Origin of the sequence: Streptomyces tropicalis, assembly GCF_029269835.1 — a bacterium.
GTDB lineage: Bacteria > Actinomycetota > Actinomycetes > Streptomycetales > Streptomycetaceae > Streptomyces > Streptomyces tropicalis.
Genome location: NZ_JARJBB010000006.1, coordinates 171,191 through 286,267, shown reverse-complemented (window position 1 = coordinate 286,267; position 115,077 = coordinate 171,191). Strand labels below are relative to the sequence as shown.

The 115,077-nt window shown below is 73.3% G+C and carries 105 protein-coding genes, 1 tRNA gene and 2 pseudogenes (2 of these 108 only partly in view); 80 read left to right on the top strand and 28 right to left on the bottom strand.

What is annotated here, in order from left to right; genetic code table 11:
- Together P3H78_RS15140 and P3H78_RS15135 are read left to right on the top strand one after the other, a co-directional pair.
- Positions 1–26: the end of a YiaA/YiaB family inner membrane protein gene (locus tag P3H78_RS15140; RefSeq protein ID WP_276109488.1), read on the top strand. The gene continues 262 nt to the left of window position 1, outside the view; the window shows 26 of its 288 coding nt (coding positions 263–288); its start codon lies beyond the left edge, outside the window; it ends in the stop codon at positions 24–26.
- Between the two features lie 89 nt (positions 27–115).
- Positions 116–739 (top strand): TetR/AcrR family transcriptional regulator, encoded by a 624-nt coding sequence (locus tag P3H78_RS15135; RefSeq protein WP_276109487.1) that lies wholly within the window; start codon positions 116–118, stop codon positions 737–739.
- 61 nt (positions 740–800) lie between these two features.
- On the opposite strand, the gene P3H78_RS15130 is transcribed toward P3H78_RS15135, so the two are convergent.
- Positions 801–1,262, bottom strand: coding sequence for a MaoC family dehydratase (locus P3H78_RS15130; protein ID WP_276109486.1), 462 nt, complete (start codon positions 1,260–1,262; stop codon positions 801–803).
- 305 nt (positions 1,263–1,567) lie between these two features.
- Between P3H78_RS15130 and soxR the strand changes: the two genes are divergently transcribed.
- Complete coding sequence (soxR, locus tag P3H78_RS15125) at positions 1,568–2,089, top strand: redox-sensitive transcriptional activator SoxR (RefSeq protein ID WP_276109485.1); 522 nt, start codon at positions 1,568–1,570, stop codon at positions 2,087–2,089.
- 230 nt (positions 2,090–2,319) lie between these two features.
- On the opposite strand, the gene P3H78_RS15120 is transcribed toward soxR, so the two are convergent.
- Positions 2,320–2,922 carry a hypothetical protein gene (locus tag P3H78_RS15120; RefSeq protein WP_276109484.1) on the bottom strand — a complete coding sequence of 201 codons (603 nt, stop codon included), beginning with the start codon at positions 2,920–2,922 and terminating at the stop codon, positions 2,320–2,322.
- 242 nt (positions 2,923–3,164) lie between these two features.
- Here P3H78_RS15120 and P3H78_RS15115 point away from each other — a divergent pair, with 242 nt between their 5' ends.
- Positions 3,165–5,957 (top strand): penicillin acylase family protein, encoded by a 2,793-nt coding sequence (locus P3H78_RS15115; protein ID WP_276109483.1) that lies wholly within the window; start codon positions 3,165–3,167, stop codon positions 5,955–5,957.
- A 58-nt stretch (positions 5,958–6,015) separates the two neighbouring features.
- Here P3H78_RS15115 and P3H78_RS15110 read toward each other — a convergent pair whose 3' ends face one another.
- Positions 6,016–7,320, bottom strand: coding sequence for a serine-threonine protein kinase (locus P3H78_RS15110; protein ID WP_276109482.1), 1,305 nt, complete (start codon positions 7,318–7,320; stop codon positions 6,016–6,018).
- Between the two features lie 80 nt (positions 7,321–7,400).
- Positions 7,401–8,645 (bottom strand): exo-beta-N-acetylmuramidase NamZ family protein, encoded by a 1,245-nt coding sequence (locus P3H78_RS15105; protein WP_276109481.1) that lies wholly within the window; start codon positions 8,643–8,645, stop codon positions 7,401–7,403.
- Positions 8,646–8,838: 193 nt separating this feature from the next.
- Here P3H78_RS15105 and P3H78_RS15100 point away from each other — a divergent pair, with 193 nt between their 5' ends.
- Genes P3H78_RS15100 through P3H78_RS15090 form a run of 3 tightly spaced genes read left to right on the top strand, consistent with a single transcriptional unit; the run spans position 8,839 to position 11,887 of the window.
- Entirely contained in the window at positions 8,839–9,603 is a 765-nt protein-coding gene (locus tag P3H78_RS15100; RefSeq protein ID WP_276109480.1) for an SDR family oxidoreductase, read from the top strand.
- A complete protein-coding gene (locus tag P3H78_RS15095) occupies positions 9,600–11,264 on the top strand; it encodes a class I adenylate-forming enzyme family protein (RefSeq protein WP_276109479.1) in 1,665 nt (554 codons plus the stop codon). Before P3H78_RS15100 ends, P3H78_RS15095 begins: the two co-directional genes overlap by 4 nt.
- Before the next feature lie 29 nt (positions 11,265–11,293).
- Entirely contained in the window at positions 11,294–11,887 is a 594-nt protein-coding gene (locus P3H78_RS15090) for a TetR/AcrR family transcriptional regulator (RefSeq protein ID WP_276109478.1), read from the top strand.
- 103 nt (positions 11,888–11,990) lie between these two features.
- On the opposite strand, the gene P3H78_RS15085 is transcribed toward P3H78_RS15090, so the two are convergent.
- The 4 genes from P3H78_RS15085 to P3H78_RS15070 form a co-directional block, all read right to left on the bottom strand.
- Entirely contained in the window at positions 11,991–13,205 is a 1,215-nt protein-coding gene (locus tag P3H78_RS15085) for an acyl-CoA dehydrogenase family protein (protein WP_276109477.1), read from the bottom strand.
- Positions 13,206–13,211: 6 nt separating this feature from the next.
- Positions 13,212–14,246, bottom strand: a complete 1,035-nt coding sequence (locus tag P3H78_RS15080; RefSeq protein WP_276109476.1) for a phosphotransferase family protein — start codon at positions 14,244–14,246, stop codon at positions 13,212–13,214.
- A 435-nt stretch (positions 14,247–14,681) separates the two neighbouring features.
- On the bottom strand, positions 14,682–15,197 hold the full coding sequence (locus P3H78_RS15075; protein WP_276109475.1) for an NUDIX hydrolase: 516 nt from the start codon (positions 15,195–15,197) through the stop codon (positions 14,682–14,684).
- A 92-nt stretch (positions 15,198–15,289) separates the two neighbouring features.
- Positions 15,290–16,183, bottom strand: coding sequence for a DMT family transporter (locus tag P3H78_RS15070; protein WP_276109474.1), 894 nt, complete (start codon positions 16,181–16,183; stop codon positions 15,290–15,292).
- Positions 16,184–16,630: 447 nt separating this feature from the next.
- Between P3H78_RS15070 and P3H78_RS15065 the strand changes: the two genes are divergently transcribed.
- From P3H78_RS15065 to P3H78_RS15050, 4 genes are all read left to right on the top strand, one after another.
- A complete protein-coding gene (locus P3H78_RS15065) occupies positions 16,631–17,617 on the top strand; it encodes a hypothetical protein (protein WP_276109473.1) in 987 nt (328 codons plus the stop codon).
- A 67-nt stretch (positions 17,618–17,684) separates the two neighbouring features.
- On the top strand, positions 17,685–19,256 hold the full coding sequence (locus P3H78_RS15060) for an APC family permease (RefSeq protein WP_276109472.1): 1,572 nt from the start codon (positions 17,685–17,687) through the stop codon (positions 19,254–19,256).
- Between the two features lie 114 nt (positions 19,257–19,370).
- Positions 19,371–20,096, top strand: a complete 726-nt coding sequence (locus P3H78_RS15055; RefSeq protein WP_276109471.1) for a molybdopterin-dependent oxidoreductase — start codon at positions 19,371–19,373, stop codon at positions 20,094–20,096.
- Positions 20,080–20,706 carry a cytochrome b/b6 domain-containing protein gene (locus P3H78_RS15050; RefSeq protein WP_276109470.1) on the top strand — a complete coding sequence of 209 codons (627 nt, stop codon included), beginning with the start codon at positions 20,080–20,082 and terminating at the stop codon, positions 20,704–20,706. The genes P3H78_RS15055 and P3H78_RS15050 overlap by 17 nt, the downstream gene beginning before the upstream one ends.
- 136 nt (positions 20,707–20,842) lie before the next feature.
- Here the strand turns inward: P3H78_RS15050 and P3H78_RS15045 are convergent, their stop codons facing one another.
- Complete coding sequence (locus P3H78_RS15045; RefSeq protein WP_276109469.1) at positions 20,843–22,240, bottom strand: GntP family permease; 1,398 nt, start codon at positions 22,238–22,240, stop codon at positions 20,843–20,845.
- 144 nt (positions 22,241–22,384) lie between these two features.
- Entirely contained in the window at positions 22,385–22,915 is a 531-nt protein-coding gene (locus P3H78_RS15040) for a gluconokinase (RefSeq protein ID WP_276109468.1), read from the bottom strand.
- Positions 22,916–23,045: 130 nt separating this feature from the next.
- On the opposite strand from P3H78_RS15040, the gene P3H78_RS15035 reads away from it, so the two are divergent.
- Positions 23,046–23,747 carry a FadR/GntR family transcriptional regulator gene (locus P3H78_RS15035; protein WP_276109467.1) on the top strand — a complete coding sequence of 234 codons (702 nt, stop codon included), beginning with the start codon at positions 23,046–23,048 and terminating at the stop codon, positions 23,745–23,747.
- A 286-nt stretch (positions 23,748–24,033) separates the two neighbouring features.
- A complete protein-coding gene (locus tag P3H78_RS15030) occupies positions 24,034–24,192 on the top strand; it encodes a hypothetical protein (protein WP_276109466.1) in 159 nt (52 codons plus the stop codon).
- 248 nt (positions 24,193–24,440) lie between these two features.
- Here the strand turns inward: P3H78_RS15030 and P3H78_RS15025 are convergent, their stop codons facing one another.
- The gene (locus tag P3H78_RS15025; protein WP_438827968.1) at positions 24,441–24,827 is read right to left on the bottom strand and encodes a YchJ family protein; all 387 of its coding nucleotides are present in this window, start codon (positions 24,825–24,827) and stop codon (positions 24,441–24,443) included.
- A 200-nt stretch (positions 24,828–25,027) separates the two neighbouring features.
- Between P3H78_RS15025 and P3H78_RS15020 the strand changes: the two genes are divergently transcribed.
- Both P3H78_RS15020 and P3H78_RS15015 read left to right on the top strand, forming a co-directional pair.
- Positions 25,028–25,342 (top strand): dsRBD fold-containing protein, encoded by a 315-nt coding sequence (locus tag P3H78_RS15020; RefSeq protein WP_276109464.1) that lies wholly within the window; start codon positions 25,028–25,030, stop codon positions 25,340–25,342.
- A gap of 12 nt (positions 25,343–25,354) precedes the next feature.
- Positions 25,355–26,692, top strand: a complete 1,338-nt coding sequence (locus tag P3H78_RS15015; RefSeq protein ID WP_276109463.1) for a phosphoribosyltransferase family protein — start codon at positions 25,355–25,357, stop codon at positions 26,690–26,692.
- 261 nt (positions 26,693–26,953) lie between these two features.
- Here the strand turns inward: P3H78_RS15015 and P3H78_RS15010 are convergent, their stop codons facing one another.
- Positions 26,954–27,634 (bottom strand): hypothetical protein, encoded by a 681-nt coding sequence (locus P3H78_RS15010; RefSeq protein ID WP_276109462.1) that lies wholly within the window; start codon positions 27,632–27,634, stop codon positions 26,954–26,956.
- A 403-nt stretch (positions 27,635–28,037) separates the two neighbouring features.
- Here P3H78_RS15010 and P3H78_RS15005 point away from each other — a divergent pair, with 403 nt between their 5' ends.
- From P3H78_RS15005 to P3H78_RS14960, 10 genes are all read left to right on the top strand, one after another.
- On the top strand, positions 28,038–28,589 hold the full coding sequence (locus P3H78_RS15005) for a class I SAM-dependent methyltransferase (RefSeq protein WP_276109461.1): 552 nt from the start codon (positions 28,038–28,040) through the stop codon (positions 28,587–28,589).
- 47 nt (positions 28,590–28,636) lie between these two features.
- Entirely contained in the window at positions 28,637–28,885 is a 249-nt protein-coding gene (locus P3H78_RS15000; protein ID WP_276109460.1) for a hypothetical protein, read from the top strand.
- Between the two features lie 39 nt (positions 28,886–28,924).
- A complete protein-coding gene (locus P3H78_RS14995; RefSeq protein WP_276109459.1) occupies positions 28,925–29,293 on the top strand; it encodes a hypothetical protein in 369 nt (122 codons plus the stop codon).
- Positions 29,293–30,732, top strand: coding sequence for an FAD-binding oxidoreductase (locus P3H78_RS14990; RefSeq protein ID WP_276109458.1), 1,440 nt, complete (start codon positions 29,293–29,295; stop codon positions 30,730–30,732). Before P3H78_RS14995 ends, P3H78_RS14990 begins: the two co-directional genes overlap by 1 nt.
- Positions 30,729–31,502, top strand: coding sequence for an SDR family NAD(P)-dependent oxidoreductase (locus P3H78_RS14985; protein ID WP_276109457.1), 774 nt, complete (start codon positions 30,729–30,731; stop codon positions 31,500–31,502). Before P3H78_RS14990 ends, P3H78_RS14985 begins: the two co-directional genes overlap by 4 nt.
- 134 nt (positions 31,503–31,636) lie before the next feature.
- Positions 31,637–32,866, top strand: a complete 1,230-nt coding sequence (locus P3H78_RS14980) for a cytochrome P450 (protein WP_276109456.1) — start codon at positions 31,637–31,639, stop codon at positions 32,864–32,866.
- 11 nt (positions 32,867–32,877) lie between these two features.
- A complete protein-coding gene (locus tag P3H78_RS14975) occupies positions 32,878–33,072 on the top strand; it encodes a ferredoxin (RefSeq protein ID WP_276109455.1) in 195 nt (64 codons plus the stop codon).
- 101 nt (positions 33,073–33,173) lie between these two features.
- Positions 33,174–34,136 carry a GNAT family N-acetyltransferase gene (locus tag P3H78_RS14970; protein ID WP_276109454.1) on the top strand — a complete coding sequence of 321 codons (963 nt, stop codon included), beginning with the start codon at positions 33,174–33,176 and terminating at the stop codon, positions 34,134–34,136.
- 48 nt (positions 34,137–34,184) lie between these two features.
- Positions 34,185–35,054 (top strand): ester cyclase family protein, encoded by an 870-nt coding sequence (locus P3H78_RS14965; protein WP_276109453.1) that lies wholly within the window; start codon positions 34,185–34,187, stop codon positions 35,052–35,054.
- A gap of 132 nt (positions 35,055–35,186) precedes the next feature.
- Complete coding sequence (locus P3H78_RS14960) at positions 35,187–36,812, top strand: FAD-dependent oxidoreductase (protein ID WP_276109452.1); 1,626 nt, start codon at positions 35,187–35,189, stop codon at positions 36,810–36,812.
- Positions 36,813–36,869: 57 nt separating this feature from the next.
- Here the strand turns inward: P3H78_RS14960 and P3H78_RS14955 are convergent, their stop codons facing one another.
- Positions 36,870–37,358 (bottom strand): MarR family winged helix-turn-helix transcriptional regulator, encoded by a 489-nt coding sequence (locus P3H78_RS14955; RefSeq protein ID WP_276109451.1) that lies wholly within the window; start codon positions 37,356–37,358, stop codon positions 36,870–36,872.
- A gap of 123 nt (positions 37,359–37,481) precedes the next feature.
- Here P3H78_RS14955 and P3H78_RS14950 point away from each other — a divergent pair, with 123 nt between their 5' ends.
- The 7 genes from P3H78_RS14950 (at position 37,482) to P3H78_RS14920 (ending at position 47,106) form a co-directional block, all read left to right on the top strand.
- Entirely contained in the window at positions 37,482–39,002 is a 1,521-nt protein-coding gene (locus tag P3H78_RS14950) for an FAD-dependent monooxygenase (protein ID WP_276109450.1), read from the top strand.
- A gap of 73 nt (positions 39,003–39,075) precedes the next feature.
- A complete protein-coding gene (locus P3H78_RS14945) occupies positions 39,076–40,086 on the top strand; it encodes a methyltransferase (RefSeq protein ID WP_276109449.1) in 1,011 nt (336 codons plus the stop codon).
- Positions 40,087–40,278: 192 nt separating this feature from the next.
- Entirely contained in the window at positions 40,279–41,256 is a 978-nt protein-coding gene (locus tag P3H78_RS14940) for a quinone oxidoreductase family protein (protein WP_276109448.1), read from the top strand.
- A 161-nt stretch (positions 41,257–41,417) separates the two neighbouring features.
- Positions 41,418–42,395 (top strand): quinone oxidoreductase family protein, encoded by a 978-nt coding sequence (locus P3H78_RS14935; RefSeq protein ID WP_276109447.1) that lies wholly within the window; start codon positions 41,418–41,420, stop codon positions 42,393–42,395.
- Between the two features lie 225 nt (positions 42,396–42,620).
- Positions 42,621–44,204 (top strand): MDR family MFS transporter, encoded by a 1,584-nt coding sequence (locus tag P3H78_RS14930; RefSeq protein WP_276109446.1) that lies wholly within the window; start codon positions 42,621–42,623, stop codon positions 44,202–44,204.
- A gap of 251 nt (positions 44,205–44,455) precedes the next feature.
- Complete coding sequence (locus P3H78_RS14925; RefSeq protein ID WP_276109445.1) at positions 44,456–45,502, top strand: methyltransferase; 1,047 nt, start codon at positions 44,456–44,458, stop codon at positions 45,500–45,502.
- On the top strand, positions 45,499–47,106 hold the full coding sequence (locus tag P3H78_RS14920) for an FAD-dependent oxidoreductase (protein WP_276109444.1): 1,608 nt from the start codon (positions 45,499–45,501) through the stop codon (positions 47,104–47,106). Before P3H78_RS14925 ends, P3H78_RS14920 begins: the two co-directional genes overlap by 4 nt.
- 430 nt (positions 47,107–47,536) lie before the next feature.
- Here P3H78_RS14920 and P3H78_RS14915 read toward each other — a convergent pair whose 3' ends face one another.
- Positions 47,537–49,129, bottom strand: a complete 1,593-nt coding sequence (locus P3H78_RS14915; protein ID WP_276109443.1) for an FAD-dependent monooxygenase — start codon at positions 49,127–49,129, stop codon at positions 47,537–47,539.
- Positions 49,130–49,344: 215 nt separating this feature from the next.
- On the opposite strand from P3H78_RS14915, the gene P3H78_RS14910 reads away from it, so the two are divergent.
- From P3H78_RS14910 to P3H78_RS33385, 17 genes and pseudogenes are all read left to right on the top strand, one after another.
- Positions 49,345–49,794 (top strand): anthrone oxygenase family protein, encoded by a 450-nt coding sequence (locus tag P3H78_RS14910; RefSeq protein WP_276109442.1) that lies wholly within the window; start codon positions 49,345–49,347, stop codon positions 49,792–49,794.
- Entirely contained in the window at positions 49,791–50,378 is a 588-nt protein-coding gene (locus P3H78_RS14905) for a PNPOx family protein (RefSeq protein WP_276109441.1), read from the top strand. Before P3H78_RS14910 ends, P3H78_RS14905 begins: the two co-directional genes overlap by 4 nt.
- Positions 50,375–52,249 (top strand): asparagine synthase (glutamine-hydrolyzing), encoded by a 1,875-nt coding sequence (asnB, locus tag P3H78_RS14900; protein WP_276109440.1) that lies wholly within the window; start codon positions 50,375–50,377, stop codon positions 52,247–52,249. The genes P3H78_RS14905 and asnB overlap by 4 nt, the downstream gene beginning before the upstream one ends.
- A 419-nt stretch (positions 52,250–52,668) precedes the next feature.
- Positions 52,669–54,639: an AfsR/SARP family transcriptional regulator gene (locus P3H78_RS14895; protein ID WP_276109439.1), complete on the top strand. Its 1,971-nt coding sequence runs from the start codon at positions 52,669–52,671 to the stop codon at positions 54,637–54,639.
- 203 nt (positions 54,640–54,842) lie between these two features.
- Positions 54,843–55,214 (top strand): TcmI family type II polyketide cyclase, encoded by a 372-nt coding sequence (locus P3H78_RS14890; RefSeq protein ID WP_276109438.1) that lies wholly within the window; start codon positions 54,843–54,845, stop codon positions 55,212–55,214.
- Positions 55,211–55,639 carry a cupin domain-containing protein gene (locus tag P3H78_RS14885; protein WP_276109437.1) on the top strand — a complete coding sequence of 143 codons (429 nt, stop codon included), beginning with the start codon at positions 55,211–55,213 and terminating at the stop codon, positions 55,637–55,639. The genes P3H78_RS14890 and P3H78_RS14885 overlap by 4 nt, the downstream gene beginning before the upstream one ends.
- A complete protein-coding gene (locus P3H78_RS14880) occupies positions 55,636–56,967 on the top strand; it encodes a beta-ketoacyl-[acyl-carrier-protein] synthase family protein (RefSeq protein ID WP_276109436.1) in 1,332 nt (443 codons plus the stop codon). Before P3H78_RS14885 ends, P3H78_RS14880 begins: the two co-directional genes overlap by 4 nt.
- Positions 56,964–58,238 (top strand): ketosynthase chain-length factor, encoded by a 1,275-nt coding sequence (locus P3H78_RS14875; RefSeq protein WP_276109435.1) that lies wholly within the window; start codon positions 56,964–56,966, stop codon positions 58,236–58,238. The genes P3H78_RS14880 and P3H78_RS14875 overlap by 4 nt, the downstream gene beginning before the upstream one ends.
- Before the next feature lie 38 nt (positions 58,239–58,276).
- A complete protein-coding gene (locus tag P3H78_RS14870) occupies positions 58,277–58,540 on the top strand; it encodes an acyl carrier protein (protein ID WP_276109434.1) in 264 nt (87 codons plus the stop codon).
- Positions 58,540–58,986 (top strand): annotated as a pseudogene (locus tag P3H78_RS14865) (SRPBCC family protein); the annotation flags it as partial. The gene P3H78_RS14870 and the pseudogene P3H78_RS14865, both read left to right, overlap by 1 nt.
- Positions 58,969–59,736, top strand: a complete 768-nt coding sequence (locus P3H78_RS14860; RefSeq protein ID WP_276109584.1) for an SDR family NAD(P)-dependent oxidoreductase — start codon at positions 58,969–58,971, stop codon at positions 59,734–59,736. The pseudogene P3H78_RS14865 and the gene P3H78_RS14860, both read left to right, overlap by 18 nt.
- Positions 59,737–59,781: 45 nt before the next feature.
- Complete coding sequence (locus tag P3H78_RS14855; RefSeq protein WP_276109433.1) at positions 59,782–60,531, top strand: SDR family NAD(P)-dependent oxidoreductase; 750 nt, start codon at positions 59,782–59,784, stop codon at positions 60,529–60,531.
- A gap of 1 nt (position 60,532) precedes the next feature.
- Complete coding sequence (locus P3H78_RS14850; protein ID WP_276109432.1) at positions 60,533–60,859, top strand: antibiotic biosynthesis monooxygenase family protein; 327 nt, start codon at positions 60,533–60,535, stop codon at positions 60,857–60,859.
- Complete coding sequence (locus P3H78_RS14845; RefSeq protein WP_276109431.1) at positions 60,856–61,197, top strand: antibiotic biosynthesis monooxygenase family protein; 342 nt, start codon at positions 60,856–60,858, stop codon at positions 61,195–61,197. Before P3H78_RS14850 ends, P3H78_RS14845 begins: the two co-directional genes overlap by 4 nt.
- A gap of 2 nt (positions 61,198–61,199) precedes the next feature.
- Positions 61,200–62,480 carry a cytochrome P450 family protein gene (locus tag P3H78_RS14840; RefSeq protein WP_276109430.1) on the top strand — a complete coding sequence of 427 codons (1,281 nt, stop codon included), beginning with the start codon at positions 61,200–61,202 and terminating at the stop codon, positions 62,478–62,480.
- Between the two features lie 66 nt (positions 62,481–62,546).
- A complete protein-coding gene (locus tag P3H78_RS14835) occupies positions 62,547–63,365 on the top strand; it encodes an SAM-dependent methyltransferase (protein ID WP_276109429.1) in 819 nt (272 codons plus the stop codon).
- Positions 63,287–64,765: pseudogene (locus P3H78_RS33385) on the top strand (peptide MFS transporter); the annotation flags it as partial. The gene P3H78_RS14835 and the pseudogene P3H78_RS33385, both read left to right, overlap by 79 nt.
- Positions 64,766–64,910: 145 nt before the next feature.
- Here P3H78_RS33385 and P3H78_RS14825 read toward each other — a convergent pair.
- Positions 64,911–64,998: transfer RNA gene (locus P3H78_RS14825), tRNA-Leu, on the bottom strand.
- A gap of 203 nt (positions 64,999–65,201) precedes the next feature.
- On the opposite strand from P3H78_RS14825, the gene P3H78_RS14820 reads away from it, so the two are divergent.
- From P3H78_RS14820 to P3H78_RS14810, 3 genes are all read left to right on the top strand, one after another.
- Positions 65,202–66,527 carry a M20/M25/M40 family metallo-hydrolase gene (locus P3H78_RS14820; protein ID WP_276109427.1) on the top strand — a complete coding sequence of 442 codons (1,326 nt, stop codon included), beginning with the start codon at positions 65,202–65,204 and terminating at the stop codon, positions 66,525–66,527.
- A 159-nt stretch (positions 66,528–66,686) separates the two neighbouring features.
- Complete coding sequence (gene chpH / locus P3H78_RS14815; protein ID WP_276109425.1) at positions 66,687–66,920, top strand: chaplin ChpH; 234 nt, start codon at positions 66,687–66,689, stop codon at positions 66,918–66,920.
- 185 nt (positions 66,921–67,105) lie between these two features.
- Positions 67,106–67,912: a chaplin gene (locus P3H78_RS14810; protein WP_276109424.1), complete on the top strand. Its 807-nt coding sequence runs from the start codon at positions 67,106–67,108 to the stop codon at positions 67,910–67,912.
- Between the two features lie 76 nt (positions 67,913–67,988).
- On the opposite strand, the gene P3H78_RS14805 is transcribed toward P3H78_RS14810, so the two are convergent.
- The gene (locus P3H78_RS14805) at positions 67,989–68,177 is read right to left on the bottom strand and encodes a DUF5703 family protein (RefSeq protein WP_276109423.1); all 189 of its coding nucleotides are present in this window, start codon (positions 68,175–68,177) and stop codon (positions 67,989–67,991) included.
- A gap of 47 nt (positions 68,178–68,224) precedes the next feature.
- On the opposite strand from P3H78_RS14805, the gene P3H78_RS14800 reads away from it, so the two are divergent.
- Positions 68,225–68,935, top strand: coding sequence for a hypothetical protein (locus P3H78_RS14800; protein WP_276109422.1), 711 nt, complete (start codon positions 68,225–68,227; stop codon positions 68,933–68,935).
- Positions 68,936–69,068: 133 nt separating this feature from the next.
- Here the strand turns inward: P3H78_RS14800 and P3H78_RS14795 are convergent, their stop codons facing one another.
- Positions 69,069–71,546, bottom strand: coding sequence for a helix-hairpin-helix domain-containing protein (locus P3H78_RS14795; protein ID WP_276109421.1), 2,478 nt, complete (start codon positions 71,544–71,546; stop codon positions 69,069–69,071).
- Entirely contained in the window at positions 71,543–72,526 is a 984-nt protein-coding gene (locus tag P3H78_RS14790) for an aldo/keto reductase (protein ID WP_276109420.1), read from the bottom strand. The genes P3H78_RS14795 and P3H78_RS14790 overlap by 4 nt, the downstream gene beginning before the upstream one ends.
- Before the next feature lie 175 nt (positions 72,527–72,701).
- Here P3H78_RS14790 and P3H78_RS14785 point away from each other — a divergent pair, with 175 nt between their 5' ends.
- The gene (locus P3H78_RS14785; RefSeq protein WP_276109419.1) at positions 72,702–73,757 is read left to right on the top strand and encodes an LLM class F420-dependent oxidoreductase; all 1,056 of its coding nucleotides are present in this window, start codon (positions 72,702–72,704) and stop codon (positions 73,755–73,757) included.
- Positions 73,758–74,010: 253 nt separating this feature from the next.
- The gene (locus tag P3H78_RS14780; protein WP_276109418.1) at positions 74,011–74,799 is read left to right on the top strand and encodes a ferritin-like domain-containing protein; all 789 of its coding nucleotides are present in this window, start codon (positions 74,011–74,013) and stop codon (positions 74,797–74,799) included.
- Between the two features lie 66 nt (positions 74,800–74,865).
- On the opposite strand, the gene corA is transcribed toward P3H78_RS14780, so the two are convergent.
- The gene (gene corA, locus P3H78_RS14775; RefSeq protein ID WP_276109417.1) at positions 74,866–75,867 is read right to left on the bottom strand and encodes a magnesium/cobalt transporter CorA; all 1,002 of its coding nucleotides are present in this window, start codon (positions 75,865–75,867) and stop codon (positions 74,866–74,868) included.
- Positions 75,868–75,929: 62 nt separating this feature from the next.
- On the opposite strand from corA, the gene P3H78_RS14770 reads away from it, so the two are divergent.
- The 4 genes from P3H78_RS14770 (at position 75,930) to mshC (ending at position 79,498) form a co-directional block, all read left to right on the top strand.
- Positions 75,930–76,616: a histidine phosphatase family protein gene (locus P3H78_RS14770; RefSeq protein WP_276109416.1), complete on the top strand. Its 687-nt coding sequence runs from the start codon at positions 75,930–75,932 to the stop codon at positions 76,614–76,616.
- A gap of 124 nt (positions 76,617–76,740) precedes the next feature.
- Entirely contained in the window at positions 76,741–77,331 is a 591-nt protein-coding gene (locus P3H78_RS14765) for a DUF3090 domain-containing protein (protein WP_276109415.1), read from the top strand.
- Positions 77,295–78,125: an SCO1664 family protein gene (locus P3H78_RS14760; protein ID WP_276109414.1), complete on the top strand. Its 831-nt coding sequence runs from the start codon at positions 77,295–77,297 to the stop codon at positions 78,123–78,125. The genes P3H78_RS14765 and P3H78_RS14760 overlap by 37 nt, the downstream gene beginning before the upstream one ends.
- Positions 78,126–78,268: 143 nt before the next feature.
- Positions 78,269–79,498: a cysteine--1-D-myo-inosityl 2-amino-2-deoxy-alpha-D-glucopyranoside ligase gene (gene mshC, locus P3H78_RS14755; protein WP_276109413.1), complete on the top strand. Its 1,230-nt coding sequence runs from the start codon at positions 78,269–78,271 to the stop codon at positions 79,496–79,498.
- 88 nt (positions 79,499–79,586) lie between these two features.
- On the opposite strand, the gene P3H78_RS14750 is transcribed toward mshC, so the two are convergent.
- The 5 genes from P3H78_RS14750 to P3H78_RS14730 form a co-directional block, all read right to left on the bottom strand.
- Positions 79,587–80,558 carry a PAC2 family protein gene (locus tag P3H78_RS14750; protein ID WP_276109412.1) on the bottom strand — a complete coding sequence of 324 codons (972 nt, stop codon included), beginning with the start codon at positions 80,556–80,558 and terminating at the stop codon, positions 79,587–79,589.
- Positions 80,559–80,927: 369 nt separating this feature from the next.
- Entirely contained in the window at positions 80,928–82,544 is a 1,617-nt protein-coding gene (locus P3H78_RS14745) for a glycerol-3-phosphate dehydrogenase/oxidase (RefSeq protein WP_276109411.1), read from the bottom strand.
- A gap of 8 nt (positions 82,545–82,552) precedes the next feature.
- A complete protein-coding gene (gene glpK, locus P3H78_RS14740) occupies positions 82,553–84,091 on the bottom strand; it encodes a glycerol kinase GlpK (protein WP_276109410.1) in 1,539 nt (512 codons plus the stop codon).
- Positions 84,092–84,187: 96 nt separating this feature from the next.
- Positions 84,188–84,982 carry an MIP/aquaporin family protein gene (locus tag P3H78_RS14735; RefSeq protein ID WP_276109409.1) on the bottom strand — a complete coding sequence of 265 codons (795 nt, stop codon included), beginning with the start codon at positions 84,980–84,982 and terminating at the stop codon, positions 84,188–84,190.
- Between the two features lie 790 nt (positions 84,983–85,772).
- Positions 85,773–86,537 carry an IclR family transcriptional regulator gene (locus P3H78_RS14730; RefSeq protein ID WP_276109408.1) on the bottom strand — a complete coding sequence of 255 codons (765 nt, stop codon included), beginning with the start codon at positions 86,535–86,537 and terminating at the stop codon, positions 85,773–85,775.
- 297 nt (positions 86,538–86,834) lie between these two features.
- Here P3H78_RS14730 and metH point away from each other — a divergent pair, with 297 nt between their 5' ends.
- The 4 genes from metH to P3H78_RS14710 all read left to right on the top strand — a co-directional run bounded on the left by metH (position 86,835) and on the right by P3H78_RS14710 (position 94,886).
- Positions 86,835–90,347: a methionine synthase gene (gene metH, locus P3H78_RS14725; RefSeq protein ID WP_276109407.1), complete on the top strand. Its 3,513-nt coding sequence runs from the start codon at positions 86,835–86,837 to the stop codon at positions 90,345–90,347.
- Positions 90,348–90,489: 142 nt separating this feature from the next.
- Positions 90,490–91,191: an HAD family hydrolase gene (locus P3H78_RS14720; RefSeq protein WP_276109406.1), complete on the top strand. Its 702-nt coding sequence runs from the start codon at positions 90,490–90,492 to the stop codon at positions 91,189–91,191.
- A gap of 419 nt (positions 91,192–91,610) precedes the next feature.
- On the top strand, positions 91,611–93,215 hold the full coding sequence (locus P3H78_RS14715; RefSeq protein WP_276109405.1) for an ABC transporter substrate-binding protein: 1,605 nt from the start codon (positions 91,611–91,613) through the stop codon (positions 93,213–93,215).
- Between the two features lie 90 nt (positions 93,216–93,305).
- Complete coding sequence (locus P3H78_RS14710) at positions 93,306–94,886, top strand: ABC transporter substrate-binding protein (RefSeq protein ID WP_276109404.1); 1,581 nt, start codon at positions 93,306–93,308, stop codon at positions 94,884–94,886.
- 74 nt (positions 94,887–94,960) lie between these two features.
- On the opposite strand, the gene P3H78_RS14705 is transcribed toward P3H78_RS14710, so the two are convergent.
- Together P3H78_RS14705 and P3H78_RS14700 are read right to left on the bottom strand one after the other, a co-directional pair.
- Positions 94,961–95,632, bottom strand: coding sequence for a response regulator (locus P3H78_RS14705; RefSeq protein ID WP_276109403.1), 672 nt, complete (start codon positions 95,630–95,632; stop codon positions 94,961–94,963).
- A gap of 14 nt (positions 95,633–95,646) precedes the next feature.
- The gene (locus P3H78_RS14700; protein WP_276109583.1) at positions 95,647–96,519 is read right to left on the bottom strand and encodes a RecB family exonuclease; all 873 of its coding nucleotides are present in this window, start codon (positions 96,517–96,519) and stop codon (positions 95,647–95,649) included.
- Between P3H78_RS14700 and P3H78_RS14695 the strand changes: the two genes are divergently transcribed.
- From P3H78_RS14695 to P3H78_RS14680, 4 genes are all read left to right on the top strand, one after another.
- Complete coding sequence (locus P3H78_RS14695) at positions 96,455–96,604, top strand: hypothetical protein (RefSeq protein WP_276109588.1); 150 nt, start codon at positions 96,455–96,457, stop codon at positions 96,602–96,604. The genes P3H78_RS14700 and P3H78_RS14695 overlap by 65 nt on opposite strands.
- A 275-nt stretch (positions 96,605–96,879) precedes the next feature.
- Positions 96,880–98,343, top strand: coding sequence for a site-2 protease family protein (locus P3H78_RS14690; protein ID WP_276109402.1), 1,464 nt, complete (start codon positions 96,880–96,882; stop codon positions 98,341–98,343).
- A 99-nt stretch (positions 98,344–98,442) separates the two neighbouring features.
- Positions 98,443–99,345, top strand: coding sequence for a tRNA (adenine-N1)-methyltransferase (locus P3H78_RS14685; protein ID WP_276109401.1), 903 nt, complete (start codon positions 98,443–98,445; stop codon positions 99,343–99,345).
- A gap of 326 nt (positions 99,346–99,671) precedes the next feature.
- Positions 99,672–100,238 (top strand): hypothetical protein, encoded by a 567-nt coding sequence (locus P3H78_RS14680; protein ID WP_276109400.1) that lies wholly within the window; start codon positions 99,672–99,674, stop codon positions 100,236–100,238.
- Between the two features lie 54 nt (positions 100,239–100,292).
- Here the strand turns inward: P3H78_RS14680 and P3H78_RS14675 are convergent, their stop codons facing one another.
- Positions 100,293–100,592: a ferredoxin gene (locus P3H78_RS14675; protein ID WP_276109399.1), complete on the bottom strand. Its 300-nt coding sequence runs from the start codon at positions 100,590–100,592 to the stop codon at positions 100,293–100,295.
- Between the two features lie 249 nt (positions 100,593–100,841).
- Here P3H78_RS14675 and arc point away from each other — a divergent pair, with 249 nt between their 5' ends.
- The 6 genes from arc to prcA all read left to right on the top strand — a co-directional run bounded on the left by arc (position 100,842) and on the right by prcA (position 107,006).
- Entirely contained in the window at positions 100,842–102,608 is a 1,767-nt protein-coding gene (gene arc / locus P3H78_RS14670; protein WP_276109398.1) for a proteasome ATPase, read from the top strand.
- A gap of 235 nt (positions 102,609–102,843) precedes the next feature.
- Positions 102,844–104,355 carry a depupylase/deamidase Dop gene (gene dop / locus P3H78_RS14665; protein WP_369015719.1) on the top strand — a complete coding sequence of 504 codons (1,512 nt, stop codon included), beginning with the start codon at positions 102,844–102,846 and terminating at the stop codon, positions 104,353–104,355.
- A 182-nt stretch (positions 104,356–104,537) separates the two neighbouring features.
- Entirely contained in the window at positions 104,538–104,756 is a 219-nt protein-coding gene (locus P3H78_RS14660) for a ubiquitin-like protein Pup (protein ID WP_014671690.1), read from the top strand.
- A 323-nt stretch (positions 104,757–105,079) separates the two neighbouring features.
- Positions 105,080–105,388: an endonuclease VII domain-containing protein gene (locus P3H78_RS33310; RefSeq protein ID WP_313884406.1), complete on the top strand. Its 309-nt coding sequence runs from the start codon at positions 105,080–105,082 to the stop codon at positions 105,386–105,388.
- Complete coding sequence (prcB, locus tag P3H78_RS14650) at positions 105,340–106,185, top strand: proteasome subunit beta (protein ID WP_276109396.1); 846 nt, start codon at positions 105,340–105,342, stop codon at positions 106,183–106,185. The genes P3H78_RS33310 and prcB overlap by 49 nt, the downstream gene beginning before the upstream one ends.
- Positions 106,186–106,244: 59 nt before the next feature.
- Entirely contained in the window at positions 106,245–107,006 is a 762-nt protein-coding gene (gene prcA, locus P3H78_RS14645; RefSeq protein ID WP_276109395.1) for a proteasome subunit alpha, read from the top strand.
- A gap of 101 nt (positions 107,007–107,107) precedes the next feature.
- On the opposite strand, the gene P3H78_RS14640 is transcribed toward prcA, so the two are convergent.
- The gene (locus tag P3H78_RS14640) at positions 107,108–108,127 is read right to left on the bottom strand and encodes a LacI family DNA-binding transcriptional regulator (protein ID WP_276109394.1); all 1,020 of its coding nucleotides are present in this window, start codon (positions 108,125–108,127) and stop codon (positions 107,108–107,110) included.
- 121 nt (positions 108,128–108,248) lie between these two features.
- On the opposite strand from P3H78_RS14640, the gene P3H78_RS14635 reads away from it, so the two are divergent.
- From P3H78_RS14635 to P3H78_RS14605, 7 genes are all read left to right on the top strand, one after another.
- Complete coding sequence (locus P3H78_RS14635; RefSeq protein WP_276109393.1) at positions 108,249–109,508, top strand: MFS transporter; 1,260 nt, start codon at positions 108,249–108,251, stop codon at positions 109,506–109,508.
- A 9-nt stretch (positions 109,509–109,517) separates the two neighbouring features.
- Positions 109,518–110,879, top strand: coding sequence for a Pup--protein ligase (gene pafA, locus P3H78_RS14630; protein WP_276109392.1), 1,362 nt, complete (start codon positions 109,518–109,520; stop codon positions 110,877–110,879).
- Between the two features lie 185 nt (positions 110,880–111,064).
- Positions 111,065–112,066, top strand: coding sequence for an FKBP-type peptidyl-prolyl cis-trans isomerase (locus tag P3H78_RS14625; protein ID WP_276109391.1), 1,002 nt, complete (start codon positions 111,065–111,067; stop codon positions 112,064–112,066).
- A gap of 95 nt (positions 112,067–112,161) precedes the next feature.
- A complete protein-coding gene (locus P3H78_RS14620; protein WP_276109390.1) occupies positions 112,162–112,536 on the top strand; it encodes an FKBP-type peptidyl-prolyl cis-trans isomerase in 375 nt (124 codons plus the stop codon).
- A 204-nt stretch (positions 112,537–112,740) separates the two neighbouring features.
- Positions 112,741–113,715, top strand: coding sequence for a helix-turn-helix transcriptional regulator (locus P3H78_RS14615; protein ID WP_276109389.1), 975 nt, complete (start codon positions 112,741–112,743; stop codon positions 113,713–113,715).
- Between the two features lie 18 nt (positions 113,716–113,733).
- The gene (locus tag P3H78_RS14610; RefSeq protein ID WP_276109388.1) at positions 113,734–114,807 is read left to right on the top strand and encodes a helix-turn-helix transcriptional regulator; all 1,074 of its coding nucleotides are present in this window, start codon (positions 113,734–113,736) and stop codon (positions 114,805–114,807) included.
- Positions 114,804–115,077: the 5' portion of a hypothetical protein gene (locus P3H78_RS14605; RefSeq protein ID WP_276109387.1), read on the top strand. Its footprint extends 35 nt past the window's final position; only the first 274 of its 309 coding nucleotides appear in the window; its start codon is at positions 114,804–114,806; the stop codon falls past the right edge of the window. Before P3H78_RS14610 ends, P3H78_RS14605 begins: the two co-directional genes overlap by 4 nt.

The window sequence follows — 115,077 nt, the reverse complement described above, 5'->3', positions numbered from 1 at the left end:
AGCACGACCCCTTCGAGAAGCTCTGACGTTGCCGTCCCCCGTCCGGCGGTCCGCGCTAAGCGAGCGCTCACCTTCGGCGGTATGGTGGTGCCCCTGACGGAGAGAGGGGCGAGTGATGACGACGGCGGAGGAGACGGCCGGCGAGGCGCAGCCATGGGGCGAGGTCACGCCCGACGCGGCCCGGCGACTGCTCGTGGCCGCCGTGGAGGCATTCGCCGAGCGGGGCTACCACGCGACCACGACCCGCGACATCGCGGGCCGCGCCGGCATGAGCCCGGCCGCGCTCTACATCCACTACAAGACCAAGGAGGAACTCCTCCACCGGATCAGCCGGATCGGTCACGAGAAGGCGCTGGAGATCCTGCGCGTGGCGGCCCGGCGCGAGGGCAGCGCGACCGAGCGGCTCGCCGACGCCGTCAGCTCCTTCGTCCGCTGGCACGCCGGCGGGCGCACCACCGCGCGCGTCGTGCAGTACGAGCTGGACTCGCTGGGCCCGGACGCCCGCGCCGAGATCCTCGCGCTGCGCCGCCGGGTGGACGCGGAGGTCCGCGGGATCGTCGAGGACGGCGTGGCGTCCGGCGAGTTCGACGTGGCCGACGTGCAGGGGACCACGCTCGCCGTGCTCTCGCTGTGCATCGACGTCGCCCGCTGGTTCAACGTCGACGGCCCCCGCACCCCGGAGGAGGTCGGCGAACTCTACGCCGGCCTCGTCCTGCGGATGGTGGGCGCGGGGCGCTGATTCCGCCGAGCCCCGCCGTCCGCCCGCACCCCGGGCGGACGGCGGGGCACCGGCGCCGCGCCTACACGTAGTACCGCGCCACCGACTCCGCGACGCAGACCGGCTTGTCGCCGCCCTCGCGCTCCACGGTGAAGGCCACGCTCACCTGGAGGCCGCCCTTCACGTCCTCGACGCCCGTGATCACCGCGGTCGCCCGCAGCCGGGAGCCGACCGGGACGGGGGCGGGGAAGCGGACCTTGTTGGTGCCGTAGTTGACGCCCATCCGCACGCCCTCGACCGCCATCAGCTGCGGACCGAAGAGCGGGAGCAGCGACAGGGTCAGGTAGCCGTGCGCGATCGTCGTGCCGAACGGGCCCTGCGCGGCCTTCTCCGGGTCGACGTGGATCCACTGGTGGTCGCCGGTCGCCTCCGCGAACAGGTCGATCCGCTTCTGGTCGACCTCGAGCCAGTCGGTGTGCCCCAGCTGCTCGCCCACCGCCGCCTTCAGCTCGTCGGCGGACGTGAAGATCCTCGGCTCTGCCATGTGCCCGGCCTCTCGCGTTGCTCGGTCGTGTGCGGTGTCTGAGTCGCCCGCACGCCCTAGTCTAAGCAACTGCTTAGCATGGTCGGGCGGGCGGGCCCTGTCAACGGACCCGGCCGGACCTCGGCCGCCAAGGGCTGTCCCGCAATCCCCGGCGGGCGCACGACGGCGGCCACGGCACCTCGCCGCGTTGTCGGATCGCCCGAATGCGCCCAGTACGGGGACGACCCTCCGCCTTGCGACGCACCGCATCTGACGCCGTGCGCTGATCCACCGGGGATCGCGGGACAGCCCTTAGGCTCGGCACGGTGCCCCAGATTCCGGAGAAGGTCCACGAACTGACGGTCGGCCAGCTGTCCGCGCGCAGCGGCGCCGCCGTGTCCGCCCTGCACTTCTACGAGGCCAAGGGGCTGATCAGGAGCAGCCGCACGGCGGGCAACCAGCGCCGCTACACCCGCGACACCCTGCGCCGGGTCGCCTTCGTCCGGGCCGCGCAGCGCGTCGGGATCCCGCTGGCCACGATCCGGGAGGCACTCGCCCGGCTGCCCGAGGAGCGGACGCCCACCCGCGAGGACTGGGCGCGCCTGTCCGAGGCCTGGCGTGCGGAACTGGACGAGCGCATCCGGCAGCTCAACCGGCTGCGGGACCACCTCACCGACTGCATCGGCTGCGGATGCCTGTCCCTGGAGGGCTGCGTGCTCTCCAACCCCGACGACGTCTTCGGTGAACGGCAGGCGGGCTCCCGCCTGATGGCCGAGCACCCGCCCGCCGCGCACCAGGGACGCGGCGGCACCCCCGGCGCCGGTCCGGAGGCCCCGGCCGCCGACTGACCCGCCCGTCGACACGATGCGCCTCCGTGTCGGGGAAGGCCCGTCCTGATGCGGAGGGCGGGCCCCTCGCCCCGCCCCGGGTGGCTCGGCCGGCCTCCGGGCGCGGGCGGCCGCGCTCCGGCCGCCGTTCGGGCGGACCTGCAGCACCGGCATGTCTCCATGGTCCCCGCCGCCCGGCCGGGACCGGGAGGACGGGGGTGCGGCCTGCGGCGCACCCCCACCCCGTGTGCTCAGGCCGAGATCAGCAGGGGGCCGCGCCGGGACCCCGCCAGTGCCTCGGCGGTCAGGACGGGCCGCGGCACCAGGATGCCGCAGTCCGTGCAGACCGGCCCGGACGACGGCTCGTGGTCCAGGCCGTACCGCCACACCAGGCGCTCGCCGCCGCACGCCGGGCAGGTCGAGCCCGGCGCCCGCTCCAGTGCGCTGATCAGCCGGCGCAGCACCTCGGCGAGCGGTCCGCCCGGGTGGACCCGGGGTTCGTCGCACCAGGCGACCCCGAAACCGCCCCAGGTGAGCCGGTGCCAGTCGTCGACGCTGCCCGGCCTGCGCAGCCCGTCGTGCTTCTCCTTCCGCCGCCGCTCGGCGAACTCGACCTCGTAGCCCAGCCAGACCGTGCGTGCCTGCTCCAGCTCGTCCAGTGCGGCCACGAGCCGCGCCGGGTCGGGGGAGCGGTCCTCGGGGCCGAAGCCCCATCGGGAGCACAGATGGTCCCAGGTCGCCCTGTGCCCGTAAGGGGCGAACCTCTCAAGGCACTTGCGCAACGAGTAGCGCCGCAGCGCCAGATCGCACCGCGGGTCCCTCACCTGTCTCGCCAGACTCCGGAAACCTGCCATCGTCCTGCACCTCCGTCACACCTGCACCTGTACTGCGGTCACTTCGGCGTCGTCGTAAGGACGTCGCCGAATAGACGTGTCGACACCCGATTCGGCTCCCTCCGTATTCCGATGCCCGCCATGACCCCGCCTTCTGCCCGACCTCCTCGCAGCGACTCCAAAAAGTGACGCATGTTCATCTTCCAACTCGGCCATACCGGCGGTAACGTCCCGCCACCCCACCCCCGTCGGGAGGAGCCGCCATGCCACCGTGCACCCCACCCCGCGTGCTCGACAGAGAGAGAACTCCCCGCAGATACATCGGGTTCCTGAAGTCCGCTTCCGTATGCGTCCTCATTGCCGGTCTTTTGTCGCCCTTTTCCCCGGCTGTTGCCGCCGGGGGCCGCACGGCCGCGGCGAGCGCCGACCTCTGCGGCGGCCAGTGCTCCGACATCCTGCCGCCCGGCGAGAACGGCAACGCCACCCTCGCGCAGATCCTCCTCAACCAGGCCTTCGGCACCCAGCCCGGCCATGCGGAGGACCAGCTCGGACCCTATGCCGGCCTGGCCAAGGGCTACCCGGCACTCACCGACGCCAAGATCAACGACTTCTTCAACGACGCCTCCTTCGGAGTGCCTTCGGGCCAGGCCGCCTCCACGGAGCGGCCCGCCGGGCGCAGCGACGTGACGATCGTCCGCGACCGGAAGGCCGGTGTGCCGCACATCACGGGGACGACCCGCTACGGCACCGAGTTCGGCGCCGGGTACGCCGCCGCCGAGGACCGGCTGTGGCTGATGGACGTCTTCCGGCACGTCGGGCGCGGCCAGTTGACCTCCTTCGCCGGCGGCGCGACAGCCAACCAGGGCCTGGAGCAGCAGTTCTACCGCAGCGCCCCGTACACCGAGGCCGACCTCCAGGCGCAGATCGACAACGCCGTGGCGAAGAACGGCGCCCGCGGCCGGCAGTCCCTCGACGACGCCAACGCCTACCTCGCCGGCGTCAACGCCTACATCGACGCCTCCGACGCGGGCCGCTACTTCCCCGGCGAGTACGTGCTCACCGGCCACAAGAACGCGATCACCAACGCCGGCACCATCGACCACTTCAAGATCACCGACCTGGTGGCACTGGCCTCCGTGATCGGCTCGCTCTTCGGCTCCGGCGGCGGCGGCGAGGTCGACAACGCGCTCTCCCTGCTGGCCGCCCAGTCCAAGTACGGCGTGGCGGAGGGCACCAAGGTCTGGGAGTCCTTCCGCGAGCGCAACGACCCCGAGGCGGTCCTCACCGTCCACGACGGCCGGAGCTTCCCGTACGCCACCAGGCCCGACGACCCGCAGGGCGAGGCACTGCCCGACCCGGGCTCGGTGGTCCAGGAGCCGCTCGTCTACGACCGCAGCGGCACCGGGGCGGGCGCGGCCGCGACCCGCGTCTCCTCCGGCGCGGCCCGCGCCACCCTCGGCTCGGCCCGGCGCGGCATGTCCAACGCCCTGGTGGTCGGTGGCAGGAGCACCGCGTCCGGCCACCCGGTCGCCGTCTTCGGCCCGCAGACCGGCTACTTCGCGCCGCAGCTGCTGATGCTCCAGGAGATCCAGGGGCCGGGGATCAGCGCCCGCGGCGCGTCCTTCGCCGGCCTCAGCATGTACGTCGAGCTGGGCCGCGGCCAGGACTACGCCTGGAGTGCGACGACCTCCGGCCAGGACATCATCGACTCCTACGCCGTCGAGCTCTGCCAGGACGACCACCACTACCTGTACCACGGCACCTGCACGGCCATGGACGAGGTGGAGCAGCGGAACTCCTGGTCGCCGACCGTGGCCGACGGCACCGCCGCCGGCGCCTACACCATGCGCGTGTGGCGCACCAAGTACGGTCCCGTGCAGTACCGGGCGACCGTCGGCGGCAAGAAGGTCGCCTACACCACCCTGCGCTCCTCCTACCTCCACGAGGTCGACTCCATCGTCGGCTTCCAGATGCTGAACGACCCGGACTACGTCAAGGGCCCGCAGGACTTCCAGAGCGCGGCGCAGCACATCAACTTCACCTTCAACTGGCTGTACGCCGACTCCCGGCACACCGCGTACTACAACAGCGGCGACAACCCGGTGCGCGCGTCCGGCGTGGACGCCGACCTCCCGGTGTGGGCCCGGCCGGCCTACGAGTGGCGGGGCTGGGACCCGGCGACGAACACGGCCGAGTACACCCCGCCCGCCCAGCACCCCAACTCCGTCGACCAGGACTACTACGTCTCCTGGAACAACAAGCAGGCCGCCGACTACGCCTCCGCGCCCTGGGGCGAGGGCTCGGTGCACCGCGGCGACCTCCTGGAGGACCGCGTGAAGCGGCTGGTGGCGGCGGGCGGGGTGACCCGGGCGTCGCTGACCGCGGCGATGGCGGACGCGGCACTGGCCGACCTGCGGGCCGAGGACGTGCTGCCGAAGCTGCTGAAGGTCGTCACCAGTTCCCCGGTGAGCGACCCCACCGCCGCGGCCGCCGTGGACAAGCTCCAGGCCTGGGTCGCCGCGGGCGCCCGGCGCACGGAGACCTCGGCCGGCTCCCACGCCTACGCCGACGCCGACGCCATCCGGATCCTGGACGCCTGGTGGCCGCTGCTGGTGAAGGCCGAGTTCGAGCCGGGCCTCGGCAGCGACCTCTACACCGCGATCACGAACAACCTGCCCGTCGACGAGGCCCCGTCGGCCGGGCACGGCCCGACCGGGTCGCACGCCGGAAGCTCCTTCCAGTACGGCTGGTGGAGCTATGTCGACAAGGACATCCGGTCCGTGCTCGGTGAGACCGTGCGGGGCCCGCTGGCGCAGAAGTACTGCGGCGGCGGCAGCCTCACCTCCTGCCGCGACCTCCTGATCAGCACGCTGAAGGACGCGGCCGGCCGGACCGCGGCCCAGGTCTACCCCGGCGACGACCAGTGCGCGGCGGGCGACCAGTGGTGTGCGGACTCGATCGTCCAGCGCCCCCTGGGCGGCATCAAGCACGGCCGGATCAGCTGGCAGAACCGGCCCACCTACCAGCAGGTGGTGGAGTTCACCTCGCACCGGTGACGCCCGTCCGGCGGCGGGCCGTGCGCCCGCCGCCGGTCCCGGCGGCCCGCAGGGACGGTCAGCGGATGCGGCCCGCCGCCAGCACCAGGCGCGCCAGTTCGGGGTGCACGATGTCGCTGTGCGCCCCGGACGGCGGGCCGCCCCGCCGGACGACGGCCGCCGCGTCCACGTTCACCCAGCCCGACTCCGGCAGCGGCGCCGCCAGCGCCCCGGCCAGCGTGCACGCGTGCACGCCCGGCACCCCCTGCACACCGTCGTGCCCCATCGCGCCCCACCGCGGGCCGAGCAGCCGCCCCACGTCCACACCCGCCAGCGACCGGTCGTCGTCCGCCGCCCGCGAGGCCAGCGGGTAGAACGTGCCGAGCGCCGCGTCGTAGCGGGAGAAGCAGCACACCAGGGGGCCGCCGACCCGCTGCTCCCGCCCCCGCAGCACCCCGCCCGCCCCCGCGTCCCCGGGCAGCCCGGATGCGAACGCGTAGTGGGAGAAGGCCCCTTGGAGCAGCGTCACGGACCGCACCGCGCGCACCCCGGCGGGCAGGCCGCGCAGCGCGAACGACACCAGGCGCCCGCCGAAGCTGTGCCCCACCAGATGCACCCGGACGTCCGGCGCCGCCGAGGCCAGCCGGCCCACCAGGGGACCCAGCCCGCGTTCGCCGACCGTGCCCGCGCGCCGCTTCATCTCCCAGTACGTCGCCTGCCGCAGCAGTTCCAGCGCCCCGGCCCGCAGGTCCGGGAGGGCGAAGCCCTCCGCGCCGTCCGTGCTGCCGAGCCCGGCCAGCGCCTCGGCGAACTCCCCGCAGACCTCCGCCGCCGGGCGGGAGAACATCCCGGGCACGCCGTCGTCAGCGGTGTCCGCGGCGGACTCCTCCGGCGCGGCCGCGCCGGCCGGTGCGACCAACTGCCGCACCAGCGTGCCGAACCCCTCCAGCTCCCGTGCCGTGCGGGGGCCCGACTCCAGCAGGCCCGCGATGTCGTCGAGCACCGTCGCCCGGCCCGGGAAGGCGGCGGCCAGCGCGGCCCGGGTGCCCGGGTCCAGGGTGCCCGGCGCGGCGGGCCCGGCCGCCGGGGAGTGCGGGAAGTCGGGGACGGGCTCGTCGCAGAAGCGCATCGACGGCCACACCACGCCCACGTACCCGATCCGGGCCGCCGGGGCGAGCGCCGGGAAGGGCGTGAAGAAACGCCGGTAGAGCGCCGTCGCGGTGCTGCGGTCGTTGTTCCAGCCGTGCGCGAAGACGACCAGGTCACGGACCGTGCGGCCGGCGGTCAGGCCGAGCAGCCGGTCCCGTTCCCCGCCGTCCACGTCGCCGTCGGCGTCGAAGGTCAGCTCCGCGTACGGAGCCACGCTCATTCCCGGATCCGTCATGACCGACTCCCTCGTCCCCCGTGGCGGCACGATGCGGGCGCATCGTCCTGCGAACGAGGGGAGTTGGCCAGACAGCACGCTCATCCGTGGACGAGATACCTCCGGCGCACCGCCCGGAACGCGGCCAGTTCCTCCTGCCACCCCGCCACCACGGCACCGGTGTCCGCGCCGGAGTCGATCATGGTGCGCACCCGGGTGGAGCCGGTGAGCTTGTCGATCCAGTCGTCGGAGCGCCAGGCGAAGCCGCTCCACACCTTCCGCGCCGTCACCAGCAGCCCGATCCCGGTGCGCACCGGGTCGAAGGCGGCCCGGTCCGTCACGTGCACCTGGACCCCGCCGACCGTGGTGCCCTGGAACTTGGAGAAGGTCGGCGCGAAATAGGCCTCCCGGAAGCGCACGCCCGGCAGGCCCAGCGCGTCGGCCTCGGCCGCCCAGCGTCCGTCGACGCCCTCGGCGCCGAGCAGTTCGAAGGGGCGGGTGGTGCCACGGCCCTCGGAGAGGTTCGTCCCCTCGAACATGCACGTCCCCGAGTACACCAGCGCGGTGTCCGGGGTGGGCATGTTCGGGCTCGGCGGCACCCACGGCAGCTCCGAGGCGTCGTAGAAGTCCGACCGCTTCCAGCCGGTCATGGCCACCGTCTCCAGCGCCACCGGCGAGGCCAGGAACTCCCCGTTGAAGAGCCGGGCCAGTTCCACGACCGTCATCCCGTGCGCCTGGGAGATGGGCTGCCGCCCCACGAAGGTGGCGAACTCCCGGTGCAGGACCGGCCCGAGGGCCTCGCGCCCGGACACCGGGTTCGGCCGGTCGAGCACGACGAACCGCTTCCCGGCCAGCGCGGCCGCCTCCATGCAGTCGTACAGCGTCCAGATGTACGTGTAGAAGCGGGCGCCCACGTCCTGGATGTCGAAGACGACGGTGTCGACGCCGGAGGCCGTGAAGACGTCGGCGAGCGGACGGCCGCTCTTGAGGTAGGTGTCGTAGACCGGCAGGCCGGTCGCCGGGTCGTCGTAGCGGCCCTCGGACCCGCCCGCCTGGGCGGTGCCGCGGAAGCCGTGCTCGGGGCCGAAGACGGCGACCAGCTCGACCCGGCGGTCGGCGTGCATGACGTCCACGATGTGCCGCACGTCGCGGGTGACCCCGGTCGGGTTGGTGACGACGCCGACCCTTTGACCGGCGAGCAGCGCGTAGCCGTCCGCCGCCAGGCGCTCGAAGCCCGTGCGCAGCCCGCCGCCGCGCCGGGGTGCCGCCTGCGCCGCGGGGGCGGCCGCTCCGGCGGCACAGGCCGCCGCCGTCCCGGCGAGCAGGCTCCGTCTGGTCAGCTTCATGCGGGGACCTCCGTGATCGCAGCGGGTGTCATGGTCACGCACGCTAGCGCCCGTCCCGGCGCAGGGGAACGAAGGGGAACGGCCGCGTCTGCCCTGCTCTTCCACCGTTACATACCGACCGGTTAGTCTGGCTGTCGAGCAGAGCCGGTGCGCGGCGCGGCAGGCGCCCGCAACGTCGTGTCGAAGGAGACCGATGGTGAAAGCCGTTCAAGGTGCTGGAGTGGTCGTGACCGGGGCCGGAGGCGGCATCGGCGCCGCGCTGGCCCGCCGGTTCGCCGCCGCGGGGGCCCGCGTCGTCGTCAACGACCTCGACGCCGAGCGGGCCGAGGCGGTCGCCGGGGAGACCGGGGGCATCGCGGTCCCCGGTGACGCCTCCGCGGTCGTCGCCGCGGCCCTCGACGCGCTGGACGGCACCGTCGACGTCTACTGCGCCAACGCCGGGGTCGGCTCGGGCGGGTCGGAGGCCGCCGGCGAGGACGTCTGGGCGCAGGCCTGGGACGTCAACGTCATGGCCCACGTCCGCGCCGCCCACGCCCTCCTGCCCGGCTGGCTGGAGCGCGGCGCGGGCCGCTTCGTCTCCACCGTCTCCGCCGCCGGACTGCTGACCATGATCGGCGCCGCGCCCTACAGCGTCACCAAGCACGGCGCGTACGCCTTCGCCGAGTGGCTGTCGCTGACCTACCGCCACCGCGGCGTCAAGGTGCACGCGATCTGCCCGCAGGGCGTGCGCACCGACATGCTGGCCGCCACCGGCAGCGCGGGCGACCTCGTGCTCAGGCCCACCGCCATCGAACCGGAGGACGTCGCGGACGCCCTCTTCCGGGGCATCGAGGAGGACCGCTTCCTGATCCTCCCGCACCCCGAGGTCGCCGGGTACTACCAGGCCCGGGCCGGTGAGCCCGACCGCTGGCTGAACGGCATGAACCACCTCCAGCGCCAGTGGGAGGAGACCCGGTGACCGCCTCCCGCTACGCGTCCCGCCCCTGGCTGGACCTCCTCGACGACGCCCAGCGCGCCCCCGTCGACCCCGCCGGCTCCCTCGTGCACGCCCTGCGCCGCGCCGTCGCCGAGGCCCCGGACCGCGTCTGCCTCGCCTACTTCGACGCCCGCCTCACCCACCGCGAGGTCGACGCGCTGTCCGACTCCGTCGCCGGCCACCTCGCCGCGCGCGGCCTGCGGCCCGGCGACCGGGTGGCCGTCCTGCTGCAGAACTCCCCGCACTTCGTGCTCGCCGTGCTGGGTGCCTGGAAGGCAGGCGCCACCGTCGTCCCCGTCAACCCCATGTACAAGTCGGCGGAGGTCGGCCACGTCCTGCGGGACGGCGAGGTGGCCGCGCTCGTCTGCACGGACCGGGCCTGGGAGGCGTATCTCCGCGGGACGGCCGCGCAGTCCCCGGTGCGGATCGTGCTCACCGCGTGCGAGCGGGACTTCCAGACCCGCGACGACGCGCGCGTGCTGGCCTTCGAGCGGCTCCCCCAGGCCCCCGACGCCGACGACCTGGTGGCCGTCGCCCGGCAGGGCCACCCGGCGCCCCGGGGCACCGACCCCGCCCCGGACGGCATCGCCCTGATCAGCTACACCTCGGGCACCAGCGGCACCCCGAAGGGCGCCACCAACACGCACGCCAACATCATGCACAACGCCGAGCGCCAGCGGACCACCCTGGACCTGCCCGAGGGGCCGGTCTACTTCGCCATGGCGCCGCTGTTCCACATCACCGGCATGGTCTGCCAGTTCGGCGCCTGCCTGAACAGCGCGGGCACGCTGGTGCTGGCCCACCGCTTCGAGCCCGGGGTCGTCCTCGACGCCTTCGCCGAGCACCGCCCGCACTACACCGTCGGACCGGCCACCGCCTTCATGGCCCTGGCCGCCCGTCCCGACGCCACCCCGGACCACTTCTCCTCCTTCCGCGTCATCTCCTCCGGCGGCGCCCCGCTGCCGCCCGCGCTGGTGGAGAAGTTCCGGGCCGGCTTCGGGCCGTACCTCCGCAACGGCTACGGCCTCACCGAGTGCACCGCCCCCTGCGCCTCCGTGCCTCCCGGCCGGGAGGCGCCCGTCGACCCGGTCTCCGGCACGCTCGCGGTCGGTGTGCCGGGCGCCGACACCGTCGTCCGGATCGTCGACGACGAGGGCCGCGAGGTGCCGTTCGGCGAGCAGGGCGAGATCGTCGTCCGCGGACCCCAGGTGGTGCCCGGCTACTGGCGGCGCCCGGACGCCACCGCCGAGACCTTCCCCGACGGCGAACTGCGCACCGGCGACATCGGGTTCATGGACGAGCAGGGCTGGCTGTACGTCGTCGACCGCAAGAAGGACATGATCAACGCGTCCGGCTTCAAGGTGTGGCCGCGCGAGGTCGAGGACGTGCTCTACACGCACCCGGCGGTGCGCGAGGCGGCTGTCGTCGGGGTGCCCGACGGCTACCGCGGGGAGACCGTCAAGGCGTACATCAGCCTGCGCCCCGGGGCCGCGGCCGACCCCGGTGACCTCGCCGCCTTCTGCAAGGAGAGACTGGCCGCCTACAAATACCCGCGGCAGGTGGAGATCCTGCCGGACTTGCCCAAGACGGCGAGTGGGAAGATCCTCCGTCGGGAACTGCGTTCCCGAGCGGACGACAACTGAGCACAACGACGGAAAGGCAGGTGGCGGCAGTGCCCAGGACGACGGACACGGACGGCACCCCCGTGCCTCAGCGGCTCCTGGCCGCCGCCACCCGGCTCTTCGCCGAGCAGGGGTACGACCGCACCTCGGTGCAGGAGATCGTCGAGGCGGCCGGCGTCACCAAGGGGGCCCTCTACCACTACTTCGGATCGAAGGACGACCTGCTGCACGAGGTGTACGCGCGCGTCCTGCGGGTGCAGCAGGAGCGCCTGGACGCCTTCGCGGACGCCGACGAGCCGGTCGAGCAGCGGCTGCGGGCCGCGGCCGCGGACGTCGTGGTCACCACCATCGAGAACCTCGACGACGCGATGATCTTCTTCCGCTCCATGCACCACCTGAGCCCGGAGAAGAACAAGCAGGTGCGCGCCGAGCGCCGGCGCTACCACGAACGCTTCCGTGCGCTCGTCGAGGAGGGCCAGGAGGCGGGCGTCTTCTCCCGCGCCACCCCGGCGGACCTGGTGGTCGACTACCACTTCGGATCCGTCCACCACCTCTCCACCTGGTACCGCCCCGACGGCCCCCTGGACGCCCAGGAGGTCGCCGGCCACCTGGCGGACCTGCTGCTGCGGGCCCTGCGCCCCTGACGCCGGACGGCCGCGGCCCGGGCCCCCACGCTGTGCGCGTGGGGGCCCGGGCCGCGCCCGCCGGTGCCGCGGGGCGGCCGCGAGGCGCGGCCGCCCCGCACCGTCACAGGTACGTCTTCAGCTCCCGCCGCGCCAGCGACCGCTGGTGCACCTCGTCCGGCCCGTCGGCGATCATCAGGGTCCGGGCCCCGGCGTACAGCTCGGCCAGCGGGAAGTCCTGGCTGACACCGCCCGCCCCGTACAGCTGGATCGCCCGGTCGATGATGTCGACCACCGCCCGCGGTGTGGCGATCTTGATGGCCTGGATCTCCGTGTGGGCGCCCCGGTTGCCGACCGTGTCCATCAGCCAGGCCGTCTTCAGCACCAGCAGCCGCAGCTGCTCGACGGTGACCCGGGCGTCGGCGATCCAGTTGTGCACCACGCCCTGCTGGGCCAGCGGCTTGCCGAAGGCGGTCCGGGAGACCGCCCGCCGGCACATCAGCTCGATCGCCCGCTCCGCCATGCCGATCAGCCGCATGCAGTGGTGGATGCGGCCGGGGCCGAGGCGGGCCTGCGCGATGGCGAAGCCGCCGCCCTCCTCGCCGATCAGGTTCGACACCGGCACGCGAACCCGGTCGAAGACCACCTCGGCGTGGCCGCCGTGGTAGTGGTCCTCGTACCCGAAGACCTGCATGGCGCGCCGCACGGTCACCCCGGGCGTGTCGCGGGGCACCAGGACCATCGACTGCTGGCGGCGGATGTCCGGGCCGTCCGGGTCGGTCTTGCCCATCACGATGAGGATCCGGCAGTCCGGGTTCATCGCCCCGGAGATGTACCACTTGCGGCCGGTGACGACGTATTCGTCGCCGTCCCGCTCGATCAGCGTGGTGATGTTCGTGGCGTCCGACGAGGCCACCTCGGGCTCGGTCATCGCGAACGCCGAGCGGATCTCGCCCGCCAGCAGCGGCTCCAGCCACTGCTTCCGCTGCCGCTCGTCGCCGAACTGCGCCAGCACCTCCATGTTGCCGGTGTCCGGGGCCGCGCAGTTCGTCGCGGTCGGCGCCAGCTGCGGGGAGCGGCCGGTGATCTCGGCGAGCGGGGCGTACTGGAGGTTCGTCAGCCCGGCGCCGTAGGCGGAGTCGGGCAGGAAGAGGTTCCACAGGCCCTGCCGGCGGGCCTCGGCCTTCAGCTCCTCGACGACCGCGGGCGTGTCCCACGGCGACGCCAGCCGGGCGCGCTGCTCGTGCGCGACCTGCTCGGCCGGGAGGACGTGCTCGTCCATGAAGGCGGTGAGCCTGGCGCGCAGTTCCTCGGTGCGCGCGTCGAATGCGAAGTCCATGGCGGATCAGCCCTCCTGAAGGCCGTCGTGCAGCGTGGTGAGGCCGTGCTCGATGAAGACCGGCACCAGGTCGCCGATGCGGTCGAAGCCGCGGCCGACCGTCTGGCCGAGCGTGTACCGGTAGTGGATGCCCTCGAGGATCACCGCGAGCTTGAACCAGGCGAACGCCGTGTACCACGACACCGCGGAGACGTCCCGGCCCGAGCGCTGCGCGTACCGCTCGACCAGCTCGGCGGGCGCCGGATGGCCGGCGGCCTCGGCGGTGGTGGAGACGGGGGAGCCGGCCATGCCCAGCGGCGTGCTGTACATCACCAGCAGGCCGAGGTCGGTGAGCGGGTCGCCGAGGGTGGACATCTCCCAGTCGAGGATCGCCCGGATCCCGTCGTCGTCCCCGATCAGGACGTTGTCCAGGCGGTAGTCGCCGTGCACGACGGCGGGTGCGGGGGAGGAGGGCAGCGCGCGGCCGAGCGCCGCGTGCAGCTCGTCGACGCCGGCCAGCTCGCGGTTGCGGGAGGCGTCCAGCTGCTTGCCCCAGCGCCGCAGCTGCCGGTCCAGGAAGCCCTCCGGCCGCCCGAAATCCTCCAGTCCCACCGCGGCGGGGTCCACCGCGTGCAGCTCGACCAGGGTGTCCACCAGCGACAGCACCGCCTTCCGGGTGCGCTCCGCGCCCAGCGGGGCTAGCTGGCCGGCGGTCCGGTACGGCGTGCCCTCCACGAACTCCATGACGTAGAAGGGGGCCCCGAGGACCTCCTCGTCCTCGCACAGCAGGACCGGGCGGGGCACCGGCACCCGGGTCGGGTGCAGCGCGCCGATCACCCGGTGCTCGCGCCGCATGTCGTGCGCGGTGGCCAGGACGTGCCCCAGCGGAGGGCGCCGGACCACCCAGCGGGAGGCGCCGTCGGAGACCTCGTAGGTCAGGTTCGACCGCCCGCCCTCGATCAGCCGGCCGGTCAGGGCCCCCTGCGCCAGGCCGGGCCGCTCGCGGTCGAGCAGGCCGCGCAGACGGTCGAGGTCGAGTCCGGGCGGGTGGTCGGGGCTCATCGTGGCTCCTGGGGACGATCGGGTGGGACCCGACCATGATGCCGACCGGTCGGTATGTCGTCCAGTGGGCGGGCCGAACGTGATCGGCTGCACGGTGTCCCGGCCGGCCACCGCCGCCGTGCACGCCGCCGGGGCCGCCGTGCACGGGGCCGCCGCGGCGGCAAGCCGCCGGGTCGTCGCGGGCGGGGTGCGGCTGCGGGCCGGGGTGTGTCCCCGGTGCCGTGCCGGCAGGAACCACCGCGAAGCCGCCGCCGATCAGCGCCGGCCCGGTGCGCGGCCGGGCCGGGAAGGTGCGCTCGTTCGCCGGGGAGAAGCGGTGGTCGGGCGTGCGTCCCTCCGTCCCTGACCTCCTCGGGGGAGAACCGCAGGCGGACGTTCCGGGCGAAGTCGGTCACGGGGCCGGCCCTGCCGACCGGCACCGCGCCCCGGCGCACGTCACCGGGGGGAGCGGTGCGCCTTCAGCCGCTCGTACGCGGCCCGCCCGTCGGGCACCCACTCCCACTCCGTGAGGCGCCGCTCCACCTCCTCGGGGGGCAGGAAGGCGTGCCAGGCGACCTCCTCGGCCTGCGGCCGCACCGGCAGCGCGCAGACCACCTGGTACACCGCCGACCACCAGGTGCGGCCGGCGCCGTCGTCGTAGAGGAACTTGAAGAGGAACTCCGGGCGGGGCAGGCCGCTCACGCCGAGCTCCTCCTCGGCCTCGCGCAGGGCCGCGTCGTCGTAGGACTCGCCCGCGCCGACGACCCCGCCGACGAACATGTCGTGGAGCGAGGGGAAGACCAGCTTCGTCGCGGTGCGGCGGTGGACGAACACGCGGCCCTCGGCGTCCCGGGCCTCGACGAAGACGCAGCGGTGCCGCAGGCCCTCCGCGTACGCCTCGCCGCGCGGCCGCCGCGCGACGACCCGGTCGTTCTCGTCCACGATGTCGAGGATCTCCTCCGCAGCGCTCATGCCGCCCATCCAAGCAGGCGGGCCGGGTGCCGCGGGCCGCCGTGCGCGGCCGGACCGTCCGCGGGCGGTGGCGGGGCGCGCCGGAGCCGGGCTCAGCGCCGCTGCAGGTCGTGGCTCGGCTCGGTGACCGCCGGGCCGCACGGCATCGCCGGATGCAGCCCGAGGAGCACGATGCCCGTCACGATCGCCGCCAGCCCGGCCGCCTCCCAGGCGAGCGCCCCGGTGTCGGCGTGCAGCCGGTCCCCGAGGAAACCCACCCCGCAGGCGATCCCGGCGAGCGGCTGGGTCGCGGTCAGCGCGGGCAGCGACGTCCGCAGGGGTGCCGTCTCGAAGGCGCTCTGCACGAGCAGCAGCCCGGTCACGCCGAGCGCCAGCACCCCGTAGGGCTGCCAGCCGGTGACCAGGTCCGTCCAGCCGCCCGCGGAGAAGCGCTGGCCGCTGACCCGGGTGAGGGCGTCCTGCACGCCGTAGAGCAGCCCGGCGGCCAGCGCCAGCAGCACCGGCGCCCCGCCGAGCCGGGAGCGTTTGGCGCAAGTGGTCAGCAGCAGGGCGAGGCCGACCATCACGCCGATGATGAGCCAGTGGCGCAGCGGGTTGGTCACGGCGCTGCCCGCCTGCGGCCGGCCGGCCACGATGAACGCCGTCACCCCGCCCGCCAGGAGCGCCAGCCCCGCCCAGCCCTGGCGGCCGAGCGGCTGCCGGGTCTGCCGGCGGGACAGGGCCAGGGCGAAGAGGAGGTTCGTCGCGAGCAGCGGCTCGACCAGGGACACCTCGCCCCGGCCCAGCGCCACCGCGCCCAGACCCATCCCGGCCACCATCAGCGCGGTGCCGCCCAGCCAGCGCGGCACCCGCATCAGGTCCAGGAGCAGCCGCGGGGAGAGGAAGTCGCTGAGCGGTGCCTGCTGGGCCACGTTCTGCTGGAGCACGAATCCGAAGCCCACGCAGCAGGCAGCGCTCACCGCAAGAATCAGAACCAGTACCGACACGCTGCGTACCTCGATCATCCGGCCGGGCCACGGGGTGCGTGAGGGTCGACTCTAGCGTTCCGGAGGGCGCCTGCCCGGGAGCGCCCGGAACCGGGCTGCCGGCGCGGTCACGGCGCCCGGTGGTCCGGGGCGACGGCTCGGCCGTACGACCATGGTGGGACGCCCCGGGCGGGTGCGCCATGGCGTGCGCCACATCGCGACACGCCCACTGCGCCATGCGGGTGAGGACGTGTCGGGCCGCCGTCCCATCGGTGCCGGACGGGCGATGCGTGCACAAGTGTCCTGTGTGCCAGGTGAGTTGGGGCGGACGAGATCCCTCCGGGCCTTGACGCCGGGCGCGGGCTGCCGGTTTGCTGTCCGTGATCGGCCGGTGGCGGGCCGGTGCCCCGCACGCCCGCCGTGGCGTGAGCCGGACCACAAGACGAAAGCGCGTGAGGAAGTCCCGCGGTGCCCCCACCCCCGCCTCCCCTCGGCCGTGCCCGCAGACGTGCGGCACAGGTCTTCGACGCCGCTCTCGACGACACCGAACTCGTCGCCGCGCGCACCGCGTTGGCCCAGGGCCGCTGGCAGGCGGTCCGCTCGCTGCTGGTGCGCACCGGTGACGACTGGGACCGCCGGGGGCACCGGATCACCGTGCTTGCCCGGGAACGGCACACCGCCGCATGGGTGAAGGACTGGCTGCTCGCCGAGCCGGAGTCCGCCGACGCGGCCGTGCTGCTCGGCGCCGCCCTGGTCCAGCGCGCCCTGGCGGGCCGGGAGGAGCCCGGAGCGGCCCGCGACGCCTGCCGGGCCGCCGCCGCGCTCGTGCCCGCCGACCCCACCCCCTGGCTCGGACTGCTCCTGCTGGAGCGGGGCCCCGAGAACGCCGGGTCCGCCGGCTCCGCCGGGTCCGCCGGGTCCGCCGGGGAAACGGTCCGGCTGTACGAGGAGATCCGGCAGCGCCACCGGGACCACCACCACGCCCACCACCTCGTCGTGGCCCGGCTCGCCGAACGCCGTTCCGAGGCCGGCCCGGACCCGCTGCACGAGGTGTACGAGTTCGCCGCCTGGGCCGCCGAGCAGGCCCCGGCGGACTCGCCGCTGGCCGTGCTGCCCGTGGTCGCGCACGCCGAGCGCCACCGCGTCCTGGCCGCCCGCGGGCACGTGTCCGCCGACCCGGCCTCCTCCGGGCACTGGGAGGGCCGCCGGGCCCGGCAGGTGCTGAAGGCCGCCTTCGACTGGTGGCTGGAGTGGGAGCAGGAGGGCCACCCGCGCCGCCTGGTCGACCTGAACTTCCTCGCCCACGCCAAGTACTGCGAGGGGCGGGGCGCGGAGGCGGCCGCCCTGTTCCTCCGGATCGGCCCGCACGGCACCCCCGCGCCGTGGTCCTACCCGGACCGCGACCCGGTCACCGCCTTCCGCGCCGCCCGCGCCGGCGCGCTCGGCACCGTGTGACCCGGCCCGTGCACCTCCCGCAGCCCCGTACGACCCCACCGCACCCGGAGCCCGAAAGGACGACCCGATGACGACGGGCAGTTCGAGCACGAGCAGAGCCGCCGCAGACGGCGGCGGCATCAGCACCTTCAGGGGCGAGCACCGCGCGCTGCGCGCCGACCGCCTCGGCACGGGGGGCCTGCTGCTCTCCGTCCTCGCCGCGACCGCCCCGCTCATGGTGGTCGCGGGTGTCATGCCCACCACATTCGCGGTGATGGGCATCGTCGGGCAGCCCCTGCTCTTCGTCGCGCTCGGCGTGGTCCTCGCCCTCTTCGGCGTCGGCTACGCCGAGATGAGCCGGCACGTGCACAACGCGGGCGCGTTCTACGCGTACATCTCCCGCGGACTCGGCGGCACCGCGGGAGCCGGCGCCGCCCTGGTCGCCCTCGTCGCCTACAACGCCCTCCAGGCCGGCATCTACGGCCTCTTCGGCTTCGAGGTGTCCGACCTCCTCGCGACCTACGCCCACGCCACCGTCGCCTGGTGGATACCCGCCCTCGCGGCCGTGCTCGTCGTCGGTGCGCTCGGCTGGCTCAAGATCGACGTCAACGCCCGCGTGCTGGGCGTGCTGCTGGTGATCGAGGTGGCCCTGGTGGTCGTCTTCGACGTCGCCGCCGTGGCCGACCCCGCCCGCGAGGGCCTCTCCCTGCACGCCTTCAACCCCGACACCCTCGGCGGCGCCGGGATCGGCACCGCCCTGTGCTTCTGCATCGCCGCCTTCCTCGGCTTCGAACAGGCCCCGGTGTACGCGGAGGAGACCAGCCGCCCGCACGTCCTGGTGCCGCGCGTGATGTTCCTCGCCGTCGCCGGGGTCGCCGTGTTCTTCGCGATCAGCTGCTGGGCGCTCACCGTCGCCGCGGGCCCGTCCGCGATCGTCGGCGCCGCCCGCAAGGAGAGCGCCGGGCTGCTGTTCTCCCTGACGGAGTCGCGGCTGGGCGGCACCTTCACCGACGTGCTGCACCTGCTCTTCGTCACCGGGATGTTCGCGGCCATGCTCAGCTTCCACAACGTCGTGGCCCGGTACGCCTTCGCCATGGGCCGCGAGGGGCTGCTGCCCGTCGCCTTCGGACGCACCTCCCGCACCAGCGGCGCCCCCTCCGCCGGCTCGCTCTCCCAGACCGTGGTCTCGCTGCTGGTCGTGGCCGCCTTCGCGGTCGCCGACGACAAGCCGGCCGGCGACCCCACCGCGCCGGTGCTGCACCTGTTCACCTGGTTCGGCAACGTCGGCGCACTCGGGGTGATCGTGCTGATGGCGGCGGCCTCCCTGTCGGTGGTCGTCTTCTTCGTCCGCCGCGGTGCCGCGGCGGCACAGGCCTGGCGCCTGGCCACCTCCGTGCTGGCGGGCCTGGCGCTGCTGGTGATCGCCGGATACACCGTCAAGGACTTCGACGTCCTGGTCGGTGTCGGCTCCGGCTCCCTGCTGAGCCGGCTGCTCCCCGGCATCGTCGGACTCGCCCTCGTGGCCGGCCTGGTCCAGGGCGCCGTCCTGCGCTCCCGCAGGCCCGAGGCACACGCCCGCATCGGGCTCGGCAACGAGGCCTTCCAGCTGGAGAAGGCGGCGCGCGGCGGCGCCGGCGCCACCCCGCCGTCCGGCGCGTAGCGGCCCGGCGCGCGGCGGCGCCGGTACCGGGGCGGCGCCGGGAAAGATGACCGAAGTCTGACGCGTACCCGCGATCCCTGGCCGCGAGGGGGCCGCGGGTGCTCGAATGGAGAGGTGAATTCCGAACAACCGGAGGAGGAGGGGCGGCCCGTCGGCCGTCGCGTCCTGCTCGGCACCCTCGGCCTCGGGGCCCTCGGGGTGGTCGCCGCCCCCACGCTGCAACGCGGCCTGGAGTCCGTCCTCGGAGCCGTCTCCGGCAAGGACCCCACCGGCCTGACCGGACTGCTCCCCAACGGCGGCGGCTTCCGCTACTACTCGGTGGCGGCCTCCGTCCCGCACCGCGACGCCACCGACTACCGCCTCACCGTCGACGGCCTGGTCGACCACCCGGCGACGTACACCCTGGCGGACCTCGGAGCGCTGCCGCAGACCCGCATCGTGCGCGACGTGCAGTGCGTCACCGGCTGGCGGGTGCCCGGCACCGCCTTCCAGGGGGTCCGGCTGTCGCGGCTGCTGGACGCGGCCGGGGTGCGCCCCACGGCCCGCGCGGTCCGCTTCACCTGCTTCGACGGGACGTACACCGAGAGCCTCACCCTCGCACAGGCACGCCGCCCCGACGTCCTGGCCGCCCTGCGCATGCAGGGCAGGCCCCTCGGCCACGAGCACGGCGGCCCCGTCCGCCTCTACGTCGCCCCCATGTACTTCTACAAGTCGGCCAAGTGGCTCTCCGGCATCACCGTCACCGACGAGGTGCGCCCCGGCTACTGGGAGGAGCGCGGCTACGACGTCGACGCCTGGGTCGGCCGCTCGAACGGACGCGACGATGAGCCCACGAGCTGAGGCGCCGGCCCCGGAGGCCGCCGAGGTGCGCCGCTTCGGGCCCTCCCAGCGCTGGGTGCACCGGGGCACGGCCGCCCTGATGGGGGTCTGCGTGGCGACCGCGGCCTGCCTGTACGTGCCGCAGCTCGCCGAACTCGTCGGCCGCCGTGAACTGGTCGTCCGCGTCCACGAGTTCGCCGGGGCGGCGCTGCCGCTGCCCGTGCTGCTCGGCCTCGCCTCCCGCGCCTTCCGGGTCGACCTGCGCCTGCTCAACCGCTTCGGCCCGCACGACCGGGTCTGGCTGCGGGCCGCGCTGCGCCGCGACCGGCGTCCGCAGTCCCGGCCCGCGGGCAAGTTCAACGCCGGGCAGAAGGTCTACGCGTCCTGGATCGCCGGCGCGACGCTCGTGATGCTCGGCACGGGTCTGCTGATGTGGTTCACCCACCTGACGCCGCTGGTGTGGCGCACCGGCGCCACCTTCGTGCACGACTGGCTGGCCCTGACCGTCGGCATCGTCCTGGCCGGCCACGTCGGCATGGCCGTCGCCGACCCGGAGGCCCGCCGCGGCCTGCGCACCGGCAGGGTGAGCCGCGCCTGGGCCCGCACCGAGCACCCGCTGTGGCGGCCGTAGGGCGGGGACGGGAGGCCCGGCTCCCGGGCCCCGGCACGGTGACGCCCCGGCACGACGGCCCCGGGCACGGCGCCGGCCCGGACCCCCGCGGAGTAGTGGTGCGCGGGGAGCCGGGCCGGGGTGCGGGGTGCGGGGTCTAGATGACCAGGGAGAGGAGCAGCACCAGGCCGCCGGCGACGACCGAGATGATCGTCTCCATCACCGACCAGGTCTTCACGGTCTGGCCGACGTCCAGGCCGAAGTACTCCTTCACCAGCCAGAAGCCGGCGTCGTTGACGTGGCTGAAGAACAGCGAGCCTGCGCCGATGGCCAGGACCAGCAGGGCGGCGTGCGCGGTCGACATGTCGGCCGCCAGCGGCGCGGCCAGGCCGGCCGCCGAGACCGTCGCCACGGTCGCCGAGCCGGTCGCGAGCCGGATCACCACCGCGATCAGCCAGCCCAGCAGGAGCGCGGGGATCGCCCAGTGCTTGGAGACGTCCAGGACCATCTGCCCCACGCCGCAGTCGATCAGCGTCTGCTTGAAGCCGCCGCCCGCGCCGACGATGAGCAGGATGCCGGCGATGGGCGCGAGGCCCTTCTCGACGGTCGCGGATATCCGCTCCCTGCTGAACCCGGCGGGCCGGCCGAGCGTGAAGATGCCCACGAGCACCGCGGCGAGCAGCGCGACCAGCGGGGAGCCGACGACGTCGAAGACGCGCTGCGTCACGTCCGCCGGGTCGTCGACGACGACGTCGGCGAGCGCCTTGGCCAGCATCAGCACCACCGGCAGCAGCACGGTGGCCAGGGTGGCGCCGAAGCCGGGGCGGTTCTCCAGGTCCTCGGACGGGCGCTGCGGGATCATGCGCTCGGGGGCGGGCACGTCCACCCAGCGGGCCGCGACGCGGGAGAACACCGGGCCGGCGATGATCACGGTGGGCACCGCGACCAGGATGCCGAGCGCCAGCGACACACCGAGGTTGGCCTTGACCGCGTCGATCGCGACCAGCGGTCCGGGGTGCGGCGGGACCAGGCCGTGCATCACGGAGAGGCCGGCCAGTGCCGGGACGCCGATGCGCATCAGGGAGTGGTTGCCGCGCTTGGCGACCATCAGGACGACCGGGATCAGCAGCACGATGCCGACCTCGAAGAACAGCGGCAGGCCGATCACCGAGGCGATCAGCACCATCGCCCACGGCAGCGACCGGCCGCCGGTCCGGGCGAGGATCGTGTCGACGATCTGGTCGGCGCCGCCCGAGTCGGCCAGCAGTTTGCCGAGGATCGCGCCGAGCGCGATCAGCACGCCCACCCCGGCGACCGTGGTGCCGAGCCCGGTGGTGAAGCTGGTGATGGCCTGGTCGAGCGGTGCCCCGGCGAAGGCGCCGAGCGCCAGCGACCCGATGGTCAGTGCCAGGAACGCGTGCAGCCGGAACTTGGTGATGAGCAGGACGATGACGGCGATGCCCGCCAGCACGGCGATACCGAGCCGGGCGTGGCCGGCCGAGGTGATGGGCTGGACGGTGTCCGCTGCCAGCATCTCGACGCTGAGTCTGGTCACGGGTGTTCGGTCCCTTGGGTGAGGAGAGGAACTCTCGGTTACGGGTGGGTGGGCGCGCGGAGGCCCGGCGGCCGTGCCCCGGGGAGGCCCGGGAGCGGTGCCGGAAGGCGGCCCGGGGGAGCGGCCCCGGGCGGGGTGGGACGCCTACCGCGCGGGTCGGGCGGTGGACCGGCCGAGGGCCAGGAGCGCCTCGGCGGCGCGGAGGGTGATCTCCTCGGGGCTGCCCGAGACGTCCACCTCCACGCCCGTCTCGTCCGGCTCCAGCGGCTGGAGCGTGGCGAACTGGGAGTCCAGCAGAGCGGTGGGCATGAAGTGCCCCTGCCGGTGTCCCATCCGCTCCTCGATGAGCCGGCGGTCGCCCGTGAGGTGCACGAAGACGAGGTCGGGTGCCGCGGCCCGCAGCCGGTCACGGTAGGCCCGCTTCAGCGCCGAGCTGCTGACCACCCCGCCGAGCTCCGCCCGCGCGTGTGCCCAGCCGCCGATGGCGTCCAGCCACGGGCTGCGGTCGTCGTCGGTGAGCGGGGTGCCGGCCGACATCTTGGCGATGTTGGCCGGGGGGTGGAAGTCGTCGCCCTCGGCGTACGGGACGCCGAGCCGGGCCGCGAGCAGGGGACCGATGGTGGTCTTGCCGGTGCCTGCGACCCCCATGACCACGACGACTCGGGGGGTACTCATTGCTGCCTCGCTGTCTTCGTCGACACGTGATGTCCGGGCAACTGAAACCGATTAGGTACGACGAATTCAAGAGTCTGTGACAAATAAGTCTGACTTTTTGGTTCCGTGATCCACCCCGTACGCTGAGTGCATGAGCACCACGGGCCGGGGGCTGCACGGCCGCGTACTGGACACCCTCGGGCCCGCGATCACCGCGGGGGAGTACCCGCCGGGCAGCGTGCTGCGCACCGACGAGCTGGCCCAGCGCTTCGACGTCTCACGCTCGGTGATGCGCGAGGCGGTCCGTGTGCTGGAGTCGATGCACCTGGTCGCCTCGCGGCGCCGGGTGGGCGTGACCGTGCTGCCCGAGCAGGAGTGGAACGTCTACGACCCGCAGGTCATCCGCTGGCGCCTGGCCGGCGCCGCCCGCCCGCGCCAGCTGCGCTCGCTCACCGTGCTCCGCTCGGCCGTCGAACCGGTCGCCGCGGGCCTGGCCGCGCGGCACGCCACCGCGGAGCAGTGCGCCGAACTCACCGCGTGCGCCCTCGGCATGGTGGCCAACTCGCGCGGCCACCGGCTGGAGGCGTACCTCTTCCACGACGTCGCCTTCCACCGCGTGATCCTCACCGCGTCCGGCAACGAGATGTTCGCCCGGCTCGCCGACGTCGTCGCCGAGGTCCTCACCGGCCGCACCCAGCACGAGGTGATGTTCGAGGACCCCGACCCGGCGGCCGTCACGCTCCATGTCCAGGTCGCCGAGGCGGTCCGCGCCGGGGACGCGGCGCGCGCGGAGCAGCTCACCCGCGAGATCACGGTGGGGGCGCTGCAGGAACTGGACATCCTCGCGCCGTAGCGCGACGGCACCCCCTCCCGTACGGACCGGGGTGCCATGGTGTGACCTGCCGGAGCGGCAGGTCACGAGGCCGGGCGTCGGCGCGTGTCGCACGTCGGACGCACGAGGGCCGACGGCGGTCGGGTGCTGCGCGGTCGTGCGCCGGACCCGCCGCCGGTGCCCTGAGCCGCCGGTTCCGGGGGCCGCGTGCCGGGTCCCCCGGGGGACCCGGTTCAGCGTTCCAGCAGCGCCTTGAGCGCTGCGAGGTCCTTGCCCTGGGCGCGTCGGAGCGACCGCTGACGGCACCTTGTTCCGCCTGGTCCACAGCGGACTCCCGTCGCCGGAGGCCTGCGCGGCACACGAGGAGGGCCGGCGCCACTACGTCGCCCGGCCGGCCCTGCTCGCCGAGGGCGGCGGCCCCGGCCCGGACGCCTGGATGCGGCAGCCGCAGCACCCCGCGCATTGATCGCAGAGGAGCCCTGCTCCGGCAACCGGACGAAGGGGGCCCCGCCGTCACGGTGCCGAGGAGGACGCGGCCGCGTCCGTCGTGGCGAGTGGCGACCGTCCGGTGCCGCTCCAGCCGGGTGACAGCCCGTCCGACGGTGTCGCGTTTCCTTCGTCCCGCGCCGTCGAAGCCCGCTGGCCGTCCGCCGCGGGGGATGCCTACGTCGGCGACCGGCCGGCGAAGCGGCCGCACGACCGCCCGGACAGGTCCTAGTCCTCCAGGAAGTCCCCGTCGACGTACACCCAGGCGCCGTCGACCCGCTCGAACCGGCTGCGTTCGTGCAGCGAGCCGCCGCGGAAGGCGGCGCGGAACGTCACCGTGCCGGTGGTGTGGAAGGCCGACCCGCCGGTGGCCCCGAGGACCTCCAGGCCCGTCCACCGCACGTCCGGGTCGAGGTCGAGCCGCGCGGGCCGGGTCCGCGGGTGCCAGGTCCGCAGCAGATACCCCGCGTCCCGGCCGACGAAGGCGGTGTACCGCGACCGCATCAGGGCCTCCGCGCTCGGCGCGGCCGCGGCTCCCGAGAGGTACCGGCCGCAGCACCGGTCGTAGGGCTCGGGCAGTCCGCAGGGGCAGGAGCGCGTGGTCATGCCCCTCATTGTGCCCGTCGCGCCGGGCCGGCCCGACGCCGGCCGGTGCCGCCCGCGGCCCCGCCGCACCGGCCGGGACCGTGCCCGCGTACCCCGAGACCGTGCGTCCCGCCCGCGGCGGGGGCACAGTGGAGGGGTGGGGCCGCAGCCCCGTGTCCGTCTGCCGCCCCAGGTGGCCCTGTCCGCACCGCAGTGAGGAGAGACGGACGATGACCCGACCCGCCGGCATCCGGCCGGCCCCGTCCGCCAAGGAGTGGCGGCTCAGCCTGTACCTGTCCGAGCACGACCCGGACACCACCGCCCGGATCGTCCTCGACACCGGCGACAACGTACTGGAGACCCGCGCGGAGGCCCGGCGCAATCCCTACGACCCGGCGATCCCCGAGATCGGCGACGAACTCGCCGCCGGACGCGCGCTCATCGCCCTCGGCCGGGACCTGCTGCGCGCCGCCGCCGGCGACATCAAGGCGGTGGGGGCGCCCGAGGCGACCCCGCCCACCCCCCTGTGGTCACCCCGGGAGTGAAGGAGGCGCGTCATGCTCTTCACGGACCGCCGCGACGCCGGACGGCGGCTGGGGGCCCGACTGGAGTACCTCCGCGGCCAGGACGTCGTCGTGCTGGGGCTGCCCCGTGGCGGGGTACCGGTGGCCGCCGCGGTCGCCGAGGCGCTCGACGCGCCCCTGGACGTCTGCATGGTGCGCAAGCTGGGCGTCCCCTACCAGCCCGAGCTGGGCATGGGCGCGATCGGCGAGAACGGCGTGCGGGTCATCAACGACGAGGTGCTGCGCGAGACCGGCGTCTCCCCGGCGGACCTCGCGGGCGTCGAGGAGCGCGAGCGGGAGGTGCTGGCCCGGCGTGCCGCCCGCTACCGCGGTGAGCGCACCGCGACCGGTGTCGCCGGACGGACCGTGGTGATCGTCGACGACGGCGTGGCCACCGGGTCCACCGCGCGCGCCGCCTGCCGGATCGCCCGCGCCCGCGGGGCGGCGCGGACCGTGCTCGCCGTGCCCGTCGCGCCCCACGACTGGACCGACCGGCTGGCCGGCGAGGCCGACGACATGGTCTGCGTGGCGACCCCGGCCGCCTTCTACGCCATCGGCCAGTTCTACGCCGACTTCACCCAGGTCGAGGACTACGAGGTCGCGGCCGAACTCCGCCGGTCCGCAGCCCGCTCCGCCCCCGACACCGCCGCCGCCACGGACGGGCCCGGCGAGGACGGCGGCGGTCTCGCCGCCGACCGGGAGGTGGACATCGCCGCCGGAGCCGTCCGGCTCCGCGGCCGCCTCACCGTGCCCGCCGGCGCCGACGGCATCGTGGTCTTCGCACACGGCAGCGGCAGCAGCCGGCGCAGCCCCCGGAACCGGTTCGTGGCCGCCGGACTCCAGCGTGCCGGCCTCGGCACCCTGCTGTTCGACCTGCTCACCGAGGAGGAGGAGGCCGACCGGGACAACGTGTTCGACATCCCGCTGCTCGCCGGGCGCCTCGTCGGCGTCACCGACTGGCTGCGCGCCCAGAGCGCCGCGCAGGGTCTCGCCGTCGGGTACTTCGGCGCGAGCACCGGCGCGGCCGCCGCCCTGTGGGCCGCCGCGGAGGAGCGGGCCCGTCCCGCCGCGATCGTCTCCCGCGGCGGCCGGCCCGACCTCGCCGGGCCCCGGCTGCCCGAGGTCACGGCTCCCACCCTGCTCGTCGTCGGCAGTGCCGATCCGATCGTGCTCGACCTCAACCGGCAGGCGCGGGACCTGCTGCGCTGCGAGAGCCGGATCGCCGTCGTCCCCGGCGCGAGCCACCTCTTCGAGGAGCCCGGCGCGCTGGAGGCGGTCACCGACCTGGCCCGCGACTGGTTCACCGACCACATGGCCCCGGCACACGTCTAGTGCTGTGGCCGGGAAAGGTCTGCCGGGAAGTTCGCGGCGTCCGGTGCTGGGGGCACCTCCCACGCCGTTCAGGCTGTGGGGGAGCATCGGACGGCGGAGCGTCGCCCGCGTACGGGATGTACCCGGGTGATGCGACGACGCAGCGAGGTGCCGTGCCGGGCGTCGCGAGCCGGTGAACCTTCCCGGTCACAGCGCCGGGCCGCCGGGACATCCGGTGGTGCGTGGGCGGGGCCGCGGGAGGCGGCTCCCCGGGGCAGGCGTTCACGCGTGGGCGCTGATCACACCGCCGGCGCTGAGCACGATGCGGATGCCGTTGGCGTCGAGCCCGGCGTCGTGCTGGTCCGCCTCCAGCGTGGCGTCCACCTCACCCCCGTGGCCGAGGATCTGCGCGCGGTACCGGAGGTCGCCGGTCCTCGTGACCCTGGCCGTCCAGCCGCCCGCAAGGTGGAAGGTCCCCGGTCCCTGGTGTCCGCCGCCCATCCAGGAATGGACCTGGCCGCCCAGTGTGAGCACGACGAACATGTCGTTGGCGTCGAGTCCGGCGTCGTGCTGGTTCGTCTCCAGCGTGGCCAGGACCTGACCGCGGTGGACGATCCTGGCGAGGTAGTGCTGGTCGCCGAGTCGGTGGATCTCGGCCTTGCTGCCGTCCGCCAGGGTCTGCGTGCCGACCGGGGACGCGGCCCTGCCCGCGGCGGCCGGTGCGGTGGTGCGGTGCGCGGTGGTGGTCCCGGTCCCCCCACCGGTCCGGGTCCCGTCCGCGCCGGTCCCGGCGCCGCCGGGCGCACTCCCACCGGTGGAGCCGGAGCCGGAGACCTGCTTCTCCGGGCCGGAGGCGCCGTCCCCGCCCCCGCTCTGACAGGCGGTCAGCGACAAGGCGGCAACGGCGGCGACGGCCACCAGGCCGGCGGACCGGGTGGTGCGGCGAGCACGGCGAACGGTCATCACGGAAGTCCCCCCACGGGCTGTCACGACGCGGCACCGCCGCCTGCTCCCGCAGGGCGACCGGCCGGATCGGCTGTTGGCTGCACCCCGTGAGACGGCGCCCGGACCGGAGTTGTTCACCCGGTTCTGTCCGCACTCGGTAACAGGGCGGCGGGGTGCCGCCGCGCATGCGGCCGCCGTCCGGCCACGGCACCTCCGCCATGCCGCGGCCCGGTGGCGCAGACCCCGCCGCGGCCCGGCGGCCCCGGCGCCCGCCGCGGGTGGAGGACGGCTGGAGTCCCGCTCGCGCAGCCGTCCACGGCCGTGGCCCCCCGTGCCCGGGTCTGTAACGCTCGGCCGAAAGGTTCACCCGGGCCGGGAGGCCGTCGTGGCCTCCCGACACTCTTCAACGGGGGAGTTGCGCATGCCCAGCACCACATCGTCCGTCGACCGTCCCCTCGGCGCCGCCACGGCACCGGACGACGGGACCGCCCTGGACACCCTGCTCCGCCAACTCGTCCTGGCAACCGGCTTGCTGACGGTCCTTCGGACCGGCCGCCCGGACGCCGCGTCGCTCCTCCCGACGGCCCGCGCGCTGAGCGAGCAGGGGCGCGGCCGGGTCGTGGCCTGCGACCCGGACCCCGCCCGCCGGAAGGCCGCGGCCGCCGCGATCCGGCAGGCGGGCCTGGACCGGTACGCGGAGGTGCGGCCCGGCCGCCCCGAGCGGGTGCTCCCGGCGGTGCCGGGCCCGGTCGACCTGCTGGTGCTCGACGGCCCGCCCGAGTCCCACCTGCCGCTGCTGCAGATGCTGGAGCCCCGGATGCTGCCGGGCGCCGTGGTCGTGGCGTGCGGGACGCACCGGGCCGTCCGCCCCTGCCCGGAGCTGCTCACCCACCTGCGGCTGCCCGGCAGCGGCTGGGCCTCGCTGCCCCTGCCGTTCGGCACCGGGCTGGAACTGGCCGTCTGCACCCGCTGAAGAGCCGAACCGTCCCGCACCGCGCCCACGCCACCGATCGGAGCGACGTGTCCCGCCACTGGTCCACCCCCGAGCCCGCGGCCCCCGGCCGGCCGGGCACCGTCCGGCGGGTCCTGGTCCGCCACTGCCTGTTGCCCGTGCTGCGCGGGCTGACCGCCCTCGGCGCCATCCACATGGCCACGTACTGGCACCCGGACCTCGGAACCCCGCCGCTGTTCCCGGCCGACGGCCCCGACGACCCCCGCGCTCCCTACAGGACGTCTCGAGCGCGGTTCCAGACCTGGCCGGAAGGCTGACGGCGACCACCCACCCCGTGAACTCCCTGGAGAGTTGAGATGAGCGACGCACGACTGGTCGGCACCTGGACCACTCAGCTGGACGACGACGGCACACTCGTCCCCGGGCTGGTCTCGTTCTCGTCCGACGGCGGGGTCGTCTCGACCCAGCTGAACACCAAGAACATCGGCCTGGGCAGCTGGCGTTCCACCGGCCCCGGCACCTTCGAGTACGGCTTCCACATCCTCGCCGCGGACGGCGAGGGCAAGCACGTCGGCGAGGCCCACGTCCGGGTGGAGGGCGAGTTCGTCTCCGACACCCGGTGGCAGGGCACCGGCGGCGCCCAGTTCTTCGACCCGCAGGGAACCAAGCTGCGCGGCCACGCCGGCTCCAAGGTGACCGCCGAGAAGTTCGGCGTCGACGACTGATGCTGCGGGACCGTCTGCGCGGCGAGCTGGTGGAGCCCTCCGACCCGGGCTTCCCGCTGGCCAGGCAGCTGCAGAACACGGAGTTCGACACGATCCGGCCGCACGCCGTCGCGTACTGCACGGGCGAGGACGACGTCGTCGCCTGCCTGCGGCACGCACAGGAGCACGGCCTGCGCCTCCACGTCCGGGGCAACGGCCACAGCATGAACGGCTGGTCGACCGGTGAGGGTCTGGTCGTCGACCTGTCCCGGATGCACCACGCCGTCGCCGACGGTCCCGTCGTCCGGCTCGGTGCGGGTGTGCAGTCGCTGGACGCGCTGGACGCCCTGCGGCCGCAGCGGCGGCAGATCGTCACCGGCACCTTCCCGACGGTGAGCGTCGGCGGCTTCCTCACCGGCGGCGGACTCGGCTGGCAGACCCGGAAGTTCGGGATGGGCAGCGACCGCATCACCGCGGCGCGCGTGGTGCTGGCCGACGGCCGCACGGTGCGCTGCTCGCCGGCCGTGGAACCCGACCTGTACTGGGCCGTCCGCGGCGGCGGGGGCGGCACCTTCGGGATCGTCACCGAGTTCGAGGTACGGCCGGTGGACGCCCCGGAGATGACCGGGTTCGAGACGCTCTGGGCCTACGAGGACGCCGTCGACGTCCTCACCGCCTGGCAGGAGTGGTGCGTCGAGGGCCCCGACGAACTGGGCACCTCCCTGGTGGTCCTGCCCGGCATGTTCGGTCCCGGGGGCAACCCCGTGGTCCGCGTGTGGGGCGTCCACCTCGGACCCACCGAGCGACTGGCCGCGGAACTCGACGCCCTCGCCGAGCGGGCGGGCGCCAAGCCGCTCAGCCGCACCGTCGGCACCCGCGCCGGGTACGCCGAGGTGATGCACGAGGCCCTGTGCGGCTCGAAGACGGTGGCGCAGTGTCACCGTACGGGGAGCGGCCCCGAGGCCGAGGGCCACCGCCACCCCTACACCCGGCAGAGCTACCGGCTCACCGGACGGGCCGCCACCCGCGCCGAGTCCGCCGCGCTGCTCGACGCCTGGGACCCCGCCCTCGACGCGGAGGGCCGCGAGCGCTACCTGCTGTGCATCGCGGTGGGCGGCGCCGCGAACCGGGTCCCGCGGACCGCCACGGCCTACGTGCACCGCGACGCCCGGTTCCTGATCGGGTACCAGATGGCGTGCCGCGACGTCGCGGCGGACCCGGACGCCGGGACCCGGCTCACCGCCTGGGCGGACCGGGCGGCCGGCGCGCTCGCCCCGCTCGCCTGCGGCTCGTACGTCAACTTTCCCAGCTCCCGGACCGCCGAGGACTGGGAGACCGACTGCTTCGCCGAGAACCGCGCCCGGCTGCTGGAGGTGAAGCGGGCCTACGACCCGCAGAACTTCTTCCGGCACGCGCAGAGCATCGGCGGCCGGCCCACGACGACCCAGGGGGCTCCATGAGGACCGAACTGCAGGACAAGGTGGTGCTGGTCACCGGTGCCACCTCGGGCATCGGCAGGGCGACGGCCGTCGCCTGCGCCGAGGAGGGCGCCCGCGTCGCGATCACGTACCACACGCGCGAGGACGCGGCCCACGAGACCGCCCGGCTGGTGACCGAGGCGGGCGGCACCCCGCTGGTCGTCCGCTACGACCTCGCCGACGAGCGGTCCGTCCGGGACGCCGTGTCCCGGGTCGCCGAGGAGTGGGGCGGCATCGACGTCCTGGTGGCCAACGCCGTGGTGTGGAGCGAGGCGATCCCGCGGCCCGGCCGTCCGGTGCCCCGCTTCGAGGACGTCCCCGCCAAGCAGTGGCAGGAGGTGCTGCACACCTCCGTCGAGGCGGTCTTCCACACCGTGCAGGCGGTGCTGCCGCACATGCGCGGCCGGGAGTGGGGCCGCGTCGTGCTGATCGGCGCGGGCCTCGCCGACACCGGCAAGCCCGGCGCCGGTGCCTACGGGGCCGGCAAGTCCGCCCTGTTCGGGCTGATGCGCAGCCTCGCCTGGGAGCTGGGACCCGAGGGGATCCTGGTGAACATGGCGGTGCCCGGGCAGACCGCCACCGAGACCGTCCGGGCCAACGTGCCGCCCGGCTTCCTGGAGGAGAAGGGCAGGACCCTGCCCTCCGGCCGCATGTCCGAGCCGAGGGACGTCGCCCGTGCGGTGGTCTTCCTCGGCTCCGCCGCCAACGGCAACATCAACGGCGAGACCCTCCGGATCACCGGCGGCGCCTGAGCGCCCCGCAGGCCCACCGCCCCACCAGGTCCTGCCGCCCCGCCAGGCCCCGTCGCCCTCCAGGGATCTTCCAAGTGCCCTCGAGAGCGGCGGGGCTCAATGGCGTGCGTCGGGACACCACCGAGGAGGCACGCATGACGGAGACCACCAGCCCGCCGGCCGCGAGCGAGGCGCCGGCCTACCCCATGACCCGGAGCTGCCCGTACCGGATGCCGGTCGGCTACGAGGAGTTGCGTGAGCGCGGCCCGCTCACCAAGGTCACGCTGTACGACGGACGCCAGGTGTGGCTGGTCGCCGGGAACGAGGTCGGCCGGACCCTGTTCCCCGACCCGCGCCTGTCCTCGAACGTCCTGCACCCCAACTTCCCCTTCCTGGCGCCCCGGATCGCCGCCCAGACCCAGCAGCGGGCCGCGCCGCCGCTGGTCGGCGTCGACGACCCCGAGCACGGCCGCCAGCGGCGCATGGTGATCCCCGGGTTCGGCATCCGCCGGATCGCCGCGCTGCGCCCGGAGATCGAGCGCATCGCCGAGGGCCTCGTGGACGACATGATCGAGCGGGGCAGCCCCGCCGAACTGCTCTCCCAGTACGCCCTCCCGCTCCCCTCCGCGGCGATCTGCGCCCTGCTCGGGGTGCCCTACGAGGACCGCGGCTACTTCGACGAGCGCTCCCGGCACGTGCTCTCCTCCGCCGGCGAGGACGAGGCCGACCGCGCCCGGACCGCGTTCACCGAGATCCTCACCTACCTGCACGACCTGATCGCCCGGAAGGAGAAGCAGCCGGGCGACGGCCTCATCGACGAGCTGATCGCCCACCAGCTCTCCGAGGGCTCGGTCGACACCCACGAACTGGCCATGGTCTGCTCGCTGCTGCTCGTCTCCGGGCACGAGACCACGTCCAACATGATCGCGCTGGGCACCGTGACCCTGCTCGAACACCCCGAGCAGCTGGCCCGGGTGCGGGCCGACGACACGCTGCTGCCCGGCGCCGTCGAGGAGCTGATGCGCTTCACCTCCATCGGCGACGTGCTGATGCGGGTCGCGGTCGAGGACATCGAGATCGCCGGGCAGACCATCCGGGCCGGCGACGGCGTCGCCATGTCGACCATGCTGATGAACCGCGACCCGCACGCCTGGGACGACCCCGACACCTTCGACATCACCCGCTCCTCCGGCCGGCACGTCGCCTTCGGCTACGGCATCCACCAGTGCATCGGGCAGAACCTCGCCCGCGCCGAGATGGAGATCGCCTTCCGCACGCTCTTCCGCCGCATCCCGGGCCTGAGGGTGCCGGTCGCCTCCGACCGCCTGCCGCTGAACGCGCCGTACGTGCTCCAGGGCGTCGCCGAGCTCCCGGTCGAGTGGTGACGGGGGCGGACGTGGCCATCACCATCGCGACGGACCGCTGCATCGGCGCCGCCATGTGCGCCCTGACCGCGCCCGAGGTCTTCACCCAGGACGACGAGGGGGTGAGCCGGCTGCTCCCGGGCGCGCCGGTCCGCGCCCACGACGGGCGGGTCCGGGAGGCGGTGCGGGCCTGCCCCGTGCAGGCCATCACCGTGCACGACGACTGACCCGGGCCGCCCGCCGCCCACGACGACCGTCCCGCCGCCCCCGCGCCGGTGTCGAGTTGCCCTCGACGGTGCTTCGAGAGCGGCGGGACAGGGTGTCGGCCATGGAGATGCGCAGCCTCGACGGTGACGACCCGGCGACCCTCGCCGCCCTGCTCCCCGGCTTCCGGGAGACCATGAGCCAGGCCCTGCCCGCGGACCCGCCGGTGACGCAGGCCCTGCTCGCCCGCCTCTTCCAGCAACGGCACGGCACGGAGCGGATCGTGCTCGCGGCCTACGACGGGGACACCCCGGCCGGGGTGCTGAAACTCGGCCTCGACCTGGGTGACCCGTCCGGCCCGGGCCACGGTTCGCTCTGGGTGTTCCCGGACTTCCGGCGCCGCGGCGCCGGCCGGGCCCTGGCCGGCGCGGGCCGCGCCGCGCTGCGCGAGCGCGGCCGGGACCTGCTGCTGGTGGACGCGCCCAAGGGCGCCGCCGCGGAGCGCTTCGCCGCGGAACTCGGCGCCGAGCGCACGGGGGAGACCCTGCGCAACCGGCTGCTGCTGGCCGGCCCCGCCCGGCGGGCGCTGGACGAGGCGGCCGCCCGGCCCGTGCCCGGCCACCGCCTGGTCCACTGGGACGGCGCCTGCCCCGACGGCCTCGTCGACTCCTACGCCCGCGCCTGGAGCGCCCTGGACGAGCGGGTCAACGGCCAGGCGCGGGTGCGCCGTCCGTCGGCCGCCGACGTCCGGGCACGGGAGGCCGAGGCGGTCCGCGCCGGCCACCGGCTGTGCGCGGTCGCGGCACTGCCCGAGGACGGCGACGACGTCGTCGCGTACTCCACCCTCTACGTGCGCGACAGCCCGATGGCCGACGCGGGGGAGACGCTGGTGCTGCCCGCGCACCGCGGACGCGGCCTGGCCACCCGGCTCAAGGCGGAACTGCTGCTGCGGGCGGCACGGGAGAACCCCGGCCTCGCCCTGGTCCAGGTGTTCAACGACGTCGGCAACACCGCCGTCGTCGCCCTCAACCGCCGCCTCGGCTTCGAGGCCGACTCGCACTGGACGACGTACGCGCTCAAGGCCTGAGCGCACGGCGGGCCGGACGCCGGCCCGCGACTCGACGGGGAGGAAACCATGACCACCGCGAGCCCGGTCGGGCAGCGCGCCCGCAACGCGGAACTGGTGCGGGAGATGTACGAGGTGCTGCACTGCGCGCACCGCTTCGAGGAGGCCGGCCGCTTCCTGCACCCCGACCACATCGAGCACGACCCGCCGGCCGGGCCCGCCGAGGGCGGAACCGTCGGCCGTCTGCGCGCCCTCACGGGCCGCTTCCCCGGTCTGCGGGCCGGCATCGACCACCTGGTCGCCGACCACGACCGGGTCATGCTGTTCGCCACCTGGACGGGGGCCACCCCGGACGGCGGCCGGCTCCGGCTGCACACGGCCGAGTTGCACCGCCTTCAGGACGGAAGGGTCGCCGAGCACTGGAACGTGGCCGATCGCGACGTCCTCGCCGCGCACGGCGTGCCCGGGCTCGACGGCGACGGCGCGCAGCCGGCCGCGCCCGGTCTGCACGGCCCGCACGACGCCACCGAGCGGGCCAACACCGATCTGGTCCTCGGCGCGTACCGCGACGTCTTCAGCGAGCACCGGCTGGACCTCGCCGACCGCTACTACCACCAGGACTACCGGCACCACAACATGCGCACCGACGCGGTGCCGGACGGGCTCGACGCCTTCAAGGCGTTCTTCGCGGACAACATCGCCGCGTTCCCCGACCTGGTCACCACCGTCGACCACGTCGTCGCCGCCGGGGACCGCGTGATGGTCTTCGTCACCTGGACCGGCACGCTCACCGGGGCGTGGAGCGGCGGCGGCCCGTCCGGCTCGCCGCTGCTGATGCGCACCTGCGACCAGTTCCGCATCGAGGGCGGGAAGGTGGCCGAGCACTGGGAGGTCGTCGACTACCTGGCCCTGCGCCGCGCCGGCCTGCCCACCCCGTGACCGCCCCCGACCCCACCCCGGGCTCCGCCCCGGGTTCCACCCCCAGCTCCACCCCGAGATCCACGCCGAGATCCACGCCGGGATCCGGGCCCGCGACGGCGGCCGGAGCCCTGCCCGAGAGAGGGTTCCGCGATGACGTCCAGTGATGCACCCGTCCTGATCGTGGGCGGCAGCCTGGTGGGCCTGTCCACCGCCCTGTTCCTGGCCCACCACGGGGTGCCCTGCACCCTGGTGGAGCGCCACCCCGGCACCTCGATCCACCCGAGGGCCGTCGGCTACTACCCCCGCACCGCCGAACTGCTCCGGCAGGCCGGGGTGGAGGAGGCGGCCCGGCGCGAGGCCTCCGGCTTCGAGGCGCACCGCACCCGCGCCGGGGTGACCTCGCTCGCCGGCGAGGTGCTGTTCAGCAAGGAGGAACTGGAGGGCGGCGACGAGCTGGACGACCTCACCCCGTCCCGGCTGCTGCTCCTCCCGCAGGACCGGCTGGAGCCGCTGCTCCGCGACCGCGCCGAGGAACTCGGCGCCGACCTGCGCTTCGGCACCGAGCTGCTGTCCTTCGCGGAGGACCCGGAGGGGGTCACCGCCGTCCTCGCCGGCCCCGACGGCGGCACCAGCAGCTTCCGCTGCTCCCACCTGGTGGCCTGCGACGGCCCGCGCAGCACCGTGCGCGAGGCGCTCAAGGTGACCCGGCAGGGGCGCGGCGTGCTGTCCCGCCACGTCAGCATCGCCTTCGGCGCGGACCTCGCCCCGGTGCTCGGCGACCGCCGCTACAGCGTGGTCCACGTGAAGAACCCCGACGTCATGGGGATCCTCGTGCACGACGACACCCTGAGCGGCGGCACCCTCATCGTCGGCTACCGCCCCGAGGACGGCGAGAGCCTCGACGACTTCACCGACGCCCGCTGCGCGGAGCTGGTGGGCGCCGCCATCGGCTCGCCCGAGGTGCAGGTGACGATCCGCTCGCGCTTCCCGTGGGACATGGCCGAGCAGGTCGCCGACGGCTTCGTGCACGGGCGGGTGCTGCTCGCGGGCGACGCGGCCCACGTCATCCCGCCGACCGGCGGCTACGGCGCCAACACCGGCATCGCCGACGCCCACAACCTGGCCTGGAAGCTCGCCCTCGTCCTCGACGGCACGGCCGGCCCCGACCTGTTGCGCACCTACGACGCCGAGCGCGGAGCGGTCGCCCGCTGCACCGCGGAACAGGGCTCCCTGCAACTGGCCGTGCGCTCCGGCAGCGCCACCCCCGAGCAGCAGCAGGCCGCCCTCGACGCCCTCACGGTGACGATGGGCCAGACCTACCGGTCCGCCGCCGTGGTCCCCGCGCCCGGCGCCGAGGACCGCCCCGCACCGGCCGACCCACGGACGCTGCGCGGCGCGCCGGGCACCCGGGCGCCGTACGCGGTGCTCGCCCGGGACGGCGTCCCCCTCACCACGCTCGACCTCTTCGGCCGGGGGTTCGTGCTGCTGGCCGGGGAGCGCGGGGGCCAGTGGCTGACCGCGGCCTCCGGGGCCGCCGCCGGGCTGCGGGTGCGGATCACCGCGCGCCGGGTGGTGCCGGGCACCGGCGGCGGGGCGGGCACGCTCGCCGACCCCGACGGGCGCTTCGCCGAGCTGTACGGGGGACTGCGGCCCGAGGGCGCGGTGCTGGTGCGGCCGGACGGGGTGGTCGCCTGGCGGTCGGCCGGCGCCGACCCCGCCGGCCGGGAGGACGAGGTGCTGGCGGCGGTGCTGCGGACGATCCTGGCGCGGGCCTGACACCGGCGGGCCGGGGACCGCGGCGACACCGGCGGTCCCCGCCCCCTCGCGGGCGGCTCAGGCGGACTCGGACTCGTTCTGCAACTCGGCGATGGCGTCGACGTACTTGATGAGCAGCCGGGCGAACTCCAGCCGCTCCACCTCCGGCCAGTCCCGGGTGATGCGCTCGAACGCCGAGCGCTGGTGGCTGCGGAACCGGTCGAGCATCTCGTGCCCGTCCGCGGTGAGCTGGAGGATCGTCCGCCGCCCGTCGCGCTGCGAGGCGGCGCGGACCAGGTAGCCGGCCGTGATGCAGTCGGAGACCATCCGGCTCGCGACCGAGGGGTCGACGGCGAGCCGTTCGCCGACCACGCCGACGGTGATCTCCTGGCCCTCGTGTTCGGGTCCGTCCTGGACGATGTTGAGGACCAGGGTCCTCGTCATGTCCTTGCGGGACACCTGTTTTTCGACATTCAGCGCCTGGGTCCGCCGCAGACGCGAGAACGCGGGTCCCACGGCGTCGAGCAGTTCCGATGCCCGCGGCGGACTCTGTGTCGAGGTCTCCATGCACGCATTCTAGGCGACTTGATTCCGTCGAGCGAGCATCTGTATGCTCTCAATCTACTGCATGTGTGAAAACATATATCTGTCCGCCGGCACATAAGCCGGCGCCGAGCGAGAGGACTCGCCGTGGCAACGGGGAAGACCCAGCAGGACCTCGACTTCGATGTGCTCGTCGTCGGCGGCGGGCCCGTCGGCATGCTGCTCGCCGCGGAGCTCCGCATCTCCCGGGTCCGCGCCGTGGTGCTGGAGCGCCTGCCCGAGCGGACGCCGCACTCCAAGGCCTTCGGCCTGCACGCCCGCTCCCTGGAGTCCCTGGACCGCCGCGGCCTCGTCGACCGCTTCCGGGACGGCGCCCGGTCCTGGAACAACGGCCACTTCGCCGGCCTCGACGAGTGGGTCGACTTCTCGGCCCTGGACAGCGCGCACGCCTACGCCCTGCTCTCCGAGCAGACCCGCACCGAGCGTCTGCTGGAGGAGCGTGCCGCCGAGGTCGGCACCGAGATCCGCCGCGGCCACGAGGTCACGGCGATCCGCCAGGACGCCGACGGCGTCGAGGCCGACGTCACCGGCCCCGACGGCGCCTACACGCTGCGCGCGGGGTACGTCGTGGGCTGCGACGGCGGCCGCAGCCTGGTCCGCCGGGAGGCGGGCATCGTCTTCCCCGGCACCGGCGGCCGGGTCACCGCCCGCCTCGGCGACGTGATCCTGGCCGACCGGGAGAACGCGCCGATGGGCATGGAGCGCACCGAGCGCGGCCTGCTCTTCTGCGTCCCGCTGGACGACACCTACCACCGCGTCTCCACCTTCGACTTCCAGGCCGAGCGGGAGCCCGGCGCGGACCTCACGCTGGACGAGCTCACCGCGAGCCTGCGCGAGATCTGGGGCAGCGACCTGGGCGCCCGGGACCCGCGCTGGCTGTCCGTCTTCACCGACTCCGCCTGCCAGGCCGAGCGCTACCGCGAGGGCCGCATCCTGCTCGCGGGCGACGCCGCCCACACCCACTTCCCGGTCGGCGGCCAGGGCGTCAACCTCGGCCTCCAGGACGCCTTCAACCTCGGCTGGAAGCTCGCCGCCGCCGTGCACGGCTGGGCCCCCGAGGGTCTGCTCGACAGCTACGACGGCGAGCGCCAGGCCCCGGCCCGCAAGGTGCTGGCCAACACCCGCGCCCAGATCGCCCTGATGAACCCGGACCCGTACGTCACCCCGCTGCGCGAGCTGTTCACCGACCTGATGCGCCGCGACCAGGTGAACCGGTACCTCGCCGAGATGCTCAGCGGCGTCACCGTGCGCTACGGGATCGACGGCCCGGCCCACCCCATGCTCGGCGACTTCGCCCGCGACCTCGAACTGCGCACCGAGGACGGCGTCAGGACGCTCCCCGGATACCTGAAGCGGGGCACCGGCGTGCTGCTCGACCTCACCGGCCGCCCGGAGATCGCCCAGGTCTACGAGAAGTGGGGAGCCGGCGTCTCCTGGGCCGGACGCGTCCGCCACGTGCGCGCCGCGTGTGCCGCCGAGCCGGAGCTGTCCGGGCTGCTCGTCCGCCCCGACGGCTACGTGGCCTGGGCGGCCGACCGGGAGCTGCCCGAGGCCGAGCTGCGTGAGTCGCTCGGCACCGCCCTGTCCACGTGGTTCGGCACCGTCTGAGTCCCGGCCGGCGCACGGGCGGGCCGTGCACCGACCGGGCGTCCCCCCACCGCATCCAGCGCCGAGGAGAGCCGTGAGCGCGCCACCCTGGTCCAGAGAACTGCTGCGCAAGAGCGATCTGATCACCCCCATGGCGATCAGGGTGGCCGCGACCCTGCGGCTCTCCGACCACCTCGCGGGCGGCGCGGTCACCGCCGAGGCGCTCGCCCGCGCGGCACAGGTCGACCCCGCCGCGCTGCGCCGCCTGCTCGGCCATCTCGTGACGGCCGGGATCTACCGGGAGCGTCCCGGGGGAAGGTACGAACCGACCTCGCTCGGCGAGCAGTTGCGCGGTGACGTCGAGGGCTCCGGCCGGGACTGGCTCGGGCTCGACGGGCCGACCGGCCGGGGCGAACTCGCCTTCTTCCGCCTCCTCGACGCCGTCCGCACCGGCGCCCCCGTCTACGAGACGCTCTACGGCCGGGACTTCTGGACGGACGTCGAGGCGGACCCGGCGCAGGCGGAGGCCTTCGGCAGCCGGATGGCGGCGAGCATGCGCTGGGTGACCCCGGCGCTCCTTGCGCAGGGCGACTGGCGGGGCGTCCGGCACGTCGTCGACGTCGGCGGCGGCAGCGGCGCCCTGCTGGCCGCCGTCGTCGCCGCCGCACCCGGTGCCCGCGGCACCCTCGTCGACCTGCCGGGACCGGCCAGGGCCGCCGAGGCGGACTTCGCCGAGGCCGGGCTGTCCGACCGCTGCCGGGCCGTGGCGGGCAGCTTCTTCGACCCCCTGCCGGCCGGCGCCGACGCCTACCTCCTCGCCAACGTCCTGCTCAACTGGCCCGACGACCGGGCGGTCGCCGTCCTGCGGCGCTGCGCCGAGGCGGTCGCCGCGGGCGGGCGGGTCATGGTCGTGGAGGGGCTGCTCGACGTGCAGAGGGACCAGACCGACCTGGACCTGCGGATGCTGGTCTACCTGGGCGGGCAGATGCGCACCTCCGGCGACCTGCGTGACCTGGGCGAGGCCGCCGGGCTCACGCTGCGCCGGGTGACCGGTCTCGGCCCGGTCCGCTCCCTCGTCGAGTTCACCGCCGCCCGGTCCGCCTGACCTCCGACCGTGCCGCCCGCCCCGACCCGGCCCGTCCGTACGGCGGCCCCGTCCCCTCCTCCCGGAGGGGCGGGGCCTGCGGCCTGCCGCGGCCGAGGGCCCGCTCCCCGCAGAACCCGTCCCACGTCCCCCCACGGACGCCACCCGCACCATGCACCACCCATCCCCCCAACGAGCAAGAGGAGCACAACCATGCGCATCGTCCGTCACCACGAGTTCGGCGCCCCGTCGGTGCTGCGCGTCGAGGAGGCAGACACTCCGGCGCCCGGCCCCGGCGAGGTGCTGATCCGCGCCGAGGCCGTCGGCGTCAACTTCGCCGAGTGCCAGCGCCGTCAGGGCATCCCGGTCGGCGGTCCCGCGACCCTCCCGGGATCACCGGGCGGCGACGTGGCCGGCACCGTCGAGGCCGTCGGCGAGGGAGTGACCGAGGTCCGGGTCGGGGACCGTGTGGTCACCGGCGTCGGCGCCGACGGCTACGCCGAGTACGTCGTCACCCGTGCCGACTGGCTGTTCACCATCCCCGAGGGCATCGACGCCGGGCAGGCCACCTCCCTGCCGATCCCCGCCCAGACCGCCTACCACGTGATCGTCACGGCCGGCCGGCTCCAGGCGGGGGAGTCCGTCCTCATCACCGCCGCGGCCGGGGGCATCGGCCACCTGCTGGTGCAGATGGCCAAGGCCCTGGGGGCGGGCCAGGTGCTCGCCGCCGCGAGCAGCCCCGACAAGCTCGACTTCGCCGCGTCGCTCGGCGCCGACACGACCGTCGACTACAGCCGCGACGACTGGACGGAGCAGGTCATGGCCGCCACCGGCGGCCGCGGTGTCGACCTCGTCCTGGAGACGGTCGGCGGTGACGTCCTGACCCGGAGCGTGAAGCTCACCGCGCCCTTCGGCCGGACCGTGGTCTACGGCACGGCCGGCGGCGAGGTGCCGGCCGTCGAGGTCGACGACATCTTCGACAACCGCACCGTCATGGGCTTCAGCATGTGGGGCGTGATGCGGCACCGGCCCGACGCCATGGCCCGCGGCGCCCGCGAGCTGCTCGACATGGTGGCGACCGGGAAGGTGCGGCCCGTCGTGCACGCCGAGCTGCCCCTGGAGGAGGCCGCCGCCGCGCACGCGCTGATGGAGGCACGCGCCCAGCTGGGCCGGGTCGTCCTCGTCCCCTGAGCCCGCGGACCGTCTTTACCTCACTTTGGGCTTGCGCATCATGCATTGATATGTAGACTCACATACACGTGCATGAGTGCATGTAATTCGAAACCCGGATCCCTGGGCGGAGCCGCGGCACGACCGCGGCTCGAACGACACTTCCTAGTTGGGAGAACACCATGCGAATCGTCCGCCACTACGAGCACGGCGCCCCCTCGGTGCTGCGTGTCGAAGAGGCGGAGAAGCCGCAGCCCGGACCGGGCGAAGTGCTGATCCGCTCCGAGGCCATCGGTGTCACGTTCGCCGAGGTGCAGCGACGCCAGGGCATCCCGATCGGCGGCCACGCCGAACTGCCCGGCGCCCCCGGCGGCGACGTCGCCGGCACCGTCGAAGCCCTCGGCGAGGGCGTGACCAACCTCCGCGTCGGCGAACGCATCGTGGTCGACGTCGACCGCGGCGCCTACGCCGACCACGTGGTCGCCGACGCGGCCTGGGCCATCTCCATCCCGGACACCATGGACGCCGCCGAGGCGACCCTGCTGCCCAGCCCGGCGCAGACCGCGTACCACGCGCTCAAGGAGGCCGGCCAGCTCAAGCCCGGCGAGACCGTGCTGATCGACGCCGCCTCCGGCGGGGTCGGCCACCTCGCCGTGCAGATCGCCAAGGCGATGGGCGCCGGCAAGGTCATCGCCACCGCCAGCACCCGGGCCAAGCTCGACTTCGTCCGCGACCTCGGTGCCGACGTCACCGTCAACTACACCGACGCCGACTGGGACGAGCAGGTCAAGGCCGCCACCGACGGCCGCGGTGCCGACGTCGTCCTGGAGACCGTCGGCGGCGACATCCTCACCAAGAGCGTCGCCCTGACCGCCCAGTTCGGCCGCCTGGTCTTCTACGGGTCGGCCAGCGGCGACATCCAGCCGGTCAACCCGCTGATGCTCAGCCGGATGAAGACCATCGCGGGCTTCGCCCTCTACGCGATGCTCTACAACAAGCCCGAGGCCATCGCCGCGGGCCGGCGGGACCTGCTCGACATGATCGGCTCCGGCAAGGTGCGCCCGGTCGTCCACGAGCGGCTTCCGCTCGTCGACGCCGTCAAGGCGCACGAACTGATGGAGGCGCGGGCCCAGCTCGGCAAGGTCGTCCTGGTGCCCTGACCGGCCCGGGTCACCGCCGCCTCCCCACGCCGTGGCCGGCCGCACCAACCCCCGGGTGCGGCCGGCCACTTCACCACCACCCGCACCACGAAGTGAAGATCCCCTTTTCAGGCAGCTCACGACGCCGGCCGCCCCGGGCGGCCGGCGGGACGGGGACCGGAACGCCACTCGTAGGGGCCACCACCCCACGCGGGACGTCAGATCCCTCACCGAAAGGTCACCTCCGTGTCTTCCCCGACAACCGGGTCCCAGCACCTGGAGACGGGTGCACCGCTCGCACCCCAGACCAAGATCAAGACCGTGATGACCGCGTGCATGCTCGCGATCTTCCTCGCCATGCTGGACGCGCAGATCATCGCCACCGCCCTGCCGCGCATCGTCGGCGACCTCGGCGGCCTCGACGTGTTCGCCTGGGTGACCACGGCGTACATCATCACCAGCAGCGTCACCACGCCGGTCTACGGCAAGCTCGGCGATCTCTTCGGCCGCAAGAAGGTCTTCGTGATCGCCATCGTGCTGTTCCTCATCGGCTCGGCCGCCTCGGGCGCCGCGCAGTCGATGGAGCAGCTCATCGTCTTCCGCGTCGTCCAGGGCCTCGGCGCCGGCGGCCTGTTCGTGTCCGTGCTCGCCATCATCGGCGAGCTGTTCAGCCCCCGCGAGGGCGCCAAGTACTTCAACCTCTTCGGCATCGTCTTCGCCGCGGCCGCCCTCGCCGGACCCGCCATCGGCGGACTCCTGACGGACCTGCTGAGCTGGCACTGGGTGTTCCTGATCAACCTGCCCATCGGCATCGTGGTGCTCGCCCTGATCGCCACCAGCCTGCACCTGCCGCCCAAGTCCCGTCAGTCGCACATCGACTACGCCGGATTCGGCACCCTCAGCCTCGCCATCGTCTCGCTGACCCTGCTCGCCAGCTGGGGCGGGGTGAAGTACGACTGGATCTCGCCGCAGATCCTCGGCCTGGGCGCCGCCGCCGTGGTCCTGGCCGTGCTCTTCGTGGCCGCCGAACGGCGGGCGCCCGAGCCGGTCATCCCGCTGCACCTGTTCCGCGACTCCACCTTCACCATCAGCGTCGTCGTCAGCCTCGTCGCCGGCGTCGTCTTCCTCGGCGCGGTCAACTTCCTCGCCCTGTACGTCCAGGTGGTCACCGGCGCCAGCCCCACCATGTCCGGCGTGGTGCTGCTGCCGATGATGTTCGGCCTGGTCGCCTCCTCGGTGGTCAGCGGACGCGTCATCACCCAGACCGGGCGCTACAAGTGGTACCCGGTGCTGAGCATGGCCACCGGCATCGGCGGCGCCCTGCTCTTCTCCACCATGGACACCGGCACCCCGCGGGCCGTCGTCATCGCGTACATGCTGCTCTTCGGCATCGCCGCGGGCCTCAACATGCAGGTCCTCACGATGGCCGCGCAGAACACCGCCCCGCGCGACGACATCGGCGCCGTGCACGCCACCGTCTCCTTCTCCCGCCAGCTCGGCAGCACCCTGGGCATCTCCGTGTTCGCCGCGCTCTTCTACAACCGGCTGACCGAGGAGCTCGGCAAGCGGGTCCCGGCCGGCGCGCTGCACGGCGTCGACCACAACGCGCTCTCCTCGCACGAGGTGCTCGACCGGCTCGCCGCGCCGGTGCGGGACGCGGTCGAGCGGGCGTACGCCGCCGCGCTCACGCCCGTGTTCCTCGCCGCGGTGCCGGTCCTGCTCGTCGGCCTGGCCGTCGCCCTGCGCATGCGGAACCTGCCGCTGCGTTCGTGGGACCACCACGGCGGCGGTGACGAAGCGGCCCGGGAACACCCGGCCGCCGAGCACTGATCCGCACCGCGTCACCCACGGGCCGCCCTTCCCCCGCGCCGATCCGCGCCGGGGGAGGGGCGGCCCCGCGCCGTCCCGGCGCCCGTCCCCGCGGCGGGCCGCGGCCGCCGGGGCGCGCGCACCGACCGCGCCGGACGCCCGCTCCGGCGCCCGGGCGCTTCAGCGCTCTTCGAGCCCGTCTCGACACGTCACGGCCATCGTCGGCACCACCGCACCGAACGCCAGACGCCGACGCCGACCTGGAGGCTTGAGTGACGACGACCGAAGGACCCACCCCGACGGCAGCGGCGGTCGATCCGGGCCCCCTGATCAAGCTGACCATCGCGGACTGCGCCGCCAAGGTGCTGCACAGCGCCGTCGCCCTCGGCGTGTTCGGCGCCCTCGCCGACGGCCCCCGGGACGGCGCCGAGGTGGCCCGCACCACCGGCGTGCACGACCGGCTGGCCGCCGACTTCCTGGACGCCCTGGCCGGACTCGGCCTGCTGGAGCGCAGCGGCGGCCGCTACCGCAACTCCGCCCTGGCGCAGACCTACCTCGTGCCGGACGCGCCCGCCTACCTCGGCGGATTCATCGAGCTGACCAACGAGACGCTGTACGGGACCTGGGGCCGCCTCACCGAGGCGCTGCGCACCGGCGAGCCCCAGCACCTCGACCCCGACAAGGGCGGATTCGTCGGCGACCGGCACCGGGACCCCGCGAAGATGAAGCGGTTCCTGGCCGGACTGGACGCCTACAGCGACCGCATGGGCGAGGAACTGGCCGCCCGCGTCGACTGGAGCCGGTACACCTCCTTCACCGACCTCGGCGGCGCCCGCGGCAACCTCGCCGCCGTCCTCGTCCGCTCCCACCCCCACCTCCGGGCCACCTGCTTCGACCTGGAGCGCACCCGGCCGCTGTTCACCGAGCACGTCTCGGGACTCGGCCTCACCGACCGGATCGACTTCGCCGGCGGCGACTTCTTCACCGACCCCGTGCCCCCGTCCGACGCGGTCGTCCTCGGGCACATCCTGCACGGCTTCGACGCCGACCGCTGCCGCACACTGCTGCGCCGCGTCCACGACGCGGTCCGCCCCGGCGGCACCGTCCTCGTCTACGACCGCATGATCGACGACGACCGCAGCGACCCCGAACGGCTCCTCAGCAGCCTGCACATGAGGCTGGTCAGCCAGGACGGCAGCGAGTACCGGGTCGCCGACTGCGGGGACTGGCTGCGCGAGGCCGGCTTCACCGACGTGACCGCGGAGCCGATGCTCGGCACCCACACCCTCGTGACGGCCCACAAGGAGGCAGCAGCATGAAGCAGGAGCAGACGCCCGTCCTCGTCGTCGGCGGCGGGCTGACCGGCCTGTCCGCGGCCGTCTTCCTGGCCCGGCACGGCGTGCGCGCCACCCTCGTGGAACGGCACGCCGACACCTCCACCCACCCCAAGGCCCGCGCCATCAACCCGCGCACCATGGAGCTCTTCCGCGCCGTCGGCATGGAGGAGCGGGTGCGGGCCGGGCGCTCGCCGATCTCCGGCAACACCGACCTGGTGCACGTGGAGACGCTGGCCGGCAAGGAACGCGTGCGGATGCCGAACGCCTCGCCCGAGGACATCGGCCGGATCAGCCCCACGCAGTGGACGCTCATCGACCAGAACCAGCTGGAGCCGATCCTGCGCGCCCGCGCCGAGGAGGCCGGCGCCGACGTCCGCTTCCACACCCGCGTGGAGGCCCTGGAGGAGGACGCGGACGGCGTCCTGGCGCGCGTCCGGGACCTGTCCACCGGCACCGAGTCGGAGATCCGCGCGGCCTACGTGATCGCCGCGGACGGCAGCCGCAGCCCGCTCCGCGAGATGCTCGGCATCGGCGCGCACGGCCGCGGCACCCTCACCAACCTGGTCAGCTTCTTCTTCGAGGCCGACCTCGACGAGGCGCTGCGCGGCCGGCGGATCATCGCCGCCTACGTCAACAACCCCGAGGTCCGCGGCACGATCATCCCCCTGGACAACGACCGCCGCTGGGTCATCAACGTCTCCTTCTTCCCCGAACAGGGCCAGAACGCCGAGGACTTCACCGAGGAGCGCTGCATCTCCCTGGTCCGGGCGGCGGTGGGCGTGCCGGACCTCCCGCTGAAGATCGAGTCGGTGGACATGCCGGCCTGGGACATCTCCGCGCGGGTGGCGGACCGGCTCGCGACCCGCCGGGTGTTCGTCGCCGGGGACGCCGCCCACGTGATGCCGCCCACCGGTGCCTTCGGCGCCAGCACCGGCATCCAGGACGTCTACAACCTCGCATGGAAACTGGGCCTGGTGCTGTCCGGCGCCGCCGGGCCCGCCCTGCTGGACAGCTACGACGCGGAGCGGCGGCCGGTCGCGGAGGAGACCGTGCGCCAGGCCATGCTGCGGTTCGCGGTCCGCGACGGCAAGCAGTACCACGAGGTCGCCGACGAACTGCTCAGCGAGACGACGATGACCTTCGGCTACTGCTACCGCTCCGGCGCGTTCGCCCCCGAGGAGGGCGCCCCGGACACGCTCGTGGAGGACCCCGAGCACCCGAGCGCGGGCCCCGGCACGCGCGCCCCGCACCTGGTCCTGGACGGTCCCGACGGACCGCTGCCGGTGGCGGACCTGTTCGGCGACGGGTTCGCCCTGCTCGTGGACGAGGCCGCGGGCCCCTGGCCGGCCGCCGTCGAACAGGCGGCGGAGGCGCTCGGCATCGCCCTGAGGTCGGTCCGGGTCGGCGCCGGGGCGGCGTTCCGCGACCAGGACGGCGCGTTCCGCCGCCGCTACGGCGTGCTGCCCGGCGGCGCGGTGCTGGTGCGCCCCGACGGGTTCGTCGGATGGCGCGCCACCGCCGGCCGCACCGGCCCGGTCGATCGCTCCGCGATCGCCGCCCTGCACCGCATCCTGGACCGCACCTAGGGCCTCTCTTTCGGGTCTTGCCGGGGGACGCGGGGTCCGGCACGCACATCTGCGGCGTTGTCCTCGGTTGTCGACGCTCCGCGTCGCCGCCCTCCTCCGCCTTGCAGCCGCACGCACCGGACCCCGCTCGACCCCACGGCAAGGCGCCGCCGGCGGAAGCCGACCTGGTCCGAAAGAAAGGCCCCGGCCCCCGGGCCGCCGCGCCCCGCCGCACGCGCGTCCGGCGGGGCGGCACCGTACGCCGCCCCGCCGCCCGCCGTGCCGGAGCCCGTCCCGGGGGCCCGGCACGGCGGGCGCGCGTGGCGCCCGCGGGCGCGGCACCCGCGCGCCGCTGTCCCCATGAGCGCGCTGTCCACGTGCGTGGTGCCCACGTGCGTGGTCCGTGCCGCGAAGCCCCCGAGCGCACGGACGTCCGTGTGAACGGCCGGGGTCAGCCGGTGGTGCCGGTCAGGACGTGGGCGAGGGCCGTGGCGAGGGCCGCCGCCGGGTCGCCCGGCAGGGCCGGCGCGCGCCACGCGACGAACCCGTCCGGCCGGACCAGCACCGCCCCGGACGCGCCGACCCCGTACCGGGCGAGGAAGCGCTCCGCGGTCACCGCCGGCTCCTCCGCCCCCACCCGGTGGCACGCCACCGCGACCGGCAGCGACGGCTCCGCGCACGCGGCCTCCCAGCCGGCGCCGTCCGGCCCGGCCAGCAGCCAGAAGCCGCCGTCGAACAGGTCGTGCAGCGGCACCTCCTTGCCCGACCGGACGACGGGCAGGTGCGGGGCGCGGGTGCCGGGCCGGCCGGAGGGAGCGGTCGGGTCCTCCACCGGGGCGCCGTCGTCGGGACCGGCCTCCGCGAGCACGGCGCCGGAGCGGTACACGTGCCCGAAGAGCACCGTCGACTCCGGCCGGTGCCGGGCCGCGGCCGCCGCGTCCAGACCGCTGCGCTGGAGGTAGCGGATGACCCCCTGGTCGACGGTGAACTCCGCGACCGGCGCGCGCTCCTGCTCGTAGCTGTCCAGCAGCGCGGGGTCCGCCGCACCGCGCAGGACCAGCGCCAGCTTCCACGCCAGGTTGTGCGCGTCCTGGATGCCCATGTTGCCGCCGAACCCGCCGGTGGGCGGCATGACGTGCGCGCAGTCGCCGGCCAGCAGCACCCGGCCCGAGCGGAAGCCGTCGGCCACCCTGGCGGCGATCTCCCAGCCGGTCGCCGACTCGATCCGGACCGGGAGGTCCGGCACGCCCACCGCGGCCCGCACCAGCTCGACGCAGTCCTCGGCGCCGAACTCCTCGTGCTGCCTGTCCGGCGGGAGGCTGGGCGCCAGCACCCAGCGGTCGGAGCCGTCGCCGCCGAGCTTGCCGAGCACCCCCTTCACGCGGTCGTTGCTGACGAAGCACAGGAAGAAGGTGCGCCCCGCGACGTACGGGTCGAGGTCGGCGTGGAAGACGACGTTCATCTGCCGTCCGAACACACCCGGGCCGTGCTCGCCGATACCGAGGGCGGAGCGCACCGGCGCCCGTGAGCCGTCGGCGGCGACCAGGTAGGCGGCCCGCACGGTGCGCTCCCCGCCCGCACCGCCCCGCAGCACCGCGGTGACGCCGTCGGCGTCCTGGGTGAACCGGGTCATCTCCGTGCCGAAGCGGACGTCCGCCCCCAGCTCCTCGGCGCGGGCCCGCAGCACCGGCTCCAGGCGGTCCTGCCCGATCAGCGTCCAGCCGGTGCCGGCCACCTCGTTGGGGTCGTGCCGGAACGGCCCGTCGAACCGGCCCAGTTCGGCCCCGGTGAGCGACTCCACCTGGAGGACGTCGCCGTAGTGCGCGTACGGGTTCTCCTGCGCGCGCACCGCCTCCTCCAGGCCCAGGGCCCGCATCAGCTCCATGGTGCGCGGGCTCGCCGCCTGGGCGCGGGGGTGCGCCGAGATCTCGGGGTGCCGCTCCACCAGCAGCGTGCGGACGCCCTGCTGGGCGAGGAACAGTGCCTGGGCCAGCCCCACCATGCTGCCGCCCACGATCAGAACGTCGGTCGTCTCTTCTGCCATACCGGCTCCCGTACAGGTGCGGATGTGCTCGGACAGGTGGGTCCGATGCAACCGCCGCCCGCTCGAACCGGACTCGTGCCCGCTCCGGACGCGCCGGTCACGGCACGGAGTGCCCCCAGGCGGATTCGAGTGGTGCCCGAGGCGCGGCTGACAGGTTCGAGTCGCCCGAGCCCGACCGACCCGTGCCCCTGGCACCTTCGAGGAGGACCCGAACCATGGTGGAGGCGTTGAGTGTGCTGGTGCTCCTGGGCACCGGCCTGGTGGCGGGGGTGCTGTTCGCGGTCGCGCTCAGCGTGATGCCCGCGCTGATCGCGATGACCCCGGAGCGGTACGTGGACACCCACCGGCTGCTCGGCAGGCGCTACGACCGGATCATGCCCTTCATCGTGACCGGCTCCACCGCCATCGACGTCGGCTTCGCGGTCCGCGCCGACGGCGCCGCCCGGCTGCTGTTCGCGCTGGCGGCGGTGTCCATGGCCGGGGTCGCCGTGGTGTCGCAGACCAGGAACGTCCCCATGAACCGCCGGGTGAAGCAGACCCGCCCGGAGGACCTCGGCCCCCACTGGCGCGACCCCCGGCCGGCCTGGCGGGGCTGGCACCTCGTGCGCACCTGCTGCGCGGTCGCGGGCTGCACGCTGACGGCGGCCGCGGTGGTGCTGTCGTGACCGCCGAGATCGTCCGGGACCTGCCCGAGGGGGAGGAGCGGGCGGCCGCCGACGCCCGGATGCGGGAGCTGCTCTCCCGCCCGGACCCGGGCCCGGTGGGCGCGCGCCTGGCCCTGCTGCACTTCACCGGCCGGCGCACCGGCCGCGCGTACACCGTGCCCGCGGGCGTGCACACACTCGGCGACGCGCTGGTCGTCGCCACCGGCAGCGGCTGGCGGCTCAACTTCGCCGGCGGTGCGGACGGCGCCCTGACCTGGCAGGGGCGACGGTGGCCCGCCCGCTTCACCCTGCTGACGGACCCCGAGCGCACGGCCCGCGGCTACCTGGAGCTGTACCGCAGGTACGGGGACGCGGCACCGCGGCGGCTGGGCGTCGCCGTGCGCGGCGGCGGGACGCCCGGACTCGCCGCGTTCCGCACGGCGGTGGAGCGCCACGGACTGTCCCTGGTGACGGTCGGGACCGACGCACCGGCCCCCGGCGGCGGGAGCGCCGGGAGGGCGGGGGCGGGTGATGCGGCGGCGGCACCGCCCGCCCACGGCACACCGCAAGCATCCGAGACTGCGAACGAGAGGACCCCACGATGAGCGGACTGGCCGGCTGGGTGGACTTCGAGCGGGACCTGGTGCCCGAGGCAGCCACCGTACGGGCCATGGCGGACACCCTGGCCCACCGCGGCCCCGACGGGCCGGGGGAGTGGATCGAGGGCCACGCGGCGCTCGCGCACCGGCGGCTCGCCCTGCTCGACCGCGCCCACGGACGGCAGCCCGCCGTCGCCGAGTCCGAGGACGGGCGGCCTCTGGCCGTGCTGGTGCTGGACGGCGCGATCACCAACGAGCCCGAACTGCGCAGCCGGCTGGCCGCCGGCGGCCACCGGTTCACCGGCCGCAGCGACGCCGAGGTGGCCCTGCACGCCTTCCTGGAGTGGGGAGCGGACTTCGCCGCACACCTGGAGGGCCTGTTCGCCCTCGCGGTGTGGGACGTACGCCGCGAGGAGCTGCACCTGGTGCGCGACCGGCTCGGGGTGAAGCCGCTGGCATACCACCTGACCCCCTCGGGCGTGCTCTTCGGCTCCGAGCCCAAGGCGCTGCTGGCGCACCCAGCCGTCCGCCCGGTGGTGGACGCCGACGGGCTGCGCGAACTGTTCGCGCACAGCCGCAAGCCGGGCACCGGGGTGTTCCGCGGCATGTGCGAGGTGCTCCCGGGCCATGTGCTGACCGTCCGGCGCTCCGGCACCGGCCGGCGGCGCTACTGGTCGCTGCCCGCCCGGCCGCACGAGGACACGCTGGAGGCCACCGTGGCCACCGTGCGCCGGCTGCTCGGCGAGGCGGTCGCCACGCATCTGCGGGCGGACGTCGCGGTCGGTGCGATGCTCTCCGGGGGCATCGACTCCAGCGCGCTCACCGCCCTCGCGGCCCGCGCGGTCACCGCCTCCGGCTCCGGCCGCCTGCGGTCGTTCTCGGTCAACTTCCGCGGCTACGCGGAGAACTTCGAGCCCCACCCGACGATGCGCGCCACACCCGACGCGCCCTACGCGGCACTTGCCGCGGAGCACATCGGCACCGACCACACCGAGATCCTGCTGGACACCGCCGCGCTGACCGACCCGCGGGTGCACGAGGCGGCCCTGCGCTGCCAGGACACGCCCTCGCCGCTCGGGGACATGGACGTCTCCCTGCTGCTCTTCTTCGAGGCGCTGCGCGAGGCGGGCGTGACCTCCGTGCTCTCCGGCGAGACCGCCGACGAGGTCTTCAACGGGTACTTCTGGTCGTACGACCCGAAGCACAGCAACTCCACGACGTTTCCCTGGATCTCCTTCGAGCGCGGCCACGACGCGGCCGCCGGCGGCCTCGGCTGCTCGCTGGTCGACCGCGGCCTGCGCCGGGAGCTGGACTTCATGGAGTACGCCGACCAGCACTACAGGGACGCGCTGGCCGAGGTGCCGCACGTGCCGGGCGAGCAGCCGGCCGAGCGGCGGGCGCGGGAGATCACTTACTTGGCCCTGACCCGGTGGGCGCCGACGCACCTGGACCGCGCGGACCGGATGAGCATGGCGCACGGGGTGCAGCTGCGGCCGCCGTTCTGCGACCGGGCGCTCGTGGAGTACGTCTACAACGTGCCGGCCGGGATGAAGCGGGTCGGCGGCCAGGAGAAGAGCCTGCTGCGGTCGGCCGTCGCCGACCTGCTGCCCCGGCAGGTCCTGCAGCGGCCCAAGAGTGCCTATCCGACGGTGCAGGAGGCGGCCTACGGTGAGTTCGTGCGGCACCGGTTCGGCGAGCTGGCCAAGGACCCGTCCGCGCCCGTCGCCCCGCTGCTGGACACCGGGGCGACCAGCGCGGCGCTCGACGCCGCCGGTGCCCCGAGCGGGGCGTTCGCCTGGGTGGAGCGCGCCAGCATGGAGATGGTGCTCCAGCTGAACACCTGGCTGACGGCGTACGGGGTCGAACTGCGGTGCTGAGCCGGGGCGGTGCGTGGCGGGAACGAGCCGCGGGAGACCGCCGGGGCGTTCCCGCCATGCCGGAGACATGTGCCACTTGTCATCGATGTGTGAGAGGGAATAAGGTGTGATAAGTCATGCAGTTTCGGCCGGACGCTCCCTCCGGGGTGCCCGGCCGCCTCCCGAATTCAGCCACTCCCAGTCTTTCCCGCCTCCCCCGGCGACGTTTGTTGAATTCTTTTTATTCGTCTTTTCAATAAAGCCCGCACGGCGCATACGGCGACCGTGTGCGTGTCCAAATCTCAGCTCTCGTGGTGCGTCATGACGGCGTTTCACGAATGGCGCTCTGGTGTAGGAAGGTGAACAGCCGACACGATGCCGGACATCTGGGCCCGTTAGCGGCTGGTGGCCTACAAGGCGGCACAAACAGGGGGAACGTAGTGATAGAGATCGGTCTGCTGGGCTCCATGCGGGTGTGCAGGGACGGAGACGACGTGACACCGTCGGCCCCGAAGCTGCGCCAAGTGCTGGCCCTGCTGGTGCTCAATGCCAACTCGCTGGTCAGCGTCGACCAGCTGTGCGAGGAACTGTGGGAGGACCACCCGCCGTTCAGCGCGCTGACCACCCTGCAAACCTACATTTATCAACTGCGCCGCAGGCTGCTGCTGGCCACCGGACAGCACGGCGCTCCCTTCGGCTCCCGCCCGCCCCACGGATTCCCCGCACTGCTCACCCGGGTCGGAGGGTACGAACTGCGGCTGCACGACAAGCAGGCCGTCGACGCCTACCGTTTCGAGCTGCTCGTCGAGCGCGGAAAGGCCCACCAGCGCACCGGTGCCCGCGAGGAGGCGGCCCGCACCCTGAAGGAGGCGCTCGGCGTGTGGCGGGGCCCCGCACTCGTCGACGTCAGCTCCGGCCGGCGCCTGTCGGCCTGGTCCACCCAGCTCGAGGAGCGCCGCAAGAACGTCCAGGAGCAGCGCTTCGCCCTCGAACTCGACCTCGGCCGCCACCAGGTCGTCCTGGACGAACTGGCCCAGGCTTTCGGCGCGCACCCCACCCACGAGGCCTTCGCCGGACAGCTGATGCGGGCCCTGCACCGCTGCGGCCGCCGGCCCGACGCCCTCGAGGTCTTCCGCACCCTGCGCGGCCACCTCGTCGACGAACTGGGCCTGGAGCCCTCGCTCCAGCTGCAGAAGCTGCACCAGGAGGTGCTCGCCGACCGCGGCGCGCTCACCGCCGCCGCGGGCCGCTCCCGCACCGCCGCCCCGGCCGCGCCCGGCCCCCGCCCCGCCGCCCCCAGGCCCGCCCAGCTCCCGCACGACATCGGCGACTTCGTGGGACGGGAGCACCAGCTCGCGCAGCTGGAGGCCTTCCTCGGCGGCGACCGCGCGGGCACCGGCATGCGGGTGGCCGAGGTCCACGGCCCGCCCGGCGTCGGCAAGAGCGCCTTCGCCATCCGGGCCGCGCACCGGCTGCGGCCCTACTTCCCCGACGGGCAGCTCTTCATCGACCTGTCCACCGTGGGCGACGGCTCCGAGCAGCTCACCGACGTGCTGTCCGCCTGCCTCGGCGCCTGCGGCATCGGCCGCGAGAAACAGCCCTCCGGCCTCGACGAGCTGAGCCGGCTCTTCCGCAGCTGGACCGCCGACCGCCGGGTGCTCGTGGTGGTCGACGACGTGCTCGCCGCGTCCCAGCTGCGCGCCGTGATGCCCGGCGGCGCCGGTTGCGCGGTGATCGCCACCAACCGGTACCGGGCGCACAGCCTCTCCACCGGCCGCAAGATCGTGCTGCCCGCCCTCTCCCGGGACGAGTCCCTCCAGCTCTACAACCGGGTCGCCCAGGACCGCAGCCAGCGGGAGGACCGTGGCGCGGTCCACGAACTGATCCGGATGTGCGAGGGCCTGCCGCTCGCGGTCCGGGCCGTCGCCGGCCGGCTCGCCGCCCGGCCCGGCTGGTCGGCCGCCCGCCTGGTGGACCGGCTGCGCACCAACCAGCGGCTGCTGCTGGAGCTCCCGGCGGGCACCCAGTCCCTGATGAGCACGGTGGAGTCCAGCTACCGGCACCTGTCCGGCGAGTACCGCGAGTTGCTCCACCTGCTGCTCACCCGCAGCAGGCCCCGCTGGCGCATCGACGAGGTGCGGGCCCTGCTGCCCGGCCGCGCCGCCGACGCCGAGACCCTGCTCGAATACCTGGTGGACGTCCACCTGGTCGAGGAGGTCCTGCCGCCGGGGTCCGACCCGGTGTACGCGGTGCCCGGGCTCACCCGGCAGGCCCTGCTCCAGCTGCGGCACGACGGCGGGGGCGGCCTGGCCCCGGGCGGCCCGGCCCACGGCGCCGCTCCGGGCGGCGCGGCGGACCGGCACGCCGCCGCCCGGGTCACCCTCCTCAAGACCGCGGCCCCGCGCGGCTAGCCGCACCCGGCCGGGCCCGCCCGGCCCCGCAGCCACCAGCCCGGACCACCGGCCCGTCGCACCCCGTGTGCGGCGGGCCGCGGTGCTGTCCGGCCGCTGGTGCCGCAGGCCACCGCGCCCAGCGGTTCTCCAGGAGCCTTCCAGACTGCCTCGACCCATGCCGACCAGGGTGAACGCCAAGGAGACAAGCCCGGGAGGACACCGTGCACCGAACGCTGATCGTGGCCAGGATGAACCTTGCCGACGCCCAGGGCGTCGCCGAGGTGTTCGCCGATTCGGACAGCACCGAACTGCCGCACATGGTCGGTGTGTCGAGGCGGACCCTCTTCGCCTTCCACGACCTGTACTTCCACCTCGTCGAGGCGGACCAGGACATCGCGCCCCACCTCTACAAGGCGCGCAGCCACCCGCTCTACGCCGACATCAACACCCGCCTCGGCCGGTTCATCTCGCCCTACGACCCGGACTGGCGCGAGCCCAAGGACGCCATGGCCGTCCCGTTCTACTCCTGGACCCCGGACCAGGGCCCCGTCGTCGACGCCCCGACCGCCGCCCACCGCGGAGGTGCCCAGTGAGCGCCCCCGCCACCACCAGGGTGCACGTGGACACGGTCGCCGCCAACACCAAGCGCGGCGGGGACATCCGCGTCACCCTCAGCCCCCGCACCGTCGGGTGCAGCTCCGGATTCGGCGGGGTGCTGCGGCTCGGCCCCGGCGAGTACGTCACCGAGCACCTCCACCCGTACTCCGAGGAGTTCCTGCACGTGGTGCAGGGCAGCCTGGAGATGCGGCTGGACGGCGCGCCCGTCGTGCTCGGCCCCGGGGACTCGCTGCTGGTGCCCATCGGCGTCCGGCACCGCCTGGTCAACACCGGCACCGTGCCCGCCGAGGTGGTCTTCCACCTGTCGCCGCTCGCCCCGCGCCCCGAGCTGGGCCACATCGACACCGAGCAGCCGCTCGACGCCGCGGCCGGCAACCCGGACGTCGGTGACGCCCGATGACCCGCCCGCAGCGGCGCGCGGTCATCACCGGCGTCGGCGCCGTCGCCCCCGGCGGCCACGGCCGCGAGGCCTACTGGGACCTGCTCACCGCCGGACGCACCGCCACCCGGAGGATCAGCCTCTTCGACGCCACCGGATTCCGCTCCCAGGTCGCCGCGGAATGCGACTTCGACCCGCTCGCCGCCGGACTCACCCCGCAGGAGGTCCGCCGCATGGACCGGGCCGGGCAGTTCGCGGTCGTCGCGGCCCGCGAGGCCGTCGAGGACAGCGGCATCGACCTGCCCGCCGCCGACCCCGCCCGGGTCGGCGTCAGCATCGGCAGCGCCGTCGGCTGCACCATGGGCCTGGAGGAGGAGTACGCCGTCCTCTCCGACGGCGGCCGCACGTGGCTGGTCGACCACAGCTACGGCGTGCCCCACCTGTACGGCTACATGGTGCCCAGCACCCTCGCCGTCGAAGTGGCCCGGCTGGCCGGCGCGCAGGGACCGGTCGCCCTGATCTCCACCGGCTGCACCTCCGGACTCGACGCCATCGGACACGGCGTCCAGCTGATCGAGGAGGGCTCCGCGGACGTCGTGCTCGCCGGCGCGACCGACGCCCCGCTGTCGCCCATCACCTCCGCCTGCTTCGACGCCATCAAGGCCACCACCCCCAACAACGACGACCCCCGGCACGCCTCCCGTCCCTTCGACGGGCGGCGCGACGGATTCGTCCTCGGTGAGGGCTCCGCCGTCATGGTGATCGAGGAGGCCGAGTCCGCACGGCGCCGCGGCGCCACCGTGTACGCCGAGATCCTCGGCTTCGCCGGACGCAGCAACGCCTTCCACATGACCGGACTCAAACCCGACGGCCGGGAGATGGCCGAGGCCATCCGGGTCGCCCTGGACCGCGCCGCGCTCGACCCGGGCGACATCGACTACATCAACGCCCACGGCTCCGGCACCAAGCAGAACGACCGCCACGAGACGGCCGCGTTCAAGCGCAGCCTCGGCCCGCGCGCCCACGAGGTGCCCGTCAGCTCCATCAAGTCGATGATCGGGCACAGCCTCGGCGCGATCGGCTCGCTGGAGATCGCCGCCTGCGCCCTCGCCCTGCGCCACCAGGTCGTCCCGCCGACCGCGAACCTCGCCGTCCCCGACCCCGAGTGCGACCTGGACTACGTCCCGGTGACGGCCCGCGAGCACCGCATGGAACGGGTGCTCAGCGTCGGCAGCGGCTTCGGCGGCTTCCAGACCGCGATGGTCCTCGGCCGGCCCGCGGACGTCCGCCCGAAACCGCGCCCCGCCCGCCGCGCCGCACGGCGCCCCGCACGGAAGGAGGCCGCATGAGCGCCTCCGGCATACGCCCGGGCCCCCGGGGCCGGGCCGTGGTCACCGGGCTCGGGGTGATCGCACCGACCGGCATCGGCGCGGCCCGCCACTGGGAGTCCGTCCTCGCGGGCAAGAGCGGCCTCGGCCGGATCACCCGCTTCGACCCGACCCGCTACCCCGCCCGCATCGCCGGCGAGGTGCCCGGCTTCCGGGCCGCCGAGCAGATACCGGGCCGCCTGATCCCGCAGACCGACCGGTTCACGCACTTCGCGCTCGCCGCCGCCGAGGCCGCCCTGGCCGACGCGACCGCCGATCCGGCCCGGCTGCCCGAGTACGAGATGGCCGTGGTCACCGCCAGCTCCTCCGGCGGCACCGAGTTCGGCCAGCACGAGATGGAGAACCTGTACCAGCAGGGCTCCTCCTGGGTCGGCGCCTACCAGTCCATCGCCTGGTTCTACGCCGCCACCACCGGCCAGGTCTCCATCCGGCACGGCATGCGCGGCCCCTGCGGGGTGATCGCCTGCGAGCAGGCGGGCGGCCTCGACGCCCTCGGCCAGTCCCGCCGGCTGCTCGACACCGGCTCCCGGCTCGTCCTCAGCGGCGGCACCGACGCCTCGCTCTGCCCGTACGGACTGGTGGCGCAGCTGTCCTCCGGGCAGCTGTCCACCGAGGACGACCCGGCCCGCGCCTACCTGCCCTTCGACGCGGCCGCCTCCGGCTTCGTCCCCGGCGAGGGCGGCGCGATGCTCGTCGTGGAGAGCGCCGCGTCCGCCCGCGACCGCGGGGTGCGGCCGTACGGCGAACTCCTCGGCTACGCGGCCGGGTTCGACCCGGCCACCGGCCCCCGCCCGGACGGGACCCGGCACGCGGTGCTCGCGTCCGTGATCCGGCGGGCCCTCGCCGACGCCTCCCTCGCACCGGGCGACGTGGACGTGGTCTTCGCGGACGCGGCGGGGGTGCCCGCCGAAGACCTCGCCGAAGCCCGCGCGATCACCGAGGTGTTCGGACCCGGCGGAGTGCCGGTCACCGCGCCGAAGACGCTCACCGGACGGATGTACGCCGGCGGTGCCGCACTCGACGTGGCGACCGCGCTGCTCGCCCTCACCGCCGGCGTCGTCCCGCACACCGCCGGACTGGCGCGCCCCGCCGACGGATGCGCCATCGACCTCGTGCTCCACCACCCGCGCCGGACCGGCCCGCGCACCGCGCTGGTCCTCGCCCGGGGCCACGGCGGCTTCACGTCCGCCCTGCTCGTCGGCGCCGGCGACCGCCGCGACCCCGAGAAGTGACCCACCACCCCACCACGACCACCGGAAGGCGGCACCTGATGGCCGAGTTCACCCTCGACGACATCCGGCGCATCCTGCGCGCGAGCGCGGGCGTCGACGAACAGACCGACCTCGACGGCGCGGACTTCGCCGACACCCCGTTCGCCGACCTCGGATACGACTCCCTCGCCCTGCTCGAACTCGCCAACCGCATCGAGCGCGAGTACGGCATCGACATCCCCGACGGCGACCTCGCCCACACCCAGACCCCGCACGAGGCCCTGGCCTACGTGCGGGCCCGCCTCGCGGAGGTGCACGCCTGATGGCCGGCCACACCGACAACGCGATCGTCATCGACGCGCCCATGGACCTGGTGTGGTCCATGACCAACGACGTGGCCTCCTGGCCGCAGCTGTTCAGCGAGTACCGGTCCGCGGAGATCCTCGGCCGGGACGGCGACACGGTCACCTTCCGCCTCGCCCTGCACCCCGACGAGAACGGCACCGTCTGGAGCTGGGTCTCCGAACGCACCCCCGACCCCGCCGCCCGCACCGTCGCGGCCCGCCGCGTCGAGACCGGCCCCTTCGACCACATGGACATCCGCTGGGAGTACGAACAGCGGCCCGACGGCGTCCACATGCGCTGGATCCAGGACTTCGCGATGAAGCCCGGGGCCCCGATCGACGACGCCGGCATGACCGAGCGCCTCAACCGCAACACCGCCGTGCAGATGCGGCTGATCAAGGCCAAGGTGGAGGCGGCGGCCCGCGCCGGCCGCCGGCTCCAGGGCCGGCGGCTGCTGGTGACCGGCGGCAGCCGGGGCATCGGCCGCGGCATCGTCCTGGCCGCCGCCCGCGCCGGCGCAGACGTCGTCACCTGCTACCGCACCCCCGGCCCCGCCGTCGCCTCCCTGGAGCAGGAACTCGCCCGCACCCCCGGCAAGCACCAGGTGCTGCGCGCCGACGCGGCCGACGCCGCCGACGTCGACCGGCTGGTCGCCGAGTGCGAGGCGAGCGGCGACGGCCTGCACGCCGTCGTCAACAACGCGGGCGCCTTCCGCCCCACCCCCTACGCCGACCTCGGCGACGCCGACTGGGCCGCCACCCTCCAGGGCAACCTCACCGCCGCCCACCTGGTGACCCGGCGCGCCCTGCCGCTCCTGGACACCGGCTCCAGCGTCGTCAACATCGGCTCCACCGTCGCCTTCCTCGGCATGGCCGGCGGCGTCCACTACACCGCCGTGAAGGCCGCCCTGGTCGGCATGACCCGCTCCCTCGCCCGCGAACTGGGCCCGCGGGGCATCCGCGTCAACACCGTCTCGCCCGGCCGCATCGCCACCGAGGCCCTCGACGACATGCCCGAGGCCGACGCCGAGCGGGAACGCCGCATGTTCTCCTCCTTCACCGCCCTCGGCCGCCTCGGCACCGTCGACGACATCGCCCGCACGGTGCTGTTCCTCGTCAGCGACCACGCCGCCTACGTCACCGGCCAGAACATCCACGTCGACGGCTGCGTCTGACCTCAGCCCCGCCCCGCACCGCAGTCCGCAACGAAGGGAAATCCCGTGGAACTCGCACTGCACGGCAAGAAGCTGCTCGTCACCGGCGGCAGCCGGGGCATCGGCCGCGGCATCGTCCTGGCCGCCGCCCGCGCCGGCGCCGACGTCGTCACCTGCCACCAGAAGGACAGCGACGCCGTCGACTCCCTCGCGGCCGCCCTCAAGGAGACCCCCGGCGACCACCACGTCCTGCGCGCCGACGTCGGCGACACCGCCGAGGTGGACCGTCTCCTCGGCGAGGTCAAGGACCGCTTCGGCCGCCTCGACGGCGTCGTCAACAACGCCGGCGTGATCAGCCACATCCCCTTCGCGGAGCTGCCCGCCGAGGAGTGGTCCCGGATCATCGACACCAACCTCACCGCCGCCTACCGGGTCATCCAGCAGGCGCTCCCGCTCCTCGGCACCGGCTCCTCCGTCGTCAACATCGGCTCCCGCGGCGCCGCCGCCGGCATACCCCTGCGCGCCCACTACACCGCCGCCAAGGCCGCCATGACCGGCCTCACACGCTCCCTCGCCAAGGAGCTCGGCCCGCGCGGCATCCGCGTCAACGTCGTCGCCCCCGGCGTCATCGAGACCGAGGCCTTCGACGCGATGCCCGCCGACCGCGCCGCCGGCCTGCGCGCCACCTACGCCCAGAAGACCGCCCTCGCCCGGCTGGGCACCGTCGGCGAACTCGCCGGCCCCGTGCTGTTCCTGCTCAGCGACGCCTCCGCCTACATCACCGGCGAGACGCTCAACGTCGACGGGGGGATCTGACATGACCGACCAGGTCTTCCGGGTCATGCTCCGCATGGAGATCAGGCCCGGCATGGAGGACGACTTCGAGAAGGTGTGGAGGGAGGTCGGCGACTCCGTCACCGGCCACCCCGCCAACCTCGGCCAGTGGCTCTCCCGCAGCGCCGAGGAGAACGGCATCTACTACATCGTCAGCGACTGGCTCGACGAGCCGCGCTTCCGGGCCTTCGAGACCAGCGACCGGCACCTGGAGCACCGCAAGAAGCTCCACCCCTACCGCTCCGGCGGCTCCATGACCACCATGCACGTGGTCGCCGCCCTCGCCGGCGCCGCAGGCCCCGCCCGATGACCGCCGCCCCCGTCGAGGTGGTGCTGCACCACCTCAGCGACGACGCCGGGCAGGTCGTCACCGCCTACCACGAGGCCAGCCGGCGCATGGCGGGCACGCCCGGACTGCTCGGCAACCGGCTGCTGCACGCCGTCGGCGACCCCCGCGCGCTGGTCGTCGTCAGCCGGTGGGCCGACTGGGACGCCTTCGAGGCCTGGGAACGCGGCGCCGCCCACAAGGACCAGACCGCGCCCCTGCGCCCCTTCCGGGACCTGGAGCGGGACCGGCCCTTCGAGATCTACCGGGAACTCGCCCGCTACGAGGGCGAGCAGCCCGTCCCCGCCGTGGAAGGAGCCTGAGGATGCCCGCCGCACAGAGCCCGGCCCCCCGGCCGGCGCCCCCGCCCCTCGAACTGTTCACCCCCGCCTTCCACCAGGACCCGCACCGGGCCCTGGCCGAACTGCGCACCAGCGCCCCGGCCGTGCCCGTCGTCACCCCCAACGGCCTGCGCACCTGGCTGGTCACCGGGTACGAGCATGCCCGCACCCTGCTTGCCGACCCCCGGCTCAGCAAGGACATGAGGGTCGGCCGCGACCTCATCCCGCGCAACTTCGCCGACCCCGAGAAACAGCGCGCCTTCCTCGCCGAGTCGGGGAACCACGCCCAGTTCCCGCAGGTCCTCAGCGTGCACATGCTGGACAGCGACCCGCCCGACCACACCCGTCTGCGCCGGCTCGTCGGCCGCGCCTTCACCGCCCGCCGCGTGGAGGCGCTCGGGCCCCGGATCACCGAACTCACCGACACCCTGCTGGACGCCCTGCCCGCGGACGAGCCCGTGGACCTGATGGAGGCGCTCGCCTTCCCGGTGCCCTTCACCGTCATCTGCTGGCTGCTCGGCGTGCCCCCGGACGACCGGGCCGCCTTCCGCCGCTGGTCGAACCTGCTGGTCTCCGGCGCCGGCACCGAGGAGGTGCGCGACGCCAGCGTCTCGATGATCGCCTACCTGCAGGACCTGATCGCCGGCAAGCGCAGCGACCCCGCCGACGACATGCTCAGCGACCTGGTCCAGGTCGGCGAGCAGGGCGACCAGCTCTCCGACGACGAGCTGATCTCCATGACCTTCCTGCTGCTCGTCGCCGGCCACGAGACCACCGTCAACCTCATCGGCAACGGCACCCTCGCCGTCCTCCGGCACCCCCGGGTGCGCGAGCAGCTCGCCGCGGACCCCACCCTGTGGCCTGCGGCCGTCGAGGAGTTCCTGCGGTACGACGGACCGGTCACCAACGCCACCTGGCGCTTCACCACCGAACCCGTCGAGGTCGGCTCCGTGGTCATCCCCGAGGGCGAGTTCGTCACCATCTCCCTCGGCGCCGCCGGCCGCGACCCGGACCGCTACACCGACCCCGACCGCCTGGACGTCACCCGCCCCTCCAGCGCCTCGGTCGCCTTCGGCCACGGCATCCACCACTGCCTCGGCGCCCCGCTGGCCCGCCTGGAGGGCCGGATCGTCATCGGCCGCCTCTTCGCCCGCTTCCCCGGACTCCGCCTCGCCGTGGACGACTCGGCCCTGCGCTGGCGCAGCAGCCTGATGATGCGCGGCCTGGAGGAGCTCCCGGTGCGCACCGGCCCGTCCGGCACCTGAACCCCGCCGCACGGCGGCCCACCCGCCGCCCGCCCGGCCCCTCACCCACGACCTCAGGAGACTCACGTGGAACGTCCGACCACCGAACGACCCGCCTGGGCACCGCCGGAGGTGGACATCGACACCCCCAGCATCGCCCGGGTGTACGACTACTGGATCGGCGGCACCCACAACTTCCCCGCCGACCGGGAACTCGGCGACCGGGTCGCGGCGGGCAACCCCGAACTCGTCGCCACCCTGCGGGCCAACCGCGCCTTCCTGCGCCGCTCGGTACGCGAACTGTCCGCCCTCGGCATCCGCCAGTTCCTGGACATCGGCTCCGGCATCCCCGCGGAGGGCAACGTCCACGACGTCGCCCTCGCCGCCCACCCCGACAGCACCGTCGTCTACACCGACATCGACCCGGTGGCGGTCGCCCACGGCCGGGCGCTCCTCGCCGGCGAGCCGCGGGCCGCGGTCTTCCAGGGCGACCTGTACAAGCCGCGCGAGATCCTGGAGGCCGACGACACCCGCCGGCTCATCGACTTCGACCGCCCGGTCGCCCTGATCCTCGCCGCCGTCCTGCACTTCGTACCCGACGGCGACGACCCCCTCGACCTGGTCCGGCAGTACACCGCGCCGCTGGCCCCCGGCAGCGCACTGGTCCTCTCCCACGCCGGCGCCGAGGAGGTCCCGCAGGCCGCACCGGAGGCGGCCGAGCAGTACCGGGGCGCGGTCAGCCAGGTGATCTGGCGCAGCACCGGTGAACTGACCGCCCTCTTCGACGGCTTCGACCTGCTGTCGCCCGGCGTGGTACGCGCCCCGCTGTGGCGTCCCGACCCCGGCGGGCGCCCCGACCCGGACCTGGCCATGCTGGCCGGAGTGGCGCTCAAGCCGGCCCGGTGACGCCCGTGCCCGGTCCGACCACCGCACCGCCGGCGAGAGGCGGGACCACCGGCCCGGCCACGGGCAGGCGCCGCGGATTCGGCGCCCTGCTCGCGGTCGACCTGTGGGAGCGTTTCAGCTTCTACGGGATGGCGGCGATCCTCGTGCTCTACCTCACCGCGTCGCCCGCGCGGGGCGGCCAGGGCATGGCACCGCAGTCCGCGACCGCGGTCTTCGCGGCGTACATGTCCCTGAGCTTCCTCGCCGGGCTGCCCGGCGGCTGGCTGGCCGACCGGGTGCTCGGCGGCCGCCGGGCCGTCCTGCTCGGCGGGTCGCTCATCAGCTGCGGGCACCTGGTGCTCGCGGCCCCCGCCGGGACCACGCTCTACGCCGGCCTCCTGCTCGTCGTCGTGGGAACCGGCCTCGTCAAGCCGGCCCTGGCCGCCATGGTGGCCGAGGCCGGCGGCGCGGGGCCGGCCCGCCGCGAGGCCGACTTCTCGCTCTTCTACGTGTGCATCCAGGTCAGCGCCCTGATCGCCCCCGTGGTCACCGGACTGCTCGCCGAACGCGTCGCCTGGCACCTCGGCTTCGCGGCGGCCGCCGTCGGCATGCTGACGGGCCTGCTGCAGTTCTCCCTCGGGCTGCGCGGACTCGGCGGGCTCGGCGCCCGCCCGGCCCGGCCGGTCACCCCCGCCGAGGCCGCAGTGGTCCGCCGCCGCGCCGCCGCGACCGCGGCGGCCGGCGCGGTCCTGGCGGCCCCGGTGGCCCTCGGTGTGCTCCCGCCCACGGCGCTGCTCGCCGTACTGGGCCTGGCCACGGTCGTCCTGCCGTTCGCCTACCTGCGCTCGCTGCGCCGCACCCTCGCCGAGGATCCCGCCACGGGTCCGGCCCTGCGCAGGCGCCTGGGAGCCTTCACCGTGCTGATGGCGGCGTCCTCGGCATTCTGGATGATCTTCGCCCAGAGCGGATCGGCGCTCAGCCTCTTCGCCGCCCGGCAGACCGACCGCGAGCTGTTCGGACTCGAGGTCCCGGCCAGCTGGTTCCAGTCCCTGCACCCGCTCTTCGTGCTGCTCGCCGCGCCCCTGTTCGCCCGCCTCCGGCGGCGGCCGGGCCGCCCGCCCGGGCCGACGGCCGGGACACCCGCGAAGTTCGCGGGCGCGCTGGCCGCCGCCGGATCCGCCTTCCTGCTGATGGCAGTGGCCGCCCGCCTGGCGGAGCGGGGCCCGGTCGGCCCCCAGTGGCTGGTGCTGGTCTACCTGCTCTACTCGGCGGGCGAACTGGCGCTGGCCCCGGCCGGCCTGGCCCTGGCCGCGGAGGTCGCCCCGCCCGGCAGCACCGGCCGCCTCCTCGCGGTGAACGGTCTCTTCGGAGCGGTCGGCGTCGTGGTCGGCGGCCAGCTCTACCGGCTCACGGCCGTCCTGCCGCCGGCGGTCTACTTCCTGCTCCTCGGCGGCTTCGTGGTCGCCGTCGGCGCGGCGGTCGGCCTGGCCGCCGGGCGGCTGCGTGCACGGCTCGGCGAAACGGTCGCGGAAAAGCAGAAGACCCCTGGTGAACAGGGGTCTCAGCTGGTGTCCGAGGGGGGACTTGAACCCCCACGCCCGATAAAGGGCACTAGCACCTCAAGCTAGCGCGTCTGCCATTCCGCCACCCGGACAAGGTGTCTGTCGTGCGCGGTCCTCCCCGCGGCGACGAAGGAAACATTACCAGGCTTTCGAGGTGCCCTGATCACCCCCGCCTGCGGATGAACGGCACGTGACGGGGCGGGGGCCGTCTTGGGGCGGCGCCCGGGGAGAGGGAGGATGAGGAGGACCACCGGCACCCGAGGTGGGCCACCGGCACCGAGCGGGAGGAAGCAGCGTGAGCGAGACGGGCACGGCCAGGGGCGTCACCGGCGAGGACGAGGTGGTGGACCTCTGCCGCGAGTTGATCCAGATCGACACCAGCAACTACGGCGACCACTCGGGTCCGGGCGAGCGCAAGGCCGCCGAGTACGTCGCCGAGAAGCTCGCCGAGGTGGGGCTCGAACCACGCATCTTCGAGTCCCACCCGGGCCGGGCCTCCACCGTGGCCCGCATCGAGGGCGAGGACCCCTCGCGGCCGGCACTGCTCATCCATGGCCACACCGACGTCGTCCCGGCCAACGCCGACGACTGGACGCACCACCCCTTCTCCGGTGAGGTCGCCGACGGGTGCGTGTGGGGCCGCGGCGCCGTCGACATGAAGGACATGGACGCGATGACCCTCGCGGTGGTCCGGGACCGGCTGCGCAGCGGCCGCAGGCCCCCGCGGGACGTCGTCGTGGCCTTCCTCGCCGACGAGGAGGCGGGCGGCACGTACGGTGCCCGCCACCTGGTCGACCGCCACCCCGAGCTGTTCGAGGGCGTCACCGAGGCGATCAGCGAGGTCGGAGGCTTCTCCTTCACCGTCAGCGAGCAGCGGCGGCTCTACCTGATCCAGACGGCCGAGAAGGGCATGCACTGGATGAAGCTGACCGTGGCCGGCACGGCCGGGCACGGGTCGATGGTCCACCGGGACAACGCGATCACCGAGCTGTCCGAGGCCGTGGCGCGGCTGGGGCGGCACACCTTCCCGGTACGGGTCACCAAGACCACCCGCGCCTTCCTCGACGAGCTCGGCGACGCGCTCGGCATCGAGCTGGACGCGGACGACATGGAGAGCACCCTCGCCAAGCTGGGCGGCATCGCCAAGCTCATCGGCGCGACCCTGCGCAACACGGCCAACCCCACCCAGCTGGGCGCCGGTTACAAGGTCAACGTCATCCCCGGCGAGGCCACGGCGCACGTCGACGGCCGGTTCCTGCCCGGCCACGAGGAGGAGTTCCTCGCCGACGTGGACCGGATCCTCGGACCCTCGGTCCGGCGCGAGGACGTGCACTCCGACAAGGCGGTGGAGACCACCTTCGACGGGCCGCTGGTGGCGGCGATGCAGTCCGCGCTGCTGGCCGAGGACCCGTCCGCCAAGGCCGTTCCGTACATGCTCTCGGGCGGCACGGACGCCAAGTCCTTCGACGACCTGGGCATCCGGGGCTTCGGCTTCGCGCCGCTGAAGCTGCCGCCGGAGCTGGACTTCGCCGGCATGTTCCACGGCGTCGACGAGCGGGTCCCGGTCGAGGGCCTGAAGTTCGGCGTGCGCGTGCTCGACCGCTTCCTCGACCTCTCCTGACCCCGCTCGCCCGCCCCTCCCGTCCCGGTAATCGGCCGCGTGTGCGGAGATCACCGGGACGGGTGAATGCGACGATAAGCTCGTAGCTCCATTACTCCCTCCTCGTTACAGGTATCGCGATCAGTAAGACGAGATCGCTTTTGTCAACGAGGAGGAATAATGATCAAGAAGGTCGTCGCCGCCGCCGCTGTCACGGGTGGACTCGTTCTCGCAGGCGCGGGCCTGGCCGTCGCCGACTCCGGTGCCCAGGGTGCCGCCGCGGGTTCCCCCGGCGTCGCCTCCGGCAACGTCATTCAGGTCCCCGTGCACGTGCCGGTCAACGTGTGCGGCAACACGGTCAACGTGATCGGGCTCCTGAACCCCGCCTTCGGCAACACCTGCATCAACCACTGACGTGGTGCGCCCCGTGAGGGTCTGACTCCATCGACTCCGTGGGGGGTCTGAACCGGTCGGCCCCGGAGCGCGCGCCATGCGCTCCGGGGCCGCCCGGTCTGTGCGCGCAACGCTACGTCTTTCATCAGGGTGCGACGCGCGTTTCCGGAAGGTTCGAGAAAGTCGAAGGCAGGGATTTCATCACCATGCGACAGGTCACCCGCAAGGGCCTGATGACCATGGCCGCCGCCACCGGCGTGCTCGCCGCGGCGAGCGGCTACGCCCACGCCGACGCGGGCGCGTACGGCGCCGCGTCCGGTTCGCCGGGCGTACTGTCCGGCAACACCGTGCAGGCGCCGGTGCACGTGCCGGTCAACCTGTGCGGCAACACGGTCGACGTCGTCGGGCTGCTCAACCCGGCGATGGGCAACACCTGCGTCAACCACGGGAGCCACGGCTCCTCCGGGGGGTCCGGCGACTCCGGCCACGGCGGCGCGCACGCCGGCGGCCGCACGAGCGGCTCGCCGGGCGTCGGCTCCGGCAACCACGTCCAGGTCCCGATCGACGTGCCGGTCAACGTGTGCGGCAACAGCGTCGACGTCGTCGGCGTGGGCAACCCCGCCGCGGGCAACGACTGCGGCAACGGGGGCAGCCACGCCACCCCGCGTACGCCCGGCCACCCGGGTCGTCCCGGGCACCCGTGCCACCCCGGTCACCCGGGGAACCCCGGCACGCCCGGCCACCCCGGTCATCCGGGGAACCCCGGCACCCCGGGCAACCCCGGCACCCCCGGCCACCCGGGTACGCCGGCCACCCCGCCCGGCAAGGGCAGCGGGACACCGGGAGGCTCGGCCCACGTCAGCCAGCCGGGTGCCCAGTCCGTGAGCGCACCGCGGAGCACCGCCCAGCTCGCCCACACCGGCAGCGACGTGCCGATGGGCGCCGTCCTGCCGGCGAGCGCGGGTGCCCTGCTGGCCGGCGCCGTGCTGTACCGCAAGGCGCGGCGGTCCTAGATCCCGGCCGCGGCCGCAGACGGTCGAAGCGGGCCCCGCGTCGGCGGGGCCCGCTGTCGTCACCGGACCGTCCGGCTCACCAGGTGGCGCGGACCTGGCGGATGATCCGCCGGCGCAACCGCACCCTGCGGCTGCCGTCCCGCATCAGACTGAGGCGGTACAGCTCCCAGTGCCCGTACTCGGCGTGGTCCGTCAACAGGCGCGTCGTCTCCTTGCGGGAGACCCCGCGGGGTACATACACGTCGACAAATTCGTATTCCGGCATCGCATCTATTGTGCGGCCTGGGCCTCGGTACGGATAGCGTCTGCACTATGTCTGATGCTGCGCAGCCCACCGCTGCCGAGGTACGCGCCGCCGCCGAGGCGGTCAAGACCGCGCTCGACCGCCACCTGGCCGCGGTCGAACGCAGGTCGGGGGAGGACGACCCGGCTGTCTACGAGGCGTTCAACCAGCTGGCCGCGGCCGCGGAGACGTACGACGAACTGCTCTACGACCGCTACGACGAAGTCACTCCCTTCGAGATCCCCGGCGAGGACTCGCTGCCCCCGTACACGGGCCCCGACGAGCCGCACGCCATCAGCGTGCTCGTCCGCCGCGACTACGTCGTCGGCGAGCCGCAGCGGCTGAGGGCCCAGGCGCAACGGGTGGAGGCGGCCGACTCCGACGGCGCCCCGGCGGGCGGCGAGGAGGCCTCGAGCACCGTGCACGGGGCCCTCGGCATCCTCTTCGGCGAGTTCGAGGCGGACGAGATCGCCTCCCGGCACAAGGAGTTCGGGCTGGAGGAGGGCGACTCCACGCTCTGGGTCACCGCGGCCGACGAGCCCGCGGACCCGGGCGACTGGCTCGAAGCGCCCTTCGACCAGGTCGACACCGAGCGGGTGGTGTGCCGCTTCGACGTCAGCGCGGTCTTCGACGAGGACCTCGACGAGGACGAGGACGACGACGCGGAGCACGAGGACGACGAGCTGGACTCCGCTCTCGACGGGGACGACGAACTGGAGGCGATCGACGCCGACCGCTGACCGGGCCGGGCGGGCGGCAGCACACGCCCGCCCGGAAGGCCGGACACCGCTGCCCGCGTCCCGCGTGGGGCTCCCGGCCGGAACCGTACGGCCGGGAGCGCCGCCGCCCGGCGCCGCGCGGAGCGGCCGCCGCTCAGCCCGACGGCGCCACGTGCGGGGCGAGCAGCGTGGGCAGCCGGGTGGTGCGCGGTGCGGCCGGTACCTCCGCCACCGCCCGCGGCAGCGCCTGCTCGACGCCGTGCACCACGGACAGATGGCGGCCCGCCCGGGTGAACGCGGTGTAGACCCAGGGCCGGCTGAGCGCCTGCGACGCGTCGCCCGGCAGCACCACGACCGCCGCCGGCCAGCGCCCGCCCACCGCCTGATGCGCCGTCAGCGCCCACCCGTGCCGCACGCACCGCTCGACGTGCTCCCGCGGCACGACGACCTCGGCACCCGGGCACGACAGGTGCAGCCCCTCGGCGTCGGCTCCCACCACCCGCCCCGGCACCGTAAGGCCGGGAGCGGGGGAGTAGGCGACACGGTCACCGGGATCGAAGCCGCCGAAGCGGCCGGGACCGGGGTTGAGCCGCTCCTTCAGCGCCGCGTTCAGCGCCCGGGTGCCCGCGGCGCCCGCGTGACCGGGGGTGATGACCACCGTCTGCTCCGCGGGCACCCCGATCGCCCGGGGGACCGAGTCCGCCACGAGCTGCACGGTCCGGTGCACGGCCTCGCCCGCGTCCCGCACCGGGACGATCACGATCTCCTTGCCGGGCGCATCCACCTGGGCCAGCTCGCCGACGCCGATGCCGGACACCAGCTCGCCCAGCGGGCCCGGGTCCGGCGTCCGCGAGGCGATCTGCGGGCACACCCGGGTCGCGAGCAGGTCCGCGAAGACCCGCCCGGGGCCCGCGGACCACAGCACGGCAGGATCACCCGACAGCACGAGCCGGGCCCCGTCGGGCAGTGACTCCACCAGCAGCGCCGCCGTCTCGACGTCCAGCTGCGGGGCGTCGAGCACCACGAGCAGATCGAGGGCGAGCGCGCCGTCGGTGTCCCGGCCCGGCCCCTCGGCGCCGGACAGGAGCCCGGCGACCGTGGCGACCGGCGGCTCCACCGGCCCCGCGCCCGCCGCGCCCTGCGCCGCCTGCGCCTCCCCTGCGTCCTGCACTCCCGGTGTCTGCTGTGCCGCGAACTCGGCGCGGCCGAGCGGGCCGTGCGTGGCGGCCCAGGCCCGCAGGCCGAGGCCACGGGCGGCGTGCACCAGCCGGGCCGGTTCGTCGCGGGCCGCCGCGCCGCCGGTGTGCAGCACCAGTCCGTGGCCCGCGACCGCGCGGATCAGCTCACCGGCGGAGCCGCGGGCCGTCTCGGCGGCGCGCTCCCACGCCCCGGCCGGGCCGTCGTCCTTCGGCACCGAGCCGACGAGCCGGGCCAGTCCGTCGGCGAGGCTCTCCTCGGCCAGCGCATACCGCTCCAGACCGACGAGGACACGCACCGGGCGCTCGTCCTCGCCGTCCCCGTCCGCCGTCCCGTCCGCGGGCGCGGTCCGCCGGGGCGCCGCCCCCGGCTCCGTCAGGGCGTCCTGGAAGACCAGCGCGTCGCCCTCCTCCAGGGCGCCGCCCAGGGCCGCGTCCGGGTCGGGCACGCCCTGACGGGTCAGCGCGGCGGTGAGGGCGGACGCCTCCAGTGCGGTGTGCCCGGCCAGGGCCGCCTGCTCGAGGAGCCAGACGGTGACGGCGCGGCCGCGCCGCTCGTCGCCCGGGCCGCACTCGTCGCCGAGCAGGGCGCGGGCGAACCCGTCGGCCTGCTCCGGCCGCACCCCGGCGACGCGCAGCAACTGCCAGGGGTCGGCCCGCAGCAGGTCCCGTGCCCCCTCGCCGAGCAGCGCCGCGGCCTGGGGAGCGAGCGACTCGGGCGCGCCGCCCTCGGCCAGCACGTCGCGCACGGAGCGGACGGCCTCCGGTGCGGCCGCGGCCGGCTCCGCCCCGGGAACCGCGGCGGGCTGCGGCGCGGGGCGTCGCACCGGCTCCGGGGCGGGGCGGCGCGGGGCGGGCTCCGGCTCGGCGAACACCGTGGCCGTGGGCTGCGCCCCGCCCTCCACGGCCCGGACCGCAGCGAGGAGGTCGGCGGCGGTGCCGCTCAGTTTGGCCCCGCTGTCGATGGGCGCGGCCCGGGAGGCCCTGCGCCGGGCGATCCGCTCCCGTTCGGCCCGCTGTGCGGCGAGCTCCGCCTCGGCCTCCGACGGCCCGCCGTCACCGCCTGTTCCCTCCTGTCCGGCGGCGTCGGCCGCGCCCTCCCCACCGCCCGCGGTCCCGGCGTCCGGGGTCCCGCCGTCCGCCGTGTCGCGGTCCGCCGCCCCGTTCGCCGTCCCGCCGACCGCCGCGGTGCCCCCGTCACCCGGGCCGCCCGACTCCCCGGCCGCGCCGTCCCCGTCCGCCGGGACGGGGGCCGCGCCGGACGGCTCCGGGGCCTCCCGGCCGCCCCCATCCGCCCCTTCCGCGGGGTCCGTCGCGGCCCCCGTCCCGGTGTCGTGGCCGCCCGTGGCCGCGGGAGCGTCCGGGGCCGCGTCCCCCGACGCGGGGTCCGGGGTCCCCGGACCGGTCTCCTCCGTGGTCTCCGGCTCCGTGCTCACAGCGTGCTCCAGTCGTGATCGGGATAGCGGTGCAGGGGCGCCGACACGTCGTCCAGCGCCCGGCAGATCTCGTCAGGAAGACTAAGCGTCTCCACTGACAACGCCGCCGTGAGCTGCTGCGCCGTGCGCGCGCCGACGATCGGGGCGGCCACCCCCGGCCGGTCCCGGACCCAGGCGAGCGCCACCTGCAGCGGGGTGACCGCCAGCCCGTCCGCCGCCGTCGCCACCGCCTCCACGATGCGGGTCGCGGTGTCGTCTAGGTACGGCGCGACGAACGGCGCGAGATGGTCCGAGCCGCCCCGCGAGTCGGCCGGTGTGGCGGAGCGGTACTTGCCGGTCAGCACCCCCCGGCCCAGCGGCGAGGACGGCAGCAGCCCGACACCGAGGTCCCGGGCGGCCGGCAGCACCTCCCGCTCGACCCCGCGCTGCAGCAGCGAGTACTCCATCTGCGTGCTCGCCAGCCGGGTCCGGGAGCCCGGGGCCGCGAGCTGCCAGGTCGCCGCCTTGGCGAGCTGCCAGCCGCAGAAGTTGGAGACGCCGGCGTAGCGCACCCGGCCGCTGGTGACGGCGAGGTCGACGGCCTGCAGGGTCTCCTCCAGGGGCGTGTGCGGATCGAAGGCGTGCACGTGCCACACGTCGACGTGGTCCGTGCCGAGGCGGGCGAGCGAGTCGTCCAGCGCGGCCAGGAGGTGGCCGCGGGAGCCGTCGAAGCGGCGGTCCGGGTCCGGGACGCTGCCCGCCTTCGTGGAGATCACCAGGTCGCGGCGCGGCACCAGCCCCTCCATCAGGCGCCCGAGCAGGTACTCGGCCTCGCCGTCGCCGTAGACGTCGGCGGTGTCGACGAGCGTGCCGCCCGCCTCCCAGAACGTCTTCAGCAGGTCCGCGGCGTCGTGCTCGTCGGTGTCCCGCCCCCAGGTGAGGGTGCCGAGACCGATACGGGACACGCGCAGGCCCGTACGGCCGAGATGCCTCTGCTCCATGGACGCCGAGATTACTGGCCGGGGCCGGGCCGTGGGCCGCCTGTGGACGACCGGATTGCGTGGGCCGCCCCCGGGCGGTAACCGGCGTCACGCCCGCCGCGGCCTGCCGCTTCGCCGCACCCCGCGCTAGTGTCTCCCGCACAAGCGACGTTACTGATCGGTAAGGGGTATCGGCATGCAGCTCGGGATCAACCTCGGCTACTGGGGTGCCGGGATGGACGCGGACAATCTGGCCGTGGCCAAGGAGGCGGACCGGCTGGGATACGCCGTCTGCTGGGCGGCCGAGGCCTACGGGTCGGACGCGGCCACCGTGCTCACCTGGGTCGCCGCGCAGACCGAGCGCATCGACGTCGGCTCGGCGATCTTCCAGATCCCCGCCCGGCAGCCCGCGATGACCGCGATGACGGCCGCCACGCTCGACTCGCTCTCCGGCGGCCGCTTCCGCCTCGGCCTCGGCGTCTCCGGCCCGCAGGTGTCCGAGGGCTGGTACGGCGTCAAGTTCGACAAGCCGCTGGCCCGGACCCGCGAGTACGTCGAGATCGTGCGCAGGGCCATGACACGGGAGCGCCTCTCCTACGAGGGTGAGCACTGGACGCTCCCGCTGCCCGGCGGCCCCGGCAAGCCGATCAAGCTGACCGTGCACCCGCAGCGCGAGCACATCCCGCTGTACGTCGCCGCCATCGGCCCGAAGAACCTGGAGCAGACCGGCGAGATCGCCGACGGCGCCCTCCTCATCTTCCCCTCGGCCGACCACCTCGAGGACACCGCGATCACGCACCTGCGGGCCGGCCGGGAGAAGGCGGGCCTGACCCTCGACGGCTTCGACATCTGCCCGACGCTGCCGCTGGCCGTCGGCGACGACAAGGACGTCACCGCCCTCGCCGACGCCTTCCGCCCCTACACCGCCCTCTACGTCGGCGGCATGGGCAGCCGCAAGCAGAACTTCTACAACCAGCTCGCCGGGCGCATGGGCTACGAGAAGGAGGCCGCCGAGATCCAGGACAAGTACCTGTCCGGCGACAAGCAGGGCGCCGCGGCCGCCGTCCCGCACGACCTCATCGACCGGACCACCCTGCTCGGCTCCGTCGACCGGATCGCGGACCGGATGAAGGCCTACGCCGCCGCCGGGGTCACCACCCTCACCCTGGCCCCCGCGGGCTTCACCCTCGACGAGCGCCTCGCGTCCCTCCGCGCCGGCACCGAGGCCCTGGAGCGCGCCGGCCTCGCCTGACCCGGGCGGCGCCCGCACCCCCCCCGGGAGCGCCGGGGGCGTCTTCCGCGGCCGTGGTGGGGGCTCGGGGGTCTTCCCCGCCACGGCCGTCACGGAGAACAACGCGCCCGGCACGCGGGGGTTACGCCCCGCGCCGGGCCGGTGTGCTCCGCCGATCGGCGCAGCGCCCCGGCACAGCTGTTGCACCCCCTGCACCGCCGCATTTGACTCGTGGGGAGTGGTCTGCGGCGGACCCGGCAGAGAGGTGCCCACCATGCTTTCGGCCAGGAGTCTGTTCCAGGAGATCCTGGACCACGACGAGTCGTTCCGGCTGTTCTGCTCGGTGGCGGCCAGCGGGGAGGCGCAGGGCGGCTGGGAGAACGGGCGCATCGCCGCCCTGGTGCCGCCGGGCGAGCGCGCGCTCGCGCCCAAGATCGCACGGCACGGCGCCGACGAGGACAAGCACGGGCGCATCTTCCGCGCCCTGCTGCGCAGACGCGGCCTGGAACCCGTCCCCGTGCCCCCCGACACCGACTACACCATGCTCCTGGAGCGCCGCGGCATCGGCCTCGCGCACGGCAGGCTGCGCGCGGACGAGCCGCTGACCGAACGCGACATCGTCGTCTACCTCGCGCACAGCCGCGTCACCGAGCAGCGCGCCGCGGAGCAGATGGCCCTGCTGCGCCGCCACTTCGCCGGTCACCCCGCCCTGGGCCGCGCCGTCCGGATGATCGCCCAGGACGAGGACAACCACCTCGCCTACTGCCACGAGGAACTGCTCCGCCTGGCCGCCGCCGGGCACGGCCGCACCATCCAGCGGACCCTGCGCGCGTGCGCGCTCGCCGAGATCCGCGTCCACCGCGACGTCAGCCTCGCCGTCATGGCCCGCATGGGCCGCATCCTCGGCTGGCCGGCGCCGAAGTCGGCGCTGCTCGCCGCCGGGATCCACGCCCGGTACGCCTGGGAGCGGGCCGCCGGCTGGCGCCGCATGGTCACCCTGACGATGCCGGCCCGCCGCAACGCCCTGGGCGGTCCCGCCACGCCCGCCCCCGAACCCGCCTGACCCGGACCCGTCCGACCCGGCGCCGCCCTGCCGCACGCGCCGCGCCGGTCCCCGGCCCGGCAGGGCCTACAGCCATCCGCGCCGCTTGAACAGCCGGTACAGCAGCACCTCCAGGCCGGCCATCACCACGATCACCGTCGGGTACGACCAGAACCAGTGCAGCTCCGGCATGTGGTCGAAGTTCATGCCGTAGATCCCGGCGATCATCGTCGGGACCGCCGCCATGGCCGCCCAGGCGGAGATCTTCCGCATGTCGTCGTTCTGCTGCACGCTGATCTGCGCGAGATGCGCCGAGAGGATGTCCGAGACCAGGCGGTCCAGGCCCTCCACCGACTCGTTGACCCGGGTCAGGTGGTCGCTGACGTCCCGGAAGAACGGCCGCGCCTTGTCGTCCACGAAGGGCACGGCCGCCCCCAGCGTCCCGGTGCTCGACCCCGACAGGCGGGACATCGGCAGCGCCAGCGGACCCGTCGCCCGGCGGAACTCGGTGATCTGCCGCTTGAACCCGTAGATCCGGGACGCGGTGTGCCGCGAGCCGCCGCCGTCCGGCGAGAACACCTCCGCCTCCAGTTCCTCCAGGTCCGTCTGCAGCTCGGTCGCCACGTCGAGGTAATGGTCGACGACCGTGTCCGCGATCGCGTACAGCACCGAGGTGGGGCCCTTGCCCAGCATCTCCGGCTCCTGCTCCAGCCGGCGGCGCACCGCGGCCAGACCGCCCCCGTCGCTGTGCCGGACCGTCACCACGAACGCGTCGCCAAGGAAGATCATGATCTCCCCGGTGGAGACCGTGTCGCTGTCCTGCTCGTACATCACCGGCTTCAGCACGACGAACAGCGAGTCGTCGTAGACCTCCAGCTTGGGCCGCTGGTGCGCCTTCAGGGCGTCCTCCACCGCCAGCGGATGCAGCCCGAACTCCTCGGTGACGAGTTCGAACTCCTCGGCGCTCGGCTCGTGCAGGCCCACCCACACGAAACCTCCGGCCCGCCGCGCCGCCGCCAGCGCGTCGGAGAAGTCGTCGGGCCCCTCAATCCGGTGCCCGTCGCGATAGACGGCGCAATCCACGATCACGGAGTGTGTTCTCCTCTCGCCCGGCCACCGCCGGTCCTTCCGCAAGCCCTACGCTGGACCGCATGCCCACGCTGATCCTCGTCAGGCACGGACGCTCCACCGCGAACACCGCCGGGCTGCTCGCCGGATGGACCCCGGGCGTCGCCCTCGACGAACGCGGCGCCGCCCAGGCAGCCGCTTTGCCCGGACGGCTCGCCGCGCTCCCGCTCGCCGAGGTCGTCTCCAGTCCGCTGCAGCGCTGCCAGGAGACTCTACGGCCGCTGCTGGACGCCAGGCCAGAGCTGACCGCGCACACCGACGAGCGGATCGGCGAGTGCCACTACGGCGACTGGTCCGGCCGCAAGCTCGCCGAGCTCAAGGACGAGCCGCTGATGGAGGTGGTGCAGGCGCACCCCTCGGCGGCCGCCTTCCCCGGGGGCGAGTCCCTGCGCGCCATGCAGACCCGCGCCGCCGAGGCGGTGCGCGAGTGGAACGCGCGCGTGGAGCGCGACCACGGCCCCGAGGCCGTCTACCTGATGTGCTCGCACGGCGACATCATCAAGTCCCTCGTCGCCGAGGCACTCGGCCTGCACCTCGACCTCTTCCAGCGCATCTCCGTCGAACCCTGCTCCGTCACCGCGATCCGCTACACCCGGCTGCGGCCCTTCCTGGTGCGCCTCGGCGACACCGGGGACTTCGCCTCGCTCGCGCCGCACGAGGAGCCCGCGGGCGGCGACGCACCGGTCGGGGGCGGCGCGGGCGCACCGTGATCGTCGGCCGCAGTAGGGTGAAGCGGTCGCGGTGATGCCTTACCGGTCGGCAACGGTGCGACCCGGTGCGCCGGCCGGTTCCCGCAGTGCAAGTCGATTTTCCCGATCCCCATGGAGACAGGACGTGTCCCGTCAGGTGTTCCTCTACGACCCCCCGGACCGTTTCGTGGCCGGCACGGTCGGGCTGCCCGGACGCCGTACGTTCTTCCTTCAGGCCACCGCCGGCTCCCGGGTGACCAGCGTGGCCCTGGAGAAGACCCAGGTCGCCGCGCTCGCCGAGCGCATGGACGAACTGCTCGACGAGGTGGTCCGGCGCAGTGGCGGCAACGCCTCCGTGCCCGCCGTCGCCCCCACCGAGATCGCCGACACGGCCCCGCTGGAGACCCCCGTCGAGGAGGAGTTCCGGGTCGGCACCATGGCCCTCGCCTGGGACGGCGAGGAACAGCGCATGATCGTCGAGGCGCAGGCCCTCGTCGAACTGGAAGCCGAGACCGACGAGGACCTCGCCGAGGCCGAGGAGCGGCTCCTCCAGGACGAGGAGAACGGGCCCCCGATGCTGCGCGTCCGGCTCAGCGGCGCGCAGGCCCGGGCCTTCGCCAAGCGCGCCCTCGACGTCGTCAACGCCGGGCGCCCCCCGTGCCCGCTGTGCAGCCTCCCGCTCGACCCGGAAGGACACGTATGTCCGCGCCAGAACGGATACCGCCGCGGGGCGTGACGTCCACCGAGCCGCTCGCCGGGCTCCTCACCGAGGGCGAGCTGACCGTGCGCGGCCGCATCCGGGACGCCTCCAACGCCGCCCTCCTGTGCACGGCCGTCCTGGACGGCCGGGAGGCGTCCTGCGTGTACAAGCCGGTCGCCGGGGAGCGGCCTCTGTGGGACTTTCCCGACGGCACCCTGGCCGGACGCGAGGTGGCCGCCTACGAGGTCTCCGAGGCGACCGGCTGGGGCCTGGTGCCGCCCACCGTGCTGCGCGAGGGACCCTACGGCGAGGGCATGTGCCAGCTGTGGGTCGAGCCGCTGGCCGACACCGAGCTGCTCGCACTGGTCGACGCCGAGGAGCCCGGCCCCGGCTGGCGGGCCGTCGCCCTGGCCGAGGTCGGCGAGGGCCGCACCGCGCTCCTCGTGCACGCCGACGACGAGCGGCTGCGCCGGATGGCCGTCCTCGACGCCGTGATCAACAACGCCGACCGCAAGGGCGGCCACCTGCTCCCCACCCCGGACGGGCTGCTCTACGGCATCGACCACGGCGTCACCTTCAACGTCGAGAACAAGCTGCGGACGCTGCTGTGGGGCTGGGCGGGAGAACCCCTGCCCGAGGAGGCCGTGGCCGTCCTCGGGCAGCTCCGGGACGCCCTCGCGGACGGCGGGGACCTCGCCGCGCGCCTCGCCGCCCTGATCACCCCGGCGGAGGTCGGCGCCACCCGCGCCCGGGTCGACGCCCTGCTCGCCTCCGGACGCCACCCCGAGCCCGGCGGCGACTGGCCGGCGATCCCCTGGCCGCCCGTCTGACCCCGCGCGCGCCGCCCGTCCGGCCCGCGCGCCCCCGCGGAGGCCGGGCAGCACACCGGGCGGGACGAGCGCAAGAGCGCCCGACCGGCCATCCGGCCCGATCCGGTTCGTATACGGAACTCCGGTCCGGTTAGGCTCATGACATGCATGCCTGGCCCGCTTCCGAGGTCCCCGCCCTGCCTGGTCAGGGCCGCGACCTGAGGATCCACGACACCGCGACCGGCGGCCTCGTCACCCTCGACCCCGGTCCCGTCGCCCGTATCTACGTCTGCGGCATCACCCCGTACGACGCGACCCACATGGGTCACGCGGCGACCTACAACGCGTTCGACCTCGTCCAGCGCGTGTGGCTCGACACCCAGCGGCAGGTCCACTACGTCCAGAACGTGACCGACGTCGACGATCCGCTGCTGGAGCGGGCGCAGCGCGACGACGTCGACTGGACGGAGCTGGCCGAGCAGGAGACGGCGCTGTTCCGCGAGGACATGACGGCCCTGCGGATGCTGCCGCCGCGCCACTACATAGGCGCCGTCGAGGCCATACCCGGCATCGTGCCGCTCGTCGAGCGGCTGCGGGACCTCGGCGCCGCCTACGAACTCGACGGGGACGTGTACTTCTCCGTCGAGTCCGACCCCCACTTCGGCACGGTGTCCGGCCTGGACGCCGCCGCCATGCGGCTGCTGTCCGCCGAGCGCGGCGGCGACCCCGACCGCCCCGGCAAGAAGAACCCGCTGGACCCCATGCTGTGGATGGCCGCCCGTGACGGCGAGCCCAGCTGGGACGGCGGCTCGCTCGGCCGCGGCCGCCCCGGCTGGCACATCGAGTGCGTGGCCATCGCGCTCGACCACCTCGGCATGGGCTTCGACGTCCAGGGCGGCGGCTCCGACCTCGCCTTCCCGCACCACGAGATGGGCGCCTCGCACGCCCAGGTGCTGACCGGCGAGTTCCCCATGGCCCGCGCGTACGTCCACGCCGGCATGGTCGCCCTGGACGGCGCGAAGATGTCCAAGTCCAAGGGGAACCTGGTCTTCGTGTCGCGGCTGCGGCGCGACGGCGTCGACCCCGCGGCCATCCGCCTCGCGCTCCTCGCCCACCACTACCGGGCCGACTGGGAGTGGACGGACCAGGTGCTGCAGGACGCCGTGGCACGCCTGGGCCGCTGGCGTGCGGCCGTCTCCCGGCCCGACGGCCCGTCCGCCGACGCACTGGTCGAGGAGATCCGCGACGCCCTCGCCCACGACCTCGACGCCCCGGCCGCGCTCGCCGCGGTCGACCGCTGGGCGGCCCTCCAGGAGGAGCAGGGCGGCACCGACACCGGCGCCCCCGGCCTCGTCTCGCGCGCCGTGGACGCGCTGCTCGGCGTGGCCCTCTGACCCGAGGACGGCCGAAGGGGCGGTGCGCACCGTGCGCACCGCCCCTTCCCGTCGTTCCGGGACCCCTTCCCGGGCCCGCGGTCCCGGCTCAGTCCTCCGGGTTGTCCTCGTCCTCCGGCCCCGGCTTCGGGGGCTTCGGCGGGCGGGTCCGTCCGCTCGGGCTGTCCCGCAGGAACGGCCCGGCCTCGCCGTCCGCCGTCGCGTGCCCGCCCGGCCCGCCGCCGTCACGGCGGCGCAGATACCGCTCGAACTCGCGGGCGATCGCCTCGCCCGACGCCTCCGGCAGCTCCGCGGTGTCCCGCGCCTCCTCCAGCGTCTGGACGTACTCGGCCACCTCGCTGTCCTCGGCGGCCAGTTGGTCCACGCCCACCTGCCACGCGCGCGCGTCCTCCGGCAGTTCGCCCAGCGGGATGCGCAGCTCCAGCATGTCCTCCAGCCGGTTCAGCAGCGCCAGCGTGGCCTTCGGGTTGGGCGGCTGGGACACGTAGTGCGGCACCGCCGCCCACAGCGACACCGCCGGCACGCCGGCGTGCGTGCACGCCTCCTGGAGGACCCCGACGATGCCCGTCGGACCCTCGTACTTGGTCTCCTCCAGGTCCATCCGGCGGGCCAGCTCCGCGTCGGAGGTCGTCCCGCTGATCGGGACCGGGCGCGTGTGCGGGGTGTCGCCGAGCAGCGCGCCCAGGATGATCACCAGCTCCACCCCCAACTCGTGTGCGAAGCCGAGCAGTTCGTTGCAGAACGAGCGCCAGCGCATGGACGGCTCGATGCCGCGGACCAGCACGAGGTCGCGCGGCTTGTCGCCGCCGACGCGGACCACCGACAGCCTCGTCGTCGGCCAGGTGATCCTGCGGACGCCGCCGTCCATGAAGACCGTGGGGCGGTTCACCTGGAAGTCGTAGTAGTCCTCGGCGTCCAGCGCCGCGAACACCTCGCCCTTCCACTCCCGTTCCAGATGCGCGACCGCGGCGGAGGCGGCGTCGCCGGCATCGTTCCAGCCCTCGAACGCGGCCACCATGACCGGGTCGACCAGCTCGGGAACCCCCTCGAGCTCGATCACCCAGCGCCTCCTTCCGACGTGCCTCTCGTACGCCCCAACCTTACGGCGTGCGGCGGGGACGCCCGCAGCCCCCTTGCACAGGGGAGTGAACGGATGACTGCCCCGTACACCGCCCCTGAACACCCGTTCCGCGGCGCGGCCGTGCCCGCGCGGCACGCGCCGGGAGCCGGGGCAGTGGCCGGGAACGGTCGGACGTGTCCCGCCGCCCGCCGCCCCGCGCGGACGCCGCCGTCCCGGTGCGCCGGAGCACCGGCACATCGCGGCGCCGGTGTCCCGGAACGCCGCAGGGGCGGCCCCGTCGGCGTGGGGCCGCCCCTGCGCGCCGGTGCAGGCCGCCCCGTGCGGTGGGGCCGCCGCGACCTTCGGCGGTCACTTCCGGTCGAGCACGTCCTGCACCTTCGCCCGGACCTCGTCCGTGGCGAGACCGCGGATGGTCAGCGTCGTACGCCGGCGCAGCACGTCGTCCTGCGTCTCGGCCCACTCGTGGTCGCGGGCCCAGACGACCTGCGCCCAGATCTCCGGGGCGTCGGGGTGGACCCGCTCGCCCAGCTCCGGGTTCTCGTTGGCCAGCCGGGCGATGTCGAAGGCGAGCGACCCGTAGTGCGTGGCCAGGTGCCGTGCGGTGTCGGCGGCCATGCGCGGGCCGGGTGCCGGACGGTCCACCAGCAGCCGATGGGCGACCGCACGCGGGTTGGCGATGCCCGGCAGCGGCAGCTTCTTCGGCAGCGACGCGATCGGCTCGAAGTCGTCGCCGAGCGGGTGGCCCGGCAGCGCCTCCAGCTTCTTCATGACGGTCCGGCCGATGTGGCGGAACGTCGTCCACTTGCCGCCCGCTACGGAGAGCATGCCGCCCCGGCCCTCGGTCACCACGGTCTCGCGCTTGGCCTTGGCCGTGTCACCGGGGCCGCCCGGCAGCACCCGCAGCCCGGCGAACGCGTAGGTGATGAGGTCGCGGTCCAGCTGCTGGTCGCGGATGGAGAACGCGGCCTCGTCGAGTATCTGCGCGATGTCCTTGTCGTTGACGGCGACATCGGCCGGGTCGCCCTCGTACTCCTCGTCGGTGGTGCCCAGCAGGAGCATGTCCTCCCAGGGCAGCGCGAAGGTGATCCGGTACTTGTCGATCGGGGTGGCGAGCGCGGCCTTCCAGGGGGCCGTGCGCTTCAGCACCAGATGCGCGCCCTTCGACAGCCGGATCGACGGTGCCGCACCGGGGTCCTCCATCCTGCGCAGGTGGTCCACCCACGGGCCGGTCGCGTTCAGCACCAGCCGGGCGTTCACACCGAACTCGTCGCCGGTCAGACGGTCCTTCAGCTCCGCGCCGGTCACCCGGCCCTTGGTGAAGCGCAGGCCGGTGACCTCGGCGTGGTTGAGGACGGCGGCGCCCGCCTCGGCGGCCGCACGAACCGTCATCAGCGCCATGCGCGCGTCGTTCATCTGGTCGTCGCCGTACACGGCGACGGCCTTGAGGTTGTCGGTGCGCAGCTCGGGCACGTCCTGCGCGGCCCTCGCCGGGCCGAGCAGGTGACCCACGCCGTCACCGAACGCCGACAGTGCGGAGTAGGCGAACACGCCCGCCCCGAGCTTCGCCGCGCCGTGCGGCCCGCCCTTGTACACGGGGAGGTAGAACGTGAGCGGGTTCGCCAGGTGGGGGGCCACCTGGCGGGAGACCGCACGGCGCTCGAAGTGGTTCTCCGCCACCAGCTTCACCGCGCCGGTCTGCAGGTAGCGCAGACCGCCGTGGAGGAGCTTGGAGGAGGCGGAGGAGGTGGCGCCGGCGAAGTCGCCGGCGTCGACCAGGGCCACCCTGAGGCCGGACTGCGCGGCGTGCCAGGCGGTGGAGATGCCCAGGATGCCGCCGCCGATCACGAGGAGGTCGTACGTCGCCTTCGAGAGCTGCTCCCGGGTCTCGGCGCGGCTCTGGCGGGAGCCGGAGGCCGGGTGCGTACCCAGGGCAGGCACGGACTGCAGGGTGGACTGACTGGTCATGCTCTTTCTTACTCCTCGTCCTCGAGCCAGCCCATGGTCCGCTCGACGGCCTTGAGCCAGCTCTTGTACTCACGGTCGCGGGTCTCCGCGGCCATGCGGGGGGTCCACTCGGCGGCCCGGCGCCAGTTGGCACGCAGGTCGTCGGTGCTGTTCCAGAAGCCGACGGCGAGACCGGCGGCGTAGGCGGCGCCGAGGCAGGTGGTCTCCGCGACCATCGGGCGCACCACCGGCGCGTCCAGGAAGTCCGAGAGCGTCTGCATCAGCAGGTTGTTGGACGTCATGCCGCCGTCGACCTTGAGGGCGGTCAGCTCCACGCCGGAGTCCTTGGTCATGGCGTCGGCGATCTCCCGCGTCTGCCAGGCCGTGGCCTCCAGGACGGCGCGCGCGAGGTGCGCCTTGGTGACGTACCGGGTCAGGCCGGCGATCACGCCGCGGGCGTCGGAGCGCCAGTACGGGGCGAAGAGGCCGGAGAAGGCCGGCACGAAGTAGGCGCCGCCGTTGTCCTCGACCGAGAGCGCGAGCGTCTCGATCTCGGCGGCGGTGGAGATCAGGCCCATCTGGTCGCGCATCCACTGCACCAGGGAGCCGGTGACCGCGATCGAGCCCTCCAGGGCGTAGACCGGCTTGGCGTCGCCGATCTGGTAGCCGACGGTGGTCAGCAGGCCCGAGTAGGAGTTGATGATCTTGTCGCCGGTGTTCATCACCATGAAGGTGCCGGTGCCGTAGGTGGACTTGGTCTCGCCCTCGGAGAAGCAGGTCTGACCGAACAGCGCCGCCTGCTGGTCGCCGAGCGCGGACGCGACCGGGATGCCCCCGAGCAGGTCGCCCAGGCGGCCGCCCTTGATCTCGCCGTAGACCTCGGCGGAGGAGCGGATCTCGGGCAGCATCGGCAGGGGCACGCCGATCGACTCGGCGATCTTCGCGTCCCACTGCATGGTGTGCAGGTTCATCAGCATCGTGCGGGAGGCGTTGGTCACGTCGGTGACGTGCCGGCCGCCGTCGGCACCGCCGGTCAGGTTCCAGATGACCCAGGTGTCCATGGTGCCGAAGAGGATGTCGCCGGCTTCGGCGCGCTCCCGCAGGCCCTCGACGTTGTCGAGCAGCCAGCGGGCCTTGGGTCCGGCGAAGTAGGAGGCCAGCGGCAGGCCGGTCTCGCGGCGGAAGCGGTCCTGGCCGACGTTGCGGCCGAGTTCCCGGCACAGGGAGTCGGTGCGGGTGTCCTGCCAGACGATGGCGTTGTGGACGGGCTCGCCGGTGTTCCGGTCCCACAGCACGGTGGTCTCGCGCTGGTTGGTGATGCCGATGGCCTTGATGTCGTCGCGGGTGATGCCGGCCTTCTCGATGGCGCCGGTGACGACCTCCTGGACATTGGTCCAGATCTCGGTGGCGTCGTGCTCGACCCAGCCCGGCTTCGGGAAGATCTGCTCGTGCTCCTTCTGGTCGACCGAGACGATGCGGCCGTCCCGGTCGAAGACGATGCAGCGGGACGAGGTCGTGCCCTGGTCGATCGCGGCGATGAAGGGGCCGGCGGTGTGGGCGTCGGTCACGGTGTGCTCCTGAGGTCCTTGGTCGGTGGGGGCTGTCTGTACGGCGCGTGCCGCGGGGCTCGGTGCCCCGGGCCGGCGGGCCCGGGGCGCGGGGCCCTAGGCGAAGGCGACGTTGTATATGCCTGCCGCGATGGCGCCGCCGATCAGCGGTCCGGCCACCGGGATCCAGGCGTAGCCCCAGTCGGAGCCGCCCTTGTTGGGCAGGGGCAGGAGGGCGTGCACGATCCGCGGACCGAGGTCGCGGGCCGGGTTGATCGCGTACCCGGTCGGGCCGCCCAGCGAGAGGCCGATGGAGACGACCACCAGCGCCGTGATCAGCGCGCCCAGCGTGCCGAGGCCGTTGCCCTTGTCGTTCAGGCCCTGCGTGAGGACCGCGAGCACCAGCACGACGGTGCCGATGATCTCCGTGGCGAGGTTCTGCACCGCGTTGCGGATCTCCGGGCCGGTGGAGAAGACGCCGAGCACCGGGCCGGCGCCCTGCTCCTGGGCCTCGACCGCCTTGGCGGTGGTGGCCTGCGCGCCCGGACCGCCGACGATCTCCTTGTCGGTGAGGTGCGCGTGGAACTGGCCGTAGTACGCCACCCAGACCAGGGTCGCACCGATCATGGCGCCGAGCAGCTGACCGCCCCAGTAGTACGGGACGTTGCCCCAGTCGTTGTCCTTGATCGCGAGTGCGAGCGTGACCGCCGGGTTGAGATGGGCGCCGGACAGCGGCGCCGACGTGTAGACGGCCGTCAGCACGGCGAAGCCCCACCCGAAGGTGATGGCGAGCCAGCCGGCGTTGCGGGCCTTGGAGGCCTTCAGCGTCACGGCGGCACAGACGCCGCCGCCGAGCAGGATGAGTATGGCGGTACCGATGGTCTCGCCGATGAAGATGTCGGAGCTGGACACCCGCGACTCCTTTGTCCTTCGTCCAGGGGTAAGCCGAACCCCGGGTCCCTCCGGGGGTCTGGCGCCCTCGGGGGTGAGAGCGATGCCGGCCCTTGGCACTGCCACACTCTAACGCTTATTGCCGTTAGGTGTTCGACAATGTCGACCGATGGACGGGAGTCTTGCTTCGCTGTTACGTGGGCGTCAAGAGTTCTGATGTCGAAAACACGATCGTTACTGATCGGCGGGACCGGTGCCGCGAGCACCCGCAGGGGTGGAGCCGCGCGGACCGCGCCCGTCGCGTCCTCCCACGGGTGCCACCGCTGTCCCGCCCGTCGCGCCCATGACCCGGCGGATGCCCGCGGGCCCCGCGCTCAGCCCCGCGACCCGGCCCGCCGCGCAGGGACGGGCGGGTCCCGACCGATGCGTTTCGGCCATTCCCCCCGATCGGTACACGCACGCCGGGAGTGGCCGGGCCCGGGGCGGGCGGCAGGACGGGACGCCGCCCGCCCCGGGCGGCGGTATACGGGGCGGGGCCGTCCCCGCACCGGCCGCCGGTCTCCGAGGCGGGGGCCTCAGACCCGGGGCGCACGTCTGCCGGGGCGCGGGGCGTGACACGCGGGCCACGGGGTGCGGGCCCAGGGGGCGGGGCGCGCGGGCCGTCGGGCCGTTCGGCGCAGGGCCGCAGGGCCCGAGCCCGAGCCGCAAGGCCTTGGGCGGCGAGGCGGGGAGCCGCAGGGCGCAAGGCTGCGGGGCGCAGGCACCCGGGGGCACGCCGGGCCTGCGGCCCGCCCGGCCTCGCGCGGTTCGACTAGAAGCGTCCCGCGCCCAGGTCCCGCGACACCGCGCGGGCGCAGTCGCGGACCGCCGCGATCAGTTCGGGGCGCAGCTCGCCGTCCCGGCACAGCCGTTCCACCGCGCCGGTGATGCCCACCGCGCCGACCGGCATCCGGCGCCGGTCGTGCACGGGCGCGGCGATGGAGGCGACCCCTTCCCACGTCTCCTCGACGTCCGCCGCGTAGCCCCGCGCGCGCGTGACGTCGAGGAGGTGCTCGAAGTCCGTCACGTCGCACACGGTCCGGTCGGTGAAGGCCTTGCGTTCGCAGTCGACCACCTCGCTGTGCGCGACCGGGTCGTACGCCGACAGCACCTTGCCCAGAGCCGTGGAGTGCAGCGGCTGCATGGCCCCGATCTCCAGCACCTGCCGGCTGTCGTCCGGGCGGAAGACGTGGTGCACGATCAGCACGCCCTGCTGGTGCAGCACGCCCAGGTGCACGCTCTCCCCGCTGGACCGCGCCAGGTCGTCCGTCCACACCAGCGCCCGCGCCCGCAGCTCGTGCACGTCCAGATAGGTCGTGCCCAGGCGCAGCAGCTCCGCGCCCAGCTGGTAACGCCCGGAGGCGTCGTCCTGCTCGACGAAGCCCTCCTGCTGGAGCGTGCGGAGTATGCCGTGCGCGGTGCCCTTGGCGAGGCCCAGCGACGAGGCGATGTCGGACAGGCCGAGGCGCCGCTCGCCGCCTCCGAGCAGTCGCAGCATCGCGGCCGCCCGTTCGAGCGACTGGATGTTCCGTGCCATCGCCGTTCTGCCTCCGTCCCCTTCGACCGTCGACGACACGATGTCGAGACGTCGTTCGGCAATGCCGAACACTACCGGTCCATGGCGACTCCCCGCTAATGGTCGGTCGACACCTGTTACCGCCCGCGGTCCGATCGCGGGGAACCGGCGCCCATCCTCGTCCGCGTGGTGGACGCACCGACCATCAGGGCCCGGTCCCGGCTACCCTTGCCGCGTGCGCCCTCTCCGGGATGCCCTGCGCGGGCCTGCCGGGACGGGCGCAAAGCCGACAGCCGTCGCATCACAGGGAGCCCCTTCATGGCCTCGTTGCCGACCCCTTCCGCCGACAGCCGGACCCGTGTGTCCGCCCTCCGCGAGGCGCTCGCCACCCGGGTGGTGGTGGCCGACGGAGCAATGGGCACGATGCTCCAGGCCCAGGACCCGACCCTCGAGGACTTCCAGAACCTCGAAGGATGCAACGAGGTCCTGAACGTCACGCGCCCCGACATCGTCCGCTCCGTCCACGAGGCGTACTTCGCAGCGGACGTCGACTGCGTCGAGACCAACACCTTCGGCGCCAACCACAGCGCGATGGCGGAGTACGAGATCCCCGACCGGGTGCACGAGCTGTCCGAGGCCGGCGCCCGCATCGCCCGCGAGGTGGCCGACGCCCACGCGGCCCGCGACGGCCGCACCCGCTGGGTGCTCGGCTCGATCGGCCCCGGAACCAAGCTGCCCACGCTCGGCCACATCGGTTACCCGACCATCCGCGACGGCTACCAGGCCAACGCCGAGGGCCTGCTCGCCGGCGGCGCCGACGCGCTGATCGTGGAGACCACCCAGGACCTGCTGCAGACGAAGGCGTCCGTCCTGGGCGCCCGCCGCGCCATGGAGGCCACCGGCACCGAGGTGCCCCTGCTGTGCTCCATGGCCTTCGAGACCACCGGCACCATGCTGCTCGGCTCCGAGATCGGCGCCGCGCTGACCGCGCTGGAGCCGCTCGGCATCGACATGATCGGCCTGAACTGCTCCACCGGCCCGGCCGAGATGAGCGAGCACCTGCGCTACCTCAGCCGCCACTCCCGCATCCCGCTGCTGTGCATGCCGAACGCGGGCCTGCCGGTCCTCACCAAGGACGGCGCGCACTTCCCGCTCGGCCCCGAGGGCCTCGCGGACGCCCAGGAGAACTTCGTCCGCGACTACGGACTGTCGCTCATCGGCGGCTGCTGCGGCACCACCCCCGAGCACCTGCGCCAGGTGGTGGAGCGGGTCCGCGGCGTGACCCCGCCCGAGCGGTCCCCACGCCCCGAGCCGGGCGCCGCCTCGCTGTACCAGACCGTCCCCTTCCGCCAGGACACCTCCTACCTGGCGATCGGCGAGCGCACCAACGCCAACGGCTCCAAGAAGTTCCGCGAGGCCATGCTGGACGCCCGCTGGGACGACTGCGTGGAGATGGCCCGCGAGCAGATCCGCGAGGGCGCGCACCTGCTGGACCTGTGCGTGGACTACGTCGGCCGGGACGGCGTCGCCGACATGACGGAGCTGGCCGGGCGCTTCGCCACCGCCTCCACCCTGCCGATCGTGCTCGACTCCACCGAGCTCGACGTGATCCGCGCCGGCCTGGAGCAGCTCGGCGGCCGCGCCGTGATCAACTCCGTCAACTACGAGGACGGCGACGGCCCGGAGTCCCGGTTCGCGAAGGTCACCGCCCTGGCCCGGGAGCACGGCGCCGCCCTCATCGCGCTGACCATCGACGAGGAGGGCCAGGCCCGCACCCCCGGGAAGAAGGTGGAGATCGCCGAGCGGCTCATCGCCGACCTCACCGGCACCTGGGGCATCCACGAGTCGGACATCCTCGTCGACTGCCTGACCTTCACCATCTGCACCGGCCAGGAGGAGTCCCGCAAGGACGGCATCGCCACCATCGAGGCGATCCGCGAGCTGAAGCGCCGCCACCCGGACGTGCAGACCACCCTCGGCCTGTCCAACATCTCCTTCGGCCTCAACCCGGCGGCCCGCATCCTGCTGAACTCCGTCTTCCTCGACGAATGCGTCAAGGCCGGCCTGGACTCGGCGATCGTGCACGCCAGCAAGATCCTGCCCATCGCCCGCTTCGACGAGGAGCAGGTCACCACGGCCCTGGACCTCATCCACGACCGCCGCGCCGAGGGCTACGACCCGCTGCAGAAGCTGATGGCGCTGTTCGAGGGCGCCACCGCCAAGTCCCTCAAGGCCGGCAGGGCCGAGGAGCTGGCCGCGCTGCCGCTGGACGAGCGCCTGAAGCGGCGCATCATCGACGGCGAGCGCAACGGCCTGGAGGCCGACCTCGACGAGGCCCTGACCACCCGCACGGCCCTCGACATCGTCAACGTCACCCTGCTCGACGGCATGAAGGTGGTCGGCGAGCTGTTCGGATCCGGCCAGATGCAGCTGCCGTTCGTGCTGCAGTCCGCCGAGGTCATGAAGGCGGCCGTCGCCCACCTCGAACCGCACATGGAGAAGACCGACGAGGCAGGCAAGGGCACCATCGTGCTGGCCACCGTGCGCGGCGACGTCCACGACATCGGCAAGAACCTCGTGGACATCATCCTCTCCAACAACGGCTACAACGTCGTCAATCTCGGCATCAAGCAGCCGGTCTCCGCGATCCTCGACGCCGCCGACGAGCACCGCGCCGACGTCATCGGCATGTCCGGCCTCCTGGTCAAGTCCACGGTGATCATGAAGGAGAACCTGGAGGAGCTCAACCAGCGCGGCCTGGCCACCGACTACCCCGTCATCCTCGGCGGCGCCGCCCTCACCCGCGCCTACGTCGAGCAGGACCTGCACGAGCTGTACGAGGGCGAGGTCCGCTACGCCCGGGACGCCTTCGAGGGCCTGCGCCTGATGGACGCGCTCATCGGGGTCAAGCGGGGCGTGCCCGGCGCCAAGCTGCCCGAACTGAGGCAGCGCCGGGTCCGCCCGGCGGCCGCCGTCGAGGTCGAGGAGCGCCCGGAGGCCGGCCACGTCCGCTCCGACGTCGCCACCGACAACCCCGTCCCCGAGCCCCCCTTCCGCGGCACCCGTGTGATCAAGGGCATCCAGCTCAAGGAGTACGCCTCCTGGCTGGACGAGGGAGCCCTGTTCAAGGGCCAGTGGGGGCTGAAGCAGTCCCGCACCGGCGACGGCCCCGGCTACGAGGAACTGGTCGAGACCGAGGGGCGGCCCCGGCTGCGCGGCCTCCTGGACCGGCTCCAGACGGAGAACCTGCTGGAGGCGGCCGTCGTCTACGGCTACTTCCCGTGCGTCTCCAAGGACGACGACCTGATCGTGCTGGACGAGCGGGGCAACGAGCGCACCCGCTTCACCTTCCCGCGCCAGCGCCGCGGCCGCAGGCTGTGCCTGGCGGACTTCTTCCGCCCCGAGGAGTCGGGGGAGACCGACGTCGTCGGCTTCCAGGTGGTCACCGTCGGCTCCCGGATCGGCGAGGAGACCGCGCGGCTCTTCGCGGCCGACTCCTACCGGGAGTACCTGGAGCTGCACGGACTGTCCGTGCAGCTGGCCGAGGCACTCGCCGAGTACTGGCACGCCCGGGTGCGCTCCGAGCTGGGCTTCGCCGGGGAGGACCCGAGCGACATCGAGGACATGTTCGCGCTGAAGTACCGCGGCGCCCGCTTCTCGCTGGGCTACGGCGCCTGCCCCGACCTGGAGGACCGCGCCAAGATCGCGACCCTCCTGGAGCCGGAGCGGATCGGCGTGCACCTGTCGGAGGAGTTCCAGCTCCACCCCGAGCAGTCCACCGACGCCATCGTGATCCACCACCCGGAGGCGAAGTACTTCAACGCCCGCTGACCTGCGCTCCGGCGGGCGCCCGGCGCCCGCCGGCGATTGCACGAGGCGTTTCGCACGCCCACGACGTACACTGGTCGGTCCACTGCAGGCCGGTTCCCCGCACGGGAACCGGCCTGATCGTCCCTCAAGGAGGTGCGCCCGGATGACCAGCACGGTTCCCGCGCTCGGTACCCGTACGGCCGAAGGCTCCGCCCTGCAGGCCGTGCTCCTCGACATGGACGGCACCCTGGTGGACACCGAGGGCTTCTGGTGGGACGTCGAGGTGGAGGTGTTCGCCGCCCTCGGTCACGCCCTCGACGACTCCTGGCGGCACGTGGTCGTCGGAGGGCCCATGACCCGCAGTGCGGGCTTCCTCATCGAGGCCACCGGCGCCGACATCACCTTCGACGCCCTCTCGGTGCTGCTGAACCGCGGCTTCGAGGACCGGATCGGCACCGCCCTGCCCCTGATGCCGGGCGCCGCCCGGCTGCTGGCCGAGCTGGCCGAGCACGAGATCCCCACCGCCCTCGTCTCCGCCTCGCACCGGCGCATCATCGACCGGGTGCTCACCGCGCTCGGCCCGCAGCACTTCTCCCTGACCGTCGCCGGCGACGAGGTCGCGCGCACCAAGCCGCACCCGGACCCGTACCTGCTGGCCGCCGCGGGCCTCGGCGCGGACCCGGCGCGCTGCGCGGTGGTGGAGGACACCGCGACCGGCGTCGCCGCCGCGGAGGCGGCCGGCTGCCAGGTGGTCGCCGTCCCGTCCGTCGCGCCCATCGCCCCGGCACCCCGCCGCACCGTCGTCACCTCGCTCGAAGAGGTCGATCTCGCATTTCTGCGCGGACTGATGACACAAATGCGCTGACTCGTTCACCGAGCGTGCATTGTGAATGGATCCATTACTCGGAGATGATCGACGGAATGAATTAATTCTGCCGGTGCTCGAATTCCCGCGCGTCCGGACCGAGTTGACGCTGTGACGTTCGCCACGCGCACAGGGGTCGACATCGGCGGCGGACCGTGCCCACCCGGCCCTTTCGGGCACCGCAGGTGTGCCCTTGTGTCCCGATTGGTGGACCCCTGCACGAAACCTTCCGCGGAGCGTTTCTCCGGACCGTCCGCACCCGGCTCCACAGCGTGATGGGCTTTCAACTCCGGTGGCGGCAGCCCTTCCTGCGGGGGCGGATTAATCTCGTTGCGAGAACATCGCCGTTACCCCCGTGATCCGCCGCGACACCCCTGCATGCCGGATACACGGACCCGACGCCCTGGAGAAACTCGAGCATGAACCGCAAGACTTTGGTGCTGCCGGCCGTCGTCGGTCTGCTCGCGCCCGTTCTCGCCGCCTGCGGCGGGTCCGGCAGCAGCGGCAACAGCGGCGACGCCATCGTCGTCGGCACCACGGACCGGTTCACGGCCTCGAAGGACGCCCCCGCGCCCCTCGACCCGGCGTACGCCTACGACGTCGGCAGCTGGAACATCCTGCGCCAGACCGTGCAGACCCTGATGACCCAGCCCAAGGGCGACGGCGACCCCGTCCCCGAGGCCGCCGAGCAGTGCGGCTTCACCGACAGCGGCAACGAGCGCTACGCCTGCACCCTCCGCGACGGCCTGAAGTTCGCCAACGGCGACCCCGTCACCGCGGCCGACGTGAAGTACTCCATCGACCGCGCCCTCTCCCTGAAGGCCGACAGCGGCGTCTTCGCGCTGCTCTCCACCGTCGACACCGTCGAGACCCAGGGCGACCGCCAGGTCATCTTCCACCTGAAGACCGCCGACGCCACCTTCCCGTTCAAGCTGTCGACGCCCGTCGCGGGCATCGTCGACCCCAAGAACTACGCGAAGGGCAGCCTCCGCAACGGCTTCCAGGTGGACGGCTCCGGCCCGTACACCATGAAGGCCGATGTCAAGAACAACGAACTCGTCGATGCCGTCTTCACCAAGAACCCCAACTACAAGGGCACGGTGGAGCTCAACAACGACAAGGTCCGGATGCGCTCCTTCGCCGACGCCGACGCCATGGGCGCCGCGCTCGCCAAGGGCGACATCGACGTCATGACGCGCACCATGTCGCCGGAGCAGATCCAGAAGCTCTCCAACGCCGCCGACGGCAACGTCGACCTCGTCGAGATGCCCGGCCTGGAGATCCGCTACCTGGCCTTCAACACCAGCGCCCCCGCGGTCAAGAGCCGCGCCGTCCGCCAGGCCATCGCCCAGCTCGTCGACCGCGGCGCACTCGCCGGCAAGGTCTACGGCACCCAGGCCGAGCCGCTGTACTCGCTCGTCCCGGCCACCGTCACCGGCCACTCCAACTCCTTCTTCAACAAGTACGGCGACCCCAGCGTCTCCAAGGCCAAGGCGCTGCTCGCCAAGGGCGGCATCACCACCCCGGTGAAGCTCACCCTGCACTACACGACCGACCACTACGGCTCGGCCACCAAGAAGGAGTTCGAGGTCCTCCAGCAGCAGCTGAACTCCAGCGGCCTGTTCGACGTCGCCATCCAGGGCGCCCCCTGGGCGGCCTTCCGCCCCGCCGAGCAGAAGGGTTCCTACGAGGTCTACGGCATGGGCTGGTTCCCCGACTTCCCCGACGCCGACAACTACCTCGCGCCCTTCCTCGACAAGGACAACACCCTCAACTCGCCGTACACCAACAGCGAGATCCGCAACACCCTCATCCCGCAGTCCCGCCGCCAGGCCGACCGGCTCGCCGCCGCGAACAGCCTCACGTCCATCCAGGACATCGTCGCCAACGACGTGCCGATCCTGCCGCTGTGGCAGGGCAAGCAGTACGTCGCCGCCCGCGACGACATCACCGGCACCGCCTATGCCATCAACTCCACCTCGACCCTGCAGCTGTGGGAGCTCGGCCGCGGTGTGAAAAGCTAACGGTTTTTGAGGGCCCTGCCGGTAGGGGCCCTCGTCCGGGGGCACGGGACTGCCCCCGGGCTTCCGAAAACCGAAGACAAGGCACATGCAGTGAACATGCGCAACCAGTGGCCGGTCCTGCCCATCGTGGCGGGACTGGCCTCCGGCCTGTTGACCGGATGCGGCTCCGACGACGGCGGATCCGCGAGCGGCGGATCCCACCTGGTCGTCGGCATGTCCGACGACATCCTCGCCACCGACCCGGCCTCCGGCTACGACCCCGGCTCCTGGCTCCTCTTCGACAACGTCTTCCAGTCACTGCTCAGCTTCCCCAAGGGAGGCACCGAGCCGCAGCCGGAAGCCGCGAAGAGCTGCTCCTTCACGGACACCCGGGCCCAGGTCTACCGGTGCACGCTCAAGGACGGCCTCACCTTCAGCAACGGCGACCCGCTCACCGCACAGGACGTCAAGTTCTCCTTCGACCGCATGCTGGGCATCGCCGACCCCGCCGGACCGGCCATCATGTTCCCCATGCTCGACCGGGTCGACACACCCGACACCCGGACCGTCGTCTTCCACCTGAAGGTCCCCGACGCCACCTTCCCCAGCAAAATAGCCTCCGGCGCCGGATCCATCGTCGACCACCGCCAGTACGACGCCCGCGGACTGCGCAAGGACGGCCACGCCGTCGGCTCCGGCCCCTACACCCTGGACTCCCTCGACAAGGACCAGGCCGTCTTCTCCGTCAACAAGAACTACCGTGGCACCGCCCGGGTGAAGAACACCGGCATCGCCGTGAAGTTCTTCCACGGCGACCAGAGCGCCCTCAAGCGCGACGTCCTCGCCGGCAAGGTCGACGTCGCCTACCGCGGCCTGACCGCCGGCGACATCAACGGCATCGAGCAGCAGGACGACAACAAGGGCGTCGACGTCATCGAGGGCACCAGCGCCGAAGTCCAGCACCTCGTCTTCAACATGGACGACCCCGTCACCGGGAAACTCGGCGTCCGCAAGGCCATCGCCTACCTCCTCGACCGCGACGCCCTGATCCGGCAGGTCTACCAGGACACGGCCACCCCGCTGTACTCGGTCATCCCGGCCGGCATCGCCGGCCACAACACCGCCTTCTTCGACACCTACGGTGCCCGGCCCTCCCGGGCCAAGGCGGCCGCAGCCCTGCGCGCCGACGGCATCACCACCCCGGTGAAACTCACCCTCTGGTCCACCCCCTCCCGCTACGGCCCCGCCACCGACCAGGAACTGAAGGCCATCGCCGCCCAGCTCAACGCCGCCGGACTCTTCCACGCCGACGTGCGCTCCGTGCCCTTCGACCAGTACGAGAAGGACATCGCCCAGGGCAAGTACGGCGTCTACGTCAAGGGCTGGGTCCCGGACTACCCCGACGCCGACAACTTCACCGCCCCGTTCTTCGGCAAGGGCAACGTCCTCGGCAACCACTACGCCAACACCACCATCACCGGCACCCTCATCCCGCGCACCGCCGCCCAGAGCGACCGCGCCGCCACCGGTGAGGAATTCGCGCGCCTGCAGAACATCGTCGCCGCCCAGCTCCCCGTCCTGCCGGTGTGGCAGGCCAAGCAGTACGCCGTCGTCCGCGACGGCGTCTACGGCCTCGAATACTGCCTGGACGCCTCCACGGTCTTCCGCTTCTGGGAACTCAGCAAGAGCTGACCCCACCGCGGACGACGACGCCCTCCCACCGGCACCGGCCGGCGGGAGGGCGCCCACACCCCCGAAACCGGTCCCTACTGCGCCCCCGGACGCACCAGACCGCTCTCGTACGCGTACACCGCAGCCTGCACCCGGTCCCGCAGACCCAACTTCGTCAGCACATGCCCCACATGCGTCTTCACGGTGGTCTCACTCACGAACAGGTCCGCCGCGATCTCCGCATTGGACAACCCCCGCGCCACCAGCTTCAGTACCTCCACCTCACGCTCCGTGAGCGTGTGCAGCGCGTCCGGAACCGGCTCCTCCCCGGACGGCAGATGCGTCGCGTACTTGTCCAGCAGCCGCCGCGTGATGCTCGGCGCCAGCATCGCCTCACCCCCCGCCACCACCCGGATCGCCTGCACCAGCTCGTGCGCGGGCGCGTCCTTCAGCAGGAAACCGCTCGCCCCCGCCCGCAGCGCCTCCACCACGTACTCGTCGAGGTCGAACGTCGTCAGCACCAGCACCTTCGCCGGACCGTCCCGGCCCGGCCCGGTGATCTGCCGCGTCGCCTCCACCCCGTCCATCCGCGGCATACGGATGTCCATCAGCACCACATCGGGCTGCAACGCACGCACCTGGTCCAGCGCCTGGAGGCCGTCCCCGGCCTCACCCACGACCGCGAGGTCCTGCTCCGCCTCCAGAATCATCCGGAACCCGGTGCGCAACAGCGGCTGGTCGTCGACCAGTAGGACACGGATGGCCACGTAAGTCTCCTTCGCTAGTCCGGCCCCATTCTGCCCTGCTCGCCCTCCCCGGCCGCGTCCGCCCTCAGCACCGGCAGCGGGTACGGCGGGGGAGTACCGCCGAACTCCGGGCAGTGCGCCCGGTGGTCGCACCAGCCGCACAGCTTCGTCGGACGCGGCCGCCACTCACCCGTCTCCGTCGCCCGCCGGATCGCCTCCCACAACGCCAGCAGCTTCCGCTCCACCCGCTCCAGATCCGCGAGCACCGGATCGTAGGTCAGCACCTCACCACTGCCGAGATACACCAGCTGCAGCCGCCGCGGCACGACCCGCTTCAGCCGCCACACCACCAGCGCGTAGAACTTCATCTGGAACAGCGCGCCCTCGGCGTACTCCGGGCGCGGCGCCTTGCCCGTCTTGTAGTCGACGATGCGCACCTCACCCGTCGGCGCCACATCCACCCGATCGATGATCCCGCGCAGCGTCAGCCCGCTCTCCAGCTCCGCCTCGACGAACAGCTCCCGCTCCGCCGGCTCGAGCCGCGTAGGATCCTCCAGCCCGAACCACCGCTCGACCAGCCGCTCCGCCTCGGCCAGCCAGCCCGCCAGACGCTGCCCGTCCGGATCGTCCGCGAACAGCTCCACGACCTCGGGCCGGCTCTCCCGCAGCCGGTCCCACTGCCCCGGAATCAACGACTTCGCCCGCGGAGCCGTCCGCTCCGCCGCCGGATCGTCGAAGAGCCGCTCCAGCACCGCATGCACCAGCGTGCCCCGCGTCGCCGCCTCGCTCGGCCTCTCGGGCAGCCGGTCGATCACCCGGAACCGGTACAGCAGCGGACACTGCATGAAGTCACCCGCCCGCGACGGCGACAACGACGTCGGAGCCGACGCCGCACGCGCCGCGGGCACCGCCTCCCCGCCCGGCGCGGCCGGACCCGCCCCGGCCGGACCCGCCCCGGCCCGTGCCGGCCCCGCGGTCCCACCGCCGCTGTGAGCGCCTGCCGCGCCCTCGGTGCTGCTGTCCATGCCACAGACCATACGGCCCACCACTGACAGTGACCCACAGGCCCGCACCGCCCACGCCATCCCCGGCGGACCCCGCGGCCCGCATCCCCGCCGCCGCACCGCACACCCGCTCCTCACACGCCCCCCACACACCGCACGAACACCGGGGGGTGCCGAGGCGGAACCGTTCGCCACGGCCGCATACCATCGACCCGAGACCTTCCGGCCGTCAGGCACGGGAGACGCTTCGAACGAGGGGACACCGTGGACGTGAGCGGCGGCAGCGGACAGCCGCGGTCCGGCAGCGAGGAGCCGGCCGAGCAGCCCACGGGCCCCACGGCCCCGGCCGCCGGCCCCCCGCACCCCGACCCGGCCCCCCACGACGGACCCGGCACACCGGCCCCCGGCCCCCAGGACACCGGCGCCCCCGCCCCGGAGACCGCAGCCACCCCCGACGACGGCCCCCGCACCACCCCCGGCCCCGCCGGGCCCCCGCACGACACCCACCCCGACCGCGCCGCCGCCCACTCCGGCCTCCGCCCCGGCCCCCCGCCCCGACGCCCCCGCGAACCCGGCGGCGGACTCCTCATGGGCCGCCCCTTCGGCGTCCCCGTCTACGTCGCCCCCAGCTGGTTCCTCGTCGCCGCCCTCATCACCTGGGTCTTCGGCGGACAGCTCGACCGCGTCCTGCCCGAACTGGGCGCCCTGCGCTACCTCGTCTCCCTCTTCTTCGCCATCGCCTTCTACGCCTCCGTCCTCGTCCACGAACTCGCCCACACCGTCGCCGCCCTCCGCTTCAAACTCCCGGTCCGCCGCATCCAACTGCAGTTCTTCGGCGGCGTCTCCGAGATCGAGAAGGAAGCCGAGACCCCCGGCCGCGAATTCGTCCTCGCCTTCGTCGGCCCCCTGCTGTCCCTGGTCCTCGCCGGCCTCTTCTACCTCGCCCTGCTCCCGGTCCAGCGCGGCACCGTCCCCGGCGTCCTCCTCGCCGGCCTGATGGTCTCCAACCTCATCGTCGCCGCCTTCAACCTGCTGCCCGGCCTCCCCCTCGACGGCGGCCGCATGCTCCGCGCCGTCGTCTGGAAGATCACCGGCCGCCCCATGAGCGGCACCGTCGCCGCCGCCTGGGTCGGCCGCGCCCTCGCCGTCTCCGTCCTCATCGGACTGCCCCTGCTCACCCAGTCCGGCACCCTCGGCGCCACCGCCGAGGACAGCGTCGGCATGGACACCGTCACCGACGCCCTCCTCGCCGCGATCCTCGCCGCCATCATCTGGACCGGCGCCGGCAACAGCCTGCGCATGGCACGCCTGCGCGAACACCTCCCCGAACTCCGCGCCCGCACCCTCACCCGCCGCGCCGTCCCCGTCGAGACCGGCACCTCCCTCGCCGAGGCCCTGCGTCGCGCCAACGACGCGGGCGCCCGCGCCCTCGTCGTCGTCGACGGCCACGGCACACCCCTCTCCCTGGTCCGCGAAGCCGCCATCGCCGACGTCCCCGCCCACCGCCGCCCCTGGGTCCTCGCCAGCGAACTCGCCCAGGACCTCACCGACGGCATGCGCGTCTCCGCCGAGCTCGCCGGCGAGGACCTCCTAGACGCCCTCCGCGCCGCCCCCGCCAGCGAATACCTCGTCGTGGAGGAAACCGGCGAGATCTACGGCGTCCTCTCCGCCGCCGACGTCGAACGCGCCTTCGTGAAGGCCATGGCCCGCCCCTCCGCCGCCACCTGACCACCACCCCCGGCCCCACCACCACCCCGCCCCGCACACCGCCCACCCCGCCCCCCGGCCATGGTCGGCACCCCTCCCCGGGACCGGTAGGCTGGTCACATGTCCGAACCGACCGGTGCCGCCCGCCGTCGCGGGCCCTTCAAGGTCGGGGACCAGGTACAGCTGACCGACCCCAAGGGCCGCCACTACACGTTCACGCTCGAAGCCGGGAAGAACTTCCACACCCACAAGGGCTCCTTCCCGCACGACGAACTGATCGGCGCACCCGAGGGCAGCGTTGTCCGCACCACCGGAAACGTCGCCTACCTCGCGCTGCGCCCCCTGCTCCCCGACTACGTCCTGTCCATGCCCCGCGGGGCGGCCGTCGTCTACCCGAAGGACGCAGGGCAGATCCTCGCCTTCGCCGACATCTTCCCCGGCGCACGCGTCGTCGAGGCCGGCGTCGGCTCCGGCTCCCTCAGCAGCTTCCTGCTGCGCGCCATCGGCGACCAGGGCATGCTGCACAGCTACGAGCGCCGCGCCGACTTCGCCGAGATCGCCCAGGCCAACGTCGAGCGCTACTTCGGCGGCCCCCACCCCGCCTGGCAGCTCACCGTCGGCGACCTCCAGGACAACCTGTCCGACACCGACGTCGACCGCGTCATCCTCGACATGCTCGCCCCCTGGGAATGCCTCGAGGCCGTCTCCAAGGCCCTCGTGCCCGGCGGCATCCTCTGCTGCTACGTCGCCACCACCACCCAGCTCGCCCGGACCGTGGAGTCCATCCGCGAGATCGGCTGCTTCAACGAGCCGACCGCCTGGGAGACGATGATCCGCAACTGGCACATCGAGGGCCTCGCCGTCCGCCCCGACCACCGCATGATCGGCCACACCGGCTTCCTGCTCACCGCCCGCCGCCTGGCCGACGGCGTCGAGCCCCCCATGCGCCGCCGCCGCCCCGCCAAGGGCGCCTACGGCGAGGACTACGAAGGCCCCAACGCCGACGGAGGCGCCGGCCGCTGACCCGCCCCCCGGCCCGCACAACGACGAGGCGCCGTGGTGCAGTTCCCCGACCCACCGGGGAACTGCACCACGGCGCCTCCGCGTTGCCCCCCACCACGACCCCGCGCCACCGGAAGCGGACCGCACCCGGCCCGGACCGCCCAAGCGGAGGCCGGACCCCCGGGACCCGGAGCCGCCGCACCGGAAGGACGCCCGGCAGCCCCCCCCCGGGACACCCCGGCCCAGCTCAACCGCGGCGAGAACCCACCCCCCGGTTCCCCGCCACTGTGACGTGTGGCACGATGCTTGCCACCCCACCGGCACAGCCCTCACAGGAGAAACTCCTCGTGCAGCCCTCCGCCGTTCCGGAACTGGCCCACACGGACACCCGCCCCCTCCACTGGATGGCCACCGCCACCGCCGTCGCCGGCGTGGTCGCCCTCAGCTCGCTCCTCCAGCCGAGCCCCGCGACCGCCGCCCAGGCCACCGGCACCCGGACCGCCCCCGCCACACCGCCCTCCACCGCCGGCGTGACCTTCCCGATCACCTGCGGCCCCGTGAAAGCCGTCGTGGCGAAGAAAGCCGCCGGAGACCTCGACGGCGACGGCCGCCCCGAAACCGTCGCCGTCGTCCACTGCGACGCCTCCATGGGCACCCCGCCCGACGCCGTCTACGTCCTCACCCGGGCCGCCGACACCACCGCACCCCGCGTCGTCGCCACCCTCGTCGACCCCAAGGACCGGCTCACCGTGACCGACTTCACCCTCCACGCCGGAGCCGTCACCGCCACCCTGCTCGGCTACTCCTCGCCCGACGTGCCGAGTTGCTGCCCCGACCTCAAGGACACCGCCTCCTGGCGCTGGAGCAACGGAGCCTTCGTCCGCACCACCCCCAGCCAGGCCCGCACCGTCTGACCCCCGCCCGCACCCACCCCGGGCCCCCGGCCGTAACTCAGGCGGTCCGCAGCGTCACTCGGCGTCCGGACCGTACACCTCGACCCTGTCCGAAACCCGCCGTACATGAATGCAGTCGCCCGGACATTCCCGCGCCGAGTCCACCACGTCCGCGAGGAGCGGCAGCGGCACCGGCGTTGCCGCTCCCACCTCCTGCAACAGCTCCTCACCCGGCCCCCGGACATACGCCAGACCGTCGATGTCCAGCTCGAACACCTCCGGCGCGTACTGCGCACAGATACCGTCACCGGTGCACAGATCCTGGTCGATCCAGACCTCCAGCGCCTCGCCCGCTCCCGGGGCCTGCTGCTGCACGGACTTCACTCCTGACGTTTCGCGCCGAGCCGCACGGGAATCCGGCCAGCTCCGGCGGGTGTTGAACACGTCGACCCTACCCCCGCCCGCTTTCCAATCATGTTCGGTGGGTATTCCCCTGGCGTGAGGGAGAGCGCAAGGGTGAAGATCGGACACACCCCGACAGTCTTTGTGATCTAGGGGTTTCAATCGACACCCACCCAGGTAGGGTCTGGAAGCGTCCAGCTCCCCTTGGAGGAGGTGAGGACCGTGGCAGCCCACGACGACGACATGAACCGCGGCATCCGCCCGGGACGCGGGTCCGACGACCCGGCCGGGCAGATCGCCTACCTTGAGCAGGAGATCGCCGTCCTGCGCCGCAAGCTCGCCGACTCTCCGCGGCACACGAGGATCCTCGAAGAGCGGATCGTCGAGCTGCAGACCAACCTGGCCGGCGTGTCCGCACAGAACGAACGACTGGCGAACACACTCCGCGAGGCCCGCGACCAGATCGTGGCCCTCAAGGAGGAGGTCGACCGCCTCGCCCAGCCGCCCGCCGGCTTCGGCGTCTTCCTGCAGGCCAACGAGGACGCCACCGCCGACATCTTCACCGGCGGCCGCAAACTGCGCGTGAACGTCAGCCCCAGCGTCGACCTCGACGACCTCCGGCGCGGCCAGGAGGTCATGCTCAACGAGGCGCTCAACGTGGTCGAAGCCATGGAGTACGAGCGCGTCGGCGACATCGTCACCCTCAAGGAGATCCTCGAGGACGGCGAGCGCGCCCTCGTCCTGGGGCACACCGACGAGGAACGGGTGGTCCGGCTCGCCGAGCCGCTGCTGGACGTCACCATCCGCCCCGGCGACGCCCTCCTCCTCGAACCCCGCTCCGGCTACGTCTACGAGGTCGTACCCAAGAGCGAGGTCGAGGAGCTCGTCCTCGAAGAGGTCCCCGACATCGGCTACGAGCAGATCGGCGGCCTCGGCAACCAGATCGAGGCCATCCGCGACGCCGTCGAGCTCCCCTACCTCTACCCCGACCTCTTCAAGGAGCACGAGCTCCGCCCGCCCAAGGGCGTCCTCCTCTACGGCCCCCCCGGATGCGGCAAGACGCTCATCGCCAAAGCCGTCGCGAACTCCCTGGCCAAGAAGGTCGCCGAGGTCACCGGCCAGGCCGCCGGCAAGAGCTTCTTCCTCAACATCAAGGGCCCCGAGCTCCTGAACAAGTACGTCGGCGAGACCGAGCGGCAGATCCGCCTCGTCTTCCAGCGCGCCCGGGAGAAGGCCAGCGAGGGCACCCCCGTCATCGTCTTCTTCGACGAGATGGAATCCCTCTTCCGCACCCGCGGCTCCGGCGTCAGCTCCGACGTCGAGAACACCATCGTCCCCCAGCTGCTCGCCGAGATCGACGGCGTGGAGGGCCTGGAGAACGTGGTCGTGATCGGCGCCTCCAACCGCGAGGACATGATCGACCCCGCCATCCTCCGTCCCGGCCGCCTCGACGTGAAGATCAAGATCGAACGTCCGGACGCCGAAGCGGCCAAGGACATCTTCGGGAAGTACCTCACCCAGCGGCTCCCCCTGCACGGCGACGACCTCACCGAACACGGCGGCGACAAGGACGCCACCGTCCAGGGAATGATCCAGACCGCCGTCGAGCAGATGTACGCCGAATCCGAGGAGAACCGCTTCCTGGAAGTCACCTACGCCAACGGCGACAAGGAAGTCCTCTACTTCAAGGACTTCAACTCCGGCGCCATGATCGAGAACATCGTCGGGCGCGCCAAGAAGATGGCGATCAAGGACTTCCTCGAAAAGAACCAGAAGGGCCTCCGCGTCTCCCACCTCCTCCAGGCATGCGTGGACGAGTTCAAGGAGAACGAGGACCTTCCCAACACCACCAACCCCGACGACTGGGCCCGCATCTCCGGAAAGAAGGGCGAACGGATCGTCTACATCCGCACCCTCATCACCGGAAAGCAGGGCGCGGACACCGGACGCTCCATCGACACGGTGGCGAACACCGGTCAGTACCTCTAGAAGGCGGAGAGGCTGCGGGTGCCCTCCACGGGTACCCGCAGCCCACTGCTTTTCCGGCCCACGGCCGGAGCAAGGCAATGACGCAAATGATCTCCCCACCAGCGCAAAGGCGTTCTAGGCTCTTTCGTACCGCCGGGTCGCGCAGTGCGGGGACGGGCACCGCACAGGCACCTGAGCGACAGCGGTACTTGAGCGGCGCCCACGACCGAGGGTGCCGCCGGGCAAGGAGGGCCGCATGACCGTACGGCGAGTAATGGGCATCGAGACGGAGTACGGGATCTCCGTCCCCGGCCACCCCAACGCCAATGCCATGCTCACCTCGTCCCAGATCGTCAACGCGTACGCGGCGGCGATGCACCGGGCCCGCCGGGCCCGCTGGGACTTCGAGGAGGAGAACCCGCTGCGCGACGCGCGAGGCTTCGACCTCGCCAGGGAGGCCGCCGACGCCAGCCAGCTCACCGACGAGGACATCGGCCTCGCCAACGTGATCCTCACCAACGGCGCCCGCCTCTACGTCGACCACGCCCACCCCGAGTACAGCGCCCCCGAGGTCACCAACCCCCGCGACGCCGTCCTCTGGGACAAGGCCGGCGAACGGATCATGGCCGAGGCCGCCGAACGTGCCGCCCAGCTCCCCGGCGCCCAGCCCATCCACCTCTACAAGAACAACACCGACAACAAGGGCGCCTCCTACGGCACGCACGAGAACTACCTGATGAAGCGCGAGACCGCCTTCTCGGACATCGTGCGCCACCTCACGCCCTTCTTCGTCTCCCGCCAGGTCTTCGCCGGCGCCGGACGCGTCGGCATCGGCCAGGACGGCCACGAACACGGCTTCCAGCTCAGCCAGCGCGCCGACTACTTCGAGGTCGAGGTCGGCCTCGAGACCACCCTCAAACGGCCCATCATCAACACCCGCGACGAACCCCACGCCGACGCCGAGAAGTACCGCCGCCTCCACGTGATCATCGGCGACGCCAACCTCTCCGAGATCTCCACCTACCTCAAGCTCGGCACCACCGCGCTCGTCCTCTCCATGATCGAGGACGGCTTCATCGCCGTAGACCTGGCCGTCGACCAGCCCGTACGCACGCTCCACCAGGTCTCCCACGACCCCGGCCTCAAGCGCCTCGTCACCCTCCGCAGCGGCCGCACACTCACCGCGGTCCAGCTCCAGATGGAGTACTACGAGCTGTCGCGCAAATACGTCGAGGAACGCTTCGGCGCCGACGCCGACGACCAGACCAAGGACGTCCTCGCCCGCTGGGAGGACACCCTCAACCGGCTGGAGAACGACCCCATGAGCCTCGCCGGCGAACTGGACTGGGTCGCCAAACGGGAACTCATGGAGGGCTACCGGCGCCGCGACGGCCTCGACTGGGACGCCGCCCGGCTGCACCTCGTCGACCTCCAGTACGCCGACGTGCGCCCCGACAAGGGCCTCTACAACCGCCTGGCGGCCCGCGGACGCATGAAACGGCTCCTGGACGAGTCCGAGGTCGACCGGGCCCGCACCAAGCCCCCGGAGGACACCCGCGCCTATTTCCGCGGCCGCTGCCTGGAGCAGTACGCCGACGACGTCGCCGCGGCCTCCTGGGACTCCGTGATCTTCGACCTGCCGGGCCGGGACTCCCTCCAGCGCGTCCCAACCCTGGAACCGCTTCGCGGAACGCGAAATCACGTCAAGGAGCTCCTCGACCGCTGCCGCACCGCGGAAGACCTGGTCAGGGTCCTCTCCGGCAGCTGAGAAAGCCCGCGGACGAACCGGGCCGCCCCGGGTGGAAAACCCGGACTCCGGGAATCATCGAGGTGGCCCTCGTTCGTTGGAGAAACAGCAGGGCCGATGTCGGACCGGGCTTGTAGGGTCTGATCATCACCGATCGACCGAAAAGGCCGACCATGTCGGTCGAACAGAGCGGGGTGAGGGTTATGGCAACGAAGGACACCGGCGGCGGGCAGCAGAAGGCCACGCGCTCCACGGAGGAGGTCGAGGAGCAGGCGCAGGACGCGCAGGGCTCGGAAGACCTCAAGGAGCGCCACGAGAAGCTGAGCGACGACGTGGACTCCGTACTGGACGAAATCGACGACGTACTCGAGGAGAACGCAGAGGATTTCGTGAGGTCCTTCGTTCAGAAGGGCGGAGAGTGACTTCACCTTTGAAATTAAGGTGAAGTTGGGGGCTCGGTTTGAATGGCGAAATTAAGTCGAAGCGTTGTTCGCGGTGCAAGCGTCATCTGCCGCGCGGTGCCTTCGCCGGCAACAGATCTCCGTCCGACGGCCTCCAGGCGTACTGCAGGGAGTGTGCAGCCGAGTACTACCGGCAGCGCCAGGAGGCCAGAGGCAGGACGGCCAGGGTCGAGGTTCTCGTTACGGAGGGTCACAAGCGGTGTCCTCAGTGTGAGCTGGCGAAGCCCCATTCCGAGTGGGAGCGCAACAGGACCTCGTCGGACGGGTGGGCGAGCTACTGCCGTGTGTGCAGAGCCGAGCGGAACAGGGTCAGCTACTTCAAGCGCAAGTACGGCTTGAGCCCGGTCGAGTTGAAGGCGTTGGTCGCAGAGCAGGCGGGCGTCTGCTGCATCTGTCTTTCGGCTCTCCCCGAGCATGTGGATCACTGCCATGAGACGGGTAGGGTCCGTGGCGTACTGTGCTTCAGCTGCAATGCCGCGCTGGGGCAGTTCAAGGATCGGCCCGACGTCATGAGGCGGGCTGCCGCATACGTGGAAGGAAACGCGTGGAAGCCAACACTCGTAGCACCGGGCGTCTACCAGCTGCCTTCCTGACGCCGGGGTCCTCGTCCTTCATGGACTTCCTGTCCGAGCACCAGCCCGAGCTGCTCCCCGGGAAGCGGCAGCTGCCGCCCACCCAGGGCGTGCTGGAGGCGCCGCACGGCACGACGATCGTGGCCGTGACGTTCCCGGGTGGCGTCGTGCTGGCCGGCGACCGCCGGGCCACCATGGGCAACGTCATCGCCCAGCGCGACATCGAGAAGGTCTTCCCGGCGGACGAGTACTCGGCGGTGGGCATCGCCGGTACGGCGGGTCTTGCCGTGGAGATGGTGAAGCTGTTCCAGTTGGAGCTGGAGCACTTCGAGAAGGTCGAGGGCACGCAGCTGTCGCTGGAGGGCAAGGCGAACCGGCTGTCGACCATGATCCGTTCCAATCTGGGCATGGCGATGCAGGGGCTGGCGGTGGTGCCGCTGTTCGCCGGGTTCGACCTGGACCGCGACAAGGGCCGGATCTTCTCGTACGACGTGACGGGCGGCCGTTCCGAGGAGCACGGCTATGCGGCGACGGGTTCCGGTTCGATCTTCGCCCGGGGTGCGATGAAGAAGCTCTTCCGGGACGACCTGAGTGAGGCCGAGGCGACGACGCTGGTGGTCCAGGCCCTGTACGACGCGGCGGACGACGACTCGGCGACGGGTGGTCCGGACGTGGCCCGCCGGATCTATCCGATCGTCACCGTGATCACCGATGACGGCTACCGCCGGCTCACCGAGGAGGAGTCCTCCGAGATCGCCCGGTCGGTGCTGCAGCGCCGGCTGGAGCAGCCCGACGGTCCGCGGGCCGCGCTGCTGTAGCGGCGGCGGTTCTTTTCCGAGGGGATCCAGTGACTTCGACAGAAAGGGATGGGTGACCGGTGTCGACGCCGTTCTACGTCTCACCCCAGCAGGCCATGGCCGACCGGGCGGAGTACGCCCGCAAGGGCATCGCCCGCGGCCGCAGCCTGGTGGTGCTGCAGTATGCCGACGGCATCGTGTTCGTCGGTGAGAATCCGTCCCGTGCGCTGCACAAGTTCAGCGAGATCTACGACCGGATCGGTTTCGCGGCCGCCGGCAAGTACAACGAGTACGAGAATCTGCGCATCGGTGGCGTCCGCTACGCCGACCTGCGCGGTTACACCTACGACCGGGACGACGTGACCGCCCGGGGTCTGGCCAACGTCTATGCGCAGACGCTGGGCACGATCTTCTCCAGTGCCGCCGAGAAGCCGTACGAGGTGGAGCTGGTGGTGGCCGAGGTGGGGGAGACCCCTGAGGGCGACCAGATCTACCGGCTGCCGCACGACGGGTCGATCGTGGACGAGCACGGTTCGGTCGCGGTGGGTGGCAATGCGGAGCAGATCAGCAGTTATCTGGACCAGCGTCACCGGGACGGGATGACGCTGGCGGAGGCGCTGAAGCTGGCGGTGCAGGCGCTGTCGCGGGACACCAACGGCAGCGAGCGGGAGATTCCCGCCGAGCGCCTGGAGGTGGCGGTCCTGGACCGTACGCGTCCGCAGAAGCGGAAGTTCAAGCGGATCGTCAGGAGGCGGCTGGCGCGGCTGCTGGAGGGTGACGATACGGCCGGTGCCGGGGAGGCGGAGGGCTCCGAGGAGGATCAGGGATCCGAGGAGGAGTAGGGCCGTCCTGGCGGTGGTTGTCCGGGCCCCGGTCGCTGGTGCGGCCGGGGCTCTGCCGTGTCCGTGCGGCGTCCCGGGGCGTGTCCGGCGGCCGGCTGGGGTCAGCCGGTGGCGGGGGGTGGGGCGGTGGAGCCGCGGACCACGAGGTGGACGGGGATGTCGCCGCTGTCGGGGGTGCGTCCGTCGAGGACGGCGAGGAGGGCGTGCATGCCGCGTTCGCCGAAGGTCTCGGCGTCGAGGCGCACGGTCGTCAGTTCGGGGTCGAGGGCGGTGGCGAGGGCGAGGTCGTCGAGTCCGGTGACGGAGACGTCGTCGGGGACGCGCAGGCCGAGGCGGCGCAGGGCCTTGTAGGCGCCGGCGGCGAGTTTGTCGTCGTCGCAGACGAGGGCGGTGGGGCGGGGGCCGGGGCGGCCGAGGGCGGTTTCGGCGGCGGCGTGGGCGTCCTCGATGGTGAGGGGGGCGCTGGTGGTGGTGAGGGTGGTGTCGGGGCGGCTGCCGATGCGGGTGGCGAGTTCCTGTGCGCGGATCCGGAAGGTCCAGGAGGGCACGTCGGCGGCGAGGTGCAGGAAGTGCCGGTGGCCGAGGCCGAGGAGGTGGTCGCAGACCTGGCGGACGCCGTCGGTGATGTCGAGGTTGACGGTGGCGGCGCCGAGGCTGCCGTCGGGGTCGCTGTCGAGCATGACGAGGGGCAGGCGGTCGCCGCGGAGGGCGGTGAGGGCGTCGGCGGCCATGGAGGAGGCGATGACGCCGTCGAGGGCGGCGCGGGCGGAGGCGAAGGGGTTCCTGGCGGGGCCGACGCCTTCGGGGGAGGGGTAGAGGACGACGCCGAAGCCGTGTTCGGCGGCGATGCGGGCGGCGCCGGTGTAGACGCCGGCGAAGAATTCGGTGGTGAGGGCGGGGACGACGAGGAGGACGGTGCGGGTGTGGCCGAGGCGGAGGTTGCGGGCGGCGAGGTTGGGGCGGTAGCCGAGGTCGTCGGCGGCGCGCCGGACGCGTTCGGCGGTGGTGGTGGAGACGCGGCCGCGCCATTTGTCGCCGAGGACGAGGGAGACGGCGGCCTGGGAGACGCCGGCGGCCCGGGCGACGTCGCGGCTCGTGGGGCGGGAGTTGCCGGGTGCCACCGGGGGCGTGCTCCTTCGTGTGGACGGGCGGACAGCGCTCATGGTACGTATGACAACGGACGTTATACGTAACACTTGAGGCTGTGGAAGGGCCTCGGGCGAGCTGCTGGAGGGCGGGGCGATGGCCGCGGGGTATCTGGAGGTCCTCAGGGCGCGGCATGCCGCCCGGCTGCTGGCGGGCACGCTGGTGGGGCGGCTGCCCAACGCGACGGCGGCCATCGCGGTGGTGCTGTTCGTGCGCGCGGAGGGGGGCACGTACAGCCTGGCGGGTGCGCTGGCGGCGGTGTACGGCGTGGCGAACGCGGCGGGGCAGCCGGTGCTGGGCCGTCTGGTGGACCTGTACGGGCAGCCGCGGGTGCAGTTGCCGGCGGCGGTCGTGTCGGGTCTGGCGATGGCGGTGTTCGCGCTGACGGGGACCGGGTCGCCGGTGGTGGCGTGGTCGGCGGTGGCGGTGTCGGGTGTGTTCACTCCGCCGCTGGAGGGCGGTCTGCGGGCGCTGTGGCCGAGTGTGCTGGGCCGGGGGGAGCGGGTGCACACGGCGTATGCGATGGACGCGGTGGCCCAGGAAGTCATGTTCACCGTGGGCCCGTTGCTGGTGACGGCGTGCGCGTGGCTGTGGTCGGCACGGGCGGCGCTCGTGGTGCTGCAGGCGGTGGGGGTGCTCGGGGCGCTGTCGGTGGTGGTGTCGGCGCCTTCGCGGGCGTGGCGTTCGGAGCCGCGTGCGGCGCACTGGCTGGGGGCGCTGCGTTCGCCGGGGCTGCTGGCCCTGCTGGGTGCGTTCCTGTTCGTGGGGGTGGCGCTGGGGTCCATCACGGTGGCCGCGGTGTCGTATGCGGACGGCCATGGGGGTGATGCGGTGTACGGCTGGCTGATGGGCGGGCTGGGGCTCGGGGCGCTGGTGGGCGGTGCGGTGTACGGGGCGCGGCGGTGGCGGGGTGCGCCGGAGCGGCGACTGCGGGTGCTGGTCGCTCTGCTGGCGGTGTGTTATCTGCCGCTGATGCTGATGCCGGGGGTGGTGGCGATGGTGCTGCTGTCGGTGGTGTCGGGGGTGTTCCTGGCGCCGTGCATCGCGTGTGCGTTCATCATCGTGGACCGGCATGCGCCGCGGGGGACGGTGACGGAGGCGTTCTCGTGGCTGGTGACGACGTTCACGGTGGGTGCGTCGGTGGGGACGGGGGCGGCGGGTCCGGTGGTGCAGGAGGGTGGTGCGCTGTGGGGTTTCGCGGTGCCGGGGGCGGCGGGGGCGGTGTCGTTGCTGGTTCTTGTGGCGACGGGTCGGGTCCTTGCGGCTCCTTCTGCGCGGGCGGTCGTTGCGGCTTCATCGGAAAATGATCCAAATCGTGCCGTCGAACCCCGTTTCAGCTCGGGGGATCGGGCGTAATGTTCAGTCATGGACCGCCGCATTTTCGGGCTGGAGAACGAGTACGGCGTCACGTGCACGTTCAGGGGACAGCGCCGCCTGTCGCCTGACGAGGTGGCGCGGTACCTCTTCCGCCGTGTCGTGTCATGGGGCCGCAGCAGCAATGTGTTTCTGCGCAACGGCGCCCGGCTCTATCTCGACGTGGGGTCACATCCGGAATACGCGACACCCGAATGTGACAACGTGACCGAACTGGTCACCCACGACAAGGCCGGCGAGCGCATTCTCGAGGGACTGCTGGTGGACGCGGAGCGACGCCTGCACGAGGAGGGAATCGCGGGCGATGTCTACCTTTTCAAGAACAACACCGATTCCGCGGGCAACTCGTACGGTTGTCACGAGAACTATCTGGTGGCGCGGCACGGGGAGTTCTCCCGGCTCGCGGACATCCTGATTCCCTTCCTGGTGACCCGGCAGCTGCTGTGCGGGGCGGGGAAGGTGCTGCAGACGCCGCGCGGTGCGGTGTACTGCGTGAGCCAGCGGGCGGAGCACATCTGGGAGGGTGTGTCGTCGGCGACGACCCGTTCGCGGCCGATCATCAACACGCGGGACGAGCCGCATGCGGACGCGGAGCGCTATCGTCGGCTGCATGTGATCGTCGGCGACTCGAACATGTCCGAGACGACGATGCTGCTGAAGGTCGGTGCCACGGATCTGGTGCTGCGCATGATCGAGGCGGGCACGGTGATGCGGGACCTGACGCTGGAGAACCCGATCCGGGCGATCCGCGAGGTGAGTCACGACATCACGGGCCGCCGGAAGGTGCGTCTGGCCAGCGGCCGGGAGGCCTCGGCGCTGGAGGTGCAGCGGGAGTACTACGAGAAGGCGGTGGACTTCTGCGATCGCCGGGGCATCCGGACGGGCACGGTGGCGCAGGTTCTGGAGCTGTGGGGCCGCACGCTGGACGCGATCGAGAGCGAGGACCTCGACCGTATCGGGACCGAGATCGACTGGGTGATGAAGTACCAGCTCATCGAGCGGTACCGGGCGAAGCACAACATGACGATGTCGCATCCGCGGGTCGCTCAGATAGACCTCGCCTACCACGACATCCACCGGCGTCGTGGGCTGTACTACCTGCTGGAGAAGAAGGGCCAGGCCGCGCGGATCTGCAATGACTTGAAGATCTTCGAGGGCAAGTCGGTGCCGCCGCAGACGACTCGGGCGCGGTTGCGGGGCGACTTCATCCGGCGGGCGCAGGAGCAGCGGCGGGACTTCACCGTCGACTGGGTCCATCTGAAGCTGAACGACCAGGCGCAGCGGACGGTGCTGTGCAAGGATCCGTTCCGCTCGGTGGACGACCGGGTGGAGAAGCTGATCGCCGGCATGTAGGGGGCGAGGGCGGGGGCGGTGGTCCGCCGCCCCGTCCCCGTTCCGTCGTCCGCACGGGGGTTCACTCGTGCGGGGGGTGTCGCGGAACGCCACACGGGCGCCGTACGTTTCGCGTACGGCGCCCTTCTCACGTCGTAGAGTTGCGCGCACGCCCTACAAGATCGACGGATTTCGAGGCCCCCACCGTGCGCCGACGTTCACTGCTCCTCACCGTCCCCGCGGGACTGGTCACTCTGGCCGCCTGCGGCAACGACAAGGCGGGTTCCGGGAAGGCCGGCGTCAGCGCGTCTCCGTCCGCGCCGGCCTCCTCCGCCGCTCCGTCGCCGAAGATCGTCTCGGGGCCGCTGCCGGCGATCACGGCCGGTACGCGGTTCGGGGAGAAGCCGACGGTCGCGAAGGGCAGCGGTGATCCGTCGAAGGATCTGGCGGTCAAGACGGTCGTCGCGGGCAGTGGCCGTCCCGTCGCGGAGAACGACTACGTCCAGGTGAACTACCTGGGTCAGGTGTGGGCGACGGGCAAGGTCTTCGACAACTCCTACGATCGGAAGGCGCCGCTGCTGATCCAGCTGGCGCCGGGCACGATCATCGACGGCTGGCGGTATGCGCTGCCGGGAAAGAAGACGGGCAGCCGGGTCGAGTTCTCGGTGCCGCCCACCTGGGGCTACGGCGCGCAGGGCAATCCGCAGGCGGGTATCAAGGGCACCGACACGCTGGTGTTCGTGGTCGACGTGATCGACACGTTCAACGCGAAGAGCTCCGCGAAGGGCAAGGTCGCCCCGCAGGCGGGCACGGCGCTGCCGAAGGTGGGCACCAACACCGACGGCGCGGCCCCGTCGATCGACGTCCCGAAGTCCGCGGCGCCGAAGAAGCTGGTGGCGGAGTACGTCATCGAGGGCGACGGGCCGGTGGTCGCCGCGGACAACACGGTGCTGGTGCAGTACAAGGGCGTGCTGTGGGACACGGGCAAGGAGTTCGACTCGACGTACCGCAGGGATGCGCTGACGTCGTTCTCGCTGCAGCAGGTCGTCAAGGGCTGGGCCCAGGGGCTGACGGGGAAGAAGGTCGGCAGCCGGGTGCTGATCGTGATTCCGCCGGCGCTGGGGTACGGCGACAAGCCGCCGCAGGGAAGCGGTATCGGCAAGGACTCCACGCTGGTGTTCTCGGTGGACATCCTCGCGAAGATGTGACGCGCCGTCGTCCGGTGTCCCGGCGCGGTGGGACGGGTCCGGGGGTGTAAGACTGTGCGGGTTGCCCCGTTGTAGATGAGCAGGAGCCAAAAGACGTGAGCATCGACAAGCCCGAGATCGACTTCCCGGGCGGCGAGCCCCCGGCGGACCTCGAGGTCAAGGACATCTGGGAGGGCGACGGTCCGGTGGCCAAGGCGGGCGACACCGTCTCGGTCCACTACGTGGGCGTGGCCTTCTCGACCGGTGAGGAGTTCGACGCGTCCTGGAACCGTGGCACGCCGCTGCAGTTCCAGCTCGGTGCCGGCCAGGTCATCGCCGGCTGGGACCGGGGTGTGCAGGGCATGAAGGTCGGCGGCCGGCGTCAGCTGACCATTCCGGCGCACCTCGCCTACGGCGACCGTGGTGCCGGTGGCGGCCGTATCGCGCCCGGTGAGACGCTGATCTTCGTGTGCGACCTGGTCGCGGTCTGATCGTCGCGCGCGGTCCGGCCGGGGGGCCGGGGTGCGCGGGCGGGGCGTGCCGTCCGGCACGCTGACGACCTGGTACCGCCTCCGACCGGACCCGATCACCTGGGGCCCATGCCTGTTCGGGCATGGGCTCTCGGCTTTTGCCGGTGCCTGTCGGGGCGGTACGGTCGACGATCGTAAGCACCATAGGGAAGGCGAAGGGCGTCGATGGCCATTGCCAAGGCCGAGCGGCTGATGAACCTGGCGCTGTGTCTGCTCGGGACGCGGCGGCCGCTCAGCAAGCGCGAGCTGCGTGAGTGCATCGAGGCCTACATGGAGACCTTCGGGCCGGACCGTGGCGGACCGGGCGACGACTCGTTCAACCGCATGTTCGAGCGGGACAAGGACGATCTGCGCGAGCTGGGCCTGGTCATCGAGACGGTGGAGAACCTGGACGGCGAGGTCGGCTATCTGGCCCGCCGGGACAGCAACCGGCTGCCCCCGATCACCCTCGACGCCGAGGAGGCCGCGGCGCTCGGTCTGGCCGCGAAGGTGTGGCAGCAGGCGCGGCTGGCCGGTGCGGCCAGTGGGGCGCTGCAGAAGCTGCGGGCGGCGGGGCTGCCGGAGGACGTCGACCCGTACGAGGCGCACGGTGCTCTGGAGCCGCGCATTCCGGTGCACGAGGCGGCGTTCGAGCCGCTGATGCTGGCCTGCCGGGACCGGCGTCCGGTCGTCTTCGACTACCGCAAGGCGACGGCGGCGCAGCCCGCGGCGCGGCATGTGGAGCCGTGGGCGCTGGAGTGCTGGCGGGGCCACTGGTACCTGGCCGGCTGGGACCGGGACCGCGGTGCGGAGCGGGTGTTCCGGCTGTCGCGGATCACGGGCCGGGTGCGGACCCGGGGTTCGGGTTTCACCGTGCCGGTGCCCGATGTCGTCACCGTCCGTGAGACGGTCGCGGGCTGGGCCGGGGAGATCGCGGACCGTTCGGCGCGGATCCGGCTGCGCAAGGGCGCCGGGTACCCGCTGCGTGCGAAGGCGACCGCGGTGCGGGAACTCGGTGACGGCTGGGACGAGTTGGACATTCCATACGGTCATGGGCTGGACGCCTGGCTGGTGGAGTTCGGTCCGGACGTGGTGGTCCTGGAGCCCGCGGAGCTGCGGGCCGACGTGGTGGACCGGCTGCGTGCCGTGGCCAAGGGCTGAGGGGGAGCGGAAGAGCACGTGGCAGGAAAACCGGTCAGGCCCACGAACGCCATCGACCAGACGCGGCGGATGCTGTCGCTGGTGACGTATCTCCGTGAGCGCCCCGGCGCCCGGATCGAGGACGTCGCGCGCGCGTTCGGCATCACCGAGGACGAGCTGGTCTCGGATCTGGACGTGCTGCCGATGTGCGGCACCAGCTTCCGCGGCGGCGACCTCCTCGACATCGACACCGACGGCGAGCGCATCTGGTGGCACAACCCCGCCGCGCTCGGTGCGGACGCGGCGGAGCCGCTGCGGCTGGCCGCGGACGAGGCGACCGCCCTGCTGGTGGCGGCGCGTGCCGTGGCGACGCTGCCCGGTCTGCGGGAGAGCGACCGGCAGGCGCTGCTGCGGGCGACGGCGAAGGTGGAGACCGCGGCCGGTGAGGCGGCGGGTGCCAGTGCGCGGCTCTCGGTGACCTTCGAGTCCGAGGGCGGGGTCTTCGCCGACGTCGACCGGGCCATCTCGGAGCGCCGCCGGCTGTGGATCCGCTACTACTCGCCGGCCCGGGACGAGGTCACCGAGCGCGAGATCGACCCGATCCGGCTGGTCAGCGTGGGCCACACCTATGTGGAGGCCTGGTGCCGCCGCTCGGAGGCGCGCCGCACCTTCCGGCTCGACCGGGTCGCGGAGATCAGGATCCTCGACGAGCCGGCCGCGCCGCCCGAGGTCGAGATGCGCGACCTGTCCCAGGCGCTGGTGCAGCCGGGCGCCGAGGACCCGGAGGTCGTCGTGGAGGTGGGGCCCGGCGGCCGCTGGGTCGCCGAGTACTACCCGCACGACAGCGCCGATGAGCTTCCCGACGGCGGGCTGCGTATCACCCTGCGCACCCCGGACCCGGCGTCGCTGCGGCGGCTGGCGCTGCGGCTGGGCGGGGACGGCCGGATCGTCGCGCCGTCGGACCTGGCCGACAGTGCCCGGCGGGCGGCGTGCGAGGCGCTGGCGGCGTACGACGGCGCCGAGGCCGGCGCGCCGGGCGCGGCGCCGCGGGGCGGGGGCCCGGTCCACGGCCGTGCGGACGGGCGGTTCGACAGGCAGGAGCAGGGGCTGTGAGCGACTCGGCGGCGTCCGGTGTCCGGGACATGTCGGTGGGGGCGGCGTTCGCCGGGATGCGGAGTGTGTCCCCGGTGGTCTTCAGAGCCGGCTGCCCGGACTGCCGGGGCTGCTTCGAGCTCGCCGCGACTGCGCTGCGTCTGGCCATCGGCGCCAGCAGCCGCACCACGTTCTACTCCTTCACCTGCCCCGGCTGCGGGGTCCCGGTCCGCAAGCCGGCCGGTGAGCGGATCGTGGAGCTGCTGACCGGCGGCGGGGTGAGCACCCTGC

Bases quoted from the DNA above. Each gene is read 5' to 3' on its own strand.
- P3H78_RS15135 (WP_276109487.1), top strand. From the start codon at position 116: ATGACGACGGCGGAGGAGACGGCCGGCGAGGCGCAGCCATGGGGCGAG.
- P3H78_RS15130 (WP_276109486.1), bottom strand. From the start codon at position 1,262: ATGGCAGAGCCGAGGATCTTCACGTCCGCCGACGAGCTGAAGGCGGCG.
- P3H78_RS15120 (WP_276109484.1), bottom strand. From the start codon at position 2,922: ATGGCAGGTTTCCGGAGTCTGGCGAGACAGGTGAGGGACCCGCGGTGC.
- P3H78_RS15115 (WP_276109483.1), top strand. From the start codon at position 3,165: ATGCCACCGTGCACCCCACCCCGCGTGCTCGACAGAGAGAGAACTCCC.
- P3H78_RS15110 (WP_276109482.1), bottom strand. From the start codon at position 7,320: ATGACGGATCCGGGAATGAGCGTGGCTCCGTACGCGGAGCTGACCTTC.
- P3H78_RS15105 (WP_276109481.1), bottom strand. From the start codon at position 8,645: ATGAAGCTGACCAGACGGAGCCTGCTCGCCGGGACGGCGGCGGCCTGT.
- P3H78_RS15100 (WP_276109480.1), top strand. From the start codon at position 8,839: ATGGTGAAAGCCGTTCAAGGTGCTGGAGTGGTCGTGACCGGGGCCGGA.
- P3H78_RS15085 (WP_276109477.1), bottom strand. From the start codon at position 13,205: ATGGACTTCGCATTCGACGCGCGCACCGAGGAACTGCGCGCCAGGCTC.
- P3H78_RS15080 (WP_276109476.1), bottom strand. From the start codon at position 14,246: ATGAGCCCCGACCACCCGCCCGGACTCGACCTCGACCGTCTGCGCGGC.
- P3H78_RS15075 (WP_276109475.1), bottom strand. From the start codon at position 15,197: ATGAGCGCTGCGGAGGAGATCCTCGACATCGTGGACGAGAACGACCGG.
- P3H78_RS15060 (WP_276109472.1), top strand. From the start codon at position 17,685: ATGACGACGGGCAGTTCGAGCACGAGCAGAGCCGCCGCAGACGGCGGC.
- P3H78_RS15050 (WP_276109470.1), top strand. From the start codon at position 20,080: ATGAGCCCACGAGCTGAGGCGCCGGCCCCGGAGGCCGCCGAGGTGCGC.
- P3H78_RS15040 (WP_276109468.1), bottom strand. From the start codon at position 22,915: ATGAGTACCCCCCGAGTCGTCGTGGTCATGGGGGTCGCAGGCACCGGC.
- P3H78_RS15035 (WP_276109467.1), top strand. From the start codon at position 23,046: ATGAGCACCACGGGCCGGGGGCTGCACGGCCGCGTACTGGACACCCTC.
- P3H78_RS15025 (WP_438827968.1), bottom strand. From the start codon at position 24,827: ATGAGGGGCATGACCACGCGCTCCTGCCCCTGCGGACTGCCCGAGCCC.
- P3H78_RS15020 (WP_276109464.1), top strand. From the start codon at position 25,028: ATGACCCGACCCGCCGGCATCCGGCCGGCCCCGTCCGCCAAGGAGTGG.
- P3H78_RS15015 (WP_276109463.1), top strand. From the start codon at position 25,355: ATGCTCTTCACGGACCGCCGCGACGCCGGACGGCGGCTGGGGGCCCGA.
- P3H78_RS15010 (WP_276109462.1), bottom strand. From the start codon at position 27,634: ATGACCGTTCGCCGTGCTCGCCGCACCACCCGGTCCGCCGGCCTGGTG.
- P3H78_RS15005 (WP_276109461.1), top strand. From the start codon at position 28,038: ATGCCCAGCACCACATCGTCCGTCGACCGTCCCCTCGGCGCCGCCACG.
- P3H78_RS14995 (WP_276109459.1), top strand. From the start codon at position 28,925: ATGAGCGACGCACGACTGGTCGGCACCTGGACCACTCAGCTGGACGAC.
- P3H78_RS14990 (WP_276109458.1), top strand. From the start codon at position 29,293: ATGCTGCGGGACCGTCTGCGCGGCGAGCTGGTGGAGCCCTCCGACCCG.
- P3H78_RS14985 (WP_276109457.1), top strand. From the start codon at position 30,729: ATGAGGACCGAACTGCAGGACAAGGTGGTGCTGGTCACCGGTGCCACC.
- P3H78_RS14980 (WP_276109456.1), top strand. From the start codon at position 31,637: ATGACGGAGACCACCAGCCCGCCGGCCGCGAGCGAGGCGCCGGCCTAC.
- P3H78_RS14970 (WP_276109454.1), top strand. From the start codon at position 33,174: ATGGAGATGCGCAGCCTCGACGGTGACGACCCGGCGACCCTCGCCGCC.
- P3H78_RS14965 (WP_276109453.1), top strand. From the start codon at position 34,185: ATGACCACCGCGAGCCCGGTCGGGCAGCGCGCCCGCAACGCGGAACTG.
- P3H78_RS14960 (WP_276109452.1), top strand. From the start codon at position 35,187: ATGACGTCCAGTGATGCACCCGTCCTGATCGTGGGCGGCAGCCTGGTG.
- P3H78_RS14955 (WP_276109451.1), bottom strand. From the start codon at position 37,358: ATGGAGACCTCGACACAGAGTCCGCCGCGGGCATCGGAACTGCTCGAC.
- P3H78_RS14940 (WP_276109448.1), top strand. From the start codon at position 40,279: ATGCGCATCGTCCGTCACCACGAGTTCGGCGCCCCGTCGGTGCTGCGC.
- P3H78_RS14935 (WP_276109447.1), top strand. From the start codon at position 41,418: ATGCGAATCGTCCGCCACTACGAGCACGGCGCCCCCTCGGTGCTGCGT.
- P3H78_RS14920 (WP_276109444.1), top strand. From the start codon at position 45,499: ATGAAGCAGGAGCAGACGCCCGTCCTCGTCGTCGGCGGCGGGCTGACC.
- P3H78_RS14915 (WP_276109443.1), bottom strand. From the start codon at position 49,129: ATGGCAGAAGAGACGACCGACGTTCTGATCGTGGGCGGCAGCATGGTG.
- P3H78_RS14910 (WP_276109442.1), top strand. From the start codon at position 49,345: ATGGTGGAGGCGTTGAGTGTGCTGGTGCTCCTGGGCACCGGCCTGGTG.
- asnB (WP_276109440.1), top strand. From the start codon at position 50,375: ATGAGCGGACTGGCCGGCTGGGTGGACTTCGAGCGGGACCTGGTGCCC.
- P3H78_RS14880 (WP_276109436.1), top strand. From the start codon at position 55,636: ATGACCCGCCCGCAGCGGCGCGCGGTCATCACCGGCGTCGGCGCCGTC.
- P3H78_RS14875 (WP_276109435.1), top strand. From the start codon at position 56,964: ATGAGCGCCTCCGGCATACGCCCGGGCCCCCGGGGCCGGGCCGTGGTC.
- P3H78_RS14870 (WP_276109434.1), top strand. From the start codon at position 58,277: ATGGCCGAGTTCACCCTCGACGACATCCGGCGCATCCTGCGCGCGAGC.
- P3H78_RS14850 (WP_276109432.1), top strand. From the start codon at position 60,533: ATGACCGACCAGGTCTTCCGGGTCATGCTCCGCATGGAGATCAGGCCC.
- P3H78_RS14845 (WP_276109431.1), top strand. From the start codon at position 60,856: ATGACCGCCGCCCCCGTCGAGGTGGTGCTGCACCACCTCAGCGACGAC.
- P3H78_RS14840 (WP_276109430.1), top strand. From the start codon at position 61,200: ATGCCCGCCGCACAGAGCCCGGCCCCCCGGCCGGCGCCCCCGCCCCTC.
- chpH (WP_276109425.1), top strand. From the start codon at position 66,687: ATGATCAAGAAGGTCGTCGCCGCCGCCGCTGTCACGGGTGGACTCGTT.
- P3H78_RS14810 (WP_276109424.1), top strand. From the start codon at position 67,106: ATGCGACAGGTCACCCGCAAGGGCCTGATGACCATGGCCGCCGCCACC.
- P3H78_RS14805 (WP_276109423.1), bottom strand. From the start codon at position 68,177: ATGCCGGAATACGAATTTGTCGACGTGTATGTACCCCGCGGGGTCTCC.
- P3H78_RS14800 (WP_276109422.1), top strand. From the start codon at position 68,225: ATGTCTGATGCTGCGCAGCCCACCGCTGCCGAGGTACGCGCCGCCGCC.
- P3H78_RS14790 (WP_276109420.1), bottom strand. From the start codon at position 72,526: ATGGAGCAGAGGCATCTCGGCCGTACGGGCCTGCGCGTGTCCCGTATC.
- P3H78_RS14785 (WP_276109419.1), top strand. From the start codon at position 72,702: ATGCAGCTCGGGATCAACCTCGGCTACTGGGGTGCCGGGATGGACGCG.
- P3H78_RS14780 (WP_276109418.1), top strand. From the start codon at position 74,011: ATGCTTTCGGCCAGGAGTCTGTTCCAGGAGATCCTGGACCACGACGAG.
- P3H78_RS14770 (WP_276109416.1), top strand. From the start codon at position 75,930: ATGCCCACGCTGATCCTCGTCAGGCACGGACGCTCCACCGCGAACACC.
- P3H78_RS14760 (WP_276109414.1), top strand. From the start codon at position 77,295: ATGTCCGCGCCAGAACGGATACCGCCGCGGGGCGTGACGTCCACCGAG.
- mshC (WP_276109413.1), top strand. From the start codon at position 78,269: ATGCATGCCTGGCCCGCTTCCGAGGTCCCCGCCCTGCCTGGTCAGGGC.
- P3H78_RS14745 (WP_276109411.1), bottom strand. From the start codon at position 82,544: ATGACCAGTCAGTCCACCCTGCAGTCCGTGCCTGCCCTGGGTACGCAC.
- P3H78_RS14730 (WP_276109408.1), bottom strand. From the start codon at position 86,537: ATGGCACGGAACATCCAGTCGCTCGAACGGGCGGCCGCGATGCTGCGA.
- metH (WP_276109407.1), top strand. From the start codon at position 86,835: ATGGCCTCGTTGCCGACCCCTTCCGCCGACAGCCGGACCCGTGTGTCC.
- P3H78_RS14720 (WP_276109406.1), top strand. From the start codon at position 90,490: ATGACCAGCACGGTTCCCGCGCTCGGTACCCGTACGGCCGAAGGCTCC.
- P3H78_RS14715 (WP_276109405.1), top strand. From the start codon at position 91,611: ATGAACCGCAAGACTTTGGTGCTGCCGGCCGTCGTCGGTCTGCTCGCG.
- P3H78_RS14695 (WP_276109588.1), top strand. From the start codon at position 96,455: ATGAAGTCACCCGCCCGCGACGGCGACAACGACGTCGGAGCCGACGCC.
- P3H78_RS14685 (WP_276109401.1), top strand. From the start codon at position 98,443: ATGTCCGAACCGACCGGTGCCGCCCGCCGTCGCGGGCCCTTCAAGGTC.
- dop (WP_369015719.1), top strand. From the start codon at position 102,844: ATGACCGTACGGCGAGTAATGGGCATCGAGACGGAGTACGGGATCTCC.
- P3H78_RS14660 (WP_014671690.1), top strand. From the start codon at position 104,538: ATGGCAACGAAGGACACCGGCGGCGGGCAGCAGAAGGCCACGCGCTCC.
- P3H78_RS14635 (WP_276109393.1), top strand. From the start codon at position 108,249: ATGGCCGCGGGGTATCTGGAGGTCCTCAGGGCGCGGCATGCCGCCCGG.
- pafA (WP_276109392.1), top strand. From the start codon at position 109,518: ATGGACCGCCGCATTTTCGGGCTGGAGAACGAGTACGGCGTCACGTGC.
- P3H78_RS14615 (WP_276109389.1), top strand. From the start codon at position 112,741: ATGGCCATTGCCAAGGCCGAGCGGCTGATGAACCTGGCGCTGTGTCTG.